This window comes from Pseudomonas sp. NY11955 (genome assembly GCF_048068035.1).
In the GTDB taxonomy this organism is placed as follows: domain Bacteria; phylum Pseudomonadota; class Gammaproteobacteria; order Pseudomonadales; family Pseudomonadaceae; genus Aquipseudomonas.
Window position 1 is genome coordinate 221432 of sequence record NZ_JBLUPS010000004.1, and the last position, 115343, is coordinate 336774.

Annotated in this window: 94 protein-coding genes and 1 pseudogene (2 of these 95 running past the window's edge); 51 read left to right on the plus strand and 44 right to left on the minus strand. The window is 63.9% G+C overall.

Going from position 1 to position 115343, the window contains the following annotated elements; translation table 11 throughout:
• On the minus strand, nt 1–530 hold the 5' portion of the coding sequence (locus ACNFBR_RS09615) for a LysR family transcriptional regulator (protein WP_416734702.1). The gene continues 391 nt to the left of window position 1, outside the view; the window shows 530 of its 921 coding nt (coding positions 1–530); the start codon lies at nt 528–530; its stop codon lies off the left edge, out of view.
• A gap of 225 nt (nt 531–755) precedes the next feature.
• Between ACNFBR_RS09615 and ACNFBR_RS09620 the strand changes: the two genes are divergently transcribed.
• Nucleotides 756–1241 carry an REP-associated tyrosine transposase gene (locus tag ACNFBR_RS09620; RefSeq protein WP_416734703.1) on the plus strand — a complete coding sequence of 162 codons (486 nt, stop codon included), beginning with the start codon at nt 756–758 and terminating at the stop codon, nt 1239–1241.
• A 99-nt stretch (nt 1242–1340) separates the two neighbouring features.
• Here ACNFBR_RS09620 and ACNFBR_RS09625 read toward each other — a convergent pair whose 3' ends face one another.
• Nucleotides 1341–2063 (minus strand): hypothetical protein, encoded by a 723-nt coding sequence (locus tag ACNFBR_RS09625; RefSeq protein ID WP_416734704.1) that lies wholly within the window; start codon nt 2061–2063, stop codon nt 1341–1343.
• Between the two features lie 174 nt (nt 2064–2237).
• On the opposite strand from ACNFBR_RS09625, the gene ACNFBR_RS09630 reads away from it, so the two are divergent.
• From ACNFBR_RS09630 to ACNFBR_RS09645, 4 genes and pseudogenes are all read left to right on the plus strand, one after another.
• Nucleotides 2238–2861: a glutathione S-transferase family protein gene (locus ACNFBR_RS09630; RefSeq protein WP_416734705.1), complete on the plus strand. Its 624-nt coding sequence runs from the start codon at nt 2238–2240 to the stop codon at nt 2859–2861.
• A gap of 20 nt (nt 2862–2881) precedes the next feature.
• Entirely contained in the window at nt 2882–3328 is a 447-nt protein-coding gene (locus tag ACNFBR_RS09635) for a GNAT family N-acetyltransferase (protein ID WP_416734706.1), read from the plus strand.
• A gap of 148 nt (nt 3329–3476) precedes the next feature.
• A pseudogene (locus tag ACNFBR_RS09640) lies at nt 3477–6670 on the plus strand (T6SS effector BTH_I2691 family protein).
• A 272-nt stretch (nt 6671–6942) separates the two neighbouring features.
• On the plus strand, nt 6943–7503 hold the full coding sequence (locus ACNFBR_RS09645) for a DUF6708 domain-containing protein (protein ID WP_416734707.1): 561 nt from the start codon (nt 6943–6945) through the stop codon (nt 7501–7503).
• Between the two features lie 61 nt (nt 7504–7564).
• On the opposite strand, the gene ACNFBR_RS09650 is transcribed toward ACNFBR_RS09645, so the two are convergent.
• Nucleotides 7565–8740 carry an MFS transporter gene (locus ACNFBR_RS09650; RefSeq protein WP_416734708.1) on the minus strand — a complete coding sequence of 392 codons (1176 nt, stop codon included), beginning with the start codon at nt 8738–8740 and terminating at the stop codon, nt 7565–7567.
• A 94-nt stretch (nt 8741–8834) separates the two neighbouring features.
• On the opposite strand from ACNFBR_RS09650, the gene ACNFBR_RS09655 reads away from it, so the two are divergent.
• Nucleotides 8835–9725 (plus strand): LysR family transcriptional regulator, encoded by an 891-nt coding sequence (locus ACNFBR_RS09655; protein ID WP_416734709.1) that lies wholly within the window; start codon nt 8835–8837, stop codon nt 9723–9725.
• A gap of 37 nt (nt 9726–9762) precedes the next feature.
• Nucleotides 9763–10254, plus strand: a complete 492-nt coding sequence (locus ACNFBR_RS09660; RefSeq protein WP_416734710.1) for a DUF1543 domain-containing protein — start codon at nt 9763–9765, stop codon at nt 10252–10254.
• A 159-nt stretch (nt 10255–10413) separates the two neighbouring features.
• Here the strand turns inward: ACNFBR_RS09660 and ACNFBR_RS09665 are convergent, their stop codons facing one another.
• A complete protein-coding gene (locus ACNFBR_RS09665; RefSeq protein WP_416734711.1) occupies nt 10414–10896 on the minus strand; it encodes a hypothetical protein in 483 nt (160 codons plus the stop codon).
• 404 nt (nt 10897–11300) lie between these two features.
• Between ACNFBR_RS09665 and ACNFBR_RS09670 the strand changes: the two genes are divergently transcribed.
• The 3 genes from ACNFBR_RS09670 (at nt 11301) to ACNFBR_RS09680 (ending at nt 13776) form a co-directional block, all read left to right on the plus strand.
• Nucleotides 11301–11546: a hypothetical protein gene (locus ACNFBR_RS09670; RefSeq protein ID WP_416734712.1), complete on the plus strand. Its 246-nt coding sequence runs from the start codon at nt 11301–11303 to the stop codon at nt 11544–11546.
• Nucleotides 11547–11605: 59 nt separating this feature from the next.
• Nucleotides 11606–12613, plus strand: a complete 1008-nt coding sequence (locus tag ACNFBR_RS09675; RefSeq protein WP_416734713.1) for a 5'-nucleotidase — start codon at nt 11606–11608, stop codon at nt 12611–12613.
• Nucleotides 12614–12687: 74 nt separating this feature from the next.
• Nucleotides 12688–13776 (plus strand): hypothetical protein, encoded by a 1089-nt coding sequence (locus tag ACNFBR_RS09680; RefSeq protein WP_416734714.1) that lies wholly within the window; start codon nt 12688–12690, stop codon nt 13774–13776.
• Between the two features lie 21 nt (nt 13777–13797).
• Here the strand turns inward: ACNFBR_RS09680 and ACNFBR_RS09685 are convergent, their stop codons facing one another.
• On the minus strand, nt 13798–13962 hold the full coding sequence (locus tag ACNFBR_RS09685) for a hypothetical protein (protein ID WP_177410275.1): 165 nt from the start codon (nt 13960–13962) through the stop codon (nt 13798–13800).
• A 200-nt stretch (nt 13963–14162) separates the two neighbouring features.
• On the opposite strand from ACNFBR_RS09685, the gene ACNFBR_RS09690 reads away from it, so the two are divergent.
• Nucleotides 14163–15440, plus strand: coding sequence for a bifunctional O-acetylhomoserine aminocarboxypropyltransferase/cysteine synthase (locus ACNFBR_RS09690; RefSeq protein WP_416734715.1), 1278 nt, complete (start codon nt 14163–14165; stop codon nt 15438–15440).
• Between the two features lie 64 nt (nt 15441–15504).
• Nucleotides 15505–16269, plus strand: a complete 765-nt coding sequence (locus ACNFBR_RS09695; RefSeq protein ID WP_416734716.1) for a hypothetical protein — start codon at nt 15505–15507, stop codon at nt 16267–16269.
• A 17-nt stretch (nt 16270–16286) separates the two neighbouring features.
• Here the strand turns inward: ACNFBR_RS09695 and ACNFBR_RS09700 are convergent, their stop codons facing one another.
• Complete coding sequence (locus tag ACNFBR_RS09700; RefSeq protein WP_416734717.1) at nt 16287–16820, minus strand: thioredoxin family protein; 534 nt, start codon at nt 16818–16820, stop codon at nt 16287–16289.
• The gene (locus ACNFBR_RS09705; RefSeq protein WP_416734718.1) at nt 16810–17085 is read right to left on the minus strand and encodes a DUF2790 domain-containing protein; all 276 of its coding nucleotides are present in this window, start codon (nt 17083–17085) and stop codon (nt 16810–16812) included. Before ACNFBR_RS09705 ends, ACNFBR_RS09700 begins: the two co-directional genes overlap by 11 nt.
• Nucleotides 17086–17306: 221 nt before the next feature.
• Between ACNFBR_RS09705 and ACNFBR_RS09710 the strand changes: the two genes are divergently transcribed.
• The 3 genes from ACNFBR_RS09710 (at nt 17307) to ACNFBR_RS09720 (ending at nt 19925) form a co-directional block, all read left to right on the plus strand.
• The gene (locus tag ACNFBR_RS09710; RefSeq protein WP_201207473.1) at nt 17307–18047 is read left to right on the plus strand and encodes a response regulator; all 741 of its coding nucleotides are present in this window, start codon (nt 17307–17309) and stop codon (nt 18045–18047) included.
• Nucleotides 18044–19330, plus strand: coding sequence for a sensor histidine kinase (locus ACNFBR_RS09715; protein ID WP_416734719.1), 1287 nt, complete (start codon nt 18044–18046; stop codon nt 19328–19330). The genes ACNFBR_RS09710 and ACNFBR_RS09715 overlap by 4 nt, the downstream gene beginning before the upstream one ends.
• A 112-nt stretch (nt 19331–19442) precedes the next feature.
• Nucleotides 19443–19925, plus strand: a complete 483-nt coding sequence (locus ACNFBR_RS09720) for a DoxX family protein (protein WP_416734720.1) — start codon at nt 19443–19445, stop codon at nt 19923–19925.
• Between the two features lie 44 nt (nt 19926–19969).
• Here the strand turns inward: ACNFBR_RS09720 and ACNFBR_RS09725 are convergent, their stop codons facing one another.
• Nucleotides 19970–20125, minus strand: coding sequence for a DUF2986 domain-containing protein (locus ACNFBR_RS09725; RefSeq protein WP_416734721.1), 156 nt, complete (start codon nt 20123–20125; stop codon nt 19970–19972).
• Between the two features lie 150 nt (nt 20126–20275).
• On the opposite strand from ACNFBR_RS09725, the gene ACNFBR_RS09730 reads away from it, so the two are divergent.
• From ACNFBR_RS09730 to ACNFBR_RS09740, 3 genes are all read left to right on the plus strand, one after another.
• Entirely contained in the window at nt 20276–22030 is a 1755-nt protein-coding gene (locus ACNFBR_RS09730) for a phosphoethanolamine transferase CptA (protein ID WP_416734722.1), read from the plus strand.
• A 205-nt stretch (nt 22031–22235) separates the two neighbouring features.
• Nucleotides 22236–22904 (plus strand): TetR/AcrR family transcriptional regulator, encoded by a 669-nt coding sequence (locus ACNFBR_RS09735; RefSeq protein WP_416734723.1) that lies wholly within the window; start codon nt 22236–22238, stop codon nt 22902–22904.
• Nucleotides 22905–22913: 9 nt separating this feature from the next.
• Nucleotides 22914–24419: an MDR family MFS transporter gene (locus ACNFBR_RS09740; protein ID WP_416734724.1), complete on the plus strand. Its 1506-nt coding sequence runs from the start codon at nt 22914–22916 to the stop codon at nt 24417–24419.
• On the opposite strand, the gene ACNFBR_RS09745 is transcribed toward ACNFBR_RS09740, so the two are convergent.
• The 5 genes from ACNFBR_RS09745 to ACNFBR_RS09765 form a co-directional block, all read right to left on the minus strand.
• On the minus strand, nt 24302–25594 hold the full coding sequence (locus tag ACNFBR_RS09745; RefSeq protein WP_416734725.1) for an MFS transporter: 1293 nt from the start codon (nt 25592–25594) through the stop codon (nt 24302–24304). The two genes, ACNFBR_RS09740 and ACNFBR_RS09745, sit on opposite strands and share 118 nt — an antisense overlap.
• 248 nt (nt 25595–25842) lie before the next feature.
• Nucleotides 25843–26379 (minus strand): PqiC family protein, encoded by a 537-nt coding sequence (locus ACNFBR_RS09750; protein ID WP_416734726.1) that lies wholly within the window; start codon nt 26377–26379, stop codon nt 25843–25845.
• A gap of 11 nt (nt 26380–26390) precedes the next feature.
• Nucleotides 26391–28031: an intermembrane transport protein PqiB gene (locus ACNFBR_RS09755; RefSeq protein WP_416734727.1), complete on the minus strand. Its 1641-nt coding sequence runs from the start codon at nt 28029–28031 to the stop codon at nt 26391–26393.
• Nucleotides 28015–28659 (minus strand): paraquat-inducible protein A, encoded by a 645-nt coding sequence (locus tag ACNFBR_RS09760; RefSeq protein WP_416734728.1) that lies wholly within the window; start codon nt 28657–28659, stop codon nt 28015–28017. The genes ACNFBR_RS09755 and ACNFBR_RS09760 overlap by 17 nt, the downstream gene beginning before the upstream one ends.
• Nucleotides 28656–29252, minus strand: coding sequence for a paraquat-inducible protein A (locus ACNFBR_RS09765; RefSeq protein ID WP_416734729.1), 597 nt, complete (start codon nt 29250–29252; stop codon nt 28656–28658). Before ACNFBR_RS09765 ends, ACNFBR_RS09760 begins: the two co-directional genes overlap by 4 nt.
• Nucleotides 29253–29402: 150 nt before the next feature.
• Between ACNFBR_RS09765 and ACNFBR_RS09770 the strand changes: the two genes are divergently transcribed.
• A complete protein-coding gene (locus ACNFBR_RS09770) occupies nt 29403–29876 on the plus strand; it encodes a hypothetical protein (protein WP_416734730.1) in 474 nt (157 codons plus the stop codon).
• Between the two features lie 48 nt (nt 29877–29924).
• Here ACNFBR_RS09770 and ACNFBR_RS09775 read toward each other — a convergent pair whose 3' ends face one another.
• Nucleotides 29925–30830, minus strand: coding sequence for a LysR family transcriptional regulator (locus ACNFBR_RS09775; RefSeq protein ID WP_416734731.1), 906 nt, complete (start codon nt 30828–30830; stop codon nt 29925–29927).
• A gap of 215 nt (nt 30831–31045) precedes the next feature.
• On the opposite strand from ACNFBR_RS09775, the gene ACNFBR_RS09780 reads away from it, so the two are divergent.
• Together ACNFBR_RS09780 and ACNFBR_RS09785 are read left to right on the plus strand one after the other, a co-directional pair.
• Complete coding sequence (locus ACNFBR_RS09780) at nt 31046–31432, plus strand: VOC family protein (protein ID WP_416734732.1); 387 nt, start codon at nt 31046–31048, stop codon at nt 31430–31432.
• A 35-nt stretch (nt 31433–31467) separates the two neighbouring features.
• Nucleotides 31468–32037 carry a hypothetical protein gene (locus tag ACNFBR_RS09785; RefSeq protein ID WP_416734733.1) on the plus strand — a complete coding sequence of 190 codons (570 nt, stop codon included), beginning with the start codon at nt 31468–31470 and terminating at the stop codon, nt 32035–32037.
• Nucleotides 32038–32154: 117 nt separating this feature from the next.
• On the opposite strand, the gene ACNFBR_RS09790 is transcribed toward ACNFBR_RS09785, so the two are convergent.
• The gene (locus ACNFBR_RS09790) at nt 32155–33834 is read right to left on the minus strand and encodes an MFS transporter (protein ID WP_416734734.1); all 1680 of its coding nucleotides are present in this window, start codon (nt 33832–33834) and stop codon (nt 32155–32157) included.
• A 195-nt stretch (nt 33835–34029) separates the two neighbouring features.
• Between ACNFBR_RS09790 and ACNFBR_RS09795 the strand changes: the two genes are divergently transcribed.
• Nucleotides 34030–34716: a helix-turn-helix domain-containing protein gene (locus ACNFBR_RS09795; protein WP_416734735.1), complete on the plus strand. Its 687-nt coding sequence runs from the start codon at nt 34030–34032 to the stop codon at nt 34714–34716.
• On the opposite strand, the gene ACNFBR_RS09800 is transcribed toward ACNFBR_RS09795, so the two are convergent.
• The 5 genes from ACNFBR_RS09800 to ACNFBR_RS09820 all read right to left on the minus strand — a co-directional run bounded on the left by ACNFBR_RS09800 (nt 34699) and on the right by ACNFBR_RS09820 (nt 40536).
• On the minus strand, nt 34699–35580 hold the full coding sequence (locus ACNFBR_RS09800) for a sterol desaturase family protein (protein ID WP_416734736.1): 882 nt from the start codon (nt 35578–35580) through the stop codon (nt 34699–34701). The genes ACNFBR_RS09795 and ACNFBR_RS09800 overlap by 18 nt on opposite strands.
• A gap of 175 nt (nt 35581–35755) precedes the next feature.
• Nucleotides 35756–36535, minus strand: a complete 780-nt coding sequence (locus ACNFBR_RS09805) for an alpha/beta fold hydrolase (protein WP_416734737.1) — start codon at nt 36533–36535, stop codon at nt 35756–35758.
• On the minus strand, nt 36532–36951 hold the full coding sequence (locus ACNFBR_RS09810; RefSeq protein ID WP_416734738.1) for a VOC family protein: 420 nt from the start codon (nt 36949–36951) through the stop codon (nt 36532–36534). The genes ACNFBR_RS09805 and ACNFBR_RS09810 overlap by 4 nt, the downstream gene beginning before the upstream one ends.
• 75 nt (nt 36952–37026) lie before the next feature.
• Nucleotides 37027–37953: an alpha/beta fold hydrolase gene (locus ACNFBR_RS09815; RefSeq protein ID WP_416734739.1), complete on the minus strand. Its 927-nt coding sequence runs from the start codon at nt 37951–37953 to the stop codon at nt 37027–37029.
• Nucleotides 37954–38091: 138 nt separating this feature from the next.
• Nucleotides 38092–40536, minus strand: coding sequence for a UvrD-helicase domain-containing protein (locus tag ACNFBR_RS09820; RefSeq protein WP_416734740.1), 2445 nt, complete (start codon nt 40534–40536; stop codon nt 38092–38094).
• A gap of 186 nt (nt 40537–40722) precedes the next feature.
• Here ACNFBR_RS09820 and ACNFBR_RS09825 point away from each other — a divergent pair, with 186 nt between their 5' ends.
• On the plus strand, nt 40723–41421 hold the full coding sequence (locus ACNFBR_RS09825) for a pirin family protein (protein WP_012272925.1): 699 nt from the start codon (nt 40723–40725) through the stop codon (nt 41419–41421).
• Between the two features lie 130 nt (nt 41422–41551).
• Here ACNFBR_RS09825 and ACNFBR_RS09830 read toward each other — a convergent pair whose 3' ends face one another.
• From ACNFBR_RS09830 to ACNFBR_RS09860, 7 genes are all read right to left on the minus strand, one after another.
• On the minus strand, nt 41552–42451 hold the full coding sequence (locus ACNFBR_RS09830; protein WP_416734741.1) for a SphA family protein: 900 nt from the start codon (nt 42449–42451) through the stop codon (nt 41552–41554).
• Nucleotides 42452–42527: 76 nt separating this feature from the next.
• Nucleotides 42528–43589 (minus strand): NADH:ubiquinone reductase (Na(+)-transporting) subunit F, encoded by a 1062-nt coding sequence (locus ACNFBR_RS09835; protein WP_416734742.1) that lies wholly within the window; start codon nt 43587–43589, stop codon nt 42528–42530.
• Nucleotides 43590–43600: 11 nt separating this feature from the next.
• Nucleotides 43601–43960 carry a phenol hydroxylase subunit P4 gene (locus tag ACNFBR_RS09840; RefSeq protein WP_416734743.1) on the minus strand — a complete coding sequence of 120 codons (360 nt, stop codon included), beginning with the start codon at nt 43958–43960 and terminating at the stop codon, nt 43601–43603.
• Between the two features lie 65 nt (nt 43961–44025).
• Nucleotides 44026–45540 (minus strand): aromatic/alkene/methane monooxygenase hydroxylase/oxygenase subunit alpha, encoded by a 1515-nt coding sequence (locus ACNFBR_RS09845; protein ID WP_416734744.1) that lies wholly within the window; start codon nt 45538–45540, stop codon nt 44026–44028.
• A 32-nt stretch (nt 45541–45572) separates the two neighbouring features.
• Nucleotides 45573–45842 carry an MmoB/DmpM family protein gene (locus ACNFBR_RS09850; protein WP_416734745.1) on the minus strand — a complete coding sequence of 90 codons (270 nt, stop codon included), beginning with the start codon at nt 45840–45842 and terminating at the stop codon, nt 45573–45575.
• Complete coding sequence (locus tag ACNFBR_RS09855) at nt 45839–46834, minus strand: aromatic/alkene monooxygenase hydroxylase subunit beta (RefSeq protein ID WP_416734746.1); 996 nt, start codon at nt 46832–46834, stop codon at nt 45839–45841. Before ACNFBR_RS09855 ends, ACNFBR_RS09850 begins: the two co-directional genes overlap by 4 nt.
• Before the next feature lie 55 nt (nt 46835–46889).
• Nucleotides 46890–47147, minus strand: a complete 258-nt coding sequence (locus tag ACNFBR_RS09860) for a phenol hydroxylase subunit (RefSeq protein WP_416734747.1) — start codon at nt 47145–47147, stop codon at nt 46890–46892.
• A gap of 375 nt (nt 47148–47522) precedes the next feature.
• On the opposite strand from ACNFBR_RS09860, the gene ACNFBR_RS09865 reads away from it, so the two are divergent.
• From ACNFBR_RS09865 to ACNFBR_RS09890, 6 genes are all read left to right on the plus strand, one after another.
• Nucleotides 47523–49211: a sigma 54-interacting transcriptional regulator gene (locus tag ACNFBR_RS09865; protein WP_416734748.1), complete on the plus strand. Its 1689-nt coding sequence runs from the start codon at nt 47523–47525 to the stop codon at nt 49209–49211.
• A 168-nt stretch (nt 49212–49379) separates the two neighbouring features.
• Nucleotides 49380–50279 (plus strand): catechol 1,2-dioxygenase, encoded by a 900-nt coding sequence (gene catA, locus ACNFBR_RS09870; protein WP_416734749.1) that lies wholly within the window; start codon nt 49380–49382, stop codon nt 50277–50279.
• Between the two features lie 225 nt (nt 50280–50504).
• The gene (locus tag ACNFBR_RS09875) at nt 50505–53276 is read left to right on the plus strand and encodes an amino acid adenylation domain-containing protein (protein WP_416734750.1); all 2772 of its coding nucleotides are present in this window, start codon (nt 50505–50507) and stop codon (nt 53274–53276) included.
• Nucleotides 53277–53373: 97 nt separating this feature from the next.
• Entirely contained in the window at nt 53374–53904 is a 531-nt protein-coding gene (locus tag ACNFBR_RS09880) for a sigma-70 family RNA polymerase sigma factor (RefSeq protein WP_416734751.1), read from the plus strand.
• A gap of 2 nt (nt 53905–53906) precedes the next feature.
• A complete protein-coding gene (locus ACNFBR_RS09885; protein ID WP_416734752.1) occupies nt 53907–54854 on the plus strand; it encodes a DUF4880 domain-containing protein in 948 nt (315 codons plus the stop codon).
• An 84-nt stretch (nt 54855–54938) separates the two neighbouring features.
• Complete coding sequence (locus tag ACNFBR_RS09890; RefSeq protein WP_416734753.1) at nt 54939–57389, plus strand: TonB-dependent siderophore receptor; 2451 nt, start codon at nt 54939–54941, stop codon at nt 57387–57389.
• An 80-nt stretch (nt 57390–57469) separates the two neighbouring features.
• Here the strand turns inward: ACNFBR_RS09890 and ACNFBR_RS09895 are convergent, their stop codons facing one another.
• From ACNFBR_RS09895 to ACNFBR_RS09915, 5 genes are all read right to left on the minus strand, one after another.
• Entirely contained in the window at nt 57470–59320 is a 1851-nt protein-coding gene (locus ACNFBR_RS09895; RefSeq protein ID WP_416734754.1) for a DUF3857 domain-containing transglutaminase family protein, read from the minus strand.
• Nucleotides 59321–59399: 79 nt separating this feature from the next.
• Nucleotides 59400–59885 (minus strand): isochorismatase family protein, encoded by a 486-nt coding sequence (locus tag ACNFBR_RS09900; protein WP_416734755.1) that lies wholly within the window; start codon nt 59883–59885, stop codon nt 59400–59402.
• Nucleotides 59886–59942: 57 nt separating this feature from the next.
• The gene (locus ACNFBR_RS09905; protein WP_416734756.1) at nt 59943–62429 is read right to left on the minus strand and encodes a TonB-dependent siderophore receptor; all 2487 of its coding nucleotides are present in this window, start codon (nt 62427–62429) and stop codon (nt 59943–59945) included.
• 114 nt (nt 62430–62543) lie between these two features.
• The gene (locus ACNFBR_RS09910; RefSeq protein ID WP_416734757.1) at nt 62544–63491 is read right to left on the minus strand and encodes a FecR domain-containing protein; all 948 of its coding nucleotides are present in this window, start codon (nt 63489–63491) and stop codon (nt 62544–62546) included.
• Nucleotides 63492–63493: 2 nt separating this feature from the next.
• Nucleotides 63494–64003: a sigma-70 family RNA polymerase sigma factor gene (locus ACNFBR_RS09915; RefSeq protein ID WP_416734758.1), complete on the minus strand. Its 510-nt coding sequence runs from the start codon at nt 64001–64003 to the stop codon at nt 63494–63496.
• Nucleotides 64004–64174: 171 nt separating this feature from the next.
• Between ACNFBR_RS09915 and ACNFBR_RS09920 the strand changes: the two genes are divergently transcribed.
• The 3 genes from ACNFBR_RS09920 to ACNFBR_RS09930 all read left to right on the plus strand — a co-directional run bounded on the left by ACNFBR_RS09920 (nt 64175) and on the right by ACNFBR_RS09930 (nt 68150).
• Nucleotides 64175–64693 carry a sigma-70 family RNA polymerase sigma factor gene (locus tag ACNFBR_RS09920; RefSeq protein ID WP_416734759.1) on the plus strand — a complete coding sequence of 173 codons (519 nt, stop codon included), beginning with the start codon at nt 64175–64177 and terminating at the stop codon, nt 64691–64693.
• Nucleotides 64690–65661, plus strand: a complete 972-nt coding sequence (locus ACNFBR_RS09925; RefSeq protein WP_416734760.1) for a FecR family protein — start codon at nt 64690–64692, stop codon at nt 65659–65661. Before ACNFBR_RS09920 ends, ACNFBR_RS09925 begins: the two co-directional genes overlap by 4 nt.
• Before the next feature lie 98 nt (nt 65662–65759).
• Nucleotides 65760–68150, plus strand: coding sequence for a TonB-dependent siderophore receptor (locus ACNFBR_RS09930; protein WP_416734761.1), 2391 nt, complete (start codon nt 65760–65762; stop codon nt 68148–68150).
• 73 nt (nt 68151–68223) lie between these two features.
• On the opposite strand, the gene ACNFBR_RS09935 is transcribed toward ACNFBR_RS09930, so the two are convergent.
• Nucleotides 68224–69282 carry a sigma-54 interaction domain-containing protein gene (locus ACNFBR_RS09935; RefSeq protein WP_416734762.1) on the minus strand — a complete coding sequence of 353 codons (1059 nt, stop codon included), beginning with the start codon at nt 69280–69282 and terminating at the stop codon, nt 68224–68226.
• Nucleotides 69283–69576: 294 nt separating this feature from the next.
• On the opposite strand from ACNFBR_RS09935, the gene ACNFBR_RS09940 reads away from it, so the two are divergent.
• The 5 genes from ACNFBR_RS09940 to ACNFBR_RS09960 all read left to right on the plus strand — a co-directional run bounded on the left by ACNFBR_RS09940 (nt 69577) and on the right by ACNFBR_RS09960 (nt 77421).
• Nucleotides 69577–70650 carry an ABC transporter substrate-binding protein gene (locus ACNFBR_RS09940; RefSeq protein WP_416734763.1) on the plus strand — a complete coding sequence of 358 codons (1074 nt, stop codon included), beginning with the start codon at nt 69577–69579 and terminating at the stop codon, nt 70648–70650.
• Nucleotides 70651–70661: 11 nt separating this feature from the next.
• Entirely contained in the window at nt 70662–71885 is a 1224-nt protein-coding gene (locus tag ACNFBR_RS09945; RefSeq protein ID WP_416734764.1) for a lipase family protein, read from the plus strand.
• 12 nt (nt 71886–71897) lie between these two features.
• The gene (locus ACNFBR_RS09950; protein ID WP_416734765.1) at nt 71898–73097 is read left to right on the plus strand and encodes an LLM class flavin-dependent oxidoreductase; all 1200 of its coding nucleotides are present in this window, start codon (nt 71898–71900) and stop codon (nt 73095–73097) included.
• A gap of 4 nt (nt 73098–73101) precedes the next feature.
• Complete coding sequence (locus ACNFBR_RS09955; protein ID WP_416734766.1) at nt 73102–74655, plus strand: ABC transporter substrate-binding protein; 1554 nt, start codon at nt 73102–73104, stop codon at nt 74653–74655.
• A 189-nt stretch (nt 74656–74844) separates the two neighbouring features.
• Nucleotides 74845–77421 carry a TonB-dependent receptor plug domain-containing protein gene (locus tag ACNFBR_RS09960; RefSeq protein WP_416734767.1) on the plus strand — a complete coding sequence of 859 codons (2577 nt, stop codon included), beginning with the start codon at nt 74845–74847 and terminating at the stop codon, nt 77419–77421.
• A gap of 659 nt (nt 77422–78080) precedes the next feature.
• Here ACNFBR_RS09960 and ACNFBR_RS09965 read toward each other — a convergent pair.
• The 7 genes from ACNFBR_RS09965 to ACNFBR_RS09995 form a co-directional block, all read right to left on the minus strand.
• Entirely contained in the window at nt 78081–79865 is a 1785-nt protein-coding gene (locus tag ACNFBR_RS09965) for a dipeptide ABC transporter ATP-binding protein (RefSeq protein WP_416734768.1), read from the minus strand.
• Nucleotides 79862–80689, minus strand: a complete 828-nt coding sequence (locus ACNFBR_RS09970) for an ABC transporter permease (RefSeq protein ID WP_416734769.1) — start codon at nt 80687–80689, stop codon at nt 79862–79864. The genes ACNFBR_RS09965 and ACNFBR_RS09970 overlap by 4 nt, the downstream gene beginning before the upstream one ends.
• Entirely contained in the window at nt 80682–81758 is a 1077-nt protein-coding gene (locus tag ACNFBR_RS09975; RefSeq protein ID WP_416734770.1) for an ABC transporter permease, read from the minus strand. The genes ACNFBR_RS09970 and ACNFBR_RS09975 overlap by 8 nt, the downstream gene beginning before the upstream one ends.
• A complete protein-coding gene (locus ACNFBR_RS09980) occupies nt 81751–83325 on the minus strand; it encodes an ABC transporter substrate-binding protein (RefSeq protein WP_416734771.1) in 1575 nt (524 codons plus the stop codon). The genes ACNFBR_RS09975 and ACNFBR_RS09980 overlap by 8 nt, the downstream gene beginning before the upstream one ends.
• Before the next feature lie 10 nt (nt 83326–83335).
• Nucleotides 83336–84523 carry an LLM class flavin-dependent oxidoreductase gene (locus ACNFBR_RS09985; protein ID WP_416734772.1) on the minus strand — a complete coding sequence of 396 codons (1188 nt, stop codon included), beginning with the start codon at nt 84521–84523 and terminating at the stop codon, nt 83336–83338.
• A gap of 172 nt (nt 84524–84695) precedes the next feature.
• The gene (locus ACNFBR_RS09990; RefSeq protein WP_416734773.1) at nt 84696–85427 is read right to left on the minus strand and encodes a class II aldolase/adducin family protein; all 732 of its coding nucleotides are present in this window, start codon (nt 85425–85427) and stop codon (nt 84696–84698) included.
• Between the two features lie 18 nt (nt 85428–85445).
• A complete protein-coding gene (locus ACNFBR_RS09995; protein ID WP_416734774.1) occupies nt 85446–86507 on the minus strand; it encodes an ABC transporter substrate-binding protein in 1062 nt (353 codons plus the stop codon).
• 309 nt (nt 86508–86816) lie between these two features.
• Here ACNFBR_RS09995 and ACNFBR_RS10000 point away from each other — a divergent pair, with 309 nt between their 5' ends.
• The 11 genes from ACNFBR_RS10000 (at nt 86817) to ACNFBR_RS10050 (ending at nt 103075) form a co-directional block, all read left to right on the plus strand.
• Complete coding sequence (locus ACNFBR_RS10000; protein WP_416734775.1) at nt 86817–88049, plus strand: acyl-CoA dehydrogenase family protein; 1233 nt, start codon at nt 86817–86819, stop codon at nt 88047–88049.
• Between the two features lie 93 nt (nt 88050–88142).
• On the plus strand, nt 88143–89918 hold the full coding sequence (locus ACNFBR_RS10005; RefSeq protein WP_416734776.1) for an ABC transporter ATP-binding protein: 1776 nt from the start codon (nt 88143–88145) through the stop codon (nt 89916–89918).
• Entirely contained in the window at nt 89911–91752 is a 1842-nt protein-coding gene (locus tag ACNFBR_RS10010; RefSeq protein WP_416734777.1) for an ABC transporter ATP-binding protein, read from the plus strand. Before ACNFBR_RS10005 ends, ACNFBR_RS10010 begins: the two co-directional genes overlap by 8 nt.
• A gap of 451 nt (nt 91753–92203) precedes the next feature.
• Nucleotides 92204–93352, plus strand: a complete 1149-nt coding sequence (locus ACNFBR_RS10015; RefSeq protein WP_416734778.1) for an LLM class flavin-dependent oxidoreductase — start codon at nt 92204–92206, stop codon at nt 93350–93352.
• Between the two features lie 19 nt (nt 93353–93371).
• A complete protein-coding gene (locus ACNFBR_RS10020; RefSeq protein WP_416734779.1) occupies nt 93372–94436 on the plus strand; it encodes an ABC transporter substrate-binding protein in 1065 nt (354 codons plus the stop codon).
• A complete protein-coding gene (locus tag ACNFBR_RS10025) occupies nt 94433–95491 on the plus strand; it encodes an ABC transporter substrate-binding protein (RefSeq protein ID WP_416734780.1) in 1059 nt (352 codons plus the stop codon). Before ACNFBR_RS10020 ends, ACNFBR_RS10025 begins: the two co-directional genes overlap by 4 nt.
• A 205-nt stretch (nt 95492–95696) precedes the next feature.
• A complete protein-coding gene (locus tag ACNFBR_RS10030; protein WP_416734781.1) occupies nt 95697–97940 on the plus strand; it encodes a TonB-dependent receptor in 2244 nt (747 codons plus the stop codon).
• A 62-nt stretch (nt 97941–98002) separates the two neighbouring features.
• Nucleotides 98003–100450 (plus strand): TonB-dependent receptor plug domain-containing protein, encoded by a 2448-nt coding sequence (locus tag ACNFBR_RS10035; protein WP_416734782.1) that lies wholly within the window; start codon nt 98003–98005, stop codon nt 100448–100450.
• A gap of 309 nt (nt 100451–100759) precedes the next feature.
• Nucleotides 100760–101512 (plus strand): ABC transporter permease, encoded by a 753-nt coding sequence (locus ACNFBR_RS10040; protein WP_416734783.1) that lies wholly within the window; start codon nt 100760–100762, stop codon nt 101510–101512.
• Between the two features lie 10 nt (nt 101513–101522).
• A complete protein-coding gene (locus ACNFBR_RS10045; protein WP_416734784.1) occupies nt 101523–102278 on the plus strand; it encodes an ABC transporter permease in 756 nt (251 codons plus the stop codon).
• An 11-nt stretch (nt 102279–102289) separates the two neighbouring features.
• The gene (locus tag ACNFBR_RS10050; protein ID WP_416734785.1) at nt 102290–103075 is read left to right on the plus strand and encodes an ABC transporter ATP-binding protein; all 786 of its coding nucleotides are present in this window, start codon (nt 102290–102292) and stop codon (nt 103073–103075) included.
• A 50-nt stretch (nt 103076–103125) separates the two neighbouring features.
• Here ACNFBR_RS10050 and ACNFBR_RS10055 read toward each other — a convergent pair whose 3' ends face one another.
• From ACNFBR_RS10055 to ACNFBR_RS10065, 3 genes are all read right to left on the minus strand, one after another.
• On the minus strand, nt 103126–105555 hold the full coding sequence (locus ACNFBR_RS10055; protein ID WP_416734786.1) for a TonB-dependent siderophore receptor: 2430 nt from the start codon (nt 105553–105555) through the stop codon (nt 103126–103128).
• A 98-nt stretch (nt 105556–105653) separates the two neighbouring features.
• Nucleotides 105654–106649, minus strand: coding sequence for a FecR domain-containing protein (locus ACNFBR_RS10060; RefSeq protein ID WP_416734787.1), 996 nt, complete (start codon nt 106647–106649; stop codon nt 105654–105656).
• A 4-nt stretch (nt 106650–106653) separates the two neighbouring features.
• Nucleotides 106654–107163 carry a sigma-70 family RNA polymerase sigma factor gene (locus ACNFBR_RS10065; protein WP_416734788.1) on the minus strand — a complete coding sequence of 170 codons (510 nt, stop codon included), beginning with the start codon at nt 107161–107163 and terminating at the stop codon, nt 106654–106656.
• A 157-nt stretch (nt 107164–107320) separates the two neighbouring features.
• Between ACNFBR_RS10065 and ACNFBR_RS10070 the strand changes: the two genes are divergently transcribed.
• From ACNFBR_RS10070 to ACNFBR_RS10080, 3 genes are all read left to right on the plus strand, one after another.
• Nucleotides 107321–107839 (plus strand): sigma-70 family RNA polymerase sigma factor, encoded by a 519-nt coding sequence (locus ACNFBR_RS10070; RefSeq protein WP_416734789.1) that lies wholly within the window; start codon nt 107321–107323, stop codon nt 107837–107839.
• The gene (locus ACNFBR_RS10075) at nt 107836–108804 is read left to right on the plus strand and encodes a FecR domain-containing protein (protein WP_416734790.1); all 969 of its coding nucleotides are present in this window, start codon (nt 107836–107838) and stop codon (nt 108802–108804) included. Before ACNFBR_RS10070 ends, ACNFBR_RS10075 begins: the two co-directional genes overlap by 4 nt.
• A 96-nt stretch (nt 108805–108900) precedes the next feature.
• Nucleotides 108901–111315, plus strand: a complete 2415-nt coding sequence (locus ACNFBR_RS10080) for a TonB-dependent siderophore receptor (protein WP_416734791.1) — start codon at nt 108901–108903, stop codon at nt 111313–111315.
• 94 nt (nt 111316–111409) lie between these two features.
• Here ACNFBR_RS10080 and ACNFBR_RS10085 read toward each other — a convergent pair whose 3' ends face one another.
• Nucleotides 111410–115343 carry the 3' end of a peroxidase family protein gene (locus ACNFBR_RS10085; protein ID WP_416734792.1) on the minus strand. It continues 6893 nt past the right edge of the window, so 3934 of the gene's 10827 nt are visible here — the last part of the coding sequence; its start codon lies beyond the right edge, outside the window; its stop codon occupies nt 111410–111412.

Below are 115343 nucleotides of genomic sequence, written 5' to 3' on the forward strand. Positions count from 1 at the left end.
AGCGGCTCATGGGCCAGCTCTACGAAGGTATATTCCGCGGCGTTGCGGCCCAGGCCCGGTCGACAGATGGCCAGGTCGAGGCGGCCCTCGTCCAGTTGAGCGAGCAGGTTGGCGCTGGTGTTCTCGGCAATCTCCACTGCCAGCTGCGGCTGCTTGCGGCGCAGGTGCCCCAGGGCGCGGACCAGCGTCGGCATGGCGCCCATGATGCTGCCCACCGATAGCCGCCCACCCTGGCCTTGTACGATGCCCAACACCTCTTCGCGCAAATGCCCCAGGTCGCTGTGGATCAGTCGCGCATAGCGCACCACACAACGGCCCACGTCATTGGCCACCAGGCCGCTGGGCAACCGCTGGAACAACGGTACGCCCAGCACTTCCTCCACTTCGCGCAAAGCCTTGGTCGCCCCGGGCTGGGAAATGGCCATGGCTTCGGCCGCCTTGTGCAACGAACCACAGCGGTCCAGCTCGATCAGCAGGCGCAACTGACGTAGGCGCAGGCGAGAAAAAATGGAGTCCAGGGAGGGAATCATCAGGCAGGCTCGATATGGGTCTTGTAATGCCGAGCACTATAGAGGGTCATCAGCGCAGAAACGTTGAGTTTGCAGCAAATAACCTTTGATTGCGGTACACACATGCCCGCATTTTTATGTAGGAGCAGCGTATGGCTGTAAAACCGGGTAATGATCTACCAGCGCCAGTAGCGGTTGCGGCCTCTATTGTTGGTCTTCACATCGGAGGGATGCGAGGAACAGAACATGGAACGAGCCGAGTCAAACCTTTTACGTCGAGGGCGCTTTTCCGAGCCTGGCAGGTTGTACTTGCTGACCACGGTTACCCACCAACGCACACCACTGTTTCAGGAGCTGCGCGCAGCACGCCTGGTCATCAGAGCGTTGAGGCACTCGGAACGCCTCGGCGACTGCCGCTCACTTGCCTGGGTGGTGATGCCTGATCACTTGCATTGGTTGATAGAGTTGCGTGCCATCACCTTGAGCAGCCTGATGCGGCAGTTCAAATCGCGCTCAGGCACGGCATTGTGCAAAGCGAATCTTTGCCGAGGTCAGGTCTGGCAGCGCGGCTATCATGACCGAGCACTGCGTAGGGAGGACGACACGCGAAAGGTGGCCCGATACCTCATTGCCAACCCTTTGCGAGCAGGCCTCGTAGCACAGATTGGCGACTACCCACACTGGGACGCAGTGTGGCTCACCGATTCTGGCAGCCTGCACAACTGCTTGTAGGAGCAGCCTTGTGCTGCGAAGTGGCCGGTCCAGGCGAAGCATATGTATCGTCCGTACCGGCCCCTTCGCAGCACAAGGCTGCTCCTACAGGTGAGGCGTTTACCGCGGATTACGTCGTGCCAGGCAGGCATAGCTCAGCCCCAGCACGCAGACCGCCAGCACGCCCAGCAGCACCATCAACTCGCGGCTGTAGCGAGCCACCGTGGCCGGAAAACCGATCACCTCATGGTACACCTGCACATTGGCTACACCGTCGGCGTGGCTGATGCTGACCCCGCCCTGGCGGATCTGCGAATAGTCCGCGTCGAAATACACCCACACCTTGCACGTGCCGCCTGGCTCTATGCTCGGGATATCCACCTGCGCGGTGGCGGTTTCCAGCAGCGTGTCGTTGCCGGCAGCATCGCGCACCTGCACCAGGCCCTTGGCTGGCAGGCGGATCTTCACCTGGCGCACCTGTGCGTCACCACTGTTGCGCAGCTCGATGAGCAAGCCTGTACGATGGTCAACCAGCCCCGCCTCGAATGGCTTGGCGAACAACTGGGCATAAGGCGCCTGGGCCATTTCGATCAACCGCTCGACCTGATCATGGCTCAGCTCGCCCTGCTCGATGTTGTTGATACGCCCCTGCAACTGTTCGTACTTGAGCTGCTCGCTGGCCTTGCTGATACGCTCGCTGAACTGGCTGGGGTAAGTGAGGTAGGCATAGGTCAGTGACGCCTCCAGGCGCGGGTTGCCCCTGAGCAACGCGTAGGCGGCCAACAGGACCATCAGGCCAATCAGCACGGCGACGAGAAGCTTCCCCACCTTGTCCCAGCTCAATGCACACTTCCTTCTGACGTGTTACAGACGATTCAAACCGCCCAAGGGTGCCAAGTTCAAGCCCCCCAGGCAAGCCTGGCGGTGCGAGACCAGAGGGCTCTGCCGCTGATCAGCCCCTTGACCCGCCCTCGGCAGTGGCGGACGATCAACGTCCCCTACACAAGGACGAACACCATGCTACGGATACTGGGCAGAGCCTCTTCCATCAACGTGCGAAAAGTCTTGTGGGCCTGTGCCGAGTTCGAGGTCGCGTTCGAGCGCGAGGACTGGGGGGCGGGCTTCCAGCCCACCGACAGCGCCGAGTTCCTTGCCCTGAACCCCAACGCCATGATTCCGGTGCTGCAGGATGGCGACTTCACCCTGTGGGAGTCCAACAGCATCATCCGCTACCTGGCCAACCGCTACGGCGCCACCGCGTTCTACCCAAGCGAGGCGCAGGCACGGGCCAGGATCGACCAGTGGATCGACTGGCAAGCCTCGGACCTGAACCGCTCCTGGAGCTACGCATTCATGTCGCTGGTCAGGCATTCGCCCGCCCATCAGGACCCGCAAGCGCTTGCGGCCGGTTGCGCAGAATGGTCGCGCTACATGCACATCCTCGACCGCCAGTTGGCCAGCACCGGCGCCTATGTGGCCGGCAGCCAGTTCACCCTGGCCGATATCCCTATCGGCCTCTCGGTCAATCGCTGGTTCGAAACGCCATTCGAACACCCGCACTTGCCAGCGGTGCGCGACTACTACGAACGCCTGAGCGAGCGCCCGGCCTATCACCTGCATGGCCGCAATGGTACGCCGTAACCCAGCAAGGAAGTTTATCGATGGTCGCAACCTTACGCCTGGCAACACCCGATGACATCGAAGTGTTGTTCGACATCCGTACCAGCGTGACGCAGAACCACCTGTCGCGCGAACAACTGCATGAGCTGGGTATAACCGCTCAGGTACTTGCCGAAGCCATCGGCAACGGCCCCTGCGTGTGGATTGCCCAATGGCAGCAGGAAGCTGTCGGGTTTGCCATGGTCGACCGGGAGCAAGGCGAGCTGTTCGCCCTGTTCGTGCGGCCAGGGCATGAAGGCAAGGGGCTGGGGCGGATGTTGCTGCAACAGGCCGAGAAGGCACTGTTCGAACGACATCACGTAATTCACCTGACCACAGATGGCGATGAGGCTGTCCGTGCCAACGACTTCTATCGGCGGTCGGGGTGGGTGTGTACCGGGGCGGTTGATGAGCGGGATGTACGCTTCGAGAAGCGGCGCATGTCTTAAGAGCCTGCAAGTCGACAGTTGTGTTTTCGTCGAATAGCTCATTTAAGACGTTTCCTACAAACCTTTAGGAAACCCACTAAACCTCCGGCAAGCGATTCCTCGTTAGGGTTCAGGGGCCATCAAGGTTCCTTCCCAAGCGAGGTCGCTTTTGACAATCAGCCAAAGTATCGCCATTGCGATCGCCGAAGCCGGGCTGCCGCACGATCAGTGCATGTCCTGCGAACGGCAAGGCCTGCCGATCCTGCCACTGCGCCGCGCCCTGGTGCCGGATGCGCGCCCAGGTTGCGTCACCACCGTGGCGGGTAGCCTGCATGTCTCGACGAAAATGGGCCTGCGCACCTTGCGCATGGGCTACCTGTACGTGCTGCTGGATCAACAGGTCTGGCATGCCTACGAGGTCAGCGAGCAGGGCCACCTGCGCCGTTTCAACCCCTACGAACCCTCAGACGGCCCACCCGCGTCACTGCCCGAAAAGTGCGCGAATGAAAACCACGACATTCCCTCATCTTTCCTGAACATCGATACCGACCGCTATGGCAGCGCCTGGCTGGCCTTTTCCAGCGACCCCTGGCCGGTGCGGGTGTTGAATGCCTACAAGCGGGGCACGGCGCCTGCGCAGCGTTTTGAAGGGCTGGATTTGATCCAGGCGCGCAACAACCCTGAATTGCTGGGCATCGCCATGACGCCCGACAACCTGCGCATCGACAAGGAGGTGTTCGAGTACGCCCAGCATGGGTCTTCGCCGTTCGACAGTGCACATGGCTTCCACAGCCGCTGGCTGCGCCGGTTCGCCCTGAAGGGGTATCTGGTCAATGCGATGAACCGGCACAAGCTGGAGAACGGCGTGCTGGCGGTGGTGCTCGACGACACCGTTGGCTTGATTCAGGAGTACAACCATCAGCGGTTGAGCTGGGTGGTGAAGCGCCAGGTCTGGCGCGAAGAGCCCATGCGGGCGTATCAACTGCAGACTTCGCAGATTCTGCAGATCATCCGCGCCACGCACCGGGAGTGGGCGGCGCAAAAAGTACCGTCGCTAGAGCCGATGACTGGCGATGGACCACCGGTTTTTGTCGACCCGGCAGTGGAGCGTCAGCGCCTGGTCGAACGTGCACAGTCGGAAAGTGACGAGAGGCTTGAAGAGCGCTACCACGAGCCGCAACGGGCGGCGTTCCAGGCAGAGTACGACCAGCAGGAAGCCGAGTTCCAGCGCTACATCGACAAGGACGCCCGTGCGTATGCCGCACTGTTCGACACGCCCATGTTCAAGGTGGCCGAGCAGTACGATTACGACGGTGATCATCGTGAGTCTGGCGTGGCGTATGCCAAGACCATGGCGTTGTGCCTGGGCGGCGGTGTTACTGAAGCTGTGGTGCCCGGTACGGTGCCTGCGGCCGGCACCAGCGAAACGCTCTGGCTGAAATGGCTGCAGGATCCCGACAGTCCTCCTTACCGCGCATTGCTGGCTGGGCTGCTGCCCAGTTTTACCACTGCCGAAGCCATCAACTGGAATGACAGCGACAAGCTGTACGGCATCCTGAGCAAGATCATCGCCAGCGACGACGCGGGCCTGCGCATGCGCAACACCCTCAAACAGGCCATCGCCGAAACGCAGAGCGCGCTCAACACGGCCAGCCAGCGCTTGGCGCCCAACTTGCGACCTGGCATTCACAACGCGGTGCGGCACCTGAACAGCGCGACGCAGTTCCTCTACAACGGCGTGCACCTGATCGAGCTGGAAGTGAAGATGAAGCTAGGCGAGTACTACGCCTTGCAGAGTGCCCACTTGCGCGAGTTGCAGCACAAGGCCAATGCCTCCATCGCCGAGGCACGGGACCGGATGCATCGCAACATCGATGACTTCGAATTTGGCTCGATGAAGGCGTTCCGCAAGGTGCGGCCGATCATCCAGCACGGGTTGATGAGCCTGGCGGTGCTCGACCCACGGTTCACCAACACCATGATCAGCGTGACGGTGTGGGTCGAAGGCACGGCTGAAGAGGTGCGTGGCCGGTTGCTTGAAGAGGCCAATATGAAGGTGACTCAGGCCAGCAGCGCGGCACAGATAGCCTTGGTGGATATTTCGGTGGCGGCGGGGACGCTGGAGGCGAATGCACGCAAGGTGTTGCAGGGGATGAGGATCACTTCGCAGCAGGCGGCGAAGCTGGTGCGGGCCGGCTTTGGCGGCTTGCGAGGTGTGGCGGGGAGTTGGGAGTTGCTGCTGGCGGTAGGTGGACTCTATCTACAGCATGACAGCCTGACCAGAAATCAGGAAAAAGCGGAAGCGGAGATTGGGCCGAAGGCGCATGAGGCCAAGTTGGCATTACAGGGATCGCTATTGGGGGTATTGGGTGGGCACATTGAGCTGATCGGGCTCTTCATGAGATCCAGTGCCGGCTTCATTAAGACGCCTTGGGCAGCAAGCACTGTAGCCACTGGAAAAACACTGATAAGGTTTGGTGCTTTGCTAAGTGCTGTGGCCGGCGTTTTTGATGGTGCGCAAGCGGTTTCTGCAACCAAACGTACTTCTGCGTCGGGCGACGTTTTAGCTACCAGGCAACATACCGCGGCTGGCTTGTTCTATGGCGCTGGCGCTGGAGTGTTTGCCCTGGCAGTCGCACAGCCTTATCTGATAGGACCATTAGGTACGGCCATTATCTTGACGCTCATTGCATATTCACTAAGCAAACGTGCGGAGAAAAATGAGTCTAGTAGTTTTGAGCGCTGGGCGAGAAGGTGCTGTTTTGGGAAAGCTAATGAAACCCCGCCTATACATTGGAGTGCTCCTGAGTGGGCAGACCTAGCGTTTGCTGAGCTCAATGCTGCCACGCTGGGACTTCACGCAAAACTAAATTTTGAATCAACCTTGGCAAATAATCAAGCTACACCAAAACTAGGAGGATTAATTAACCTGACTATAGAGTGGAAAATAAAATTTCAAATAATTTTCCCTCGATACAATGAGACGCGCTCAGCATACTTCTGGAGCTTGACGGCACACCGCGATGGCGATGGGTCATTTCCTGATTTTGACGGCGGAGAAGTGATTGCGTCGGGCGAGCATAACGCTACGGATTTGAAAGCCCTGGCTCAAGCTGCGAAATTCTCTGGGTATGTGCCCGCACGTTTTCCAGACTACACACCCGATTTTATACTGCAAAAAAGCACCATGCCTATGCAGGCGATAGCAGTATCTCCCAATTTGAAAATAGCGGTGTAATCGAACTTATGCAGGTCATTGGAAGACATAGCATAATAGCAGCAACACTGCGCGTGGTGTACTGGCCTGATCGAGACATACCTAATGCTCTTCTAGAAAATTCCGTTCTAGAGGTGAGCGAATGAAGTGCAAAAGCAAAGTGCTGTGTAGGCGCGCAATAGGCTGGAGCCATGATCTGCCTGAAGTGGATCGGGATCCGGTTCTTAGGTGTGACGCGGGGAGTATAAAGCCCCCTCCCAACCACTTCGATGATGTTTACCTAGAGTTATCAAGATGTACGGTAAGCCTGCGTGGTATAGGCGTGCTGATAGGGGGAATCACCCTGCTGTTTTGCTTTGTAATGGCACTATTTTTATATTGGAGTTTCATTGCGAATGGCTGGCAAGGTGATTGGTTGATGAATACAGCTTTGCTGCTCAGCCCCCCCGTTGTGGCATGGGTTGTGATCCCTTACTTAAAACTGGACGCTGTGCTACCTAGAGATGAGCCGGTTCGCTTCAATCGCTTACGTCGGAAAGTTTATTTTTACCAGTACAGGTTCGACCGCATCTTAATTTTCAGCAGCAAACGCTGGGGCGTCAAACCCGTCACCTACAACTGGGACGACGTAACCGCCGAGGTCTACCGCGTCTATGCCCCTGGTCACGGTGGTCTGATCGAAAACGTCATGCTGTCGGTTCGCAACCCCGAAACCGACGAAGTCATCGACCGTGTGTTCTTCACCCATGACCTCTACCACGGCGAGACCTACTGGGCCATCGCTCGGTTGTTCATGCAACAAGGCGCCGAAGCCCTGCCGAAGTTCGTCCACCCACCCCGTGACTGGAACGATGATGATGGCCTGAGCCATATGCATTGCCTAGCGCCGAAGGTTGCATGGCCAGCGGAAATCGACCTTGAGTCGCGCAGCGCACCGGCTACGGAAGAAGTTTGCCGAAGTACTAGCACAAGGTGCTAACTATTCGGTAAGCATTTTGGCAGCGCCTGGGGCGCTATCCGCCCCAGGCGATCTCGGTTAGTTAAACCGCAACCTGCTCCCCAGCAGCCACCACCCGCCCACGCCAGGCAAACAGCAGCACCATCACCAACCCCAGCACCGCCATCGCTGCGCCCGCCAGGGCAATCGCCGGGTAACCCAGCCCTGCATTGATCACCGCGCCACCCAGTGCCGCGCCAATCGCATTACCCAGGTTGAACGCGCCAATGTTCACCGCCGAGGCCAGGTTGGGCGCATCCTTGGCCGCTTCCATCACCCGCATCTGCAGTGGCGGCACCAGGGCAAAGCTCGCCGCGCCCCAGACCAGGATCGCCAGGGCCGTCGGCAGCGGCCAGTCCAGTACCAGCGGGAACACCAGCAGCACGGCAATCAGCACGGCCAACGACAGGATCAGGGTGCGATCGATCGAGCGGTCCGCCGCCTTGCCGCCCCATACGTTGCCCAAGGTCAGGCCGACCCCGAACAGCACCAGCATGGCCGTCACGAAGGTGGTGGACGCCGCCGCCTCGCTCTGCAGGATCGGCGCAATGTAGGTGAACACCGTGAACATCGCACTGGAACCCACCACGGTCAGCAGCAGCGCCGCCAGCACCGGCCCGCGGCCCAGCACACGGATTTCGGCCATGGCCCCTTCGCCCTTGGGCGACGCCACATTGGGCAACGCGTACCAGAGTGTGGTCATCGCCACCAGGCCAAGCCCGGCAATACCCCAGAACGCCGTGCGCCAACCCAGCATTTCACCAAACCAGGTAGCCAACGGCACCCCGCCAATGGTGGCCAGGGTCAAACCCATGAACATTGCAGCAACAGCCCCAGCACGCTTTTCGGGCGGCACCACACTGGCCGCGACGATCGAGCCGATGCCAAAGAAAGCGCCGTGGTTGAGCGAGGTGACCACACGGGCCACCAGCAGGCTGGTGTAGTCGCTGGCCAGGGCCGACATCAGGTTACCCAGGGTGAAAATGGCCATCAGACCGATCAACAGGTAACGGCGCGGGATCTTCACCGTGGCCAGTGTCATCAGCGGCGCGCCGATCAGCACGCCGATGGCATAGGCACTGACCAACAGCCCGGCAGCAGGAATGGAAACGCCAAGGTCGGTGGCGATACTGGGCAACATGCCCATGGGGGCGAACTCGGTGACACCGATGCCGAAGGCACCGATGGCGAGTGCGACTAGAGGTGGATTGATACGCATGGCAAGCTCCTTATCTATGCCGCAAATGCTACGATCCATTGCCAAAGCACACTAGACTGTATTTTTGCGAACCTCTTTTGCTTGTGAGGCACAAATGGACTTCAGTGGCAGATCAGGAGAGATGGAGATTTTTGCCAGGGTGGCGCACGAGGGCAGCTTGTCCGCTGCCGCCCGTGCCCTGGGCCTGACGCCCTCGGCGGTCAGCCGCATCCTCGCCCGCACCGAACAGCGCCTGGGCACCCGCCTGTTGCTGCGTACCACCCGGGCGCTCACTCTCACACCCGAAGGTGAGGCATACCTGCGCGGTGCACGGCGGGTACTGGCAGACATGCTGGAAATCGAAGAAGCCATCACCGACCAAGGCGTGCCACGCGGGCGCTTGCGGGTCAGCGCAGCGCTGGGCCACGCCCGGCTGACCGTCGTGCCGCTGCTGGCAGCCTTTAGCGCGCGCTACCCGCAGGTGCTGGTCGACCTGGCCCTCAGTGACGAAGTGGCCGATATTCTCGGCGGCCAGGCCGACGTGGCGCTGCGCTTCGGGCAACTGCCGGACAGCTCGTTGAGCGCCCGTGCCATTGGCGAAACCGGTCAGGTGGTAGTCGCCTCGCCTGAATACCTGCAGCGCTGCGGGACCCCGCTTGAACCCGAAGACCTGGCCCGGCACAACTGCCTGCGTTTCAACTTCCGCCGCGCCACGCCCGACTGGCCGTTTCGCCGCGACGGGCAAACCTTCTCATTGAAGGTGGCGGGGAATATCGAATGCAGCAGCGGCGAAGCGTTGGCGCAACTGGCCAGGCTGGGTGCTGGCATAGCGCGAATCGGCACCTTTACCGTGGTCGATGACCTGGCCAGCGGGCGGCTTGTACCGCTGCTGGAGGCGTTCAACCCTGACGACCGCGAACCGATCCATGCCGTATTCGTCGGTGGCCCGGCGATGCCCGCGCGGGTGCGGGTTTTTGTGGACTTTCTGGTAGAGCACCTGCCCTAATACCGCACGCTTAGATCAACCCTGCAAAGGACCGCCCATGCTTTACGTCGTCATGCTCGGCGGCCGCCACCCCGACGCCAAAATTGAAGTCCACGACGTGGTGTTCGCCCAGGCCGACACCTTCGAACAAGCCTACCCACAGCTGCGCCAGGCCTGGTTCGGCAGCCCGCAAGGCTTGCACATCGACTCGTGGTTGGAGGTGCACGGCGTAGACGGCCAGCGCATCGAACTGCGCCCGGACGCACCCACCCGCGGCGCTCTGCGCCTGTATTTCATCAACCTCGGCGGTTACGAACCCAATGTGTTCGGTGAAGCGCACCGCTACCTGCTGGTTGCTGCCCACACCAAGGCCGAAGCCAAGGCCCTGGGCAAGCAGCGCATGCAGGCGCACTGGCTCAAGCCGCATACCGATGCCTTGCTCGATGTCGACGACTGCCTGGCCATCGACCAGGTGGGTGGGCAGTTCGTGCACCTGGTCGAAGGCGCCCATGAGCCGGTGCTGGTACGCAGCGACTACATCCTGATCTGACGCCGATGCCGAGCGGCCAGGTTACGCGGCGGCGGCACTGCGGCGCTGATACTCACGCTCCTGTAGGAGCAGCCTTGTGCTGCGAAGAGGCCGGCACAGCGCATGCATTTGTGTCGCTCATGCCGGCCTCTTCGCAGCGCAAAGCTGCTCCTACAATCCTCATCCGAGCACGTGCAGCCCGAGGGTGAAGACCGCCACGGCCAGGGCTACCAACGAAACCGCATGCCGTTCCAGATACGCTGGCCAACCGGTCGCTGACTGCGCCCCGCACTCGCAGGGACGCTCAGCCAGGCTGGCCAACCGTGACTCCACGCTGTCCACACGATCTGCCTGGGCGCTGGTGGCCAGTGCGAGTTTCTTCAGCGCCGTGGTCACCGTGCTGGACAGGCCTTCCCGAGCCAGATTGCTGGCGGCCAGTTGCTGCTGGTGTTGCTCAAGGCTCTTGCGGATCGCCCCTTCCTTCTGTACCCGGGCCAGGGTACTTGCCACCAGCTTCTTGTTCAGCGCATCGATACTGGCCTGCAGCGCATCGTGCTCGGTGGCCTGCTGAGTCGAAGCGTCTGCCTGAAGGGTATTCTCGATCACCCTGTCCGTATCCTTGCCGGGCGGAGTCAAAGTGCTGTGTTGGTGTGGCTGGTTCATCAATCCCTATCCGGATACTGCGGCAAAGGGAGGGAAGCTATCAAAATGGCATCACCGGTTCCACTGATGAGTCAGAGAATTGAGTGATTAGTCCGCTATGCGATAAAGCTGGCCTGAGCCGCCAAGCAACGCCCGCCAGATGTGTAAAGTAGCCAGACACATCAGAGCGGTGGCACTTATCGGCCGCCCACAGCCCGCCGATTGCAAGCAAAGCCATAGCCATCGTGGCATCGCGCGCGCCGCGTGATATCAAATGGCCTTGTCACTGCATCATCCGCGGGTGAGCAAGTCTCGCTGGACCTGCACCATTCATTTACCTGTACAAGTCTCCAATATCGACATGTATTGATAATAGACATATCGTTTCGCTTACCGGCTGATTGCCACTCCCAAGGAAACGTTACATGGAAGCCATCGGAATCTCCCTGCTGGGTGTCTGCGGTATCACCTTGCTGCTGGTGTGTTTGCAATTCGCCCGCCAAGGCGAGATGTGGAACCTGCTGCAAAGCGATCGCGAACTGGAGCACACCGCCCGTCTGCACAGGCAGGAGAACAGCACGTTGCAGGCAGCCCTGCGCACGGAGCGCGAGCATGTGAGCCAGTTGCAGCATCAAATTCAAGTGCTGCTCGGGCTGGCGCCGGAGGCCTGAGGGCTTTCGTCGCAACGTACGCGTACACTTGCCGTCTGGCCACTTGCAGGAGCAGCTTCATGCCCTACCCCATTGAAGAGAAACTGGTCATCGGCGTTGCCTCGAGTGCACTGTTCGACCTCACCGTTTCGGACGACATCTACAAGACCCAAGGTGTCGAAGCCTACCGCCAGCACCAGGAGCAAAACCTGGACGAGCCCTTTCCCAGGGGTGTGGCGTTCCCGTTCATTCGCCGCTTCCTCAGCATCAATCAGGCCTTCCCCGACCAATTGCCAGTGGAAGTGGTGCTGCTCTCACGTAACTCGCCAGAAACCGGCCTGCGGGTATTTCGCTCGATCAACCACTACCAACTGGACATCACCCGTGCGGCGTTCATGTCGGGCCGCTCGCCCTATGAGTACATCCCAGCGTTCAATGCTTCACTGTTTCTCAGCGCCAACGAAGAGGACGTACAAAAGGCCATCGACGCCAACTACCCGGCCGGACGCGTGCTGCCTACGCGCATCTACGATGATGAAATCGACACTGAGCTGCGGGTGGCCTTCGACTTCGATGGCGTCATTGCCGACGACGAGGCAGAGAGCGTGTACAAGCGCAACGACAACCTGGACGACTTTCAGGAACACGAGCGCGTGCACAAGGGCACCCCGCATTCGCCTGGGCCGTTGGCGGACTTGTACCGCAAGCTTTCGTCGATACGCATGCTCGAAGATCGCAAGCTGGCCAACGACCCGACGTACAAGCGGATTTTGCGCATTGCCATCGTCACGGCGCGCAATGCGCCTTCCCATGAACGGGTGGTGACGACCTTGAAGGATTGGGGCGTGTCGCCAGATGAGTGCTTCTTTCTCGGTGGCATGGAAAAACCCAGGGTGCTGTCGATCCTCAAACCGCATGTGTTCTTTGACGACCAGCGCACGCATTTGCAATCGCCAGCGGGGAATCTGCCGATGGTGCATGTGCCGTTCGGGGTGGCGAACAAGAACGCTACGCTGCAGCTTTCCCACGCACTCAGCCTGCCTGCCGAAACCTTGCAAGCTGAACACCTTCAGCAAGATAGCCAGTAGCCATCAGTTGACCGGCAACGTAGACTGCCTGCGCTGCGCTGCGCAGCCCTCTCAACCGCCACGGAGCCCTAGGCATGGACCGCGACGCCCTCGTTCAACAGGTTCAGTTGAGCATCCTGAAACGCTACGACGTCTTGCTTGATTGCAACGAATTTGACGACAGCACACTGCGCAAGTTGAGCAAACGCTTGCCCAAGGCAAATGGCGAGCACGCTACCTTCGCCCGCTGGTGCGATCATGTGCTGGGAGACTATCGCCCAGCAGTGGCGCGCTACGAGTACGCAGTGGCAGGGCAGACGCGTATCGACACACTGCGCCTGGGCATGCGTGAAGGCCTGTCGAACAGGGAAAGCGCACTGACTGCTGAGGTTGAAGAACTGAAGAAGCAGATCAACGCGCTACAGGCCAAGCAATCGGCTCTACCCCCTCAGGTTCAACCTGCCCTGGACATCGAACAGGTACATTGGGAACACGCCTGGCAGTATTTCTATGCAGGCCGGCGTGACGTGTTGCGCAGCCTGCTGGCTGATGTGCGGGATATCGAAGGGCACATTTTCGACTCTCAAGGCGAGCGCAACCGCAATTATCGCGAAGTGCTCGACGAAGGCATCCGTTACATGCTCGAGGGTCTGCAGCGCCTGGGTTTCATCATCGACGTCACATTGACCACCGCCAGGGAACATGGCTTCAAGCCTCAGTACTTCGATTACCACCGTACGCCTGACCGGGACAATCGATTCGACCCTTTGCTCAGTTTCAAAATAAGGGAGATGCCAACCGATATCCTGGTACCGCTACCCGAAGCGGTCAGCGACAAGTCGCTCTGCCACATCGCGCTGTATCGCGGCAGTGCAGAACGGGCTACTCCCGAAGAAGTCGAACACTTGGGGGCATTTCTGCACAGGATGTTCGCTGCGCTCGCCAAGTCAGCCGACCACGTACCACGCGCGGGGCTGCGCGAGCACCTGCTGCTTGCCCTGATGCTGTCCTGGAGCGCCCCTGGGGTAAGTCTGGACGATATGGACTCCAGCTCGGTGTACAGCCACTCCGACGAGGCGTGGGTAACACAGTATGCGCAGCCAGCCGACCAGCGCGTTGAAATGAGCCCACTGACGGTTTTCAAGCTGCTGGCCAACGCGGTGGCAGCGCATAGCAATAACTGACCGCTCCGTGCAGGGGGCTACTTAGCGTGGGCCGCCGCCCTGATGGCCGCCAAAGCCACCGCCACCGCCGTGGCCACCACCACCATGCCCCCCGCCGCCACCCGGCGGCATGAACATCCAGCAACCCGACAAGGCGGATACCAGCGCCGCCACCAGGGCTGCGCGGAAAAGGTGTTTCGACTTCATAGCAACGCTCCACAAGGCTAGATCCGCTGCCCGCCGTTGGCCGGCTGGGCAGCGGGCGGATTCTAGTGCGGCGGCATGCTGGCCCGGGGAAACTTTGCCTATCTTTACAGTCGGCGCAGGCGCAACCACGACATCCTTGACCCACGCCCTGCCGCCGCCGCATGCTCCAACGCTTCCACCCACGCTCAAGGAACGATTGCATGAAGCTGGAAACACTCGCCATCCATGCGGGCTTCAGCCCCGACCCCACCACCCGGGCGGTGGCCGTACCGATCTACCAGACCACCTCCTTCGCCTTCGACGACACCCAGCATGGCGCCGACCTGTTCGACCTGAAGGTGGCCGGCAACATCTACTCGCGCATCATGAACCCCACCAACGATGTGCTCGAGCAGCGCATGGCCGCCCTCGAAGGCGGGGTGGGCGCGCTGGCGGTGGCCTCGGGCATGGCGGCCATCACCTACGCCATCCAGACCGTCGCCGAGGCCGGCGACAATATCGTCTCGGTGGCCAAGCTGTACGGCGGCACCTACAACCTGCTAGCCCACACCCTGCCGCGCATGGGCATCCATACCCGCTTCGCCGCCCATGACGACATCGCCGCCCTCGAAACGTTGATCGACGCGCGCACCAAGGCGGTGTTCTGCGAGTCCATTGGCAACCCCGCCGGCAATATCGTCGATATCGCCGCGCTGGCCGAGGCCGCCCACCGTCATGGTGTGCCGCTGATCGTCGACAACACCGTGGCCACCCCGGTGCTGTGCCGGCCGTTCGAGCACGGCGCGGACATCGTCGTGCACTCGCTGACCAAGTACATTGGCGGCCACGGCACCAGCATCGGCGGCATCGTCATTGACTCCGGCACGTTCCCCTGGGCCGACAACAAGGAACGCTTCGCCCTGCTCAATACCCCCGACCCGTCCTACCACGGCGTCACCTACACCGAAGCGTTCGGCCCCGCCGCCTTCATCGGCCGCTGCCGCGTGGTGCCATTGCGCAACACGGGCGCCGCGCTGTCGCCGTTCAACGCCTTCCTGATCCTGCAAGGCCTGGAAACCCTGGCCCTGCGCATGGAGCGCCACACCGAGAATGCGCTGAAGGTCGCCCAGTACCTGCAAGCCCACCCACAGGTGGCCTGGGTCAAGTACGCCGGGCTACCCGACCACCCCGAGCATGAACTGGCCCGGCGCTACACCGGCGGCAAGCCGGCGTCGATCCTGTCGTTCGGCATCAAGGGTGGCCAGGCTGCCGGCGCGCGCTTCATCGATGCGTTGCAGTTGGTGGTGCGCCTGGTGAACATCGGCGATGCCAAGTCACTGGCCTGCCACCCCGCCTCCACCACCCACCGCCAGCTCAACGACGAGGAACTGGAAAAGGCCGGCGTGCCACGGGACATGGTGCGCCTGTCGATCGGCATCGAGCACAGCGACGACATCATCGCCGACCTGGCCCAGGCCCTGGAGGCCAGCCGCGCCTGATTCAACCGCGCCCCACCCAATGCCAACGGCGGGCGCACCGTCACCTAGCCTGGATACACCCGCAATGAACCTGCTCTACCTGAAACTGATGGTCACCCCCTTGTTGATGTGGGGCATCTCCCTGGCTGCGCGGCGCTGGGGCGGCCTGCTGGGTGGGCTGTTGTCCGGCCTGCCGATCACCTCGGCGCTGGTGATCACCTTCCTCTGCCTGGAACAGGGCCCGGCCTTCGCCTTGGGGGCGATACCCGGTGCACTGGGCGGCCTGGCAGCGGTACAGGCCACCTATACCTTCTATCTGTTGGCCACTCGCCGTCTCGGCATCGCTGCGGCCATCCTGCTGGCGTTGCTGTGCTATGGCCTGGCCGCCTATGCATTTACCCACTGGGGCAGCCTGTACCTGTCGATTACCGTGGCGCTGGCGCTGATCGCCGTGTTGATCGGCGCCAGCGGCCGCGAGCCCACGCCGGATACCCTGGCCCGCCCCCGGCACCGCTACTGGGAGATCCCCCTGCGCATGGTGTCCGCCACTTGCCTGCTGATGGTCATCACCAGCCTGGCCAGCTGGCTGGGCCCGGCGACCAGCGGCATGCTGGCGCCGATACCGGTCATTGCCTGGCCGCTGGTGGTGTTCGCCCATGTGCAGAGCGGGCGTGCCGGGATGGCGGCGATGGTGCGGGGCAATGCGATCGGCGCAGTGGGCGTGGTTGCGTTTTATCTGGTGCTGGCAGGGCTGCTGGAAACGTGGGGCATGGCCATCACGATCAGCCTGGCCATGCTCTGCGCCGTGCTGCTCACTGTCGGGCTGGCCACTGTATTGCGGCGACGCTGACGGGCCAGGCAGGCCAATCACCCCTGCTCATCGAGCAGAGCCTGAATCACCTGCTCCTGTGCGCCATAATCCCCTTCGCCAAAGTGCACATGGCGCACCTGGCCCTTGCGGTCGACAAAGTAGTGCGCCGGCCAGAACTGGTTGCCCCAGGCATTCCACACCTTGTAATCGTTATCCACCGCCACCGGGTAACCAATCCCCAGCCTGGCCAGCTTGTCCCGCAAGGTGCCAACGTCATGCTCGTAGTCGTACTCCGGTGTGTGCACCCCCACCACTACCAGCCCCTGGTCGGCATAGCGCCGCGCCCAGTCGTTGACATGCGGCAGGCTGCGCTGGCAGTTGATGCAGTCCCAGGTCCAGAAGTCCACCAGCACCACCTTGCCCTTGAGTCCCGGGGCATCCAGTGGCGCCGAGTTCAACCACTGGCTGGCGCCCGACAGCGACGGCATGGCGCCGTAGCTGTCGCGGGCCATCAGGTGCCCGGCCAGGCCCAGCCCCGTCAGCGCCAAGGCAATGCCGCCCACCTTCAACAAGCGGCGATCAATTGTCATGGCAACCGCCGGTGGCGTAGGTGCGGTACTGCACGCTCTGCGGCTGGCCATGGGAGTCGAGGTAGTCCATGCGGGTATTCACCAGCCCACAGGCGTTGCTCTGATCATCCTGCACCGACAGCACTTTCTTCACATCCAGGTGCTCGCCGTAGCGGTACTGCATGGCCCCGCCATCGTGCATCGGGGCAGCGGCGGCCTGGGCGCCGATGGCGCCAAAGCTAAGCACGGCGAACAGGCTGGCGCTGGCGAAAGTCTTGAAGTTCATGGCATCTCTCCTGAGTAACACTTGGGTGTGGGGAGTGTCGCTCCCCGGTCGAGAGCCATTTCACGCCTGCCAGGTATCCCGTATGTGTCGCCCAACGCTGTGATGTGCTTCCTGCTGTATCTCTACCCATGCCAGATACACTGCAATACAAACCCCCGCAGGCAAGCGCGAATGCGCTCGGTACACTGCGCCCATCCCCCCTTTGCACAGGAACGCAGCGCATGGAACACGTCGATCACATCCTGATCGTCGACGACGACCGCGAAATCCGCGAACTGGTCGGCAACTACCTGAAGAAGAACGGCCTGCGCACCAGCATCGTCGCCGACGGTCGGCAGATGCGCGCCTTTCTCGAAGCCAACAGCGTCGACCTGATCGTGCTCGACATCATGATGCCCGGCGACGACGGCCTGTTGCTGTGCCGTGAATTGCGCGCCGGCAAGCACCGCAATACACCCGTACTGATGCTGACCGCCCGCAATGACGAAACCGACCGCATCATCGGCCTGGAAATGGGCGCCGACGACTACCTGACCAAACCGTTCTCGGCCCGCGAACTGCTCGCCCGCATCAACGCCGTGCTGCGCCGCACGCGCATGTTGCCGCCCAACCTGACCATCAGCGAAAGCAGCCGCCTGCTTGCTTTTGGCCAGTGGCGCCTGGACACCACCGCGCGCCACCTGCTCGACAGCGAAGGTACCCTGGTGGCCCTGAGTGGTGCCGAATACCGCCTGCTGCGGGTGTTCCTCGACCACCCACAGCGGGTGCTCAGCCGTGAACAACTGCTTAACCTGACCCAGGGCCGCGAGGCCGACATCTTCGACCGCTCCATCGACTTGCTGGTCAGCCGCCTGCGCCAGCGCCTGGGCGACGATGCCCGCGAACCCAGCTGCATCAAGACCGTGCGCAGCGAGGGCTATGTGTTCTCGCTGCCTGTGCAACTGCTCGAGTCTCCCTCATGAAATGGCCACGTACCCTGGCCTCGCGCCTGGCGCTGATCTTCTTTACCGGCCTGGTGCTGGCTTACGGCCTGTCGTTCGGCCTGCAGGCCTACGAGCGCTATATCAGCAGCCGCTCGATGATGCTCAGCAACCTGGAGCAGGATGTGGCGACATCGGTCGCCATTCTCAATCGCCTGCCCGCAGCGGAGCGTGCCGCCTGGCTACCGCGCCTGGAACGGCGCACCTACCGCTACCGCCTCGACCAGGGCCTGGCAGGCGAAGCGATGACCAGCAGCGATCCACCGATGGCGGCCGAGTCGATCGTCAAGGCCATTGGCAGCGACTATCGCCTGACCTTCCAGGAAATCCCCGGCCCTAATGCACACTTCCAGGCGCACCTGAACCTGGCCGACGGTGCGCCGCTGACCATCGACGTGACCCCGTCACCGGTCCCGGTGGCACGCTGGCTACCCGTGGTATTGCTCATCCAGCTGGCGGTGCTGTTGCTGTGTACCTGGCTGGCAGTGCATCTGGCCATCGGCCCGCTCACCCGCCTCGCCCGGGCGGTGGACAACCTCGACCCAGACCGGCCCGGCGTGCAACTGGATGAAAGCGGCCCACGCGAGGTGCGTTACGCCGCCGTGGCCTTCAACGCCCTGCAAGCACGCATCGCGGCCCACCTCAAGGAGCGCATGCAGTTGCTGGCGGCCATTTCCCACGACCTGCAAACGCCGATCACGCGCATGAAGCTGCGCGTCGAAGTGATGGACGAGGGGGTCGAGAAGGACAAGTTGTGGAGCGACCTGGGCGAAATGGAGCACCTGGTGCGCGAAGGCGTGGCCTATGCCCGCAGCATGGACACCAGTACCGAAGCAGCGTGCCGGGTCAACCTCGATGCCTTCCTCGACAGCCTGGTATTCGACTACCAGGACAGCGGCGCGCAGGTCCAGCGCCACGGCAGCAGCGGCGGCCTGCTGGAAACCCGCCCGCATGCACTGCGCCGGGTGCTGGTGAACCTGGTCGACAACGCGCTCAAGTTCGCCGGCGCAGCCGAGCTGGAAGTGTGCCGCGAGGGCAGCACCACTGTAATCCGCGTGCTCGACAACGGGCCAGGGATACCGGGTGGCGAACTGGACGAAGTGCTCAAGCCGTTCTATCGGGTGGAGGGTTCACGCAATCGCAGCACGGGCGGCACCGGTTTGGGGCTGGCCATTGCCCACCAGCTGATCCAGGCCATGGGTGGGCGGCTAACCCTGAGCAACCGCGCGAGCGGCGGGCTGTGCGCGCAGATCGAACTCAACTGAAAGGCCGGCGCGCACCTACAATCCGATACACAACCCCCGCACCGCCGACACACTGCAGACACCCCGCCGCCACACACTCCCGGTCACACAATCAGACCCCGGAGCCACTTTGATGAAAGCCTTTACCCTGACCACCTTCGACCACGTCGGCAGCTGGAGCGCCGACCTGCCGTTACGGCTGTTCCTGGCTTGGGAGTTTTTTGAGTCCGGCTGGGAGAAGTTCAACGGCAGCAACTGGTTCGCCGACCTGCAGTCCAGCTTCCCGTTCCCCTTCAACTTGCTGCCCGCCGAGCTGAACTGGCAGCTGTCGATGTGGGCGGAGCTGGTGCTGCCGTTGCTGCTGTTGCTGGGCCTGGGCACCCGGCTGGCATCGTTAGGCCTGGTAGTGGTGACCGTGGTAGCGATTGCGGCGGTGCACTGGCCGGCACACTGGTCGAGCCTGGCTGAGCTGGCGCAGGGTTATGCGATTACCGACCAAGGCCATGGCAACTTCAAACTGCCCTTGATCTACCTGGTAGCGTTGTTGCCGCTGCTGCTGAAAGGGGCCGGGCAGTTGAGCCTGGATCATTGGCTCAGGATGCGGTTCAGCAGGTGATATCGCCATACCTGTAGGAGCAGCCTGGCAGGCAGTAGCCTGTGTCAGTCAGCCAGTTTGGCGGTGTCCCCCGCCGCCTCGGCCGCCATCTTCAAACGGTCAGCCTTGCAAATGTACTTGGGCTTGCGCGGTGCCAGTTTGGCATTGGCCTTTTTGGCATGCGCCTCCAATAGCTGCTTGATCTTCTTGCGACGGTTCATAATCCACAGGGCCTATCAGTGCGGTTTTGTCGACGACATCATACCCGTGCAACGTGCACGTTGACGCTATTTTCACAGTCAACCGATTAGCGTCACCCCCTTTCCGGCCCCGGGCACATCCGCTGGCCGCCAAGGTACGACGAGGCATACGTGTCACACACTACATCCGCCGCCGCGCAAAAGCGCGTGGACTGGGCCGGCCTGGGCTGGCTCCTGCTGTTCTTCTGGTACTTCTCCGGCGTAACCCAGGCGTTGCTGCTGTTCAGCGGAACTACCGGCTTCGCCGGTTTTCGCGATGCGTTCTTCCTCAGCAGCCTGTGGCTGGCCCCGGTGTTGCTGCTGCCCCGCTTCACCCGCGCCACCGCGGCCATCATCGGCCTGGTCTTGTGGGCCGCATCGCTGGTAGGCCTGAGCTACTTTGGCATCTATCGTCAGGAGTTCTCGCAAAGCGTCATTTTCGTGATGTTCGAGTCCAACACCGCCGAGGCAGGTGAGTACTTCAGCCAGTACTTCAGCCTGTGGCTGGGCCTGGCGCTGCTGCTGTACACGCTGGTGGCAGTGCTGCTGTGGAAACGCGTGCGCCCGGTCAACCTGCCCCTGCGCAGCCGCCTGCCGGTGGTGGCCCTGCTGCTGGCAGCCAACCTGGTGTACCCGTTCTACAAGCAGATGGTCACCCAGGAACGCAACTTCGCCGATGCCGCGGAAAAGGTGCAGCAACGCATGGAGCCCGCAGTGCCTTGGCAACTGTTGGTCGGCTACCGTCAGTATCGCCAGCAACTAAACAACATGCAGGAACTGCTGGCCCAGAATGCCGCGTTGCCGCCCCTGCAAAACCTGCGTGACAGCAGCGGTACGGCGCCACGCACCCTGGTGCTGGTGCTGGGCGAGTCCACCACCCGCGAGCACATGCACCTGTATGGCTACAACCGCGACACCACGCCCAACCTCGACGCGCTGGCCGCCAGCGACAAGGGCCTGACGGTGTTCCGCGACGTGGTGTCACCACGCCCGTACACCATTGAAGTGATGCAGCAGATCCTCACCTTCGGCGACGAGCAGAATCCGGACCGTTTCCTCACCGACCCGTCGCTGATCAACCTGATGAAACAGGCAGGCTACAAGACCTTCTGGATCACCAACCAGCAGACCATGACCAAGCGCAACACCATGCTCACCACCTTCTCGCAGCAGACCGATGCGCCGGTGTACCTGAACAACCAGCGCAACCAGAACGCCAGCCAGTACGATGATGTGGTACTGGCGCCGTTCGAGAAGGCCCTGCAAGACCCTGCGCCGAACAAGTTCATCATCGTGCACCTGCTGGGCACGCACATGGACTACCGCTTCCGCTACCCCGACGCCTATGCCCATTTCACCGACAACCAGGGTGTGCCCGGCAAGCTGACGGCGGACCAGGTAAAAACCTACAACTTCTACGACAACGCAGTGCGCTACAACGACTATGTGGTGTCGAGCCTGATCAAGCGCTATGCGGCCGGCAACCCCAACGGCTTCCTGGTGTACCTGTCCGACCATGGTGAAGATGTGTACAGCTCCGGTAACCATGACCGCCTGGGCCGCAACGAGGGCGCGCCGACCCGGCCGATGTACACCATTCCGTTCCTGCTGTGGACCTCACCTAGCTGGCAGGCCGAGCACCCACGCGACTTGCAGGCGATGGCCAACCGCCCGTACAGCAGCTCGCACCTGATCCATACCCTGTCCGACCTGGCCGGGTTGAGCTATGACCGCTATGAGCCGACCAAGAGCCTGGTGAACCCGCAATTTGCAGCAGCACCGCGCTGGATCGGTGACCCGTACCGCAAGGATGGTCTGCGCGAGTTCGACCACCTGCCGCTGGACAAGAATGGCCGGGTGCAGGAAACAGCCAGCACCCGCCCATGAATCGTCAGTTGTAGGAGCAGCCTTGTGCTGCGAAGAGGCCGGTACAAGCGCAGCATTTGTGTCGCTTGTACCGGCCTCTTCGCAGCACAAGGCTGCTCCTACACATACCGCGTCGGGCCGTTCGCCGCATAAATTAAATTTAAATTGATTTTAAATTAGACCTGCGCCACGCTCTGTCCCTGTTCACAGCTTGCAGAGCCCCACCATGTCCACAGCCTCCCGAGAACCCCGCAAGGACGGCGCCGCTACCCGCACGCGCATCCTCGAAGCCGCCGGTGAGCTATTCGCGGCACTCGGCTACGCCGAAACCAGCAACAAGGCCGTCGCCGCCAAGGCCGAGGTCGACCTGGCCTCGATCAACTACCACTTCGGCAGCCGCAACGGCCTGTACCTGGCCGTGCTCGACGAAGCACGCCAGCGCTTCCTCGACCTCAGCGACCTGCAACGCATCACCCAAGGCAAGCAACCGCCAGCGGACAAGCTGCGTGTGCTGGTGGAACTGGTGGTGCACAAGGCCACGTCGGCTCGGGACAACTGGCACCTGCGGGTACTGGCCGCGGAAATCCTCGCCCCCAGCCCTCACGGCCAGGCGCACCTGCAGGCTGCGGCGCCCTTGCGGCTGTCGCTGCTCAAGGCGCTGTTCAGCGAAATCAGCCGTATCCCCGCTGGCGACCCCGCCCTGACCCGCTGCATTCTCTGCGTCACGGCGCCTTGGGCCATGTTGCTGATCGGCCCGCGTGGTGGCTCCGGCGCGCTGCACGAAATTCTGCAAATGCCAGCCGAGGCGGTAGCAGCCCAGTTGTACCGCTTTGCCCTGGCCGGCTTGCTGGACGCCGGCCAACAGTATTCCCAGGCCCACGCCACACACCGTTGAGGTAGCTCCGTGCAACCGATATCCAACGATACCTCCCCCGCCGCAACGGCCGCGCAAACCTCCATCCCGCTGCTACTGGCGGCCCTGATGCTGGTGATGTTCCTGGCCGCCCTCGACCAGACCATCGTGTCGACCGCGCTGCCAACCATCGTCAGCGACCTGGGTGGGTTGCGCTGGCTGTCGTGGGTGGTCACCGCCTACCTGCTGGCCTCCACGGTGGTGGTGCCGCTGTATGGCAAGTTCGGCGACCAGTTCGGCCGCAAGCGCGTGCTGCAGGTCGCCATCGTGCTGTTCCTGGCAGGCTCGGCGCTGTGTGGCGCAGCACAGACCATGGCCCAGCTGATCGCCTTCCGTACCTTGCAGGGGTTGGGTGGTGGCGGCCTGATGGTGGTGGCGATGGCCGCCATCGGCGATGTCATCCCACCTGCCGAACGGGGCCGTTACCAGGGTTTGTTCGGCGGCGTGTTCGGCCTGGCCACCGTGGTCGGCCCATTGATCGGCGGTTTCCTGGTGGAGCACCTGTCCTGGCACTGGATCTTCTACATCAACCTGCCGCTGGGCCTGCTGGCGCTGGTGGTGATCGGCAGCGTGTTCCGCCCGCATGTGGCCCTGGTGCGGCATACGGTGGACTACATCGGCGCGTTCTTCCTCACCGTGGCACTGGGCGCCCTGGTGCTCATCACCAGCCTGGGCGGCAGCCTGCTGGCGTGGCAGTCGCTGGACTTGCTGTGCCTGTCGCTGTTCGCGCTGATCGGTCTGGTCGGCTTCGTCTTCGAGCAACGCCGCGCCGCCGAGCCGATCATGCCGCTGCACCTGTTCCGTCACCGCACCTTCGTGCTTGCCGGGCTGATCGGTTTTATCGTCGGGGTGTCGCTGTTCGGCGCGGTCACTTTCCTGCCGCTGTACATGCAGGTGGTGAAGGACGCCACACCGACCAGTGCCGGGCTGCAGATGCTGCCGCTGATGGGTGGCCTGCTGGTGGTGTCGGCGATTACCGGGCGGCTGATCAGCCGCTGGGGCCGCTACCGGATGTTCCCGATCCTTGGCACGCTGCTGCAAGTGGTTGCCCTGGGCCTGCTCAGCCGGCTCGAACTGGATACCCCCATGGTGCTGATGAACCTGTACATGGGTTTGCTGGGCGCCGGCCTGGGCATGGTCATGCAGGTGCTGATCCTGGCAGTGCAGAACAGCGTCGAGCCGCGCCATATGGGCGTGGCCACCTCCGGGGCAACCTTGTTCCGCTCGATTGGCGGCGCCATCGGCGTGTCGCTGTTCGGCGCACTGTTCTCGCATGCCTTGCTGGGTGGCCTTGCCAGCGATTTCGCCGCCAGCGCCGGGGGCCCGGCAAGCCTTTCGCCAGCCGCCGTGCACGCCCTGCCCGCGGCCCTGCAACACAGCTACCTGCAGGCGTTTTCCGGGGCGATGCACGGCGTGTTCCTGTTGGCTGGGGGGATCACCAGCGTGGCCTTCGCACTGTCCTGGTTGCTGCGCGAGGTGCCGCTGCGCCGGGCCTGACCGAAGCGCCGATAACCCCACAGGGCAACCAGCAACACCAGGCCCCCCGCCGCCAACGCCACCTGGAAGCCGGCGCTGGCGCCCAACCCGTCGACCACCTGCCCCGACGCCACAGCGCCCAGTGCCACGCCAACGTTCAACCCGGCCAGCAGCCAAGTCATGCCTTCGGTCAATTGGCCGGCGGGTACCAAGCGCTCCACCAGGGCCATGGCCACGATCAGGGTCGGCGCAAAAAACAGCCCGGCCAGCAACACCGCAGCAGACAACCCAAGCAGGTTGCCTGCCAGCAGCAACGGCACGGTACTGGCCGCCGTCGCCAGGCCGCCGAGCAACAACAGCCTGTGCAAAGGCGTCGCCAGGTTCAGGGCACCGAACAGCAGGCCCGCCGCACACGAGCCGATGGCGTAGCATGACAGCACGATACTGGCTGCCGCTGGCATACCGGCCTGTTCAGCGAAGGCCACGCTGACGATATCGACACTGCCCACGATCACGCCCATGGCCACCATCAACAGGGTCAGCAGGCGCACGTCCGCCTGCGCCATGACCGCTACGCGTGGGTTTCCGGTCGAATCATCGGCCTGCCGCGGTGGTTCGCTGCCTGTTTGCACGACCAAAGCGAATACCCCGATGGCCAGCAACAGCGCGGCAGCCAATGGCCCGGCCTGAGGCAGCAAGGCCACGCTGAGCCCGACCGACAAGGGTGGGCCGGCGATGAAGGTGACTTCATCGAACACCGTTTCCAGCGAATAGGCGCTCTGCAGCTGTGGTTTGTCGCGGTAAAGCGCCGTCCAGCGCGCCCGCACCATCGCCGACAAGCTTGGCATGCAGCCGGCCAGCGCGGCGGTTGGGAACAAGCACCAGGCCGGTGCCTGCCAGGTGACGCAGGCCAGCAGCGACAGCGAACCGGCCACGCTCAATGCGCTGGCGACAGGGAGCACACGGCGTTGACCATGGCGATCGACCAGACGGGAAACCTGCGGCGACAGCAGCGCATAGGTCAGCACGAACGTGGCCGCCACCGCCCCGGCCATGGCGTAACTGCCGTGCAGTTGCGCGAGCATGGTGATGATACCGATACCGGTCATGGGCAATGGCAGGCGGGCCAACAGACCGGCCAGGGTGAAGCCAAGGGTGCCGTGCGGCCGGAACAGCGCACGGTAGGTAGCGAACATGGGTCGACTCTCCTTATCGAACGGAAGCGCACTTACATTCAGCGCGTATGATTAAAACCTTATTATCATACGCATTGAATGTAAAGCGCCTTGCCCGTGCCATAGGAGGACGCTGGCATTTGCTTTTTGTAGGAGCAGCCTTGTGCTGCGAAGAGGCCGGCAAGCCAAAAGACTGTATTTGCCAGTTAGGGCCTCTTCGCAGCACAAGGCTGCTCCTACAGGGACCGTGCCGGTTTCACGGCAGGCTTTCAGGTTGATTGCGAACAGCTACCCTGCCGGGCACTGCTGCGCACCGCCTCGGCCAGCTTGCGCAGGTTAGCCTGGTGCGCACCTACCAGGCTGGTGATGCTGTTGTCAGCCGCCGTCTGCACCGAGGTGCGGCAGGTCAAGTCGGCCTGCCCCGCCGACTTCAGGCGCCACACGGCCTCCAGCGAGGCGTAACGCCCCGGCACGCTGTCGAAGCGCTGCACATCCACCCGCACTGCCGCCTTGCCATCACCTGCCGGGCCACCCAACTGGTCTTGCAGCGCGCTGCGGAACTCATCCACCAGGTTGGCCCCCCACCATTCCGTCTCAAGGATGGCCAGGCCGCTCTGCCCTTCGCGCACCACCAGCTGTGGGCGGTCGACCTGGGGCGGCAAGACGACCCTGACCACCTGGATGCGCTGGCCGCTGTCGCGCACCGGTTCACTCGGCACCAACGTGTGGTAGTTGTTCGGCGTACTGCTGCAGCCCCCGAGCCATACCAGCAGGCTGGCCACACAAACATTGCGTAGTCGTTGCATCGGCTGTCTCCTCAGGGCTCAAGGTCTGCGGGCCCGGCCGCTTTCGGCCGGCCACGAATCAGCGACTCGGGGTGGCGGCCCAGATAATCGGCAAGGTCACGCAGCGAACGTGACATGCGCTCCAGCTCATCCAGTGTTTCGCCCATTCGCTCGCGCTGCGGCGAGTCTTCGGAAATGGCCGAATTGGCCGTGCGCAGGGTCTTGTGCACTTCGTCCAGCGCCACTTTTACATCCGGCAGGGTCTGGCCATTGAATTGCTTGAGGCTGGCGCGCAGCTCACGCAGGCTGCCGTCCAAATTGCCGGCGATGCTTTCCAGCGGCAGCTTGGCGATACGCTCGACCACCCGCTGCAGCTGTTCCTGCAGCTGCTCCAGGCTGCCCGGCAGCGTGGGGATGACGATGGGGTCGGCGGCCTTGTCGAAGGCGACCTTGGGGGCATCGGGGTAGAAGTCCAGGGAAATGAACATCTGCCCGGTGATCAGGTTGCCGCTGCGCGCCTGGGCTCGCAGACCATGTTCGACAAACGTGCCGATCAGTTCCCGCGCGCCCTCCATATCGCCCGGGGTGTGCTTGAACACCGCCAGCATCTTGCGGTGCACCGGCCCCAGCCGCTGCGGGTAGATCACCGCATCGACCACGACCGGGAAGCTCTGCCGGGCAGCATCGTAGTCGAGCTGGACCGAGGTGACCCGGCCAAACTCCACACCCTTGAACTCCACCGGCGCGCCCACCGACAAGCCACGCATGGCCTGGTCGAAGCGCAGTTGCAGGTACTGCGCCTGGCCATGGGGAGGGGCCAGCGCCAGGTCGCGGTCGGCGAACAGTTGGAAGCGGGCCTGGTCGGCAGCTGGCTCGGCTTGCGGGGCGAAATCGGGCGAACCAAAGGCCAGCCCACCCACCAGGATCGATGACAACGATTCGGTATCGACCTTCAGCCCGTTGGCACCAATCTGCATGTCGACACCACTGGCATTCCAGAAGCGCGTGTCGGCGGTGACGAAGCTGTCGTAGGGTGCCTGCACGAACACGCCAATCTCCACGCCCTTGCCATCGTCCTGCAGCGCAAAAGAGACCACTTCACCGACCGGGATCTTGCGGTAGTAGATCGATGAGCCGACATCCAGCGAGCCCAGATCGCTGGCGGTTAGCACAAAACGCTTGCCCTTTTCGTCATAGGTGATCGGTGGCGGCAGCTCCAGGCCGACGAAGGACTTTTCCGGCACTTTCGACTCACCGGAATCAGCCCCGATGAAACTGCCCGAAAGCAGCGTGTCCACCCCGGAAACCCCGCCTACGCCGATGCGCGGTCGCACCACCCAGAAGCGCGCGCCCTGGGTGGCGAAAGAGCGGGCATCGTTGGACAGCTGCACGTTGGCCACCACGCTCTTCTTGTCCTCGGCCAGGTCCACCGTAGTGACTTCGCCAATCACCACGCTGCGGTATTTCACTTGGGTCTTGTGCGCCACCAGCCCCTCCCCGCTGTGGAAGGAAATGGTAATCACCGGCCCCTGCTGCATCCAGTTGCGCACCACCAGCGAAGCGCCAATCAGGATAGCCAGTATCGGCACGATCCAGACCAGCGACACCCCCCAGCGCCGCGTGCGCACGTCAACCTGCCCTGCACCGTCGCGCTTGTCAGTCTGTTGCCCCATCGATGCGGCCTCCCTCGTTGGCATGGCTATCCCAGATCAGGCGTGGATCGAAGCTCATTGCAGAAAACATGGTCAGCACCACCACCATGCCAAAAAACAGGATGCCCACCCGTGGCTCGATGGTGCCCAGCCCGCGCAGTTGCACCAGCGCCGCCACCAGCGCCACCACCATCACATCGAGCATGGACCAATAGCCGATCAGCTCGACGAAGCGGTACAACTGCGAACGCTGTCGGCAAGCCCAGGTGGAACCACGCTGGGCGGTGTACAGCAGCAGGCCGAGGGAGAAAAACTTGATCGCGGGCACGCCCACGCTGGCAATGAAGATGATCAACGCGATATCCCAGGCCCCGGCTTCCCAGAACTCCAGCACACCACCGCCAATGGTGCTGTCGCTACCACTGCCGAGCATTTCGGTGTGCATCACCGGCAGCAGGTTGGCGGGGATATAGAACACCAGCGCCGCCAGCAGAAATGCCCAGCCACGGCTGATGGCATTGCTCTTGCGCCGATGAATGGCAGCGCCGCAACGGTCGCAGGTATGCGCACCGCCACTCATGTCGCAGGCCTGGCCACAGCCATGGCACAGGCACAAGCCAAGGTCGTCTGCGTTGGCTGGGGCTGTCATACCTGCTCCCACAAGTCGCGGATGTCCTTGCCGGCAATATGGATGATCAGCATGCTCAACGCGGCCAGGGCCAGCAGGCCGATGCCGGGGATCACATCGAGCAACCCCGCCAGTTTGATCACCGCCACCATCGCCCCCAGCAGGCACACCTCCAGCATGCTCCACGGTCGCAGGCTTTCCAGGCCACGCATGCACAGGGCAAAACCGGGGGCACGCTGGCCGGCAAGGGCATAACCCAATACCCAGCACAACACGGCAATCTGCAGCAGCGGCGCGAAAATGATCGACAGCGCCATGACCAGGGCAATGAAGGTGATGCTGCCATGGCTGAGAATCTGCACCGCGTCCCACAAGGTCGCCGAATGGGTAAGCCCCTGCATGCCGATGGTCATCACCGGGTAGTAGTTGGCAAATACCAGCAGCACCCCGCCGGTCACACTCAGTGCCAGCCGCTGCTCAATGGTCAGTGAGCTATGCCGGTACAGCACCCCGCCACAACGCTGGCAAAGCGCCCGCTGGTGCTTGAGCAGCGGTGCACGGTGGTACACCGTGTCGCAATACTCGCAGATGATCAGGTCCTGAGACTGGTTCATGGTGTGCCCACAGGTAGCCCGGTGTCGGGCCAAGAGGCTAATCGGAACGGCGCCTGATATCCGGTGTAGACCATCTGGGCAAAACCGCCATCATCGGGTCGAAGGCGAACTATCCTGTGAAGCGGGCTTTCCGCCCGGTGGAGGTGTGCCATGCGTACATTCACGTGGAGTTACCTGCTGGTGCTGCTGTGTGCGGCACCGGCGGCCCAGGCGCAGTCGGTGGTGCCGCTCAAGGGCCAGAGCAGCCAGCAGACGCAACTGGATATCAATGATTGCAATACCGTCGCCACCAATGCCGCCAACAGCACGGCGACGTCCAGCGACCCCCATGTCGGTGGCCGGGTACGCGGCGCGGCCGCGGGTGCCGCCGCCGGTGCGGTCGGCGCGCAGGTGCGCGGCAACCAGCACGACGAGCTGTATGACCGGGTGGGTGACGATGCCAAGCAGCAGTACCGGCAGAACCGTGCCGGCGAAGTGGCCGCTGCCGGTGCGGCAGTCGGTGGCATGCGCCAACGTCAGGACCGCCGCCAGGACCGGCGCGACCAGGACCAGGCGAAAACCCAGGCCCATGCCAGTGCCTACAGCGGTTGCCTGCAGGGGCGTGGCTATCAGGTCAATCCCTGAGTGAGTGGCACGCCATGCCCCAGCCCGGGAGGCATGGCGTGCCCATGTTCAGAACTTGGCCAGCTCTTGCCGGCAAAACTCCACGAACAACTGCGCCGGCTTGGTCAATTGCACACGCTTCAACCACGCCGCGGCCAGCCCTGAAAGCGCCACCGGCTCGGCAATCTCCAGCATTGCCAGGCGCTGACCGTCGTAGGTGTACTCGGTGTGCGGGCGTGTGACCAGCAACGAAAAACCAAAGCCCTGCCCGACCATGCCGCGCACCATTTCGATCGACGGCGAGCTGAAGACGATGTTCGGCGTCAGCCCCATTTCGTTGAACAGGCTGACGAAATAAGTGCGGCTGGGTGCCACGTCCAGCAGGATCATCGGCTCCGGGCACAGGTCGCGCAGCGACACCTGGGCCTGGCCGGCGAAGCGGTGGTTTTCCGGCAGCAGCACATACGGCTTCTGCGGTGGCATCAACGGCTCGGCTTCGATGGTGCCGTCCAGGTCGTGGTCGTAGAGAAATGCCAGGTCGAAGGTACCGGCGGTCAGGCCCTGGATCAGGTCCTGCTGCTCGCCGTCGCGCAGGCGGATGTCCACACCTGGGTAACGTTGGCGAAAACCGGCGATCAAGCGCGGCAGGTACAACGGTGCCACGGTTTCGAAGCAGCCGATGTCGATTTGCCCGGCCACGGTGTCGTTGTCGGCCAGGGCGTTTTGCTCGAATTCGTGGGCCATCTGCAGCAGCGACTTGGTCTTGGCATAGAAGCGCTTGCCACTGGGCGTCAGTGACACACCCTGGGCATGGTGGCGGATGAACAGCTGTACGCCAAAGCTTTCCTCAAGGCTTTTGATGGCCGTGGAAATGGACGGCTGGGCGATGTACAACTGGCGCGAAGCTTCGGCAACGCTGCCAGCCTCCACGGTGGTAACGAAATACTTGAGTTGTCGCAAGGTATAGGCAGCCACGGGTACCTCTTTGACGCCAGCCTGGGCGCACGGGGATCATGCCTGACACTTTAACCCTGGTCGCTGGCGGATGGGGGCCGGGCGATGAAGCATTTACCTATGGCTTGAGCAGTTTTTTTGTTGAGCGATGGCCCAAGCCTCGCAGCGGCTGCTGGCCAAATACCCCCAAACGTCTTTACTGATAGCCAACGGCCTCAGCATTACGGTGTACGCCTATGAAGATCGTGGTCACCAGCATTCTCGTCGACGACCAGGCCAAGGCCCTGGCCTTCTACCACTACGTACTCGGTTTCGAGCCCAAGCACGACATCCCCATGGGCCGGCACCGCTGGTTGACCCTGACCTCGCCCAACGACCCCAATGGCGTCGAGCTGCTGCTGGAGCCCGACGCACACTCGGCCGCCAAAACCTACAAGGCCGCGCTCAAGCAGGACGGAATCCCTGCTACCTCGTTCGGCGTGCGTGACATCCAGGCCGAATACACCCGGCTGTGCGCGGCGGGCGTGCAGTTCACCCAGCCACCCACCGCCATGGGCCCCGTCACGGTGGCCGTGTTCGATGACACCTGTGGCAACCTGATCCAGATCGCCCAGAAACACTGACAGGCCCCCTACCGCGCAGAAAACAAGGAAAAAAGATGCGCCACGAATTCAGCGAAGTGCTCAACGACCTGGTCGATTACTTTCTGCTTGGCGACATCCAGTTGCTCGAGCGCTTCAAGCAACAACATGAACTGCCGGACGATCTGGCCTACGCCTTCACCCATGACGATAGCGGTGACCAGGCCGTGCGCGAAGGCATCGTGCTGCCGTTGGCCGGGGTCGACAACCTGCCCTACCGCATTCTGTTCACCCTCGACGGCTACACACCGGCCCTGCGCGAAGCCGGCAGCCGCCTGAAGCACCGGCGCAATGGCTATGTGCTACGGGTCGAGCATGGTGCGGTGATGCTGTACACCTGGCGCATCCTGCAGCATTTCACACCCAAGACCCTGGGTGACCTGATGGCCCGCTACCAGGTGCCGGGTCGGCCGATCATCGAGCTGGACAACGGCTGGTATGACGTGGAGGTGCTGGCGGGGGCAGTGGTTCGAGACGGGTTGTACGAGCCGGCGTTCGAGTTCGTGTTGAAGAAACGCTGGAGCCGGGGTGAAGCGGCTGGGGTGGATACCGGGTATGCCTTTGGCCTGCGTGGCTATTTCGACTGATTGATCGCTTGTACCGGCCTCTTCGCGGGCACGCCCGCTCCCACCGGTACAGCACAGTGCTCAAGACCTGTACTGTACCGGTGGGAGCGGGCGCGCCCGCGAAGGCAACCTCATTGATCAGCTGTGATTGATATCCCGGTCCTTGGTTTCCGGCAGGAAGAAAATCCCCAGCACCGCCGTCATCACCGCAATCACGATCGGGTACCACAAGCCATAGTAGATATCCCCAGTAGCCGCCACCATGGCAAACGCAACGGTCGGCAGAAAACCACCGAACCAGCCGTTACCGATGTGGTATGGCAGCGACATCGAGGTGTAGCGGATACGCGCCGGGAACAGCTCCACCAGCCAGGCGGCAATCGGGCCGTAGACCATGGTCACGTAGATCACCAGGATGGTCAGCAACAGCAGCACCATCGGGTAGTGGATCTTCGCCGGGTCGGCCTTTTCAGGGTAGCCGGCCTCTTTCAACGCACCGCCCAGCGTCGCGGTAAACGCCTCGTTCTGCACCTTGAAGTCCGCTGCCGCCAGGCTACTGCCGTCAAAACTCGGCAATACCCGTTCACCAATGCGAATCTGCGCCACGCTGCCTGGCTCAGCCGCTTCGTTGGTATAGGGAATGGCGCGCTTGGCCAGCAGGCTCTTGGCAATGTCGCAGGAACTGGTGAATTTGGCTTTGCCCACCGGGTCGAACTGGAATGCGCACTGGCCAGGGTCAGCCACCACCACGACCGGGTTCTGCTCCTGGGCGACGAACACATCCGGGTTGCCGTACTCGGTCAGCGCCTTGAAGATCGGGAAGTAGGTCAGCGCGGCGATGATGCAGCCGGCCATGATGATCTTCTTGCGGCCAATCCGGTCGGACAGGCTACCGAAAAAGATGAAGAACGGCGTGCCGATCAACAGCGAGCCGGCAATCAACAGGTTGGCGGTCTGCGGCTCGATCTTGAGCATCTGCAACAGGAAGAACAACGCATAGAACTGCCCGGTGTACCACACCACGGCCTGGCCTGCGGTACCGCCCAGCAGCGACATGATCACCACCTTGAGGTTGTCCCAGCGGGCGAACGACTCGGTCAGCGGTGCCTTGGACGCCTTGCCTTCGGCCTTCATTTTCATGAACACCGGCGACTCGTTGAGCTGCATGCGGATGTACACCGAAATCGCCAGCAACAGGATCGACAGCAGGAACGGCACCCGCCAGCCCCAGGCCTCGAACACCTCGGTGCCCATGACCGTGCGGCATGCCATGATCACCAGCAACGACAGGAACAGCCCCAGCGTGGCAGTGGTCTGAATCCAGGCGGTGAAAAAGCCGCGTCGGCCCTTGGGTGCATGTTCGGCCACATAGGTAGCGGCGCCGCCATATTCGCCCCCCAGCGCCAGGCCCTGCAGCAAACGCAAGGTGATCAGGATGACCGGCGCGGCCACGCCGATCGCGCTGTAGCTGGGTAGCAGGCCCACCAACGCGGTAGACAGGCCCATGATGACAATGGTGATGAGGAACGTGTGCTTGCGCCCGATCATGTCGCCCAGGCGGCCGAACACGATGGCACCGAAGGGCCGTACGGCAAAGCCGGCGGCAAAGGCCAGCAGCGCGAAGATGAACGCGGTGGTTTCATTGACCCCGGCGAAGAAGTGCTTGGCGATGATCGCGGCGAGAGAGCCATACAGGTAGAAGTCGTACCATTCGAACACCGTGCCCAGGGACGAGGCGAAGATGACCTTGCGCTCCTCCTTGGTGATACCGCGTTGGGGCGCGCTACTGCCCGTGGATGCGCTGTCGAGAACCGCCATGGGTTGCCTCCGTCATGTCATCATGCAGGCCGGAGGCGCCTCACAACCACTTCACCGTCGCACCCAGGCCCTGGGGCTTGCTTTGGTTGCGCGAAGCACGACGAGGCGGGCCGCCTCGGATCGCAGCAAGGTAAATGGAAGCATAATCGGGATTGCCGGGATATCCACCCGCCTGGCGATACACAGGAGAGCCGCATGGACGACACGGCAACTGCTGGCTGGCAGGGCGATATCTGGCTGGCTGACGACCACTGCCTGCTGCGCTCTACGCTAGGCAGGACCGACAGTCACGTGCACTACGCGCATCAGGTGCTGGTCGGGCTCGGTGCGGATGTCGAGGTACGCCTGGGTGAGCAGATCCGCAGCGGCCCACAGGTGCTGATCGCCTCACGGCAACCCCATGCCATCCTCAGTCATGGCGTACCTTGCCTCACCCTGTTCGCCGAACCGCTGGCGTTCGACCTGGCAGACCTTGCCCTGGCCTGCAAGCAAGCCGGCAACAGCGCCGAGCAACTGGCAGAACACCTCAGGCACTGGCCGCGCCGCCAGCTCGACCCACGCCTGGTGAAAGCGCTCGAGCGCATCCGCGCACTCGACGAGCAGACCCTGCCGGCCCAGGAACTGGCCAGCACCGCGGCGCTCTCGCTCAGCCAACTGGAACGGCTGTTCAGCGGTTCACTGAAACTGTCCGTGCGGCGGCTGGTGCTGTGGCAGCGCTTGCGTATGGCCCTGCAACGGGCGCTGGGCGGCGCCAGCCTGACCGATGCGGCATTGGCGGCAGGGTTTGCCGATTCGGCGCATTTCACCCGCAGCGTTCGCCAGCAGTTCGGCCTCAGCCCCGGGACCGCGTTGCAGCGCCTGCGTCTACGTACGCTCGGCTAAGGCTTGGCGCAGTCCAGCCGGCAGAACCGCGGGGGGATGAGCATCTGCGCTCACCCACGGCTCGCGCAATTGCGCCAGGTACGCCTGCGGATAGTCCGGTCGATCACCGATGCCCATGTCGTCGTCCGCCAGCGCATAGCCCGGCAGGTACAGTTGCGTGCCAAGCAAGCGGTCCCAAAGCGCAAAGAACAGCGCAAAGTTGACGTCGCCGGTGCTGCCGTACTTCAGGTGATGCAGGCGATGCACCGGCGCCCAGGCGAACACATGGCGCAGGCCGCCAATACGCATATCCACGTTGCTGTGTTGCAGCAACAATTGAATAGACACGCTGAACGCCAACAGCGATGCCACCTCGACAGGTAAGCCGAGCAGCAGCAACGGCAAGGTGCCGCCCAGGGTTTCGAGCAACTGGTGTACAGGGTGCTTCATCAAACCGTTGAAGCCGTACAGCCGGGTAACGCTGTGGTGCACCGCGTGCAGGCGCCACAGCAGCGGGCTGCGGTGGCTGGCGTAATGCACCAGGGTGATGCCCAGGTCGGCCAAGGCAATGGCCAGCAACAACTGCAAGGCCAGCGGCCAGTGGTCGGGCCACAGGCCTGTTTCCGGGAGCCAGTTGGCAAGCAGCGGAATCGACGCCACGCTGCACAGCGTCAGGCATTCGTTGAACAAGGCATGGCAGAGGTCGCGACGGGTATCGCCTTGTGCCTGGTTCCAGGCCGCCTTGTAAGGCATGAGCCGTTCGCAGGTGAATGACAGCAACACAGCGCTGGCCAGCAAGGGCAGCAGCCATAACGGGTGGGCTGCCAAGGACAGTGCGGCGGCAATGAAACCGAAGAAGAACAGGGGGGCGTAAAGGGTGCGCATGGGCGACTCCAGGTGGTCAGGAGCCGCCAGTGTTGAGCCAAAGGCCAGGTGAGCGCTTGAAAGAACGGCGCATGCGTTGTGGGAGCGGGCGTGCCCGCGATGAGTTCGACGCGGTGCATGGCACCGGCTGCGCCGGTGTTCGCGGGCACGCCCGCTCCCACAGGGTTGGAGGGGGTTATCGCAGGAATTGCGTGACCTCTGCCAATACCCGCTCTGCCTGCTCACGATGCGGCACATGCCCGCAGCCTTGCAGCAGCCGCACCACCCCAGGCCCAGCCGCGAGCGCCACCAGTCGTTCAGGGTGCGCCGGCGAGCCAAACTCGTCGTTATCGCCATGCAGGCTCAACAGCGGGCAACGCACCTGCGCCAACAGCGCATCGAGGTTCCAGCCGGCAAAATCCTCATCCAACCAGTTGTCCACCCAGGCCCGCAGTACCCACTCGGCCTTGCTGCCGTGGTAGCGCTCCAGCCGTTGCAACTGCCCAGGCTCGGCAAACTGCTGGTCGGCCGCACGAATGCCTTCAAGGGTGCGGGTTTCGACAAAGGCCTGCGCCGACTCGGTGATCAACCCCGCGCACTGGGTGGCGAATGCCGCTGCGCAGGCCACGGCCATGCCGCCGCCAACGCTGTGGCCGAAGACGATGAAATCGGTAATGCCAAAGTATTCGCGCAGCGCCTTGAAACCCTGTTGCGCCTCGTTCTCGACAAAGCCCAGGCGCAACCTGCCAGGGTGTGCGTCGGAGCGACCGAAGCCCAGGCGGTCATAAGCGATTACCCGGTGCCCGGTGGCTTGCGCCAACTGCGCCGGGAAGTCGCGCCACAAGGCCACGCAACCCAGCGAATCGTGCAGCAGGACAATGGGCGCCCCCTGTACCGGCAACGGCACCCATTCCTGGGCAAACAACTTGCCTGGCGCGCTGTCGATCCAGTGCTCGCGTATCTGCAGCTCGCTCATACCGCCTCCGCTACCGGCCCCTTCAACTCGACCTGGTTGCCGTCCGGGTCGTAGCAATACAGTGACAGCCCCTCGCCCTCGGCACCATAGCGCTTTTCCGCGGGCTCCACCTTCACCCCGGCGGCTTCCAGGTAGGCCGTCAATGCGGCTTCGTCGAACGGCTCGATACGCAGGCAGAAATGGTGCAGGTTGCGCCCTTCCACCCCCGGTGCCGCCCCGCCTGGCTGGCCCAACGGGCCGTCCAGGGTCACCAGGTCGATCATCGCCGTGCCCGTGGCCAGGTGCACCATGCCCAGGTCTTCGCGCACGCGGCTGACCTTGCAGCCCAGCAGCTCGGTGTAGAAGGCAACGCTGCGCGGCAGGTCGCGGACCCGCAGAACAAGGTGGTCGATGTGCTTGATAGCGAACGGTCGCATGGCGGGCTCCTTATGCCGAGTGTGCGAATACCGTCGCCACCATAGCCCAGCTTCGCCCGGCGTGACCAGAATCAGCTATTCGTTGACCAACCGTTGCAGCACGCCCCCTTCATGGCGCGTCAGGATACGCAGCAATTGGTCGACCAGCGCCCGGTCCGGCGCATCCAGGTGAAAGTGATGCCCGCCCGGGTGCCAGGAGACCTTCGCCTGGCTGGGCAAGGCGGCCTGACGCCGGGTAAAGGCCTCACCGGTGAATGCCCCCTGGCGACCAAACAGCAAGTACAACGGGCAGCGGATCTGGCTGAGCAGGTCGCAGGCTTCGCGCTCGGTCAGCGGCATGGGCTCTGGCAGCACCAGCCGTGGGTCGTGACGCCAGCAATAGCCATCGCCCAGTTGCAGCAGGTCGCGCACCGCCAGCAACCGTGCGGCACCTTCCGACAGCTCGGTGTCAAGGCGTTCGCGGCGCTGCGCCAGTGCGGTGTCCAGGTCGTCGAAGCGGCCAGCGTCCGGCTCGGCAAAACCCGGCAACTGGCTGCGCTGTACCATGCGTTTGAGCCGGTAGGCCCGCGCCAGGTGTTGCACGCGGTCATCCTCGGCGACCGTGAACGGTGCTCCCATGCCGTCGAGAAACGTCATGCTGGCAATGCCACTGGTCATGGCTGCCAGCAGCGACGCTACACCGGTGCCCATGCCATGGGCCAGCACATGGAACTGCGCCAACCCCAGGCTGTCGGTCACCGCCAGCATGTCCTGGGCATGCTCCCACAGGTAGTAGCCACTGTCGTGACGGCGATGGTCCGAACGGCCATGGCCGACCAGATCGGGCGCCACCACGAAACAGCCATCGAGCATCGGTGCCAGGCGCTCGAACGAAGCGGCGTTGTCCAGCCAGCCATGCAGGGCCAGTACCGGTATGCCCTCCTCCGGGCCCCAACAGCGCACAGCAATCTCGATACCGTCGAGGTCCAGCAAATGGTCCTTGGGACTGAACGGCGAACGCATGCTCTCTACTCCCTGGCGGGTGCCTGGCGCGTACTCGTCAGGCTGACACCCCACCTTGGCCCAGCCAAGGCTCACCTGCTGGCCCCTCGCCGACAACCGCATACGCGTGACCGACCCAGGCAGGCAATTGTCCAGGGCCTACTGCCCGCGCAGGTCCTCGAAGAAGGCCTGCCGGCCATCCACCTGGCTGGAAGCCCGTGGAGCCGCGGCCGCTTCGCCGTTGGCGGCCTCCACATGCCAGTAGCAGTGCTGCACCGCGCGGGTCACCGCCACGTAGGCCAGGCGCTGCACCTCTTCCTTTTGCGCCGTATCGAATGGCTGCGCATCACCGGCCTTGCCCAGGCCGGCTTGGCGATACACCTGGTTCTTGTACGGCGAGCTGGTCAGGTACTGGCAGTCGCCCAACATGAACACCGCATCGGCCTGCAGGCCCTTGGCACTGTGATAAGTCAGCTGGCGCAGCCGGCGTTGCTCGGCCGGCAGCGCCGCATCGGCGTGCAACACGCTTTGCAGGTGCTCGTTCATCAAGGCCCTGTCGCTGCCCTTGCGATACAGCATCATGACCGTTTCGCCCCGCTGGTAGTGCTCGATCAGTGTTTCGCCCAGGGCAGCCTCGTCACGGTCGAACACCTTGACCGGTGAACCCGGCAGTTCGGCTGCCGGGCCACTGGCGCGGGCTTTCTTGCCGGCAATCGCCGGGGTGCCCTTGACCAGGTGCTCGGCCGCGTCGATCACCTGCTGCTGGCAGCGGTAGTTGTCGACCAGCATCACCCGCGTGTTGGCCGGTGACGGGAAGGCCTTGGTGAACTCCATGAAATACTTGGGCGAACTGCCACGCCAGCCGTAGATCGACTGCCAGTCATCACCCACGCACAGCAGCGACGAATGCTGGGCGTGGCGCCCGGTGTGCATGGCCGGGCCGCGTCGGCGGATTTCGGCGAGGCTGGCCCGCAGCCAACTGACGATCTGCGGCGACACGTCCTGGAACTCGTCGATCATCAGGTGCGCCAGTGGCCGCAGCAACGGGTCTGGCAGCAGCTTCAGGTTTTCCGGGTTGTTCTCGCCGAACAGGGCGAACATGCGGTTGTAGCTCATCACCGGCGGCGACTGGTCCAGCAGGTGCGCTTCCAGCGCTTTCCAGTAAAGGGCCAGGGCTTCGAAGAACAGTGCATCGTTGTCGCCGGATGGGAAGCGCATGGCCGCCACCGCGTTGTTCACGTCCAGGCCAAGGTTCTCGATGAAGTTGGCGGCGCTGACGAAAGCATCGAGCAACGGCGCCGGGGCCAGTTCGCCCTTGACCTTGTACTCGAAGCCCGGGCCGGCCACGGCATCGCCTGCCAGCGACGCGGCCAGGCGCCGGGCCATGGCGTAGTTGTCCAGCCAGATCAGTGGCCGGTCGCAGAAGGCCTGCAACAGGGTGCGCTTGACCGCCCACTCGGCCCGCACTGCCAGCTTGGCGCCGGGGCGCTGGTACTGCGCGCTTTCCGCCGGGTCGAAGCCCAGCACCACTAAAGGCCCCTGGCCTTGCAGGCGGCCATGCACATGAAAGCGGCTGCCACGGATGTCGACGGTTTCGCGGCAGGGTTCGATGCCCTTGATCGGCCAGGCACCGGCGGCGAACCACAAGTCTTCGATCACGTCGCACAGTTCTTCGTCGCGCTGTGCCGCCAATTGGGTCACTTGGGCGCGCTTCTGCACGTCGGGGTTGTTCGGGTCCAGGGGCTTGAGCTGCAAGGCTTCGCTGCGCAACAGGCCGACCAGCTCGGCAAAACGCGGGCTTTCGCCCAGCAAGCGGCTGTAGCACTGGTTGAGCTGTTGGCGCTGGGCATCGTTCAGGCGCAGGTCGAAGGGGTTGCTGTCGGCCTCGGCCTCACGCCCCGCAGGCATCTCGTTGCCCAGCGTTTCGAATGCACGCACCTGGTCGAAGCCTGGCAGGCTGCGCACCAGCGGCAGGATGCGCGAATGGAACGTGCGCACCAGTTCGCGGGCCTGTACCGGTTGCAGGTTGATCTGCCACAGGGCGAACACTTGCAGCAGGCGCTTGATGAAGTCCTTGCGCGACTCGCGGGTGAAGGTGACCACGGTCATCGCATCCAGTTCGTAACCCAGATAGTGGCGCAACAGCAGGATGCGCAGCACCAGCGACGTCGACTTGCCCGCCCCGGCGCCGGCCACCACGCAGGTGGACGGGGTGTCACTGAAGATCAGCTTCCATTGCGCGGCGCTGGGCTGGGCCTCGGCGGGCAGGCGCTGGGCGACGTCGGCCTTGAAGCGTTTTTTCAGCTCGGCCGTCAACGGCAGGCGCCAGTCGTCAAACAGGTTGTCGTCCTGGCCGGGCACAGCGGCAATGTCGGGGCGCGAATCGCGAATCACCAGCACCTGGCGCCCGGCCTCAAAGCCAGTGACGTGGCCCTGGGACCAAGAGTCGCGGTGCTGGGCCTGCAAGCGGGTCAAACCACGCCCCAGCAGGCGAGCGACCAGGCGGCGAAACCAAGGCAATTGGGCAGGAGGGGTAAGGTCGGCGGGGGCCTGGGGTTGCTCGTGGGCCACGGTCACTCCGTTGAAAATCATAACAGCCGGCATGTTCGCCGCATCGACGGAAAATCGCCAGCGAATGCTTACAGATCAGTGGATTAGGCGATGAAGCGAATCACACTTGGCAGACAAATACATTCAATAAGCAGATCGTTTTAAGCCGATATTTACGCTTATTTTCGATCTTTATTAAGCGCATCATGGCGTCATTCCACTGATTCAAGGAGCACGATCATGCTGCAACTGCGACCCTTCGAAAGCCTCGGCCACGCCAACCACGGCTGGCTCGACGCCCACCACCATTTCTCGTTTGCCGAGTACTACGACCCGGCCCGCATGCACTGGGGCAACCTGCGGGTCTGGAACGACGACCTGATCGCAGCTGGCAGCGGCTTCCCACCGCATCCGCACCGCGACATGGAAATCATCACCTATGTACGGGAAGGCGCGATCAGCCATCAGGACAGCCTGGGTAACAAAGGCCGTACCGAAGCCGGTGACGTGCAGGTGATGAGCGCCGGTACCGGCATCGTGCACAGCGAGTACAACCTGGAAGACGTCGATACGCGCATTTTCCAGATCTGGATCGTGCCGGAGCGCACGGGTGAAGCACCGCAGTGGGGTAGCCGGCCATTCCCCAAAGGCGAACGTGGCGAAGGCTTCGTGACCCTGGCCAGCGGCCGTGCCGGTGATGAAGACAGCCTGCAGATTCGCACCGATGCACGGTTGGTAGCAGCCACCTTGCGCGCGGGCGAAACCGCCGAGTACCGCTTCGATGCCGCACGCCGGGGTTACCTGGTGCCGGCCAAGGGGCTGGTGGAAGTCAACGGGCTGCGGGCCAAGGCGCGCGATGGCGTGGCGATCGAGCAGGAAGCGGTGCTGCGGGTGACCGCCATCGAAGACAGCGAGATCGTGCTGGTGGATGTGGCCTAAAATCCCGGCTTGCGACAATGCCTGTAGGGGCAGCCTTGTGCTGCGAAGAGGCCGGTACCGACGACGCAAATGCTGCGCCTGTACCGGCCTCTTCGCAGCGCAAGGCTGCTCCTACAAGGACCGCGCAGGGCTAGAAGGGCAAGGTCAGTTTCAGCCAGTAGGCATCGCCCTGGGCACGGTTGCGCACTTCGGTTTCCTTTGACCACTTCGCCGTCACGAACCAGCCACCATCGCCGCTGTACTTGACCGATGGACCGATGGCAAAGCTGCGGCCTTTGTTGTCGTCGATGCGCTCGCCATCCAGATTGTCGTCAGTCGTCTGCCGGTAGTAATACCCCCCTACCCCCAGTACCCAACCATTGCCAAGCCCCCACCCCACGGCATAGTCCACATGAAACTCCTGCCCCGAGCGGTAATCGGTGGCCGGGTTGCGCCGGTTGAAGTCGTACATCACCTTGGCATCCAGGTTGAGCCCCGCCGGGTCGACATAGCTCATTGCATACACCGGTTCGAACACCCAGTAGTTGCGCCCTGGGTTGGCCAAGTCATCCTTGTCGTAGCGCCCGGTGGGGGCAATCATGTCGAAGGCCAGGATGCTGTGGAACTTGTCGCTATGGTGAAAGCCCAGCGCCGGGCCGAAGATCACGTCGCCCAGGCCGCTGTTGTGCTGCGACTGGCCATTGAGCGAGACCTTGACGTCTACCAGTGGCACGATCGCATGCAGCGCCAGGCTGCCGCCCAGCAGCGTGTAGTCACTCACCCAGATCAGCCGTGGCACGACGGCATTGGCCCGCACACGGAAATCCACCGGCAGTTTGCGCCCATCGTTGCCGCGCAGGTTGTCGGCTTCATAGTGGTTGACGAACAACTGGCCATAGAAGCCCGGGGGCGGCATGGCACCGGACATGTAGTTCTCGGCCCCCAACGGGTACGAGGTGCCGCCCCCTTCGGTGGCATGGGACAGGTTGGCGGCGCCGAACAACGAGGCGCACACGGCAAGGCGAAGCAGGTTCGCAAGGGTTGGGTTCATCGGGTCAACCTTTGTTGTTGTTATCGGTCGGGTGCACGCCGGCCCCCCGGGTTCGAGGCACCGGGCTTGTCTAGGCTCAGATGCGTTTGAACAGGGCCGAACGCTGGCCTTCGGCAGCACCATCGGCGGCGCTGTAGAAGCGCTCCATGAAGATGTCGCGTTCGAACAGGCGCCCCTGCATCAGGCAGGTGATGGCCGCATCGATCATCGGTGGCGGGCCGCACAGGTAGGCCTTGTGGCCGTTGAAGCGGCCATCGAAATGTTGCCTGGCGGCGTCGTGCACGTAGCCACGTACACCTTGCCAGTCCATGTCCTCGGCAGCCTGGCTGAGGGCTGGCACGTAGCTGAAGTTGGCATGGCGGGCGGCCAGCGCCTCGAACAGCTCGCGGTTGTACAGTTCGGCACGGGTACGGGCGCCCTGGAACAGGGTGATGCGCCGGGTATCACCACGCGCCAGCAAGTCCAGAATCATCGCCTGCGGGCTGGAAAGCCCCGAGCCACCGGCGATGAAAATCAGGTCGCCCGGTTGTGAGCTGCGCACGAAAAACTGCCCGTAAGGGCCGGACAGCTCCAGCGCATCGCCCACCTTGAGCGCGCGGTGAATGTGCCCGGTGGCCAAGCCACCTTCTACCAGGCGCACGTGCAGCTCCACCTCGTCGGCCTGCTGCGGCGGGTTGGCCAGGGAAAACGCGCGGGTGCCTTCGATGCCCGGCAGTTGCAGGTTCACGTACTGCCCGGCCTGGAAGGCCATCGGCCGGTCGAGCTTGAGGTGCACGCCACGTATGGTCGGCGACAGCTCCACCAGCTGGGTGACCACCGCGCGGTAGTCCTGCACCGGCAGGCCGGCGAAATCCGGGTCGACATCGATGTCGGCTTCGATCACCAGGTCACTCTGCGGTATGGCGCAGCAGGCCAGCACCTTGCCCTCGTCGCGCTCCATGTCCATCAGGGCGAAGGACGAAGCCGCGCCGAGGTCGACCTCGCCTTCCAGTACCTGGCACTTGCAGGTGGCACAGGTGCCGTGGCCACAGGCAAACGGCAGCCAAACGCCCTGGCGCAAGGCGGCTTCAAGGATGGTCTGGCCCTCCTCCACTTCAATCTGTTCACCGGTGGGTTCGATGGTGACTTGAAAGCTCATGGCGGCATTCCTCAGTTGTGGCTGCCGCCCAGGCCTTCAAGGCCAGGGGTGTGCAGGTGCAGCAGGCTCTTGTGGGCAACCCCGTTGGCGGCCAGGCCACGGGCCAGGTCAGGCGTGAACGGCTGCTCATCAAGGCGCCAGCGAGCGGCGGCAAAATCGACCTGGGCCGCATCCGGGTGCAGGGCAATAGCCGGTTTGACCACCTGCTCGATGAAAGCGGCAAAGGGCAGCGCCGGGTCCACCGGCAAGGTGAACGGGGCGCAGAACAGCAGGTGGTTTTCCCAGCACAGGTACACCAGCTGGGCACCGTGGAAGTTGGCCTGGCGGTCCAGGGGTTGGGCGGCGTAGCTGCCGATGGCGGTCACGGGCATGGCGTTGTTCCTCTTGCTCTTGTCAGGGCCGGGGCGCAGCAACGGCGCCCCGGCGGATCGGCACTTCAGACAACCTTGCGTTCGGCACCCTGCAGCGCCTGCCAGCGCTGCTGCTCGGGCGAGCCCTGGTACTCGAAGTTGTCCTGGCCGGGGGCGATGTTGTAGTAGTCGCGCACCACCGACTCGACATCGCCGCCGCCGCAGTTGCCCTGCAGGATCTGGTGCACCGGCAGCCAGGCCTGCACGTACTTGTCCGGCTCGAAGGCGAAGATGTCGCAGCAGCCATCGGAGCAGAAGTGGTAGCGCTCACCCTCATGCACCAGGCTACGGTGGCTCAGTTGCGTCGGCGCATCCGGTTCGGTGAAGGCCAGCGGGATCTGGCAGATCTGGCACAGCATCGGCAGCGTCGGGTTGTAGAAGCGCTCACCGCGCGCCTGCAACTCGCGCCAATGCTCGTAGCGCGGCCGGTAGTAGCGGTCGAAGGTGTCCGGGTACTTGGCCGACAGCCAGTCCAGTTCCTCGTCGGTGGGGACCCAGGTGTGGAAGTTGGTGGCCTGGCTGTACTGGTAGAAGATCGACCAGGCCTGATGGCTGATGTGCTCCTTGCCGATGGTGGTCTGCTCGACGTACTTCGGCGGGCGAATGCCATAGCGTTCCAGGTCCTTGAACAGCGCGCCGCCGGCCTGCTCGAAGTACACCTCCCAGGCTTCGGCCCAGGACATCACTTTATTTGGCAGCATGTAGTCCATCATCATGCCGACCAGGGTCAGCAGCCGGTAGCCGCGCCAGAACCACTTGTCGATCCAGCGCTGCACGATGGGCACGTTGTCCTCGTGCTGCTCCAGCAGGAACTTGATCACCTCCAGGCCCAGGGTCATGTGCCGAGCCTCGTCGGACTGCGCCGAGAAACCGAAGGTGACCGTGGCCATGTCGCCGTTGAACGCCGCACCCGACATGAACGGCACGAACAGCAGGTTGGTCAGCACGTACTCGAACGAGAACGAAATGGCAGTCAGGAACTCGAACGGGCCCGCCGTGCGCGCATCCTCGAAGAACGACTTGGGCACCGACAGGAACCACACCCGGTCGTGCATGTGGGCGAAGTCGTGCAGGCCGTTGAAGTGCTTGTTGTAGTGGCTCATGGCGTGCACTTGGGTCTGCACGTGGCGCAGCTCGTCGATGGCCTGCATCTGGCAGGCCACCCGCGCGCCGGCGCCGCCAAAGTGCCGGCCGACCCGGGCAAAGCCCTGATAGGCCTGGTACTCCAGGGGCGTTACGCCACTCAGGAACAGCTTCAGGGCGTTGACGTAACGGGCGTCGGAGATGTTCTGGTGGCCGTTGTTCTGGGCGAAGGCATCGAAAATGGCGTACAGCTTCTTCTCTTTCTCGGCCTGGTATTTCCAGTAGGCGTCCATGGTCAGGCGGAATGGGTCTTCCCACTTGTCCCAGTCGGTGATCTTGATGCCTTCGAACCGCTCGTAGGGGTAGATGTCCTCCTTGCGCTGATAGCTCGGTTCCCAGCCCAGGTCACGGGTCAGGCAGCGGTACTTGTCTTTCTGGTTGAGGCGCTTAGCGGCCATGGTGGCCTCCCTTGTTCTTGTCGTTGTGCGGATCAGTTCCAGTGCAGGGCGAAGCAGTCTTCGTCTTCCTCGACGTTGCCGCCGAGGGTGATCACGTCGATCAGCATTTCCTGCACGTCCCATTCACGGCCGAGCTTTTCTTCCACCGTGGCGCGGTGGATTTCCAGGCGTCCTTCGGCCTGCACGCGAATCATGGCCGGCTGGTGCTGCACCTGGGCATGCGGGTTGTCCTGGGTGATGGCCTCGACGATGTAGCGGGCGCTGTCGTTGTCCTGGAAGGCGATGTAGACGAGGGAATTCATGCGGCATCTCCACTGAGGCCGAGTTTTTTCAGGCGTGCGCCAAAGGCGCTGTCACAGGCATCCAGCGCGTCGCGGCCGGGCCCGGCCTCGGCCAGCGGCAGCAGCGCGTGTACGGCTCGGTCGCGCCATTGGCTGACCCAACCGTCGATCAGTTGGCGGTTGTGCGGGCTTTCGGCAACCACGGTCTTGACCAGGGCATCGACCCAGCGCTGGCTCTCGGCGAACCACAGGCGCATGAACTCGGTGAGCATGCCCAGCTGCCCTGCCCCGGCGGCCACCAGTTGCGCGTCGAAGTGCTCGAACAGCAGCGGGTACAGCAAGCCGTCGCTGACCAGGTTTTGCGCCAGGCTCAGCTCGAACCAGTCGCGTAGCACCAGGCTGTCCTCGACATAGCGGCGCAGCCCTTGCCAGGCTGGCTCGTCCAACCAGCGCTGCTTGGCGTCGGCCAGCAGCGCCAGGCCGTCGTCCTCCAGCAGCAGACCGATGCGTGACAGGTACTGGGCAATGGCCAGGCGGTCCATGGCGTGGAACATGTGCATCTGGGTGACGCTGGTGCCGAACGCGTCGGCGGCGATGCCGCTGTTGTTCATGTTGGCGCCCAGCTCGGCATGGCGCAGCGGCAGCAACAGGCGCGCGACCAGGGCACGGGTTTCGCTCGGCAGGCTGGCCAGCAGCTCGCGCTTTTCGCAAAAGGCAAAGCTGTGCTCGGCGTTTTCCTGCATGCGCGCCCGGGCCTGCACGTAGGTGCCGTAGTAGTACTGGCGCGGGTCGCTGACGGCGTACCAGTCGGCCATCCGCACGGCAGTGCGGCTGGGGTCGTTGAGCAGCTTGTCGGGCTGCCACAGCGGGCGGTAGTGGAAGTTGCTGGCGGCTTCGATGTCGAAGCTGGCTTCCTGGTAGCGGCTGGCCGGCTTGTCACCGAAACGGCGGCGGATGTGGCTGAAGGTCTGGCGGATCGGCTCGACCGTGGCCGTCTTGATCTCGATACTCATGCAAGGCGTCCTGTACTTGTTGTTGTGGGGATGCGATGCGCCGGCAGGCGGCGCTTCACTCGTCTGCGTCGCGGCTTTCGCCATAGCGCCACTTCTGCATGTCGGCATCGACGGCAGCGGCCATGGCGGCATCCATGTGGCACACCCGGTTGCTGGCGCAGAAGCTGGCGAAGGCCGTGCGCGGCAGGACCAGTTCGACGAACAGGTCCGGGTAACCGATGGCAAAGTCGAACTCGACGAAGGCCGCGTCCGGCTCGCTGCGAACGCGGACATAGCGCGGCATCTGTTCGAAAGAAGGGGTGGCTGAGGTCATGCGCTGGTGCTCCGGCTGGACGTGCCAAGGGCTAGAGCAACGGCTGTGCCAGGCGCTTGAAAATCAACGATGCTTTCATTCAAGCCATTGTTTTATATGGATTCTAATTTCCATGTCCGCTGCCATTAGATGCGCCGGCGCGTGCGCAGAAGCCTGCCCATTTGATCATTTGCTCAATCGGCCCAAGGCGGATGGAGCAAATGGCAAATGCGGCCAGCGATTGACTTTTGCACGGCTTTCAGGCGGTTTAGAAAAGAGAGCGACCCGGGCCTTGCCTGCAACACCGTGGTCGTTTCAGCGTGACCGATAAACCCGCCTTGCCTGAGCGGGTGCACGCCAATTCCCCATACAACTACAAGCAAGGGGCGCAAGCGAATGATTACCCAGTACAGGGCGCCTGAACCTGCACCGGCGCTGAAAGACCTGACCGAACGGGTACGGTTCGAAGGCACCGAAGGCAAGATCTGGTTGGACGAGCAGCGCATGCTGCTGGTGCAAGCCGCGACCATGGCCAGCATGCGCCGCGAACTGATCGAAATGCTCGGTGTGGAACGGGCCAAGGGCTTCTTCCTGCGCCTGGGCTACCAGTCAGGCCTGAAGGACGCCGAGCTGGCCCGCAAGCTGCGGCCCAACGGCAACCCGGTGGAAATGTTCTTCATCGGCCCGCAGCTGCACTCGCTCAAAGGCATGGTCAAGGTGCGTCCACAGCAACTGGAAATCGACCTGGACAACGGCCACTTCTACGCCGACATCGAGTGGCAGGATTCCTTCGAGGTGGAGAACTGCCAGTCAGAAGGCCTGCATTCCGAACAGCCGGTGTGCTGGATGTTGCTGGGCTATGCCATCAGCTACAGCTCGTTCTTCCTTGGCCGCCAGGTGCTGTACAAGGAGGTCAGCTGCCGCGGTTGCGGTGGCAGCGAATGCCGCATCATCGGCAAGCCGGTGGAGCAATGGGACGATGCCGAAACCTTCTTGCGCTACTTCCAGAGCGACCCGGTGATCGACGAGCTGCAATCGCTGCAGGTGCAAGTGGCCAACCTGCGCCAGCGCCTGCAATACGAGTCGGGGCAGTTCTACGGCATTGGCCAGTCGGCGGTGTACCGGCGCTGCTGCGCACTCACCGACAAGGTCGCACCCGGCAAGGCGTCGGTCTTGCTGCTGGGGGAAACCGGGGTTGGCAAGGAAGTGATCGCCCGCAGCCTGCACCTGCGCAGCGAGCGTGCCGGCGCGGCGTTCGTCGCGCTGAACTGCGCGACCATCCCGCCAGACCTGATCGAGGCCGAGCTGTTCGGCGTCGAGAAAGGCGCCTACACCGGCGCCCAGCAGGCACGCATGGGCCGCTTCGAGCGGGCCAACGGCGGCACGCTGTTCCTGGACGAAATCGTCGAGCTCACCCCACGCGCCCAGGCCAGCCTGCTACGCGTGCTGCAGGAGGGCGAGCTGGAGCGTGTCGGTGACAGCCGTACGCGGCCGGTGGACGTGCGGGTGATCGCGGCCACTCACGAAAACCTCGAACAAGCAGTCAAGGACGGGCGTTTCCGTGCCGACCTGTTCTACCGGCTGAACGTGTTCCCGGTGCACATCCCGGCGCTGCGTGAGCGCCGCGAAGACATCCCGCTGCTGATCGAACACTTTCTCGGCCGCCTGCACCAAAGCTATGGCAAGAAAACCCGCGGCCTCAGCGACCGAGCGCTGCAGGTGTGCCTGCAGTACGACTGGCCTGGCAACATCCGCGAGCTGGAAAACCTGATGGAGCGCGGCGTGATCATCACCGACGAGAACCAGAGCATCGGCCTGGATGCGCTGTTCCCGCATGCCCCGCCGGCTGTCGACAGCATCGGCCTGGGCAGCGATGGCCGGCTGGTAGCGGCCAGTGAGCAGGCCGCGCCCAGTTGGGTGGCGCAGATTCTCGACAGCGGCACTGGCCTGGATACCGTCGAGGAAGCGCTGATGCAGGAAGCCATGCAGCGCTGCGGGCAGAACGTTTCTGAAGCGGCGCGCTTGCTCGGCGTGACCCGCCCTGCCCTTGCCTACCGGCTGAAGAAAGCCCCCGACAAGCCTTGAGCATTTGCGCAATGGCGCTGGCGTGGGTTGATCAAATGATCGAGCCCGCGCCAGCCTTCAGCCCCTGCCTAAACGACAAAACTGTCTGATATCAGCGTGTTACCAACCTGGCATTGCATTTGCTCAAGCCTTTGCACCGCAATAACAACAACGACCGGTGAGGCAACCATGACAGTAGCGATATCCCATTCCCCCGACGTGCAGGCCTTTTTCGCCAAGGCGGCAGGCGCTGACAACGACCAGGGCAACCCACGCCTGAAGCAGGTCGTGCTGCGCATTCTGCAGGACAGCGCCAGGCTGATCGAAGACCTGGCGATCAGCGACGACGAGTTCTGGCAGGCGGTCGACTACCTCAATCGCCTGGGTGGCCGCAACGAAGCTGGCCTGCTGATGGCGGGGCTTGGCCTGGAGCACTTCCTCGACCTGCTCAGCGATGCCCGCGACAGCCAGGCCGGCCATGCCGGCGGTACACCGCGCACCATCGAAGGCCCGTTGTACGTGGCGGGCGCGCCGCTGTGCGAAGGCGAAGCACGGCTGGACGATGGCCGCGACCCAGGCCAGCCAATGCTGCTCGAAGGCCAGGTACTGGACGTGCACGGCAACCCGCTGGCCGGGGCCATCGTCGACGTGTGGCACGCCAATACCCAAGGGCTGTATTCCTACTTCGACGCCAGCCAGTCCGAGTACAACCTGCGCCGGCGTATTCGCACGGATGCCCAGGGCCGCTATCGCGCCCGCAGCATCGTGCCCAGCGGTTATGGCTGCCCGGCCGACGGGCCGACCCAGGCCTGCCTGGACCAGTTGGGCCGCCATGGCCAGCGACCCGCGCATATCCACTTTTTCATTAGCGCACCGGGGTATCGGCACCTGACCACGCAAATCAACCTGGCGGGGGATGAATACCTGTGGGATGACTTCGCCCATGCGACCCGCGATGGGTTGGTGGGCGAGGTCGAGCAGCTTGAGGACGGGGTGGCGCGGGTGCTGTTCGATTTTTGCCTGCAGCCGGCGGCCTGCGCCGATGACGAGCAGCGCAGCCAGCGGCCTCGGGCTTTGCAAGCAGGCTAAAGGCCTACGCGGTATCTGTAGGAGCAGCCTTGTGCTGCGAAGAGGCCATTGCAGCCGAAGATGATCTTTAGCCCTACCGGCCTCTTCGCAGCACAAGGCTGCTCCTACAGGCACGCTCACCCCCGGCTATCGCCAGGCAACACCAATCATTGGCGCCATCGGCCAGCCTGCACTAGCGTTGTGCTACCAGCCAGCCCCAACGTTCATGCGGAGCCTTCACCCATCATGCCGGACCTGCGCCCGAACCCGACGCTGTGCCTGGACTACCGTGCCGAGCAGTCGATTCACCACGCTTTCCTCGAGCAGGCCAGCCGCTGCCCGGATGCCACCGCCATCGTCGCCCCGCACACCACCTGCAGCTACACCCAACTGCAGCGGATCAGCCAGGGCATTGCCGCATTTCTGGTAGCAAACGCTGCCAGCGCCTCCGATCGCGTGGTCATCGTCGCCAACCGAGGCCCCGCCCTGGTGTACGCCATGCTCGGCTGTCTGCGCGCCGGCCTGGCCTTCACCGTGGCCGACGCGGCCTACCCCGCCGCGCGCATCAAGCAAATCATCAGCACCCTGACGCCTGCCGTGGTCCTGCGCTGTGGCGAGGCAGCCGTCGACGCCGACCAGCTCATCGTCATCAACGTGCCCGAAGCCCCGGCCGAAGCACTGCGAGCCTTCCCTCAGCAAGCCATCGCGCTGCCCGCTGTCAACCCCGAACAACCGGCTTACATCACCTTTACCTCGGGCAGTACCGGCGAGCCCAAGGGCATCGTCACCCACCACGCGCCACTGGTGCACTTCATCGACTGGCATGTGCGCCAGCACGGCTTCACCCAGGCCGATACCTTCTCGCTGCTTTCCGGGCTGGGCCACGACCCGGTGTACCGCGACGTGTTCACGCCACTGTCACTCGGCGCGACCATCGCCTGCCCGGCCCAGTCGACCCTGACCGACCCGTCACAGCTGGCCAGCTGGCTTCACCAACACGGCGTGAGCGTGATCCACCTCACCCCGCCACTGGGCAAGCTGATCGAAACCGGTGCGCACATGAATGGCCAGGTGCTCGACCCACTGCGCTACCTGTTCTGGGGCGGCGATGCGCTCAGCCTGGCGCTGTACCAGCAGATCCGCGCCATCGCGCCGAATGCCGTCCAAGTGAACTTTTACGGCACCACCGAAACCCCGCAAGCCATGGCCTTTCATACCCTCGACCCGGATGCGCTCAACGCCCGGGTGCCATTGGGCAAGGGCATTGCCGATGCGCAATTGCTGGTGGTCAACCCAGACAACCAACTGGTCAGCGAAGGTGAAACCGGCGAAATTCTGATATGCAGCCCCTACCTGTCGCTGGGCTACTGGAACGACCCGGCGCTGACCGAGGCCAAGTTCATCGCCAACCCCTTCACCGGCCGCGCAAGCGACCGCTGCTATCGCACCGGTGACCTGGGCACCTACCTGGCCGACGGCAGCGCCAGTTTTCTGGGGCGTGGCGACAGCCAGGTGAAAATCCGTGGCCATCGTATCGAGCTGGCGGAAATCGAGAACGCCATCACCCGTCACCCACGCATTGGGCAATGCGTGGTGGTGGCCCACCAGGACGGTGCGTCGACCCGGTTGATTGCCTATTGCGTCGCACCGCAGGCCACCCGGGCCGACGAACTGCGCCAGGCGCTCGCCGGCCAGTTGCCGGACTACATGGTGCCGGCGCTGTTCGTGTTCCTGGATGCCTTGCCGCTCACGCCCAACGGCAAGGTCGACAAACGCGCCCTACCCGCCCCCTTCGACGACGGTGCCGACCAAGCGCTGTCCCCGCTGGCCGAAAAGCTCAGCACGGCCTGGGCACGCATCCTCCAGGTGCCGCGCCTGGACGCCAGGTTGAGCTTTGTCGAGCTGGGCGGCGACTCGCTGTCGTTCGTGCAAGCCTCGCGGGTACTGGAGGAACTCATAGGCCACCTGCCGGAGCGCTGGGAAACCCTGCCGGTGTGCCAGCTCGCCGAACTGAGTGCGCCGCCAAAGGGTGTGTGGCGGGTAATGGAAATGCCAGTCTTCGTGCGGATGCTCGCCATCATCCTGATCGTGGTCGGCCACCTCAGCGAGTTCGACCACTGGCTGATCGTCGGCGAAACCTCGGTACTGTTCCTGGTCTCCGGCATCAGCCTGGCGCGCTTCCAGCTCAAGGCCATCGAGGAACGTGGCGATGCGCGCACGTTGTTCAAGTCACTGGCAGCCATCGTGGTGCCGACGTTGCTGTACACCGCGCTGATCCAGCTGGTATTCGACCGGCTGCACTGGCAATCGCTGCTGCTGGTATCCAACTGGTTCCCGGCCAGCGAAGTCAGCCTGTTCAACTACTGGTACATCGAAGTACTGGTGCAGATGATCGTGATCATTGGCCTGGTGCTGTCGATCAGGCGCGTGCGCCAAGTTGTCGTTGCCGACCCGTTCCGCTGCCTGATCGTCGCTGCCTGTGCACTGGTGGCGCTGGACGTGCTCATCAACCAGTTCGTCTTCGACGCCAGTGCCCTGCTCCACCGGGTACCGCAGCACTTCCTGGCGGTGATGGTGCTGGGCATGGCCGTGCACCACGCCGACACCACCGCACGCAAGTGGGTGGCCAGCGCGGTGGCGGTGCTGGTGGTCGGCGAACTGGACCTGATGGCGGTGGCCGGTGTTGGCTGGCAGGCGTTCACGCGCTATGTCGACATCGCCCTGCCGGCGATGCTGGCGCTGATCTGGTTCCGCTCGGTGCCAGTCCCCGCCCTGGTTGCACGGGCAGGTGCGGTGATCGCTTCGTCAACCTTGTTTATCTACCTGACACATTTCCAGTTCCAGTCGGTGGCAGACCATGTGTCCAGGCACCCGCTGTTCGAGGTGACCCTGGCGCTCGCAGGCGGGGTAATGGTGGCCTATTGCTGGAACACCCTGTTGCGCCTGTTGTTTACCCGCGCCAACAAGCAAAAACAGGCACGCGGAGCAGACTCTGCCGAGCGCGCCACCTCTGCCTGAGCAGGCTTGCCGACACAGGAGCAGTGATTGCAAAGCCTGAAACACTCTGCCTAAAATGCGAACCATTAACATTTGCAAGCATTTTCAGGCGGCATGGATGAGCACCCCGGACGTAGCGTTCACTTCTCAAGTCAGCCAGCTATACCGGGCCCAGAGCAAATGGCTGCATAACTGGCTCAAACCGCGAGTCAACTGCAGCCACCTGGCCGCGGACCTTGTCCAGGATGTGTTCGTGCGCGTCATGTCTGCCGCCGACGCCGCCATAAAACTCGAAGCGGTACGCGAACCCAAAGGCTACCTGGCAACCATCGCACGCCGCCTGATGATCGACCACCTGCGCCGTGTGCACCTGGAACGGGCCTGGCTGCAGGTGCTCGCCGAGCAACCCGAAGCACTGGACATCTCCCCCGAACAACGCCTGGCCCTGCTGCAAACCTTGTTCGAACTCGACGCCATGCTGGCCTCGCTCGGACCCAAGGTGCGTGAGGCATTCCTGCTTTCGCAGGTCGATGGCATGCCCTACAAGCAAATCGCCGCCCAGCTGGGCATTTCCGAAGTCAGCGTGCGCCGTTACGTTGCCAAAGCGGCGGAGCACTGCATGATCTACAGCCTTGGCCATGGCCTGTGAGCATGAACCTGAATGCCGAGCAACGGGCTTCGTTACGCCAGGCCGCGCACTGGTTCAGCCAGCTCAACAGCGGCGACGTGCAGGCCAGTGACTACTCGGCCTGGCAACTGTGGCTGAATGCGACGCCCGTCAATGCCTGGGCCTGGCAGCAGGCCGAGCAACTGCAAACGCGCATGGCGGCGACTGAAAACCCGGCTTCGACACGCGTGCTGGCGCTGGCGGCGCATGGCCGACACGCCAGCCGTCGGCGGGTGGTCAAGGCCGGCCTGGTGCTTCTGGGCGGCGGCGCTCTGGGCCTGGGTGGCTACCGGGAAGTGAAGCAGTCGCCATGGCTGGCAGACGTGCGTACCGGTGTGGGCGAACAGCGTTCGCTGATGCTGGACAATGGCATTGCGCTGGTACTCAACACCGCCTCGGCAGTGGATATGGGTGACGTACGCACAGCGCCGTGGCTACGCCTGCGCCAAGGTGAATTGATGGTGACCGTGCCGGCCCGCCAGGCCTGCGCAGTCGTCACCCGTAACGGCACCATCGAGGCCGGCGAAAGCCACTTTGCCGTGCGCCTGTTCGACGACAGCAGCAGCCTTGAGGTATTTGGCCAGCAGGCACAGGTGAGGCTGGCTTCGGGCCAAACCCTTCAGGTAGCGAGCGGCCAGCGCTGCCAGTTCAACGAACAGGGCTTCTCCTCGGTGGAGGCTGTCGCGCCGACAGCCGATGCCTGGGGCCGGGGTTTGCTGATTGCCAACGATCAGCGCCTGGACACGTTCATCAGTAACCTTTCACGCTACCGGCCGGGCTGGCTGCGCTGCGCGCCGTCGGTGGCAGGCCTACGCATCAGCGGCACCTACAAGCTGAACGACACCGACCAGATTCTGCGGGCACTGACCACGTCCCTGCCAGTGCAGGTGCAGGCGCGCACACGCTACTGGGTCACGATCACGGCGGCGTAAATAATTGCGCCCTGCCTGATCACTTTGCTGCGGCTTATCCGACTCATAGGTAACCCGACGCTTACCTACAAGAGAAACGCGAACATGACCCGCCGCTCCAACCCCAGGCCTTTCACTGCGCCAGGCCTGCGCACCTGCCTGATGCTGGCCGCCCTGCTCGGTGGGCCTGGCGCCGCCTGCGCCAGCCAAGCCCATGATTACCACCTGCCGCAAGGTGACCTGGGCGAAAGCCTGACTCAGTTCGCCGCGGCGTCCGGCATCGTGCTGTCGTTCGACACCCAGTTGACGCGCGGTAAACGCTCGCCGGCACTCGATGGGCGCTATGAGGTCGAGCAGGCCCTGCAGGTGCTGCTTGCCGGTACCGGGTTGCAAGCCATACGGGAAAGTGACGGGCGCTATTCGCTGCTGCAGGCCAGCGGCCAGGATGATGCGCTGGAGTTGGCCCCAAGCCGTATCGACGCATTGGGGCTGGGCATGGTGACAGAGGGCACCGGCGCCTACACCACGGGCGGTTCGAGCACTGCAACCAAGTTGCCACTGACCCTGCGTGAGACACCGCAGTCGGTCAGCGTGATAACCCGCCAGGTGATCGACGACCATGGTTCGCAAGACATCGGCGATGTATTGCGCAACACGCCCGGCGTTTCAGTCCAGGCTTATGACAGCGAGCGCATGGAGTATTCCGCACGCGGGTTTGCCATCACCAACTACCAGTACGATGGCATCAACACCATCTATGACGGGGTCTACGACGAGGGCGTGACCCATGTCGACATGGCCGCCTACGACCGTATCGAAGTCATCAAGGGCGCGACCGGCCTGATGACCGGCTCCGGTGACCCATCGGCTACGGTCAACCTGGTGCGCAAGAAGCCCACTCACGACTTCAAGGCTTCGATCACCGCCAGCGCCGGCTCCTGGGACAATTACCGCACCGAGGGTGACATCTCCGGTTCGCTCAACGACAGCGGTAGCGTGCGCGGTCGCCTGGTGGGTGCCTATCAGGACCGCAAGTCGTACCTGGATCACTACAAGCAGAAAAAGGACGTCTACTACGGCATTGTCGAAGCCGACCTGACACCCGACACGCTGCTGACCTTCGGCATCGACAACCAGGCCACGACACCGCGCGGGTCGTCCTGGACCGGTAACCCGACCTACTTTTCCGACGGCAGCCGCACCGACTTTTCGCGCGCGTACAACCCGGCAGCCGACTGGAGCCGCCGCGACTTCCAGTCCACCACCTACTTCACCTCACTGGAGCAGGCCCTGGCCAACGACTGGAAGGTCAAGCTCAGCCTCAACCACATGATCAGCGATCACGACACGCGCCTGGCGTCTGCCAGCGGCGGCAACCCGGACCCGGTTACTGGCGAAGGGATGTTCCTATACTGGGGGCGCTGGGAAGGCCACCGCGTACAAAACACCGCAGACCTGAATGTATCTGGGCCGTTCAGCCTGTTTGGCCGCGAGCATGACCTGGTGGCAGGCTTCATGACCTCGCATTCGCGGCAGACCGGTGATACCTACGACGGCAGCGCGTTCGAGATGGTGCCCGGCTCCATCTTCGACTGGAACGGCAAACTGCCCGAGCAGAACTTCCCGAAAAACGGCGACTACACCACCACGCAAAGCCAGAACGGCGCCTACGTGGCCACCCGCCTGCGGCCGACCGACAAGCTTTCGCTCATCCTCGGCACCCGCGTCAGCACCTTCAAGTACAACGATGATGAGGACTACTACCCAACCGCTTCGCTGAGCGACACCCACGCCAGCTACAAGGAGCACGGCGTGGTCACTCCCTACGCCGGCGTGGTCTACGACCTGGACGACACCTACTCGGCCTATGCCAGCTACACCTCGATCTACCAACCGCAAGTGTACAAGGACATCAATGGCGCGACCCTGGCACCGGTGGAAGGCGATGGCTATGAAGCAGGCTTCAAGGCCGCCTGGTTCGATGGCCGACTGAACGGCACCCTGGCATTCTTCCGTATCGAGCAGGACAACGTCGCCTCCAACGTCGGCACCAACCCGGTCACCAACGAAGGCATCTATAAAGCCATCGACGGCGCCACCACCAAAGGTGTCGAACTGGAACTGGCCGGCGAGCTGGCACCCGGCTGGAACGTCACCGCCGGCTATACCTATGCCCGTACCCGCGATGCCGACGACCAGCGGATTTTCGGTTTCCCGTTGGCAACCACCAAACCTGAACACGTGGTGCGACTGTTCAATACCTACCGCCTGCCAGGCGTACTCGACCCGGTCACCGTGGGCGGCGGGCTGCGCTGGCAAAGCGGCTTCTACGGCAACATCTACAGCCCGGTCGCCAATGACTACACGCGCATCAAGCAAGGCGGCTACACCCTGGTCGACCTGATGGCCCGCTACCAGTACAGCGAGCACTTGAGCTTCACGGTCAACGCCAACAACGTGTTCGACAAGGTCTACCTGACCGGGCTGGGTAACTTCGATACCACCTACTATGGCGAACCACGCAACCTGATGGTCACCACCCGCTGGGATTTCTAGAACACAGGATCAAGTTCGGGGGCTGCTGCGCAGCCCTTCGCCGGCAAGCCAGCTCCCACAGGGAGCCATGGGAGCAAAACCTACCCTGCCTGCACGATGATCTGGCTCTGCAGGTCGCGAATCATCGCCTCCAACGCCGGTTTCATGGCCGTGAAGTCTTCTGGTGTGCAAACCACATCCGCTCGGCTGAACTTGAAATGCCGTTCCACCACCACCGCATTGCCGTCCTGGGTATAACGCGCGCTGTAGTCGACATTGCCATCGTGCACCTTCACCGGCTTGGGAATCGCCAGCACGTTGACCTGGGCCGGGAACTCGAAGCGCGACGTTTCCACCGTGTCGTTGGAAATGCACACGAAGCTCTGGCTGCGGTCCTTTTCCAGGGTGAAGCTATACACATTCTGCGAGATACCGCCCGCCAAGCTGGTCAGGGTCGCCACGCCCACTGGCCCTGGCAGGTTGACCAGGTTTTCCGTGCGCCCATCCACGGTGCTGACGAAATCGCCATTGGCAGCGGGCGGCGCGACCTTGAACGAACCACTGCCGCGCTGCCCGTAGGCGGCCAGCACTTTTTCCACCAGCATGTCGCGGTCCGCCGGCTTCATCAGCTGCAAACCAAAGCGGCTCATCTCGCTGGCCCAACCCTTCACGGTGGAGACATTGGTGAAGTCGGCGGCGCCATCGGCCTTGACCTTGAACAGCAAATCACTGGAAACCTGGTTCAGTTGAATGGCTGGCGTCTTGCCGAACTCGCCGGTGGCCGTCAGCAGCACGCGCTTGTTCAGCACGGTCAACGGCAGGTAACCCGCCGCAATCGACGGGTCGGTCGAGTCCTGGTACAAGTCCAGGCTCGGCACATAGGTGATCACATGGTTCAGTACACCCAAGGTCGGCACTTTGGGGAACACATAGGCGTTGCCCTGGTTCACCAGCGCTGGCGTGCTCTTGATGCCTGCCGCGCTCAACAGCGCCTCCAGCAACGCAACATGGTCCTTGCAGTCGCCGTAGCGGTTGTCCAGCACGGTTTGCGCGGCATGCGGCACCACCCCGCCAGCACCGACATACACCGCCACATAGCGGATGTTCTGGCGCACCCAGTCACTGAGGGTCAGGGCCTTTTCCCGGGCAGTGGGCAAACCGGCGGTCAGGCGCTTCGCCAGTTCGCTGATCTGCGGCGTGACCTCGACCGTGGCCCTGGCCTGGTAGGCCTGGGCGAAGTCCTTGAACCCGGAGAACGTCGACACTGCCAGGTAGTGACCGTAATCCAGGTACGACACCGCGCCCGTCTCGATCCGTGCCCGCGCCGCCGGTACATAGTCCCAGCGATACACCGTACGGCCATCATCCGTGGCAGGCGGCGACGCCTTGAAGCCACGGGCATCGGCCTGCAGGGGCATGCCCTGGGGCAGCTCGTAGGTCAGGGAGAACTGCCCGACCGGGTAGAACTGCGGCACGGTGATGTCTTCGAACTGCCCGGGGAACAGTGGCGTCGTGCGGTTACGTTGGTAACGCAGCACCAGCCGGTCACCCACCGCAACCTCGGGGAAGATGACCACTTTGTTGACCGAGTCCTGGAACATCGGCGCCTGGGCAGACGCCTGCTCCTGCTGCTCCTTGATGTGCGCGGCATCCACTTGCACTTTGCGCCCGTCAGGCTTTTGCGTGTAGGCCTCGACCACCTCCAGCGTCTCCAGCGAACGGTTGTAGCTCAACGGGTGCTGGGCATTGGTCTTGATGGCGCGCTCTTCGTTGATCAGCATGACGCTGTCGACATCCAGACGGAAGCTGCCGTCTTTCTGCACCACGAACGTCTGCGCGATCTTTTCCAGGGTAACGGAATGGTCGGTGCCGTCGGTGAAGGCGTGGGCATGGCCGCACCAGGCCATGGTTACAGGCAGCAGAACAGCTGCCAGGCGAAGCAATTTCAGCATGGAGATCCTTCTCGATCAGCGGATTACAATCGACAATGATACGCATTGTCACCGCGTGATAGCAAAGTGATTACATGCTCTACCCTTGCGCGGCCAGTTCAGCCAGCACTTCGGACGCGGTGGTGACCTGACGGAAGTGGTGCTTCCACAGGTCGATACCCAGCTTGCCCGAGCGGTCCAGCGAAGAGCCTACCGTCATGTCTGTCACCAGCGTAGGCATCAGCCCCGCATCGAACAGGGCGAAGCCTGCGGCCAGCACGCAGGTTTCGGTCTGCAGCCCACACACCAGCACCCGTTCCACGCCCAGTTGGCGGATGTATTCGATGGCCTCGGCACTTTGCCCGTAGCCATGCTTGACGAACACCTGGTCGGCCTCGACCAGGCTTTCGTCCTCGGCGGCCGGGTGCCAGCCGAGCTGGCGCTCGAACGGCGTGACTTGTTCATCATGCAACTCGACCGAGGCAATGGTGGGGATGTTCGCCGACAACCGCCGCAAACCATCGACCAGCCACTCGGGCGGGCTGAAGGTGGATTGGACATCGACGATGAGCAAAACCTGGCGCATAGCTACTCCGGCCATCTGCAAAATGGCCGGAGTATAACGCGTGGCGCCTGGGCTTGATCACCAGTCGTAGGTCATCTCCAGCGACGCTACCCGCTCCTGCCCGTAATAGCAGCCAAACGCGTAGTTGCAGTCCGATACGTACTCGCGGTCGAAGATGTTCTGCACATTCAGGCTGGCTTGCAGACCACGAAGGCTGGGATCGAGCTTGGCCAGGTCGTAGCTGACGGTAGCGTCGTACACGGCATAGGCCGGTACATCGAAGGTGTTGGCCGAGTTGCCCGGCTTGCGGCCGGTGTAACGGGCGCCGGCGCCAAAGGTCAGGCCATCGAGCATGGCCTGGGTGAAGTGGTAGTCCACCCACAGCGAGGCAGACACCGGGGCCTGCGACTCGTTGCGGTTGCCCTGGTCGCCATAGGTGCTCTTGGTATAGAACGAGTCGATGTAGGTGGCAGCTGCCAGTACATCGACGTTCTCGATGCTGGATTTGAGTTCCAGCTCCACCCCACGCGAACGCACCTCGCCATTTTGCGACTCGTACTGCGGGTACTCGGTGTCGCCGGTCAGCACGTTTTTCTGCTTCACCTGAAACACCGAAGCCGTGAACAAGGTGCCCTCGAATGGCTGATACTTCAGCCCCACTTCGTACTGCTCGCCTTCGGTGGGCTCGAACGCCTTGCCGCCACGCTCGGGGGCTGCCGTGCCCAAGGTTGGCAAGAACGACTGGGAATAGCTGACATAGGGCGCCAGGCCAAACTCGGTGACATAGGTGAGGCCGATGCGCCCGGTGAACTTGCTGTCACGCTGGGAAGCGATGCTGTGCGCCAACAAGTCCTTGTTGTCGATTTCGGCCCAGTCCTGGCGCCCGCCTACGGTCAGGATCCAGTTGTCCAGCTTGATCTGGTCCTGCAGGTAAACCCCGGTCTGGCGCACGGTATTGTCCCAGCGGGTATCCAGCACCGGGGTGATGCTGCTGGTGTCGAAGTTGTTCTTGCCATAGAGATCGACGGGCAGCACGTTGTAGGCGTTATAGCCATCGTACTTGCGCGTGAAGTGACGGTAGTCCACGCCTGCCAGCGCGGTGTGCTGCAAGGCCCCTGTATTGAACGTGTATTCCAGGTTGTTATCGACGGTGTATGAAATATTGTGCTGGCGCCAGTCGAGCTTCACCCGGTTGGCGCGGGTGTAGTCCACCCCATCGCCCTCTGTCACGAAACTGCGCAGGTAGAAGCCTTTGTAGCGGTCACGGACGTCGGTGTAACGCGCGGTAGAGCGAAATACCAGCTCGTCACTGAAGCGGTGGTTGAAGTCATAGCCGAAGATGTACTGGTTGCGTTTGTAATCGTTGTAATGCGAGTCGCCCGAGAAAAAGTCCCGGTCGATATGCTGGCCTGTCGGGCCGCGCTTGAGCGAACCGATCATCGGTAGCGTCTGGTAGTCGGGCAAGCCATCGTCACGTTGAACCTGAGCGAGCAACGTCAGCGAGGTGTCTTCATTCGGCGCCCAGGTCAGGCTGGGTGCCAGCAACAAGCGTTCGCTGTGGGCATGGGCGACCATCTCGTTGCCTTTGTCGGCAACACCGACCAGGCGATAGGTGAAGACCTTCTGCTCATCCAGCGGGCCGCTGGTATCGAAGGCACCGTTGACCCGGTTGTAGCTACCGGCGCCCAGCTTTACCTGGCTACGTTGCTCGCGGGTCGGGCGCTTGGAAACCATGTTGATCAGCCCGCCTGGCTGGTTTTGCCCGTACAGCACCGAGGATGGGCCTTTGAGCACCTCGATACGCTCCAGCGTGTAGGGGTCGATCTGCGGCGCGCCGCCCAGGCTGCCGGCGTAAGGCAGGTAGGCGCCGTCCAGGTACAACGGGGTCGGGGCAAAGCCGCGGCTGGTGATTTCATCGGCAATGCTGTTGCGGTCGGTAAAGCCACCGGTGGCCAGGCCCGGGGTGTAGCGCAGCGCCTGGGTCAGGTTGCGCGCCCCCTGGGCCTGCACCTGATCGGCGGTGACCACGTTGATGGCCTGGGGGATTTCCAGAATCGGCGTGTCGGTCTTGGTGCCGGTCGCGCTGCGGCTGGCGACATAGCCGCTTACCGGGCCATAGGCGGATTCCACGGCCGCGCCGGTTACGCTGGTGGTATCGAGCTGCAAGGTGGAATCATCACCCACCATTGGCAGCAGCGAGTAACTGCCACTGCCCTGCTTCAGCACCTGCAAGCGGCTGCCAGCCAGCACCTGGCGCAGGCCGGCGTCGGCGCTGTAGCGGCCATGCAGCCCGGGCGACTGCAGCCCCTGTACCGATGACGGCTCGAACGACACCGTCACACCGGCCGTCGAAGCAAACTGCGTAAGTGCCGTGCCAAGTGCGCCAGCGGGTATGTCGAAAAGCGCTTCGGACTGGCTCTGGGCAACGGCAGGTTGGAGGACCATCACCGTTGCCAGCGGTGTTGCCAACGCCACGCTGAACAGCGCGCGATGCACGGCTCGCGCCAGGTTGGCTCTGGTCGAGTTGATGGGGAGAGTACGGTTGTAATCGTTGACAGCGAGCATGCGGTTTCCTTTCGCCCTGCGGCAGTTTTTTCAGTGCGCTTGGTGCGCGTCTACCTACAAGTCGAACGAGAACGAAAATCGATAACCCTACTGGCAAAAAAGTACGGACAAACCTCAGACCGCCTCGACACGCGTCCAGTAACGGCTGAAGCGACGAATACGCACAGGTAACGTGGTGGTGAGGTTTTCCAGGACAATATCGATGTCGCTCAAATGAAACGCCCCGGACAGCCGTAATTCACTGACGGCTTCATCACAGCCCAAGTACCCAGGCCGATACCGCTGCAGCTCGCCCACGACATCGGCGAGGCGCCAGTCATCCACGATCAGCATCGCGCGCGTCCATGCGTCTGCCATCGCCGCCAGCGGTGTCACGTCGCCCGCCTTCCCGGCGCTGAACGCCAGCTGTTGCCCGGCTTCGACCCGCACAGCGGCCACGGCATGTGCGCTGCGCACTTGCACCGCCTGTTGCAGCACGCAAACCCGCGTAAGGTCGTTGTCACAACGCACGATGAAGCGCGTGCCCAGCGCGCGGACACTGCCCTGCCCGGTATGGACGATGAACGGGCGGGACATTGCATCCGATGCTGTCTGCACCAGAATCTCCCCCCGCAACAACTCGAGTGCGCGCCACTGGGCGCCGTAACGAACATCCACCGCTGTGTCGGTGTTCAGTTGCAGTTGGCTGCCATCGTCCAGGCGCAACGAGCGCTGCTCGCCAACGCCCGTGCGCACATCAGCCATCAGCCGTGCAACGCCGCCATCACGCCACACCACGCCCCCTGCCGCGCCCGCCACCAACAGCACCGACAGCACCTTGAGCACCTCACGTCGCTTGGCCCTGGCACTGCTCAAGGTCGGCCGTGCGATACCCGGCGCAACCTGCGCCAGCTTGCCTTGCAAACGTGTCAGCCGCTCCCAGGCCTGCAGGTGCCTCGGGTCACTCAGCAACCAGCGCTGATGCGCCGCTCGCGTGCTCTCATCTGCCTCGCAGCGCAGTTCGACATACCAGCGTGCGGCAGCCTCCAACGTGCTGCGGTCCAATGGCTCAACTCCCGCCACCGCTACACCTCAGCCAGCATCAGGCAGTGGGTAAGTGCCCGCACGGCATGCTTCTTGACGGTGGTCAGTGAAACATCCAGGCGCTGCGCGATTTGCACATAACTCAAGCCATCGAGCTGGGCCATCAGGAAGATCTCGCGGGTGCGTGCGCCCAGGCCATCGAGCAGGCGATCGATCTCCATCAAGGTCTCGATGATCAGCAGGCGCGCCTCAGGCGAAACCTCTACCAGCTCGGGCCGTGCCGCGAGGGTTTCCAGGTAGGCCTGCTCCAGGGCTCGCCGCCGGAACATATCGATCATCAAGCTGCGAGCCACACTGCTCAAGTAGGCCCGTGGCTGCCGCAACTCAGCTGCCTTGCGCAGGGTCAGCACGCGGATGAAGGTGTCCTGGGCCAGGTCGGCGGCATGCTCTACACAGCCGAGCTTGCCGCGCAACCAGCCGCACAGCCAGGAGTGGTGATCCTCGTATAGTGTGTGCACGGCTTTTTGCAGGGAAGGGTCAGCGCAGGGCATGGGGTGAACCGATAAGGGCGTCATTAATAATGACTCTCATTTAACCCGAGTCTTGTCGGACTCCGCAATCGTATCTCGCCATCAGATAGTGTTGCCGTGTTCATCAGCCCTGGCCTACCATTGCGAAATATTCTCATATGAGACCTTGTCGCACAGCGAAAGGATGCCCTGATGTCGCGCCCCGACCCCACCTTCAGCCAGCAAGTCCACACCTACTACAGCGCCCACCACGGCTGGATTCGCGGTTGGCTGTACAAGCGCCTGGGCAATGCCAGCGATGCTGCCGACCTGGCCCACGACGTGTTCGTGCGCCTGCTGAGCAAGCCGCAGCAGTTCCAGACCGAGCAGCACGCGCGCGCCTACCTGAGCACCGTCACCCGCCACCTGTGCATCGATTTCTGGCGCCGTCAGCACCTGCAGCAGGCGTGGCTGGAGGCCTTGGCCGCGCTGCCTGAACCGTTGGCACCCAGCGAAGAGGAGCGTGCACTGGTGTTCGAGGCACTGGAGCAGGTGCAGCGAATGCTCGCACGGCTGCCCGACAAGGTCTGCCAGGCCTTTCTGCTGGCCCATGTACAAGGCCTGGGCTACCGGGACATTGCCCGCCAGCTGCAGGTTTCCGAACGCAGCGTGACCAAGTACATGGCCCAGGCGATGTACCAATGCCTGCTGCTGGAGCTAGACCTGCCATGAACGCCAGCGAGCGCCCCGACCACGCCACCTTGCAGGCAGCCGCCAACTGGTATGCGCAATTGCTTGCCGCCCCGCAAGACCTGCAATTGCAGTTGCGCTGGCATGAATGGCTCGGGACGGCACACGCAAACCAGGTGGCATGGGACCATGTGCAACGCATCAGTCAGCGTTTCTCGCCGCTGAAACTGCAGGCCGACGCTTCGCTGCAGGCACTGGGCAGCGTGCGCCGTACTGACCTCGATCGGCGTCGCGCGGTTGGCCTGCTCGGTTTGCTGTGCGGCACCAGCCTGTTGGCCTTGGCCGGCTGGCGCCTACCTGCCGCCAGGCAACAACTGCTGGCACTCAGTGCCGACCAGCGCACCGCCACCGGCGAAGTGCGCAGCCTGCGCCTGCCGGATGGCGGCCAGCTGTGGCTGAACAGTGCCACCGCGTTGAACATCGACTACCGCGCCAACCTGCGCCGCCTGGAGTTGCTGGCCGGTGAAGTGCTGGTAGAAACCGCCCACGACAGCCGGCCCTTCGTGATCGACACCCGTCACGGCCGCCTGCAAGCGTTGGGCACCCGCTTCAGCGTATGGCAGCGCGACCAGGCCGCGCGCCTGAGCGTGTTCGACGGCGCCGTGCGCCTTCTACCCGCAGATGGCACAGGCAGCCTGGTGGTGGCTGCGGGATGGCAAGCGGACTTCGACCGCCATGGCGCACAACCGCCGCGTGCGGTGGACGAATCGCGCCAGGCCTGGCGCGATGGCCGGCTGTTGGCCAGCGACATCAGCCTGGGCGAATTCAGCGAACAACTGCGTGCCTACCTGCCCGGTCATCTAGGGGTTGACCCACAAGTTCAGGCGCTGCGGGTGATGGGCAACTTCCCGGCCAATGACCCGGAGCGCACCCTGGCCATGCTCGAAAGCGCCCTGCCGATCAAAGTACGCAAGACCCTGCCCTGGTGGTACAGCATCGAGCCGCGCTGAGCCCACCGTTTTTTTGCGCAGAGGTGTTCCGGTTTTACCCCGCTCGTTCGGATTAGCAGATGAACACCCCGCTTCATCTGCCCCCACAAGGAACACCCATGCCCCTGCTCCCGCTTACCCTGCGCCCTCTGCTGCTGGCCCTGCCGTTGCTGGCGGCCACCCCGGTGCTGGCCGACGACGGCCCACGCCGCTACGACCTGCCTGCCGGCCCACTGGCCCAGCAGCTCAACCGCCTGGCCAGTGCGGCCGGTATCTACATCGTCGGCGACGGCGTGCTCAGCCAAGGCAAGGCCAGTGCCCCGCTGCAAGGCGACTTCACCCCCGAACAGGCGCTGGAGCGCATGTTGCTGGGCAGTGGCCTGGTCGCCGTGCCCAGCGGCGAACGCCAGTATCGCCTGCAACCTGCGGCACAAGGCGCAGGCCTGCAACTGGCACCCACCAGCGTCGACGCCCAGCGCGACAGTGCCTACGGCGCCGTGGATGGCTACCTGGCCACCCGCGCCAGCAGCGCCAGCAAGACCGACAGCGCCCTGCTGGAAACCCCCGCCTCGGTGTCGGTGGTGACCCGCGACCGGATCAAGGCCCAAGGTGCGCAAACCGTCACCGAAGCCTTGAGCTACACGGCTGGCGTGCACGCCAACGTGGCCGGCAACAACCCTACCGACAACACCTTGATGGTGCGTGGTTTCCAGCAGATCAACAGCGATGCCTACACCGACGGCCTGCGCAACAACAACATCGGTTACTACGCCCCGGAGCCGTTTGGCCTGGAGCGCATCGAGGTTCTCAAAGGGCCGGCGTCAGTCATCTACGGCCAAGGCGAGCCTGGCGGCATGATCAACCTGGTCTCGAAAAAGCCCCTGTTTGCCGCCCACCATGAAGTCGGCCTGTCGCTCGGCAATCACGACCGCCAGCAACTGAGCCTGGATGTCGGCGACCTGCTCGACAGCCAGGGCACCCTGGCCTACCGCCTGGTGATGCTCGGCCGTGATGCCGACAACGAGATCGACGGTATCAAGGACGACCGCCAATACGTCGCGCCCAGCCTGACCTGGGCACCGAACGAAGACACCAGCCTGACCCTGCTGGCGTCGTACCAGAAGAACACCAACCTGTTCACCTCGAACATGGCCTATTCACTGTTCGACGGCTCCAACCCCAACGGCCGCGTGCCCCGCCACCGTTCGCTCAACGAGCCGGGCTTCGACCGTGAACAATCGGAGATGAACAACCTGGGCTATGAGCTGAGCCATCGCATCAACGACACCTTGAGCTTGCGCCAGAACTTCCGCTACAGCCACCTGCACGGCTACCAGGACCAGCTGTTTCGCAACAGTGGCGTGATCAATGGCAACACCCTGGCCCGCTACTACGAGCTGCGCGATTACAACAGCGATAACTACACCCTGGACAACCAGCTGCTGGCCAATTTCAACACCGGCCCATTGCGCCATGACCTGTTGCTGGGCGCCGACTACCTGCGCGGCCACCGCAGCCAGGACGTGCAGCACGGTGACGCGCCATCGATCAATATCTACAACCCGGTACGCGGTGTAACGATCGACACTTCGCGCTACACCTCGCTGCTGTCCACTGCCCGCGACGATCGTCAGCTCGGGCTGTACCTGCAGGACCAGTTGCACCTCGACAATTGGGTCGCCACGCTGGGCGTGCGTCACGACTGGGCGCGCCAGGACAGCACCAACCGCATCAATGGCAGCCACCAGGTGATCACCGACGAGGCCACCACCGCCCGCGCATCGTTCGGCTACAGCTTCGACATGGGCCTGTTCCCCTACGTGAGCTACAGCGAGTCGTTCAAGCTGGCCAGCGGCAACAGCTTCGACGGCTCCCCGTTCGAACCGGAAACCGCCAAGCAGTATGAAGTGGGCATCAAGTACCAACCGCCAGGCAGCGAAAACTACATCACCGTGGCAGCCTTCGACCTGCGCCGGCAGAACGTGGCCACGACCGATGTCGAGCACCCGGGCTTCAGCGTACAGCAGGGTGAGGTGACCTCGCGCGGGGTCGAGCTGGAAGGCGTGGCCAAGCCGCTGCCGGGGCTGAACCTGATCACCGCGTACACCTACAACGATGTCGAGGTCACCAAGGACAACCCGAATGCGCTGGGTGTCAGCAACAAGGGCAATGCACCGGTGCGGGTCCCGCGTCATCTGGCCTCGCTGTGGGTCGACTACACCCTACAGGGCGGGCCATTGGCCGGGCTTGGCGGCGGCCTGGGCGTGCGCTACACCGGCGCCACCTATGGCGATGCGCAGAACAGCTTCGAAGTGCCCGGCTACACCTTGGTCGACGCCATGCTGTCTTATGACTTCGGCAAGGCCAGCAACGGCCTGCAGGGCTTGTCGGCCCAGCTCAACGTGAAGAACCTGACCGACAAGTACTACGTGGCCGGCTGCTTCGCCACTGTGGCCTGCCTGCTGGGAACGGGGCGCACCGTAACCGCCGACCTGACCTATCGCTGGTAGCAGGGTGTGCCGCTAAACCTGTAGGAGCGGGCTTGCCCGCGATGGGCTGCGCAGCAGCCCCAATACAGGCAATTCAGGCCTTCGACAATTCGCCAATCTTCTCCAGCCGCGCCCGCACGATGTTGCGGCTGATGTTGAGCAAGCGCCCCGTCTGCAACTGGTTGCCGTGGCAATAGCGATAAGCCGCCCGGAACACCGTTTCCTCGATATGTTCATACAGGTTCGGCACATTCTGCTCGAACAGCGCCAGCAACGCGCTTTCCAGGTCCGGCGGTGCCGCAAGGGCTGCCGGCAAGTGCGCATGCCCCACAGGCGCCGCCACCTGTGGCCGCATATCGACCAAGTGCAAGTCCGCCGGTGCCACCACCTGATACCGGCACACCAGCAACGCATGGTGAATGGCGTTTTCCAACTCACGAATGTTGCCCGGCCAACTATGCGCCAGCAATTTACGCTCGGCATCCGGGCTCAACGAGGCACGCTCGTAACCCAGGCGCCGGCAGTGTTCCTCGATGAAGAATTCCGCCAGCGGCAAGATGTCCCCCGGCCGCTCACGCAACGGCGGCAAGCGAATCGTGGCGACATGCAGGCGGTAGAACAGGTCTTCACGAAAGTGCCCCGCCACCACCGCATCGGCCAGGTTCACGTTGGTCGCCGCCACCAGCCGCACGTTGATCGGGATTGGTGTGCGTGAGCCCAGGCGCACCACTTCTCGCTCCTGCAACACCCGTAGCAACTTCACCTGCATGTTCAGCGGCAGGTCGCCGATTTCATCGAGGAACAAGGTGCCGCCATTGGCCGCTTCGAACCAGCCGGCCTTGTTGCTGGTGGCCCCGGTGAACGCACCTTTTTCATGGCCGAACAGCTCGCTTTCCACCAGGGTTTCGGCAAAGGCACCGCAGTTCACCGCCACGAATGGCTCACGCCCACGGCGGCTGAGGTGGTGGATATGACGGGCGACCAGCTCTTTGCCGGTGCCGGTTTCGCCGATGATCAGGGTGTTGGCCTCGCTGGGCGCCAGACGCTCGATGCGGCTGAGCAGTTCCTGGGAGCGCGGGTCCTTGAACACGAGCACGGTGGCACGCACCGACTTGGTCAGCTCGCGGGCATTGGGGTGGGTGATCAGCGACATAGGGGCATTCCTGGCAGTTGACGCGCAGGCCCATAGTGCATGAAACAAATTAGATCAAAAAATTATTAATTAGTATTTAGATATTCGAATTAGGAATATTTGATTTTCCAACAATCCACTGCTGCCACAGCAGCAACCCGCCAGCACTCGCCTGCCCGCCGATCAGCAGGCCCGGCCCGCCATACGCTACCTGATTTTGATTGAAAACCCCGCCACGCTTGGCCTGTAGCCAGTTTTCGAATGGCTGGCATGCATTTCGCTCCTGGCCTGTAGAACCTTTGCCTGGAGCTGCACATGAACAATCCCTGGCGTCATGCCCTCACCCTGCTGGGCGGCCTCTTCCTCAGCCTGGCTGCGCTGGCAGCCGAGCCACCGGCGGCGGTGCGCATCGCCATCGTCGCCTTCACCCAGGGCGGTGCGCCGGTGTTCGGCGGCATCCCCGGGCGGGTGATCGAGGAAGGCTGGCTGGAGCAGCAACTGGCCGCTCGCGGCGTGAAACTGCAATGGACCGCCCTGCCCCACGCCGGCGCCGGGCCGCAGATCAACGAAGGCTTCAGCAACGACAGCCTGGACTTCGCCGTGCGTGGCGACCTGCCCTCGGTCATCGCCGGGGCCGGCCAGGTGCCGGGCAAGCTGGTGGTGCCTGGCGGCAGTGGCAACAACATCTACCTGGTGGTGCCGAGCGATTCCACTGTGCGCAGCATCCAGGACCTCAAGGGCAAACGCCTGGCCCTGCACCGTGGGCGCCCCTGGGAGTTCGCCTTCAGCAACTTCCTCGACAGCCAAGGCCTGAAACTGAGCGACTTCAAGATCGCCAACCTCAACCCGCAAGTGGGCGCCGCTGCGGTGTCCGCCGGCAAGGTCGATGCCGCCGTGTTGCTCAACGAAGCCTACGCCCTGGAAGACAAAGGCGTGGCGCGCATTCTCTGGTCGACCAAGCAAGGCGCCAACGACTGGCGGCTGGTCTCGGACCTGTGGGGCACCGACCGCTTCGTGCAGCAGCACGCCGACCTGACGCAGCTGGTGGCCACCGCCTGGGTGCGCGCGGCCTGGTGGATCTCCCAGGAGCAGAACCGCGACGCCTACTACGCGCTGTCATCGCGTGCCGGGGTCAGTGAAAGCGTGCTGCGCCGTGACGACCAGGACGACCCGGTGGCATGGAAAGCGCGCTGGGCGCCAAAAAGCGATGCCCAGCTCAAAGCCCACTACGACGCCCTGGGCCAGTACGCACTGGCCAACCGGCTGATTCGCACGCCCTACGACATTAACAGCGACCTGGCTACCGGCTTTACCCGCCAGGCGTTGATCGACCTGCAATTGACCCACTACTGGCCGTCCCTCGACACCCAGATCAGCCAACAACCTTGAGAGCCTTACCCATGAAACTGCCTGCTTCGCTCGTCTTCGGCCTTAGCGCCCTGGCCCTGTCCATCGGCGCCATGGCCGCCGAAACCTACGCACCAAAACCCGACCCGCAACAGGGCGATGGCCGTGTGTCGGCGTTCTACACCTGGACCAAGGCCATCCCTGCCACGCCCGGCAAACTGCTGCGCAGCGAACCGCTGGAGCAGGCGCTGAGCCTGCCCAATGCGGCCAGCGCACAACGCATCCTGTACACCTCGCTGGATGGTATCGACGGCAAGACCCCGGTCGTGGTCTCCGGCGCGTTGTTCATCCCCAAAGGCAAGGCACCCGCGGGCGGCTGGCCGGTCGCCAGCTGGGGCCACGGCACCGTCGGCGTGGCGGATATCTGCGCGCCGTCCTGGGCCGGGCGCAGCTACCGCGACGTGCAATACCTCAACCGCTGGCTGGATGAAGGCTATGCCATCGTCGCCACCGACTACCAAGGCCTGGGTGTACCGGGCGGCCACCCACTGCTGAACAATCGCATGGCCGCCTACGGCATCCTCGATGCGGCCAAGGCCGTGGTCGCCGGCGTACCTGGGCTGGCGGACAAAGTGTTGATCATTGGCCAGTCCCAAGGCGGCGCCGGGGCCTTCGCCGCCGGGGCCTATGCGGCGACTTATGCGCCCAAGCTGGGCGTCAAGGGCAGTATCGGCACCGGGGTGATCTACACCGTGGGTTCGAAGAATGTCGGCGAACAGGACCAGGACAAGGTCGACCCGGCCCTGGCCTACGGCTTCTACACCCTGCTCGCCGCGCAGCAGTATGACCCGAGCATCGACCCGCGCGACTTCTACACCGACAAGGCCCTGCCGCTGTTCGAGCAGGCGCGCACCAGTTGCCTGTCAGCATTGGTCAGCGACGTGGTGGCTACCGGCCTGACCCCGGCAAACGCCAAGAAAGACTACCAGGGCGACAAGCTCAAGCCATGGCTGGCACAGGTGTCGTACCCGACCTTGAAACTGGCCCAACCGATCTTCATCGGCACCGGCGCCGAGGACAAGACCCCCGCCGCCGCCACCCAAGTCGCGTTGATGCAGGACGCCTGCAAGGCCGGCTCGGTGGTGCAGGGTCACCTGTACAAGGGCCTGGGCCATAGCGAGACGGTGAATGCTTCGCTGAAGGACTCCATCCCCTTCGCCCGCCAGGTCATCAACGGCCAACCGGTCACCCCTAATTGCAGCCCAAGCGTCCAGTAAGGAGGCCAGCCCATGAGCATCGAATTCTTCACCCGCCTGCCCCTGCATGGCGAAACCCAGTTCCTTCCCGGCGACCCGCGCAACCGCGGCGACTGGCACGCGGGCGGGCCCAGCACCGGTGCAGTGTCGGGGTTTGCCGTGGGTGATCACTTCACCTACATCGACTACCTCGGGCAAATCGCCCGCGCCGCTGAAATAAACGGTTTTGGCGGCGCGCTGATGGTCAACGCCCCCACCGGCGAAGAGCCGTGGACGGTGTGCTCGCTGCTGGCCCGTGAAACCCGCACGCTGAAGTTCGTCACCGCGTTCCAGCCCTATCACTACACCCCATGGGTAGCCGTGCAGCAGGCCGCCACCTACCAGCGCGCCACCGGCAACCGCCTGGTGTGGAACATCATCAATGGCGGCTCGGATGCCATCCAGCGCCAGGTTGGCGACTTCGAGGACCATGACCAGCGCTACGCCCGTGCCACCGAGTTCATGGACGTGGTACGCGGCTATTGGCACAACGAGCAGTTCCACTACCAAGGCACCTACTACCGTGCCGAAGGCGGTGGCCTGCGCGGCCCGCTGAAAAAGGCCGAGCTACCGCTGATCTGCACGGCCGGCTCATCGGTGGCCGCGCGGGAGTTCGCCGCCAAGCACGCCGACTTCTACCTGATGCGCGCCGAGCACCCGGACGAGATTGCCGCACTGATCGCCGATATTCGCACCCGCGCGCTGAAGTGGGGCCGCACCGATATTCGCTTTGGCCTGTCCATCGACGTGATCGCCCGCGATACCGAAGAGGCGGCGCTGGCCGAGGCCAAGCGCTTCTTCGACGAAGGCGTGGCCAAGGGCACGGTCAAGGCCCGCGCAGCCCATGCTGGCCTGCGCACGGCACGCAAACTGAGCTATGAGCACGACTACAACGACAAGGACGAGCAACAGGCCTTCGACGATTTCTTCATCCACCCCAATGTGTGGACCGGCTTCGGCTACATCGGCATCCCGCCCGGCTGCGCGTTGGTGGGCAGCTACGCCAACGTGGTGGCGCGCATCCGCGAGTACCACGGCATCGGTATCGATCTGTTCTTCCTGGCCGGCTACCCGCACCTGGAAGAAGCCTACCGCATCGGCGAGCACATCCTGCCGCACTTTCGTGACCAGCGCGCAGCCCTTGCCCGCCCGCTAGCCGAACCCGTGCAACTGCACGCCAGCAACGGAGCCTGACGCCATGGCCAGGGACGGTTACCCACTAAGCCGGCGCAGCTTCCTTGGCCACGCCGGCGTGCTGGCCGGCGGGTTGCTGGCCGGCTGCGGCCCCACCGACAGCCCGACCCATGCCGTGGCCGACCAGCCACGCCATGGCGGGCGCTTGCGCCTGGGCATCATCGACGGCAACCAGAGCGGCAACCTCGACGCCCACAAGCCCATCGGCAGCGGCATCGTGCGTGGCTTTGCCCTGTACAGCAAACTGTGGGAATGGGACGAGCAGATGCAGCCGCGCCTGGCCCTGGCCGAGTTCGCCGAGCCCAATGCCGACGCCAGCAGTTGGACCTTGCGCCTGAAGCCTGGGCTGGAGTTCCACCACGGCAAGACCATCGACGCCGACGACCTGATCTTCTCCATCCGCCGTCTCACCGACCCGCAGCTGGCCTCGCCCTACGCAGCACTGCTGCACTGGGTGGACCGCGACAACCTGGTGAAGCTGGATGAGCGTACCGTGCGCCTGGGCTTTCGCGAGGGGCGCAGCTACCTGCCGCTGCCGGAGACCTGGGTCAACTTCGGCGGCATCGTGCCGGTGGACTACCACCCGGTCACCAACCCGGTCGGTGCCGGGCCGTACAAACTGAAAAGCTTCACCCCAGGCCAGCGCTCGCTGTTCACCCGCTTCGACAACTACTACAAACCCGGCAAGCCGTATGCCGATGAATTGGAGATCATCGATTTCAAGGACCAGACCGGCCGCCTGGCGGCATTGCGTGCCGGGCAAATCGACATGGCCAACGTCATGTCCACCGAGCACCTGCAGGTGCTGCAGGCCGACCCACGGCTGCGCCTGCTGAAGTCGGTGAGCGGCAACTGGCTGTCGTTCGACATGAACACCGCCAAGGCGCCGTTCGACGACCCGCGCGTGCGCGAGGCGTTCCGCCTGCTGGCCGACCGTGACGAGCTGGTACGCCGAGCGCTGAATGGCCAGGGCCGGGTGGCCAACGACCTGTATGCACCGTTCGACCCCACCTTCGACCACAGCATCGGGCCGCGCCCCCATGACCCACAGCGCGCAGCACAGTTGCTGCGCGAAGCCGGCCATGAACAGTTGCAGGTGGAGCTGGTGACCACCGCTGGGCCAGGGCTGGCTTCGGCCCTGGTACTGGCCGAGCAGGCCCGGCGCATCGGCGTGACCCTCAATGTGCGCCAGGTCGACCTGGCCACCTTCCAGGGCCCACAACGTGACGATTGGACCTTGAGCACCGGTGGCAGCATCGGTGCGCCGTTCCTGGCCAGCGCGATTCACACCGATGCGCCATTCGCCGTGTCCAACAAGACCCACTTCAATGACCCCGAATTCAGTCAGGCCTTTCTCGCCGCCATGGCCCAGCCGGACCTGGAGAAGCGCAAGGCCCTGGTGCACCAGGCGCAACGCATTCAGTACGAACGCGGCGGCATGCTGATCTGGGGCTTTGCGGACCTGCTCGACAGCGTCAATACCCGCGTGGGTGGCGCACAGGCCGAGCAGTCGCTGTTCAGTACCTGGCGGTTCGAGAGCCTGTGGCTGAAAGCCTGACCGCCAGGACTGCACAGTCCTCTGTGGGAGCGGGCTTGCCCGCGAACCAGGGCGAAGCCCTGGCCATGCACCGGGGTGGATTCTTCGCGGGCAAGCCCGCTCCCACAGCGCCCCGCATCAACCCATAACCGCAGGCGCGGCTGCGCCCTCGTTTTTCCCACTTCCTTACTCTTGCACGAGGCCCAGCCAATGCCCCGCGTCACCTTGCTGCACCCTAAATTCCAGCCCAGCGCCCTGGCACTGGCCATACTGACCGCCGGCGCGCCACTGGCCTACGCCGAAGACACCCAGCTGCAAACCGTCACCGTGCAGGCCGAACAGACCGATGACGACGCCCTGCCCACCCGCCCGCCCGCCTCGATCTATGGCGGCTTGGAAGCCAAGGTGCTCGACACCCCGCGCTCGGTCACCCAGATCAACGCCGAACAACTGGCCAACGACCCGATCCGCAGCTCGGACGACCTAGTCAAGTACGCGCCCGGCATCACCCGCGGCGGCGGCCAGAACGCCGGCATCGCGCCGCAGATGCGCGGGCAGAACACCGAGGTGTTTCAGGATGGCCAGCGCGCCTATGGCGTGCGCCACCCGGCCAACTTCAACGCCTACGAAGGCGCCGACATCGTCGCCGGGCCGTCTTCGGTGACCTACGGTTCGGTCAGCGGCAGTGGCGGCTACGTCAACTACCTGAGCAAAAAGCCCGATTTCAACCAATTCCGCACCAAGCTCAGCGGCGAAATCGGCAGCTGGATACCCGACGGTGAATCGCGCGATGCCAGCAAATTCAGCATCGACAACACCGGCCCACTCACCGACAACCTGGCTTACCGGGTGAGCATCACCCGCCAGCGCCAGGAAGACTTCTACGACAACGTCGAGAACAACTTCGACGCCTTCTATGGCGCCCTCGCCTGGCGCAACGACAATGTGCGGGTCGACTGGAACGCCGCCTACGACGACTACTACGACTACAACATCACCCATGGCTGGAACCGCGCCACCCAGGACCTGGTCGATCACGGCAAGTACTACGCCGGCCGCGCCACGCCGATCATTCAGAACGGCAATAGCTTGTGGTCACCCGTGCTGTCGTCCGGCGCTGCGGACGCCCAGGTGCTTGGCTGGGTGCAGCGCCAGCGCAATGCCCAGGGCCAGTACCAGGTGGTAGACGGCAGCTTCCAGGGCGCCTCGCCCAACACCCAGGCGAACCCCGGCAGCCTGCGCGGCTGGGTCTACGACCCGTCGCTTGCAGGTAACGGCCTGACTTCGCTGTCATCGCAGACCGGCCAGCGCGCGCAGGATGAAAACCGCTCGCGGCGCTTCACCACGCAACTGCGCGTCGAAGGCGACCTGACCCCGTCGATCACCCTGGCCAACAGCACCTTCTACCAACATTCCACCGACACCACCGACGCCGTCGGCGCGTTCCAGGTGCAGGGCAAGGACGACATCTTCGACAACCGCTTCGAGTTCCGCGCCCGTGGCCAATGGCAGCTGGGCAATCTGACCCTGGTCGACGACAGCAACAGCGGGCTGATCTACCGCCGCGAGCGCAACGAGTCGATCGCCGCCAACAATAGCTTCGGCAGCACCATCAACGCCTATGACCTGACCCTCGACCCGACCTTGAAAAACCCCGGCGACCTGCTCGGCCTGAGCGGGCGCAACCCCGCCGGTGGCAACGCTGCCTGGATCGGCCAAGCCGGCGTGCCGCAGTTCTCCAACTACTACGGCTGGCTCAACCTGCCGGCCATGTACCCGGCCGGGCATGGCCTGTATGCCGAGTCGGTAGCGCCGTACACCGCCGACAGCACCTGGACCACCAAGACCCTGTTCAGCCAGCACAACCTGCGCCTGGGCGAACGCGTGGGCCTGAACGTCGGTGCCAGCCGCAGCTGGATCGACGCGCGCATCGAAAACCCCTTCGTGCTGCCCGGCGGCAACCCGCGCAAGGACGCGAACAACTACCGGTTGTTCTCGGTGCAGGTCAGTCCCTATTTCAAACCCACGGACAACAGCACGCTGTATTACACCTTCGACCGCTCGCTGGCGGTGAATACCGGCTTCTTCACCAACGGCCTGGGCTGGGGCAGCGGCACCGGGGCCAACCAGCTCAACCCATTGGCCTTCGACAGCCTGAGCGTGTTGCATGAGGTGGGCGCAAAGGTGGAAGCGGTGCCTGACCAGCTGTTCCTTACCCTGGCAGCCTACCGCCAGGCCCGCGACCAGGCGCCGGACAGCAACAACAACATTGCCCGGCTGATCGTCAAAGGCTGGGAAGCGACCCTGCGCTACCAGGATCAGCACCTGCGCGGCGGCCTCAACCTCAGCCGCATCAGCGCCTACAACGAGTTCACCAGCCAAGCCGGGTTTGCTTCGGCGGGGTTCATCCCCGACAACGGCACCGTATTCGGCGACAACAACAGCCTCAACCAGCGCCCGTCCGGCAAGTTCGATGCCGTGCAGATCCCCGAATACAACGCTGGCGGCTATGTCGACTACCGCTTCGATTCTGGGTTTGGCGTCGAGCTTTCCGGCTGGTGGACCAGCAGCTGGTACCTGAACCTGAGCAAGACGGTGAAAGTGCCCGACGAATACAACCTCGACCTCGCCGTGTACTACCGCCAACCGCAGTGGGGTGTAACGGTGCGCATGCTCAACGTCACCGACGAGCTTAATTTCGTCAGCGGCCTGGCCGGTTCCACCAACACCTTCCTGCAACCGATGCCGGGCCGCACGCTGCTGGCCCAGGTCGATTACCAGTTCTAACCCCTTCTCAACCGGCATGGCTTGGGTTGCGCGGTGCCTGTGAGATCGAGCGCCGCCCGCGCGGCGCATCGCGAGCGAAGCTCGCTCCTACATTTGTTTCGGGCCAATTATGCCTGTGACATGGGCGCGCGGCCCCTTGGTGCCCACCTCGATATCGCGTCGCACGAACAAGGCGGTCGCGCGCGCCTGCCACAGGCGATACTGGCCAAAAACAAACGTAGGAGCGAGCTTCGCTCGCGATGCGCCGCGCGGGCGGCGCTCGATCTCACAGGCGCCAAACACCCCAAGCCATGCACGCGAGGACGTGCGGCGGCAGGGTCGGTTTGTGGGGTGAGGATGGGGGGTATGGTTTGGGGTTGCGTCTGGGTTGCCAGGGGCATGACTTGAGGTGTTTGTCGCCTGTGAGACCGAGCGCCGCCCGCGCGGCGCATCGCGAGCGAAGCTCGCTCCTACATTTGTTTCGGGCCAATTATGCCTGTGAGATTTGCGCGCGAACGCCTTGGCGCATGGCACGATATTGCGTCGTACAAACAGGGCGGTCGCGCGCGCCTGCCACAGGCGATACTGGCCCGAAACAAATGTAGGAGCGAGCTTCGCTCGCGATGCGCCGCGCGGGCGGCGCTCGGTCTCACAGGCGCCAAACACCCCAAGCCATGCACCTAGGAGCCAACACGCAACCTAGGCGAATGCTCCACCAGCGTCCGGGTATACCCCTCAACCGGCCGCCCAAGCACCTGCTCGGCACTCCCCTGCTCCACCACCCGCCCCTGCCGCAACACCAGCACCCGGTCGGCAATCGCCCGCACCACCCCAAGGTCATGGGTGACGAACAACAACGTCAGCCCCTCCCCCTGCAATCGCTGCAGCAAGGCCAGAATCGACGCCTGCACCGACACATCCAGCGCCGAGGTAATCTCGTCGCACACCAACAGCCGGGGCTCGCAGATCAACGCCCGGGCAATCGCCACGCGTTGCCGTTCGCCACCAGACAAGCTATGCGGATACAAATCGGCCACCCGAGCCGGCAGCGAAACCCGCTCCAGCACCGCCTCGACCCGACGGCGTGCCTCACCACCACGCACAGCGAAAAAGTGCGCCAACGGCGCGCTGAGCGTTTGCCCGATCGTCTGCCTTGGGTTCAAGGCCCGATAAGGGTTCTGGAACACATACTGGATCTGATGACGCAGCCGGGCATCACGTTGGCGCGCGGCAAACGCCAAAGGCTCGCCGGCGTAACGCATTTGCCCCTGAACGTTCTCGCCCAGCCCGGCAATGGCCCGGGCCAGGCTGGTCTTGCCCGAACCCGATTCGCCCACCAGCGCCAGGCACTCCCCTTGCCCCACACGCAATGACACATCGAACAGCACCTGGCGATCGTAAGCGACATCCAGCCCCCGAACGTCCAGCAATACCGTTTCGCTCGGGGCCGCGACAGCCTCGACAGGCTCTTCCCTGAAGTCCAACACCGCTCGATGCGGCACCAGGCAAGCCACCTGATGCCTGGCATCGTGCGTCAACAACGACGGCTCGATCACCGAACACTCTGCACGACGTCTGTCGCAGCGCGGCGCAAACGCGCAGCCATGCGGGCGCTGCCCGGGTGCCGGCGCATGCCCGGCAATCGCCTGCAGCGGCTGACGCCGGGCAACGTCGGGGATGGCCGCGAGCAAGGCGCGGGTGTAAGGGTGCGCAGGGTTGTGGAACAGCGCCTCGCGCCCGGCCACTTCCACCAGCCGCCCGGCATACATCACCATCACCCGGTCGACCAGCTCACGCACCACGGCCAGGTCATGGGTGACGTACAGCGCCGCCACACCGTGTTCACGGCATAACCGCTTGAGGGTCTGCAGCACGTGGGCCTGGGTGGTGACGTCCAGTGCGGTGGTGGGCTCGTCGAGCACGATCAACCGGGGCCGCAAGACGAACGCCAGCGCCAGCATCACCCGCTGTTGCTGCCCGCCAGACAGTTGATGTGGGAAAAGCCGCAGGAAGCCGTTGTCATCGGGCAGGCCCACCTCCACCAGGGTTTCGCCGATGCGCTGGCGCACAGCGTCGCGCGACAGCTTGGGTTGGTGCGCCAGCAGCGTTTCACGCAGCAAGGTCCCCAGGCGCAACGCTGGGTTCAGCGCCGTGGCTGGGTCCTGGGCCACGTAGCCGACCAGCCCGCCACGGGCCAGGCGCAAGGCTTCGCCTTCGAGCGCCAGCACCGGCTGCCCAGCCACCACCACCTGCCCGCCAACAATGCGCGCGCCCTGCCGGGCATGCTGCAACAACGCCGTGGCCAAGGTGGTCTTGCCTGAACCGGACTCGCCGACCAGGCCGACAATCTCACCTGCCGCCAGGCTGAAGGAAACCTCGGCCAACACCTCGACCTGCCCAACCAGCTCCACCCGCAGATCGCTGACTTGCAACACGTCGCTGTCGACCCTCAACGGCGCATTCATGATTGTTTCTCCCCGACCCGTGCGCTGACCCGGCCAATGCCCTCGGCCAGGATATTGGTGCCATAGGCAAACACGCCGATCAGTAACGCCGGTGCCAGCACGGCCCACGGCTGCACCAGCAAGCCGGCCTGGTTTTCATTGATCATCAGCCCCCAGTCGGCAGCAGGCGGTGCTACCCCGTAGCCCAGGAAGCTCAAGCCCGACAGCATGCCCACCGCCCAGGTCAGCATGTTGCCGAAGTGCACCAGCAAGGGCGTGAGAATGTTCGGCAGTATTTCCTGAAAGAGGATGCGCCGACGCGGGTAACCCATCATCTGCGCCGCCTCGACGAACTCTTGCCCGGCTACCGCCACCGCGCTACCACGTGCCAGGCGGATGACGCCTGGGGTGAAGGCAATGGCTACGGTCAACACGATCAGCCACGGCGCCCTGCCGAGCATGGACACGATCAGCAGCACCAGGATCAGGTCGGGAAAGGCCAGCGACACATCCGCCGCCCAACTGATCGCCTGGTCCAGGCGCCGGCGCGAGAAACCGGCCAGCAGGCCCAGGCTACCGCCGACCAGCAATGCCACAGTGGCTGCAGCCACCGACATCCACAGCACCGAAAGGCCGCCGCTAAGCAACCGCGACAGCAGGTCATGGCCGAGAAAATCGTGCCCCAACGGTGCCCCTGCGGCCGGCGGGCCGTACACCGGCCCTACCATCGCCGTGGGGGCATGCGGTGCCAGCCAGGGGCCAAGCGCGGCGAGCAGCGCCACCAGCAAGGTGATCACGGCGCCACGCCGTATCTGCGGGTCGGCCAGCCAACGGGAATCAGTCATGGGTCGCCTCCTGGGCAGGGGTACTGCGCGCGCGCCGCCACCACGGGCGGATGCCGCGACGGATACGGCGGATCATCCGCACCCGACGCGCGGTGCGTAGCTTGGGGGTGAGCAGCACGGTCAACAGGTCGGCCAGCAGGTTGATCAGCACCACCGCCAGGGTAATGACCAGCACCACACCCTGGATCATCGGCAGGTCGCGCATCTGGATCGCTGCGTTCAACGCCGTGCCGATGCCCGGGTAGCTGAAAATGACTTCGGCCAGCAGCGCGCCGCCGACCAGCGTGCGCAGGGTCAGCGCCACGCCCTGAATCGCCGGGGTCAAGGCATTGGGCAACGTGTGCCGCCAGACGATATGCCGTTCGCGGATACCACGCAGGCGGGCGGCGATCACGTACTCGGACTCCAGCGCCTCGATCATCGAGGCGCGCACCATACGCGTCAGGTACGGCAGTGCAGACAGGCTCAAGGCCACTACCGGCAGCACCAACGATGGCCATTGCCGCCACAACGGCAACTGCGGGTCAAGGATCGACACCGCCGGCAGCCAGCCCATGCCCGGCATGGAGAACAGCAGCACCAAGCCGATGGCCAGCAGAAAGCCCGGCGTGGCCTTGAGCAGAATCAACGCCGACAAGCCCCAGCGGTCCAGCCGGCTGTCGCGGCGCAGCGCCAGGCTCACGCCCAGCAGCAAGGCCACCGGCACCACCAGCGCCAGCACCCCGGTCAACAAGGCCAGGGTATGGCCCAAGCGGCCAAACAGCAGCTGCGCCACGGGTACCTGGGAATCCAGCGAAATGCCCAGATCGCCGCGCAGTGCGGCGCCCAGCCAGCGCAGGTACTGCATCAGAATCGGCTGGTCGAGGCCCAGCTGCCGTTGCAGGGTGAGGATGCTGGCCAGCGGCGCATCCGGGCCAAGAATGACCCGTGCCGGGTCCGAGGGCAGCGCCTGGGTGGCGACGAACACCACCAGGCTGATCACCCAGGCCGTGAGCAGGCCGTAGCCCAGGCGGCCGATGAACCAGGCCAGCCAGGCCGGTGTACGGGGCGAGTGTCGTGTGTCAGGCATTGGGGTTCAACCAGAGTTCGTCAAAGCGCCAGGAGGCGAAAGTGGTCTGTTCCGGGGTGAGCCCGCCGACCTTGACCGACGCGGCATCGAGCACGTCGGAGAAACCCCACACCAGCAAACCGCCACGTTCGTGCTGGATGGCCTGGGCTTCATGCACCAAGGCTTTACGCAGCGTCAGGTCAGGCTGAGCCAGGGCCTGCTGGAACAGCTCGGTAAAGCGCGGGTCGCGGAAGTTGCTGCGGTTATAGATAGCCTGCGGCGCATCGTTGTGCAGCGCCGAGGCGAGAAAGCCGCGCGCCGGGGTCGACCCCGGCGACAATTGCCATTGCTCGCGCTGCGGGCCGTTGAAGACTGATCCGTCCACCTGATTGACCTTCACCTGCACCCCGGCTTTCAAGGCCTGCTGAGCGAACACCAACGCGGCGTTGACGCCGGGCCCCGGCGTGGTGGTGAGTTCGACGCGCAAATCGTCCTGCCCGGCCTGGCGCAGCAGCGAACGGGCCTGGTCCAGGTCGTATGGGCGCTGGGCGATGGCGTGGTTGAAGGTAGGGTCATGGGGCGAATACAGGTCGTTGGCAACCCGGCCAAAACCGTTCAGCCCACGCGCCACCAATTCCTGGCGGTCGGCCAGCAGGCGGAACGCCTGGCGCACCCGCACATCCTGGAACGGCGCCTTGGCCAGGTTCAGGTTGAAGCCGGTGAACGAGGTGGTTGGCGAGGCATACAACCGCAGCCGTGGGTCGGCCTTGAGCAACGCGCTGTGTTCGGCCTGCACGCCACTGGCCACGTCGATCTGCCCGGCGCGCAGGGCGGCGGCCCGCGAGACCTGGTCCTTGAATTCGATGATCTCCAACTCGTCCGCATAGGGGCGGTTGGGCTTGTAGTAGTTTTCGAAGCGGGTGTAGAGCGAGCGCTGGCCGGGGATGAAGCTTTTCAGCCGATACGGGCCGGCACCGACTGGGTTGGTCACCGGGTGGTAGTCGGTGGGCACGATGCCGCCGAAGCTGATCAGCGTTTCGTCCAGGGGGTAGAAGCTTTGCCCCTGCTTGAAACGGATCTCCAGGGTGCGCTCGTCCAGCTTGCGCAAGGCCTGCCGATCGATGGCGCCGACCAGCCCGGCGAATGGCGAGGCCAGTTGCGGGTCGGTGAGGCGCAGGATCGAGAACAGCATGTCGTCGGCCGTGATGCTTTTGCCGTGATGGAACTCCAGCCCAGGCTTCAGGCGGATGGTCCAGGCACTGGCATCGGCATTCGGCTCGGCGAACTCGGCCAGTGCCAGGCGCGTGCTGACATCGGCGTTCCATTCCCAGAACTTGGCGTACAGCGCCCAGCCTCGAATGATGCCGCCTCCCACCGGCTTGTGCGCATCGAGGTTGCCAGCCTGGTCACCGTCGATAATGCCCACCCGCAGCCGCCCGCCACGTACCGGTGTGCCCGCCAGCACCGCGCTGGCGCTGGCCGGCGCGCCGCTGTCGCAGCCGCTGAGCAGCCCGCCACCGAGCAGCAGGCCGCCGCCAACGGCCAGGCAGTTGCCGAGAAATGCCCGGCGCGAAAACAGCTCGCTCATCACCCTCTCCTTATGCCGGTTGCGCCACGGGTGGCTTGCTGGCCGCACCCAGGCGCGGCACCTCGAAGCCGTGGTCCAGGTCCAGCAGCGGGAACAGCAGGTCGGCTACCCGGTGCGCCTCGTCGATCAGCGGGAAGCCCGAGAGGATGAACGCCGAGGTGCCCTGGACTTCGTACTCGCGGATGCGCTCGGCGACCTGCTCGGCGCTGCCGACCAGGTAGGTGCCGGCGGCCGGGCCGAGGATGTTGAAGCCGAACAGGCTGGGGCCCAGCCACACGTTGGGGTAGATCTCCAGCTCGCGGGCTGTGGGCAAGCGCCCGGCGCGGATGCTGTCGAGGTTGCGCTGGATGCGCGGGTCGTCGCTGACGTAGCTGTCCAGGGTCTGCCCAGGTGGCAACTGGCGCTCGATGGCCGCGCGCGCGGTGGCCAGGGAGGTACGCTGCAACAGGCGCTCGGCGTGGGCCCAGGCTTCTTCCTCGGTCTCGCGCACGATCACCTGCAGGCGGGTGCCGTAGGTCAGCTCACGGCCGATCTTCGCCGCCTCGGCCGCCACCCGGCGGAATTTGTCACCCAGCTTTTGCGGGGTATCGGCGAAGCTCAGGTACACGTCCAGCAACTGAACCGAATGGGCAACGCCCGGTGCCGAGGTGCCAGCGCCCCATAACGGGATGCCCGGTTTCTGCTTTGGCGGGTGCCAACCGCCCAGCGGGTGATGGGCAGCGGCTGGTGAACGGGGTGAGAGCTTGACGTAGCGGCCGTCGTAGCCGGCGGTGTCGCCAGCGTAGAAGCTTTGGAAGGCACGCCAGTATTCCAGGCTGAAATCGTAGCGTTCATCGTGTGGGTAATGCACGCCCAGGGTGGCCAGGCCTGCGTCGTTGCCGTTGACCACGTTGAACAGCAGGCGGCCGTTGGAGAACTGGTCGAAGGTGAGTGCCCATTTGGCCAGCACGGCTGGCGACAGCTCGCCGGGGTGCTGGGCAACCAGAAAGCGCAGGCGCTTGGTCGCGTCGATCAGCGCTGCCGACACGGCCAGGCTTTCATTGGGGCTGGAGCCGAGCAACGAGCCGTAGAAGCCCAGGCGGTCGGCGGCAATGGCCAGTTGCTTGAGGTGTTCGAAATCGGTGTGCCAGCGACCTTCGGGTTCCCAGGGGTGCGGCCCGTCGGGGGTGGTGAGGTACCAGAGGAGTTTTACTGCCATGGGCTGGGTCCTTGCTTGCAATGAAATATCAGGCTGCCCACGCGGTCCTTGTAGGAGCAGCCTTGTGCTGCGAAGAGGCCAGTACGACCGATACCAATGCGGCGCATGGACTGGCCCTTTCGCAGCACAAGGCTGCTCCTACAAGAGGACGCGGGCGGGGCTGTAAACGGGGTCAGCTACGCCGGTCGATACCCGGCACCAAGCCCAGCTCGGTCGCGCGCTCGTACAACCCGCTCATCTTCCACTGTTGGGTCAGCACCCCCGGCCCATACGGCCGCGACCCACCCAAGGCATCCGCCAACAACTGGATCTGCGCGCCCTCCTCCAGCAACAGGATGAACTCCGCCGTGGCCCGCAGCCCTTGCTTGCCCCATACGGTGGAACCGCCGTTGGCTTCCAGAATCGCCAGGTTGAACGGGTTCTCGGCGATCTTGTCGAGGATGAAATCCACCTCGGCCTGGCGCCGGTCGATGTACACCGGCAACTCGCGCGCCAATTGATAGCGCTGCACCGGCACATAGTGGAACGGCAAGGTGCGATGGGTCTGGGCCCATGCACCGAGGTACGGGCTGTGCACATGTGACACGGTGGTGATGTCGGCGTGGGTCTGGAACAGCTTGGTATAACGGCCCAGGCCACCTTTGCCCTTGCCGACGATGACATTGCCGGAAAAGTCGGTCACCGTGGCCTGCAGCGGCTTGCGGTGGTTCCACGGCCCACCGTAGTTCACCGCTACCAGCAGCTCTTCACCGGGTACGCGCTCGATGAAGCCGACCGTGCCGTTGGCCGTGATGGTGTTGGTTTCGCGGAAAACGCTGAAGGCCGCTTCGGCTTCGGCCACCACTTGGTCGATGAAGGCTTGCAGTTCGTCAGTGACGGGGCGTTCGTTGATCAGTACGGTCATGTTCAATCTCCAGTCAGGTCAGGCGCGGCGCTGGGCCAGCAGTTCATGGGCAGCTTGCAGGGGCCGCGGGTCGACCCAGTCGGCGATGGCGAAGTCGGCTTCGAGGAAGCCGTGCAGGTAGAGAAAGTCTTTTTGCGTGCCCAGGAAGGCCAGGCGCTGCTCGGACAGGTCTGGCGCCAGGGTGGTGTGGAAGTCACCCCGGTAGGCCTCGGCCACGCCTTGGCTGCCGGCGCGGGTTTCTTCTTCCAGAATGCGCTTGAGTGCATCGCGGTTGCTGGCCGCCCAATCAGCGGCACGCAAGGTCTGGGCGAGGAAGCGCACCACCAGCTCGAAGTGATTGTCGAGCAGGCGCTGGTGCACGGTGATCGGTCGCGGCGTGCCGTTGTTGATGCGGTGGCGCGGGTCGGCCAGCAGGTCGAGGTCGACACCGACCACCAGGCCCAGCCGACGTGCCGCATCGGCCGCTGCCGCGCCCTTCACGTACACCGCATCGACTTCGCCGCGCGCCAGGTAGTCCAACCCCGACCACAGCCGCTGCAGGCCCAACTGCGGGGTGGCAGCGCTGGCCTGGTCAAGCAGGGCCACTTCCACCAACTGCACGTCATCCAGGTGCAGGCCAGCCGACGCCAGGGCGCCTTTGTAGCCATGCAGGCTCATGGCCCGGGCGATGCTGCCAGGGCGGCTATCGCCCCAGGCCGGCAGGGCCAGGCGTTTGCCGCGCAGGTCGGCGGCGCTGCGGATGCCGGCGTCCGGGCGGACCAGGATGGTTTGCCATTCCTCGATCCAGGTCAGGCCGATCAGGCGGCTAGGCGAGCCGGCAGCGCGCGCGGCCAACGCCGGCACGTTGCCACCTTCGCGGAAAAGCCCAGGCAGTTGGTGATCGTAGTGGTGATGGCCAAGCTGGCGGGCCTCCTGCAAGGTCGAAACGGGCAGGCCGTCGGCGGCGAACTCCTGGTCCAGCCAGCCGAGCTTGTAGGCGATGCCAGAGGCGGTGGGCACGGGGCAGCGGGTGAACCAGATGCGCTCCAGGGCAGACAGGTCGTCCGCCGGGCGTTTTGCGATGGGGGTTGCGAGGGTCATGGGGTGGCTCCTTGGGCGTCGTGCAAGCACCATTGCAGTGTGCGTGCCAACCGCTGGAGGCCTTTATTTTCAAGGGTTTGGTTGTTGTCTTAGGAGGCTGGGTGCTTGGCTGGGAGCAGGATTGCGGGTGGGGTGCTGCCAGATCAGCAGGGTGATTGCTGCTGGGGCAGCAAACGGTTGTAGAGGCCGCGCAGGATGGGGCTTGAAGAGGGGTGGCAAAGATATTGCTCAAGGGCTGGAGACCGCGGTGCAGCCATTCGCGGGCATGCCCGCTCCCACAAGGCCCTTCAGACAATCCGAGACCCCACCATGAGTGCCATCGAACCCTCCCCCGCCCGCCGCCTGACCAGCGAAGCCGAGGCCATCGAAACCGCCCGCCAGGTCGCCGCGCAAATCGCTGAACTGGCTGCCGACCCGCGCAACAACGGCCAGCTACCCCGGCGCCAGGCCGAGCTGTTGTCCAGCAGCGGCCTGACCGCCATCGCCGTGCCGACCGAGTTCGGCGGCCTCGGTGCCTCGGTGCAGACCGTGGTCGAAACGGTCCGGTTGATCTCTACCGCCGACGGCGGCGTCGGCCAGTTGCTGCAGATTCACAACGTGATGCTGCGCGGCATCTTCAGCGGCTACCCCGATGAAGTACGTGACCGGCTGATCACCGACGTACTGGCCGGCAAGCGTTTCGGCAACGCCCTGGCCGAAGTCGGCGGCAAGAACAAGTTCGCCCTCAAGACCCGCGTCGAGCGCCGCGCCGATGGCCAGTGGGTGCTCAACGGCAGCAAGTTCTATTCCACCGGCTCCTACCTGGCCGAGTGGATCTCGCTGACCGCCGCCAGCGAAGACGGCGGCGTCGGTGTGCTGCTGCACCGCGACACACCCGGCTTGACCCTGGTCGATGACTGGCAGGCCTTCGGGCAGCAAAACTCAGTGAGCGGCACGGTGAATTTCGACGATATCGTGCTCGACGAGCGCTACCTGACCCGCCGCAGCGGGCCGATGAAACGCACCGGTTTGACCTTCCCGCAGATCCTCCACGCCGCCATCGACACCGGCATCGCCGCTGGCGCATTGCAGGCAGCCGTCGAGTACCTGCGCGAGCATGCCCGCGCCTGGGTCGAGAGCGGGGTCGAGCGTGCCAGCGACGAGCCGCATGTGATTCGCCAGGTCGGCGAGTACGCAGTGGCGCTGCGCGGTGCCGAATCGGTGCTGCGCGAGGCGGCGCGGGTGTTCGATGAACACGAGCGTGATCCGCAGGACAAGGCTTTGCAGGATGAGCTGATCTTGTCGGTGGCTACCGCCCGTGCGCACTCCGATGCGGCGTCGCTGAAAATTTCCAGCGACTTGTTCTCGCTGCTGGGGGCCAGCGCTTCGCTCAGCAAGTGGAACCTCGACCGCTTCTGGCGCAATGCCCGGGTGCACACCACCCACGACCCGATCCGCTGGCGGCTGCACAACGTTGGGAATTACTACTTGAACGGGGCGGACCCTGGGGAGTACACGGCGGTGCTCAATGCCAAGGAGAGCCAGGGCGCCATACGTCGTTGAATACAGTTGGGGCCGGGGGGCGCATCGCGCCCCATTCGCGGCACAAGGCCGCTCCTACAGGGGGGCGGTGTCGCATTCTGATCGAGCAATTACATGAACCACCCGCTTCTTCGGGCCTTGGCCATCTACCGTGAAATGCCTTGGCGCTTCGCTCTGGTCACTGCCTTGTACATCGCCGGCAACCTCGGCCTGGCCTGGCAACAGTGGCTGATCGGCCATGCGGTCGACGATGTCAGCGCAGGTCGCGCCGTGCAGCGTCTGGCCGATGGCAGCCTGGACGCCAGCATCGCCTGGCACTGGCTGTGGCTGCTGCTGGCCATTGCCCTGGGGCGCGGCCTGTTGCAGTACGCCGCCGCCGTGCTGTCACTGGTGCTCAGCCAGGCCCTGCTCACGCGCCTGCGTGAACGCATCCTCGGCCAGGTGCAGCGCTTGCACCTGGGCTACCACTGGCGCCACGGCATGGGCGAACTGGTCACCCGCACCACCCGCGATGCGGACAAGGTGCGCGACGCGCTGATCACCTTCTGGCGGCAGATCATCGAAACGCCGCTGGTGGTGATCGCCGCCGTCGGCCTGTTGAGTTGGTACGACCCACTGCTTGGCCTGGTGCCTTTGCTGCTGACCGGCGTCGGGCTGTGGCTGTTCGTAGTGCAGACCGACCGCTTGGTCACCCTCGACCGCGCCGTCGGCGCCGCCTATGACCAGGTCAGTCAGGACCTGGCCGAAGGCATCGGTGGGGTGCGGGTGATCAAGGCCTTCGGCCTGGAACACCAGCGCATCGCCCGCTTCGCCGGCCAGGTGGAGGTGTTCGCCGGCCATGCCCGCGCCGCCCTCGCCTACGCCAGCTCGCGCATTCCGTTGCCGCAAGCGGTGGTGGCATTGGGGCATGTGTGGATCCTGGTCTATGGCGCCCACTGTGTGGCTGCCGGCACGCTGGGCATCGGCGAGCTGGTCACTTCGCTGCTGGTAGCGACCACGCTGGTGTTCCGTATCGAAGGCATCGGCCGGGTGATGCAGACCTTCGCCGATGCCCGCGCCAGCGCCGAACGCATCTGGCAGTTGCTGGACGAGCGCCCAGCCATCGTCGGCGGCCATGCCAGCCTGCCCGCCGGGCCGTTGGGGCTTAAGCTGAACCAGGTACAGGTCAGCGCCGCAGAAGCGGGCCGGCACATCCTGCACGACTGTTCGCTGACCCTGCGCCCGGGCGAGGTGGTGGCGCTGGTTGGCGCCACCGGCACCGGCAAGAGCCTGTTGGCCAGCCTGCTGCCACGCCTGGCCGATGTGCAACGCGGTAGCGTGCAGGTTGGTAGCGATACTGGCGGTTGGCATGACCTGCGCGACCTCGACCTGGCCGACCTGCGCCGCCGCGTGCAGGTGCTACCGCAGGAAAGCTTTCTGTTCTCCGACAGCCTGGCCGCCAACTTGCGCCTGGCCGCACCGCAGGCCAGCGACGCTCAGTTGCGCGAGGCCTTGCGCCTGGCCGCCGCCGAGGATGTGCTGGAGCGCCTGCCCCACGGCCTGGACACGCCACTGGGCGACCGTGGCGTGACCCTGTCCGGCGGCCAGCGCCAGCGCCTGTGCCTGGCCCGCGCGCTGTTGGGCGCACCAGACATCCTCTGCCTGGACGACGCTACCAGCGCCCTGGACGCACTGGGCGAACGCCAGGTGCTGCACAACATCCGCCGCCTGCACAGCGCAGGTGGCCAAGGCCCGACCTTGCTGCTGATCACCAGCCGCTTGTCCACCCTGCTGCTGGCCGACCGCGTGCTGATGCTGGAAAACGGCCGCATCAGTGCCAGCGGCAGCCATGCCGAGCTGAGCGCGCACAACGCCCATTACCGCGACCTGCTGGGGATCGACCATGACTGATGTACAGCACACCCCCGCCAGCGATATCGACATCGAGCAACGCCTGGCCCGCCAGGCGCTGGACCGTGGCATGTTCCACCGCCTGCTGCCGCTGGTACGGCCTGTTCGCGGGCAGATCCTGGCAGTGATCGGCATTGAGCTGCTGCTGGTGTTCACCGTGTTCCTGCGGCCTTGGTTCGTGCGCGAACTGCTGGACAAGGGCCTGGTGGCCAGCGCCGACCACTGGCTACTGGACGAGCGCCTGGTGCTGTGGCTGGGCCTGGGCCTGGCAGCGAGCTGGCTGGGGCGTTTTCTGTTGGCCGGGGTTTCACAGTTCATTGCCGGGCGCGCGGCCATCGGCGTACTCAACGCGCTGCGGGTGAGTGTGTTCGCCCATGTGCAGGCGCTGTCGGTGAGCTACTTCGACCAAACCCGCGCCGGGCGCATCATTTCTCGCGCCGACCGTGACGTGGATGCGCTGGAGCCACTGCTGGTGCAAGGCCCGCCGGAGCTGCTCGGCGCCTTGCTGCGCTGCGGCCTGGCAGCCGTGATGTTGTGGCGTATCGAGCCCAGCTTCTTCTACAGCCTGGCCGCTACGGTACCACTGCTGGCCGTGGCCACCTGGCGCTTCAAACGCGTGTCGCAACGCAATTGGGCCAAGGTGGCCGAGCAACGCAGCCGCTTCACCGCGCACCTGGTGGAAAGCGTCAGCGGGGTGCGGCTGATCCAGCAATGTGGGCAGGAGCAGCGCAACCAGGCGCGCTATCGGCGCCTGCTGGAAGACTTCAACCAAGCGCTGATCCGCGGCAGCCTGCGCGCCGGCTGGTTCGCCCCGTTCACCGCGTTGCTGAGCACCACCGGCATGGCTGTACTGCTGCTGGTCGGTGCCCATGGCCTGGCCGAGGGCAAGGTCAGCGTGGGCCAGGTGGCCGAAAGCCTGTTCTACGTGTTCCTGTTTCTTGGGCCGTTGCAGGAGCTGTCGGACCTGTTCGAGCGCTACGCCACCGGCAGCGCCTCGGCCCAGCGTATCTTCCTGCTGCTCGACACCCGCCCGCAGGTGCTCGACCCAGCAGCACCGCAGCCAATGGCCAGGGCGCGCGGCCAGGTGGACTTCGACGGCGTCGGTTTTGCTTACGCGGCGAATAGCCCACGGCCTGTGATCGACGGGCTCGACCTGCATATCCGCGCGGGCGAGGTACTGGCCATCGTCGGCCCTTCCGGGCACGGCAAGAGCACGCTGGTGCAGTTGCTGACGCGCTTCTACGAGGTCCAGCAAGGCGCGGTCAAGCTCGATGGCATCGACCTGCGCGCCCTGGCCCAGCATGACCTGCGGCGCAATGTGGGCGTGGTACTGCAGGATAACGTGCTGTTCAGCGGCAGCATCCTCGACAACTTGCGCCTGGCCGCGCCGGCTGCCGATGATGCGCAATTGATCGCCGCCGCCCGCGAGCTGGGCGCCGACGAGGTGCTGGAACGCCTGCCGCAGCGCTACCACACCGAGGTCGGCCCGCTGGGTGCGCACCTGAGCCATGGCCAGCGCCAGCTGGTGTGCCTGGTGCGGGCCTACCTGGCCGACCCGGCGGTGCTGGTGCTCGACGAAGCCACCTCGGCGGTGGACGTGCACACCGAGCGGCGTATCCAGCGGGCCCTGCGCCGGCTGTGCCAGGGGCGTACGGCGATTATCATCGCCCATCGCCTGGCGACCATCCGCGATGCCGACCGGATTGCCGTGGTGAAGCATGGGCGGGTGGTAGAGCAAGGGGCGCATGCTGAGTTGATTGGGCGCGGTGGTGCCTATTCAGCGCTGTATGAAGCGTATCTGCGCAGTGCCGGGGAGGTTATGGCCGGGGTGTAGGGCTTGAGGGTTGCAGCGCCTGGGCGATCGAGCGCCGCCCGCGCGGCGCATCGCGAGCGAAGCTCGCTCCTACATTTGTTTCGGGCCAGTAACGCCTGTGACAGGCGCGCGCGACCGCCTTGTTTGCACGACGCGATATCGAGCCAGGCGCCAAGGCGTTCGCGCGCAAATCCCACAGAAAAAATTGGCCCGAAACAAATGTAGGAGCGAGCTTCGCTCGCGATGCGCCGCGCGGGCGGCGCTCGGTCTTCCAGCCACCACATCCCCCAAGCCCTACACCCCACAGCCCTCATGCTGCTCTCCCAGCATCCACTGCTGCCCAATTGCTGCCACAGCAGCACTCCGCCCCACGCCCACCCCGCAAATCCCCACCCCGCCGGCCGCGCGCCTCCCATGGCACAGCCGTTGCACCAGCTTCCCCACCCGCACAACCTCCCCTTCAGGAGCCCCCATGACCACCGAATTCTTCTGGCGCCTGCCCTTGGGCACCGACGGCCCGCAGTTGTCCACCGACCGCCACAACCGCGGCAACCCCCGGCACCGCGCCGGCAACATCGCCCCCGGCCGCCTGCCCGATGGCCAGGCCGACGGTTTCACCTACATCGACTACATCGCCCAGGTGGCCAAGGCCGCCGAGCTGGCCGGCTTCGAGGGCGCGCTGCTGCCCACCGGCCCGGAGCCGTGGATTGCCGCCGCCGCGCTGGCTCGCGAAACCCGGCGCATCCGCTTCCTGATCGCCTTCCAGGCCACCTGGACCCTGCCAGCGTATGCCGCCCAGCAGGCGGCAATCCTGCAGAATCTCAGCGGCGGTCGCCTGGATTGGAACATCATCACCGGCGGCAACCCGGCCAGCCAGCGCGCCAATGGCGACTTCCTCGAACATGACCTGCGCTACAAGCGCACCGGCGAATTCCTCGACGTGATCCAGGGCCTGTGGGCACAGGACACGTTCTCCTACGAGGGCGATATCTACCGCCTGGAAAACGGCAGCCTGCCACCTGGCCTGCAGCACGAACGCAAACCGGGCGTGTACTTCTCCGGGTTTTCCGATGCTGCGCTGGACGTGGCCGCGCGCCATGCCGATGTGTACCTGAACTGGGCCGAACCGCTCGACAAACTCAAGCCGCATATCGAACGGGTGCGCGAACTGGCCGACAAGCAAGGCCGCACGGTGCGCTTCGGCCTGCGCGTCGACCTGTTCGCCCGAGAAACCGAAGAACAGGCCTGGCGCGAGCTGCGCCAGCAGTTCGAGCGCCTGGAAGGCAAGGCCAGCAGCACGGCGAAAAACTTCATCAGCGGTTCCGACTCGGTCGGCGGCGCACGCCAGGCCGCGTACCACCAGCACCTGCAAGGCTTTGACGAGCTGGTGCTGGCGCGCAACCTGTGGGCCGGCTTCGCCAAGGCCAAGCCCGGCCCTACCGTGGGCCTGGTGGGCAGCCATCAAAACATCGCCGAACGCCTGGCCGAATACCGCGATGCCGGTTTCAGTACCTTCATCCTCGCCGCCAACCCGCACCTGGAAGAAGCCCTGCGCATCGGCCAAGAAGTGCTGCCGCTGGTGCAACAGGCCACCCCTACCCCTTTGCAGGCCAGCGCCTGACCCCGACCGGAGCCCGAACATGAGCCAACCCCTCGATACCTTGTGGTACACCCGCTGTCCGGTGCCCACCGGCCTTGGCATCGCCGTGCAGCAAGGCTGGCTGCAAGACGACCTGGCCAGCCTTGGCACCCAGGTGCAGTCGCTGCGCGAAGCTGACCAGCAGGCGGTGCGCGAATCGCACTTCGACCACAGCCTGCTCAACTCGGTGCGCCATGGCGGCAGCATCCCGGCCATCTGGGCCCGCGCCCAGGGCCGCGACACCCGCGTTATCGGCCTGTCGTGGGCCGATGAGACGCAGTTGATCCTGACCCGGCCGGACAGCGGCATCCGCACGGTCAAGGACCTCAAGGGCCGCCGCTTCGGCCTGCCCGACTGGGCCGCGGCACAGATCGACTTCACCCGCGCCCAGGCCCTGCGCGGGCTGGAAAACGCCTTGAAACTCGAAGGGCTGCAGGTGGGCGACGTGGCGCTGGTCAACTACCGCTACGACGGCACCTTCAGTGACCGCCCGGTGCGCAACGTGGCCGGCACACCGGTTTCCAGCACCCAGAGCGAAGGCCGCAACCTGGAGCTGGCCGGCCTGCTGCGCGGCGAGGTGGACGCCATCTTCCTCAAAGGCGCCAGTGCCGCGCAGCTGGCCCACGCCTTTGCCCTGCACACGGTCATCGACACCGGCAGCCACCCCGACCCGCTGATCCGCAGCAACAATGGCACGCCGCGCACCCTGGCGGTGGACAGCCACCTGCTGACGCAGCACCCGCAGGTGGTGCGCACCCTGCTGGGCTCGGTGCTACGTGCCGAGCGCTGGGCCCACCAGCACCCGGATGAAACCCGCCGCTACCTGGCGCGGGAAACCAACAGCAGCGAGTACTGGGTGCAAGTGGCCTACGGCACTGACGCCCACCTGCGCCTGGACACCCGCCTGGACGAACAGGCCATCGATGCCTTGCAGGACTTTGTCGAGTTCCTCGAACGCTGGCGCTTCATCCCGGCCCGCTTCGCGGTGCGCGACTGGATTGCCCAGCATCCACTGGACCAGCTGCTGGCCCCCATCCCCATGGACAGGAAACCTATTGCCCCATGACCAAGCCCCTGGAAACCCTCTGGTACACCCATAGCCCGGTGCCCACCGGCCTCGGCATTGCCGTGCAGTCGGGGCGCCTGGCCGAAGCCTTCGCGCCGTTCGGCACCAATATCCAGTCGCTGCGCGAGTCCAGCGAACGCGAGGTGCGCGAGGCCCACTACGATCACCACCTACAGAACTCGGTGCGCCACGGCGGCAACATCCCGGCGATCTGGGCCTACGCCAGTGGCGTCGAAACCCGCGTGCTGGGGCTGTCGTGGAGCGATGAGGTGCAGCTGATCCTCACCACCGAAGAAAGTGGCGTGCGCAGTATCCGCGACCTGAAAAACCGCCGCTTCGGCATACCCAAGTGGGCCAATGTGCAGATCGACTTCACCCGTGCCCAGGCCCTGCGCGGGCTGGAAAACGCCCTGAAGCTCGAAGGCCTGGCCGTGGCCGATGTGGAACTGGTCGACTACCCGTATGGCGGCACCTACAGCGACGATGCCAAGCAGCACCTGTATGGCGCCGAAGTGAGCCTGGACACCAGCCGCTTCAGCCGCCGCAACAACGAGCTGATCGGCCTGCTGCGTGGTGACATCGACGCCATCTTCCTCAAGGGTGCCCATGCGGTGCACCTGGCCCATGAGTTCGGCCTGCGCGTGGTGGTGGACACCGGCAGCCACCCCGACCCACTGATCCGCAGCAACAACGGTACCCCGCGCACGCTGACCGTGGACCGGCACTTGCTGGAGAACCACTTCGATGCCAGCCGTACACTGGTCGACACGGTGCTGCGTACCGAGCAATGGGCTTGGGCCAACCCGGAGGAGACCCGGCGCTTTCTGGCGCGTGAGCTGAACACCAGCGAGTACTGGGTGGCGGCAGCTTATGGCGACGATGCACACCGGCGCTTGCGCACGACGCTGGACAGCCGTTCGATCGACGCGCTGCAGGACTTTACCGAGTTCCTTTTCAGGTGGGGGTTCATACCGCGGCGCTTCGATGTGCGGGAGTGGATTGATTTCCGTGTGCTGGAGACGGTGATCGGTTCGACTTCGCGTTTGGCGGTTTGAATTGCAGGGGGCTGCTTTGCAGCCCCAACAATCTGTCAGCCACCACTGCTGCCCCAGCAGCACTCGCCCAGCACCGCACTGCTGCCCAACCTGCAACACCTGCCAAACATCCAAATACAATTCTTAAAAATCATACACTTAACAACATGGCACAGTCCCTGCTCTAGCTCTCCCCAACAACGCTTTACATACGGGGAGATTCACCATGCACCAACCTCATCCACTCGCCCGCCAGATCAGCCTCGCGCTGCTGCTGGCCGGCACCGGCACCCAGGCCATCGCCGCCAACGAAGACAACAAGAACGAACCGGCCCTGGAAACCGTCACCGTCACCGCCCAGCACCGCGAGCAAACCTTGCAGGAAGTCCCGGTCGCCGTGTCGGCCATCAAGGGCACCAGCATCACTGCCGACGGCGTGCGCTCGATGGGCGACATCACCACCTTCGTGCCCAACGCCTCGGCCAAGAACCCCGACGGCGACGGGCGCCCGCGCTGGTACATCCGTGGCCTGGGCACGGGCGACACGGGCGCGGCGACGGTCTACCCGGTGGGCATCTACGCCGATGACGTGTACCTCAACGCCCCCATCGCCGGTGGTGGGCCGCTGTTCGACCTGGAACGCATCGAAATCCTGCGCGGGCCGCAAGGCACCCTGTATGGCAAGAACACCACCGCTGGCGCGGTCAACGTGATCTCGAAAAAGCCCACGTTCGACACCGACGGCTACGGCACGGTCGGCTTCGGCAGCAAGAACGAGCGCATCGTTACCGGTGCCATCGGCGGTGCGCTGGTGGATGAAAAACTGGCCGGGCGGGTGGCGCTGTATTCCGAAGAGCGTGACGGTTTCCAGAACAACGACTTCGACGGCAACACTTATGGCGACGTCAACAAGAAAGCCATTCGCCTGCAGTTCCTGGCCCAGCTCAACCCCGACCTGGACGCCCTGCTCAAGCTGCACAGCCGCCAGTTCAAAGGCGACGGCAGCAACGGTTCGCTGCCGGTGGGCCGCTACTACAACGTCGGCTACGAACGCCCGCATGGCCGCGACATTTCGCTGAACGTCAACGAAGACTACCGCCTGGACCACGACGGCGCCTCGCTGACCTTCAACTGGTACCTGGGCGACTACACCCTGACCTCGATCAGCGCCTACGACTACATCCGCAACCGCTCCACCAGCGATGCCGACTACACCCCCTACGAGGTCAACGGCGCGGCCATCACCGACAACAGCTACCGCCAGTGGTCGCAGGAGCTGCGCCTGGCCTCGCCGGAAGACCGCCCGCTGCACTGGTTGGTGGGCGCCCACTACTTCCATGAAGACCTGGACAGTTCCGCGCAGCGCGTCGTCACCCCCGGCCCGACGCCCAACGGTACCGGCTCGAACCAGGTGGGCACCACCGCGTTCCGCGACCTGGGCTACGATCACCGCACCGACAGCTACGCGCTGTTCGGCAACTTGACCTACGACTTCACCGATGATTTCAGCGTGACCGGTGGCCTGCGCTGGACCCAGGAAAAAAAGGACATCGACCTGGACCTGGTGCAACTGACCCGCGCCACCGCCAATGGCCCGCTGATCCCGCTGGGCGGCGTGGGCACCAACGGCAACCGCCAGGAAGACAAGACCTGGGAAGCCTGGACCTACGACCTGACCCCCGAGTACCGCATCAACGACAACCTGCGGGTGTTCTTCCGCTACGCCCATGGCTTCCGTTCGGGTGGTTTCAACACCGGGCTGTCGACCAGCCTGGCGCAGTTGACCACGGTCGATCCGGAAGAGCTGGATGCCTACGAGCTGGGGCTTAAGTCGGAGTGGTTCGACCGCCGCCTGATCGTCAACGCCAACCTGTTCTACTACGACTACTCCGACATCCAGGTGAACCTGCTGACGGTGAACAACGGCGTGCTCACCACCGCGCTGACCAACGGCGCCAAGGGCAAGGTCAAGGGTGCGGAGCTGGAGATCGAAGGCCAGCCGACCGAACGCCTGCACCTGCGCGCGGCGGTGTCGTTCCTGGACACCGAGTACACCGATTTCAAGAACACCAACCCCACCACCGGCGCCGTGACGGGCGACTACAGCGGCAATAGCTTCGTGCGCTCGCCGCGCAACGTGGTGTCGCTGGGTGCCGACTACACCATCCCGCTGGAGGTCGGCGGCAAGCTGGTGGCCGGTGGCGACGTGAGTTTCCGCGACAAAGAGTATTTCCTGGCCGACCGCCAGAGCAGCGCCGACGAAACCCTCAGCCAGCCCCACTACACCCTGGCCAACGCGCGCCTGAGCTGGTTCAGCCATGACGACAAGCTGAGCGTGACGGGCTTCGTCAACAACCTCACCGACCGCCGCTACCAGGTGCATGGCCGGCCTAACGGCACTGCCGGGCAGTACGTGATCACCTACGGTGACCCGCGCACCGTTGGGCTCAGCGTTACCAGCCGCTTCTGATCGAAAACCCTTGGGGCCGCCGCGCAGCCCCACGGCATCACGCTGTTTAGAAGGATTGACCCATGCCCCACCATACCCCCTTGGCCAGCGCCATCGCCCTGGCCATCGCCGGCCTCGCCATGCCCGCATTCGCCGCCGAACCCAACGACCGCCTCGACACCGTGGTCGTGGTCGGCACCCATCGCAGCGACGTCACCGCCCTGCAAAGCGCCGCCCCAGTGGATGTGCTGAGCGGTGAAAAACTTCAGGAAACCGGCGCCAGCGACCTGTCCGCAGCGCTTACCGCGTTGTCGCCCTCGTTCAGTTTCCCGCAGTCGCCACAAGGCGCCTTCGCCGGCTCCATCGCCCAGGGCGCGTCGCTGCGCGGCCTGGCCTCGGACCAGGTGCTGGTACTGGTCAACGGCAAGCGCCGCCACACCAGCGCCAACGTCACCCGCCAGGGCCTGGTCAACGCCCGGGGCGCGGCAGCAGTGGACCTCAGCCTGATCCCGCTATCGGCCATCGAACGGGTGGAAATCCTGCGCGACGGCGCCGCCGCGCAATACGGTTCGGACGCCATTGCCGGGGTAATCAACATCGTGCTCAAGGAGCGCGACGAAGGCGGCAATGCCGGCTACCGCTTTGGCGGCTACAAGAAAGGCGACGGCCTGCAACGCAAGCTCAGTGGCTGGAAGGGCTTTGCCCTGCCCAACGACGGCTTCCTGACCCTGGCCTTCGACGCGGGCAGCCAGGACCCGGCCAGCGATACCCGTGATGACAACCGTCTTTTCTACCCCGGTTCCACCAGCATCGACACGCCACGCGAGCAGAACAACCGCTACCGCAACTGGCGCTGGGGTTCGGGCAATGTCTCGGACCAGTACAACTTCACCGCCAACGCTGAAATGGGTTTGAGCGAGGGCCTGAGCGCCTACGGTTTCGCCACCTATGCGCACAAGAACACCGATGCCGAGAACTTCTTCGACCCACCCACCACCCTGCGCAGCAACTACGGCAGCGTGGCCCTGGCACGCTACCCGGACGGCCGCCTGCCAGTCACCCGCTACGGCCTGGAAGACTTTGCCGTCACCGGCGGCCTGCGCTTTGAAAACGAAACCCTGGGCAACTTCGACCTGGCACTGAACTACGGCGACAACCGCGTCGATTCCACCGACCACGACGCCATCAACCCCAGCTGGGGCACCGCCAGCCCGTCGACCATCTACACCGGCCGCCGCGAAGCCGACCAAACCAACCTGACCCTGGACTGGACCCGCGACTTCGCCAACGACTGGCTGTTCAAGCCGCTGACCGTGTCCGCCGGGCTGGCCTGGCGCCGGGAAAACTACGACCTCAGCGAGGGCGACGCCGCCGGCTGGTCCAACGGGCCGCTCTTCAACACGATCGACCCCGTCACTGGCCGACGTATCCCTGGCTATTACTCGGGCATCACCCAGGTCGATGCGGTGTCGCTGGACCGCCGCGTGATCGGCGCCTACTTCGATGTCGAAGCCCAGCTGACCGAGAATTTCCAGGCCGGTGTGGCGGTGCGCAGCGAGCACTATTCGGACTTTGGCGACACCACCAACGGCAAACTGTCGCTGCGCTATGACTTCACCCCGCAGATTGCCGCACGGGCCAGCGCCAGCACCGGCTATCGCGCGCCTTCGCTGGTGCAGAGCGGGCTGTCGTCGTTCAGTGTGCAGGTGGTGGAACAGCCGCCGGGCAGCGGCAACTGGGTCGAGGTGCAGCAGCGCACCTTGCGCGCCGACAGCCCGGAGGCCGCCTTGCTCGGTGGCAAGGCGCTGAAGCCGGAGGAGTCGACCAACTTCTCCGTGGGCCTGGTCTGGCGGCCATTGCCTAACGCCTCGGTCACACTCGATGCCTACCGCATCGACATCGACAACCGCATCACCCTGTCCGACCAGTTGCCGGCGTCGGTGGTCGGCCCGATCTTCGCCGGTACGCCCTACGCCAACATCCAGAGCGCGGCGTTCTACACCAACATTGCCGACACTCGCACCGACGGCTTCGAGCTGGCCGGCCATTACCAGCTGGACGTGGGCCGCTGGGGCCGCGTGGACTTCAACGGCGGCTACGCGCGCAACAACACCCGCATCACTGGCCTGGACGATGTGGGCGGCATCCCCGGCAACCAGATCATCGGCCGCAACACCCAGGGGCTGATCGAGGACGGCACGCCCAAGGACAAACTGACCCTCAGCGCCAACTGGCTGTATGACGGCTGGAGCGTCACCGTGGCCCAGCGCCGTTATGGCGAATGGAAGAACCGCAACGCCGCCAACCCGACGCTGGACCAGACCTTCAGCCCGCAGTGGGTGACCGACCTGGACGTGTCGTACCGCTTCGACCTGGGCCTGACCCTGTCGGCGGGCGCCATCAACCTGTTCGACAGCCACCCGGACAAGCTCAAGGGTGCGCAGCTGTATGGCGTGCCGAAATACTCCATCACCAGCCCGGAAGGGGCGCAGGGGGCGTTCTACTACACCAGTGTGAGTTACGACTTCTGACCTGATACCGCCGCGCTACAGACATGGCGCGGTCCTTGTAGGAGCAGCCTTGTGCTGCGAAGAGGCCGGTATGACAACAGCATTTTTATGGCAGCACCGGCCTCTTCGCAGCACAAGGCTGCTCCTACACGGACCACGTCGGCCTGGGGGAATGAGCCAGAGCCGACGCTGCTGATGAGTTGCTGCCACAGCAGCACCTCACTGCTGCCACAACAGCATCCTTGCCCTCCAACCCTTTGATCCTGGGCCTCCAGCGCCTGGCACAGCTCTTGCGATACTCCTCTACCCTCTGCTTTTCCAAGGCCAGCCATGCGTGTGCTCTCGTCCCTTTCCTGGTTCATCTCCCCCCTGGCCCTGCTCACCCTCTGGGCGGCGGTGGCCAACGCCGGGCTGTTTCCGGCCAACCTGCTGGTCCCGCCGCAGGAAGTGTGGCGCAGCCTCACCGACCTGCTGGCCAGCGGCGAGTTGCAGGAGCACCTGGCCGGCAGCCTGTCGCGGCTGGCCCTGGGCTTTACCGGCGGCGCGCTGGCTGGCCTGGCCTTTGGCGCGGCGCTGGCCTTGTCGAAGACCGTGGAGGCCTACTGCTCCCCGCTGTTCCACACCCTGCGCCAAGTACCGAGCATCGCACTGATCCCGATGTTCGTGCTGCTGTTCGGCGTCGACGAAACCTTCAAGGTAGTCATCGTCGCCAAGACCGCGTTCTTCCCAGTGGCACTGGCCACCTGCGAAGGCATCCGCGCGATCCCGCGCAGCCATTTCGAAGTGGCAGCGGTGTACCGCTTGCGTTGGCCAACGCTGGTAGGCCGGATTGCCCTGCCCGCCGCCGTGCCGGCCATCGTCACCGGTATACGCGTGGCCCTGACCCGCGCCTGGGTGGTGCTGGTGGCCTGCGAGCTGCTGGCGGCCGACAGCGGTCTGGGGCAGATGATCGAGATGGGCCGGCAGATGCTGCGCATCGATGTGGTGATGGTCGGCGTGGTACTGACCGGGCTGATCGGCTTCACCCTGGACTTCACCTTGCGCCGTGTGGAACGGCGCCTGTCTGCCTGGCAAAGCCGCTGAGGAGGATGCGATGAAACTGCAGAACGTGCGTGGCCTGGTGTTACCGCTGTTGCTGCTCGGTGCCTGGGAATATGCCTCGCGCCAGGGTGCGGCCGGTGCCTATGCCTTCGTGCCACTGGCGCAGGTGGGCACGGCATTGACCGAGCTGTTGGGCAGCGGCGAACTGCTGGTCAACCTGTGGGCGAGCCTGCTGCGCACTTGCAGCGGCTTGGCCATCGGCATTGTCGGCGGTGTCGGCCTGGGTGCGCTGATGGCACTGTCCGCACCGGCCAACCGCCTGATCGCGCCACTGTTCCATGCCCTGCGCCAGGTACCGATGCTGGGCTGGATCCCGCTGATTGCCTTGTGGCTCGGTAATGGCGAAGGCGCCAAGCTGCTGATCGTCAGCCTGGCGGCGTTGTACCCCATGGTGCTGAACACCTTCGAAAGCCTGCGCCAGGTCGCCGGCCAGCACCGTGAAGCTGCGCAGGTATTGATGCTCAGCCGCTGGCAGCAACTGTGGCTGATCCTGCTGCCGGCGGCACTGCCAGGCATTGCTGCCGGGGTGCTGCAAGCCTTGGCGTTTGCCTGGGTAACCTCGGTGGGCAGCGAGTTGTTCCTGTCCGCCGGGGCTGGCCTTGGCAGCCTGATGATGAACGCCGAAGCCGCCGCGCGCATGGAGATCATCGTGGTCTGCGTGCTATGCATCGGCCTCAGTGGCTACCTGATGTCGTGGCTGTGCACCCTCCTCACCCGTCGCCTGCTGCGCTGGCGCACCAACCATTGAAAGGCCCGACCATGAACGCCATCGCCCACGCTTTACCCACCACCGCCAGTACTGGCGCGCTGACCATTCGCGGCCTGAACAAGGCGTACCCGCTCAAAGGCAAGCCTGTAGCGGTGCTCGAAGGCATCGACCTGGACATCCGCCCTGGCGAATTCGTCAGCATCCTCGGCGCCAGTGGCTGTGGCAAATCCACCCTGCTGCGGCTGATTGTCGGGCTCGATCAGGACTACCAGGGGCAGATCCTGCTGGACCAGCAACCTGTGCGCGGGCCGGGCCTGGAGCGCGGAATCGTGTTCCAGGACCACCGCCTGTTCCCCTGGATGACCCTGCAGCAGAACATTGCCCTGGCCCTGAAAAACCACGCGCTACCGGTTTTGGAGAAGAACCGGTTGGTGGCCGAACACATCGACCTGGTGGGCCTGAGTGGTTACGAGCAGGCCTACCCGCACCAGTTGTCCGGCGGCATGGCCCAGCGGGCGGCGATTGCCCGTGCCCTGGTAAACAAGCCCAAGGTGCTGTTGCTGGACGAACCGCTCGGCGCCCTGGATGCACTGACCCGAGTGCGCTTGCAGCAGGAGTTGCAGCGCATCTGGGTGCAAGAACGCTGCACGGTGATCATGGTGACCCACGATATTGAAGAGGCGCTGTACCTGGGTGACCGGGTGATCGTGATGGATGCGCACCCGGGACGTATCCGTGAGGATCTGCGCATCGACCTGCCGCACCCGCGCCAGCGGGATAGCCAGGTGTTGCAGGGGTACAAGCAGCGGTTGCTGGGGGAGTTGGTGGGGCATTGAGAGGGGGAGCTGAACGATTGCCGAGGGCCGCCTTGCGGCCCTCGGTATCATCAGAAATCGTAACGCAGGTTCAGGCTCGCATTGCGCGGGTCGCCATAATGCCCAACGCTACCACCAATCCCCGAGTAGTACTTCTCGTCGAACAAGTTGTTCAGGTTCAGCGTGGCCGCCAGGTTGTCAGTCACCTGGTACCGCGCCATCAGGCTGGCCACCGTATAGTCGTCCTGGGTAGCCCTGGCCTTCAGGCTGGAGTAGTACAACGAAGTGCCGGAATTCCAGGAAACACCGCCACCCACTGTCAGCTTGCTCCAGTCCCCCTGCAGCCGATAGGTGTTCCAGAAGCGGAACGTATCCATCGACAGCTGTGTCAGCTGGCGCACACCGTCGGCATCCTCAGTGCGGGCATGACTGTATCCTGCCATGACCTGCCAGCCCGGTAGCACCTCACCGGACAGCTCCATGTCGATACCTTTGGTCTCAGTCCCTTGGGCAGCCTTGTAAGCTTGCTCGTCAACCGTGCCGGCGACCGTCTGGCTGCCGTCCACCACTGCCAGGTTATCGCGTTTGACCAGAAACAACGCTGTGCTGGCATTCAGCCGACCGTTGTAGAACTCGCCCTTCCAGCCCAGTTCGTAGTTACTGCCCACCACCGGGCCGATGACCGCACCACTGCTATCGCGGTTAGATTGCGGCTTGAAGATATCGGTATAGCTGACATAAACCGATTGCTCTGGGGTAAGGTCGTAGGTGATGCCGGCATACGGCGTTACTTCACCTCGCTCATGCATCTTCGTGGTCGATACCGTGCTCGGCCAATAGTAATAGTCGTAGTCATAATCGGAGGTACGCGCGCCGAGGATAACGTTCAAGTCATCCGTCACATTGAATTTGAACGCGGCATAGGTGCCACGCTGACTGCTCTTGATATTCAGTATTTCCCCCACCGCACCGGTGTCGCCTGGGCGAGGCAGGTAATTGTCCCAGTCGTAGAAATTAACGAAGCTGATGCCCACGTCATAACCGGTGTGATCGTTCTTGTAATCCTGATAGTTGAAACCGGTGATGAACTCGTGGGTGCGTCCGAACAACGAAAACGGTCCCTGCAAGGTCAGGTCAACCCCGCGTTGGGTCTGGTCCGCTTCGGCGTTATAACGCAGCATGCGTGCCTCGCCAGTCGCCTCGTTGAGCCAGGCGCGCCCGGTCGAGGTCTGGTAGGAACCGTTATAGTTGTCACGGTCGGAAGTCATGTAGTTCGCGGCCAGCTTTAGTTGCCAGTCGTTGTCGAAACGGTGTTCGCTGGCCATGAAGTAGTTGGTGGTCTCGAGCTCATCGTACATCCACCGGGCACCGGAGCTGGTGGAACGGGAAAAGTCGGTCTGTTTGCCGTTGGTGAACATCAGTGGCACACCCGGTGACCCGGTGCCCTTGAACTTCTGGTAGTCCACGCCAAAACGCACCAGGGTATCTTCGTTCACATCGGCTTCGAGCACACCGTAGAGGATGTCTTTATCCTCCTTGTACACGTCGCGAAAGCTGCCATTCTTCTGCTTGGCAGCCACCAGCCTGCCCCGCAGGTCACCGCTCTCGTTCAGTGGCCCGGAAATGTCAACCTCACTGCGGTAATAGTCCCACGAACCTAAAGTCGCCTGAACATGCGACTGGAACTCGCGGGTCGGGCGCTTACGAATCAGGTTGACCACACCGCCAGGCTCACCTGCCCCAGTCATCAACCCAGTGGCGCCGCGCACGATTTCGACGCGGTCGTACAAAGTCATGTCCAGCAGGGTACTGGGCATGTTGCGGGTCTGGTTTTCCTGAGTGGTGGTCACCCCGTCCAGCTGGTAGGTGTTGATGGCGCTGCCACGGGAATAGATGTTGTAACGCAGGCCACCGTCCTGGGACATGGTGATGCCTGGGGTCTGGTTCAGCACCTGGGTTACGCTGTTGAGCTGCTGGTCATCCATGCGTTGGCGGGTGATCACACTGATCGATTGCGGCGTTTCGCGCATCGAAAGGTTCATCTTGGTAGCCGTACTGGTCACCCCCGTGGTGTAAGACCCGGTGCCCTCCGTGGTCTCCCCCAGCAGTCGCGAGTTGATCGACGTGGCCCCCAGTTCCAGCGCCCCGCTCGCGTCGGCGGCCTGCGTCAGCAGGTAGTTGCCGCTGTCAGTCCTGAACACGTTCAGCCCGGTGCCGGCCAGCAACTGGGCAAAGCCCTGCTCAACGCTGAAACTGCCCCTCACCCCCGGGCTGGCTTTGCCAGCCGTGAGGCTGGCATCGATCGAAAGCGGGATACCGGCCTGGCGGCCGAACTGGCTAAGCGCTTGGTCGAGCGGGGCCGCGTCGATATCGAAACGGATGATGTTACTGGCCGCTGGCTGCGCCAGCGCGGTGTTGCCAGCTGCCAGGCAGCTCAGGGTCAAGCCGGTGGCAAATGCCAGGTGGATGGCGCGGGCCAGTGGGGTAATGCGAGGGGTCATGTGGAGCGTCCGAAAGGGTCAAAGGGCCGCGTTATTGGCGGGGTATGCCTTGAAGCCAATCGAAAACGAAAAAACTGCGCGAATCGCGAAAATATTTTTCAGGCCTCTACTTTGGGTACCAGCGTCACCCAGTAGCGCGTGCGCCGCTGGATGCTTACCGGCAGGCTGCTTGCCAACAGTGCGAGGATGCGTTCGTTGTCATCCAGCGGATAGGACCCGGTGACCCGCAGCCCGGCCACACGCGGGTCGCAGCGCAGAATGCCCGGGCGGTAGCGGCCAAGCTGGCCGACCAGTTCCTCCAGGCGCGTGGCCTGGGCAATCACGAAGCCATCGACCCAGGCATCGTCCTGCACGGCCTGCTGCATAAGGAAAATGCCAGAATCATCAAGCCGCGCACGCTGGCCGCTTTCGACCACCTGCTGCCCGTGCCCGCCTCGCAACGTGGCCGCCACTCGCCCGCTACTGACCGACAGTAGTGTCCCCACGCAACCCTCGCCACAGCGCACGGTGAAGCGCGTGCCCAGTGGCTGCATCAGCGCCTCATGGGTGTGCACCTGCAGCGGTCGGCCGAGCGGATCGTGGCCAGTGCGCAGGTTGATTTCGCCGTAGCGCAGCAGGATGCGCCGAGTGCTGGCGTTGAAGTCGATGTCCACCGCCGTAGCGGTGTTCAGCCAAAGCTCGGTACCGTCGGCCAGCACCTGGCGACGGCGTTCGCCCGTCGCGGTACTGAGGTCAGCCAAGCCGCCCTGAAGCCATTGGCTCTCCCTGGCCTGCCAGCCGATGGCACCCAGCAAGCTAGCCCCCAGCAGCAGTTTCAGCACCTGGCGGCGGTCGCCGCTGACGTAGCGGGCCTGTTGCAGCGCCGACCGGGCGACAGGGTCGCGCAGCATGCCAGCATTGTTGCGGACCAGTGCCGGCAAACCCACCATGCGCTGCCATGCCCGCTCGTGCTCGCTGTCGGCCTGGCGCCAGCGTGCAAGCTCACGCACTTCTTCAGCCGTAATATCACCGGACTGGGTCAATGAAAACCAGGCGATGGCCTGTTGGCGAACGGCAGCGGATATCGGCTCGACCTGGGGCGTGGCGGCAGGCATGGGGTTACTCGAACTGGCTGGCATAACAGCGATCGAAAGCCTTGAGCATGGCCCGCTGCACCTGGTCAACGCTCAGCGCCAACTGCTCGGCGATCTGCCTGTAAGTAAGCCCGTCGAGCTGCGACAGCAGGAAGATCTCCCGCACCCGTGGCGACAGCCCGTGCAGCAGCTCGTCGAGCCGAGTGAGGGTTTCAATCAGCAAGTGGCGCTCTTCGGCTGAAATCTCGAATTGCTCCGGCTGCGCCGCCAATGCCTCTGCATAAGCACGCTCCACCGCCAGGCGGCGCCAGCGATTGATCAGCAGGCTGTTGGCGATGGTCGCCAGGTACGCCAGGGGGCGTTGCAAATCGTTGACCGGGCGCCGTGCGCGCATGATGCGCACGAAGGTGTCCTGGGCGAGGTCATCGGCATCGGCAGCCTCCCCCAGACGCTTCATCAGCCAGCGCTTCAACCAGCTGTGGTGCTGCGTGTAGAGGTGTTCGACATCCAGGTCGAACGAGCTTGGGGGTCCCATTGGCGAGTGGCCTGCGTCTGCGTGCTGATGAGTCAAACATGATAATCACTCTCAATTAGACGACGCAAGCGGATACCTGGCCTCTTGTTCCTCTGCCCAAGCACCACCATAATGATAAGAATTCTTATTTGAAACTGACTGCATGAAAAAGCCCTGCATGGACGCACACGCCCAGGTCGATGGCCTTTACCGTGACCACCACCGCTGGCTGCGCAACTGGCTGCAACCACGGCTGACCTGCCGTGACCTGGCCACCGACATGGTCCAGGACGTGTTCGTGCGTATCCTCACGGCAGACAACGCGGGCGAGCGCCTGCACGCCATACGCGAGCCCAAGGGCTACCTGGCGACCATTGCCCGCCGCCTGATGATCGACCATTTCCGCCGTGCACGCCTGGAGCGGGCGTGGTTGCAAACACTGGCCGAACAGCCCGAAGCGCTGGATATCTCCGAGGAAGACCGCGCCGTGTTGCTGGAGACCCTCTGTGAGCTGGACACCATGCTGGCCGGCCTGGGAATGGAGGTACGCCGGGCTTTTCTGCTCTCGCAACTGGATGGCCTGCCGTACAAGGCCATCGCCGAGCAGTTGGGCATATCGCTGTCCACCGTCAACCGGCATATGGCCAAGGCACTGCACCACTGCCTGCTGTTCAACATCGAGGCGAACCTGCAATGAGCCTGACCGATCCGCGCCAGCGCGAGGCACTGGAGCAAGCGGTGCAGTGGTACACGTTGCTGCAGAGCGGCACGGCCAGGCCACAGGACCACCTTGGCTGGCAACACTGGCTGCAAAAAGGCGCGGCCAACCAGTGGGCCTGGCAGCAGATCGAGCACCTGCAACAACGCCTGCAAGGTGTGCCCGCTGCCATGGCCGGCCGCACGCTGGAGCTTGCCGGTCAGGCGCAGCACAACACCCGGCGCAGTGTGCTCAAGGGCGTGGCGCTGATGCTGGGCGGCAGTAGCCTGGGCTGGCTGGGCGTTGACCAGTTCGAAAACGGCGCCTGGCTCGCCGACTATCACACCGCGATTGGCCAGCGACTGCCCGTGGCCCTGGCCGACGGTGGGCAGTTGATGCTGAACACCGACAGCTCGGCGGATGTCCGCTACGACGCGCAACAGCGCCTGGTGCACCTGCGCCAGGGCGAGGTGATGATCACTACCGCAAACGATCCGGCCGGCCGGCCCTTCTTCGTACACACCCGGCATGGCCGCGTGCAAGCCTTGGGCACGCGCTTTTCGGTGCGCCTGCTGGACGGGCAGACTCAGGTCTCGGTCTTCGAGCACCAAGTGCGCATCACGCCCGCCCATGGGCACCCCCTGTTGCTGCAACCCGGACAGTATTGCCGTTTCTCTGCAGCGCATGCCGGCCCCACACGTTCGCTGGCCGCCGCACAGGATGCCTGGACCCAAGGCCTGCTGGTGGCCAATGAACAAGCGCTGGGTACGCTGATCGCCGAACTGGGCCGCTACCGCCCTGGCTGGCTGCGCTGCGACCCGTCGGTGGCTGGGCTGCGCGTCAGCGGTACCTTCCCGGTAGACGACACCGATAAAGCCCTGCGTGCGATTGCTAGCGTGCTGCCGATAGACATCGTGCAACGCACCCGATACTGGGTGAGTGTCAGCGCCCTGCACGCGGGATGAAAACTTTTTTGCCAGCCGATGAGATTTCTTCTCTTTCTCATCCGACTCAGGGGTAACGGGTACATGACCCGCTTGCCAACATAAGAGAAGTCCTCCATGAAAACCCATCATCCGCTCCGCCCATTGGCGGCCGGTATCCGCAACGCCCTGCTGGTTTCGGCCCTGTTCGCCGGCACACCTGCCCTGGCCGACAACACGCCCCGCGAGTACAACATCGGCCAGGGTGACCTGGGCCAGGCACTGACCCGCTTCGCTACCCAGGCGGGCATCGTGCTGTCGTTCGACCCCGCTTCCACCCAGGGCCGGAAAACGCCGGGGCTGGACGGTGTGTACGGTGTCGACGCAGGCTTGCAGGCGCTGTTGTCGGGCAGTGGCCTGCGGGTAATGCGGGAAAGTGACGATCGCTATTTCATCATCCCCGCAGGTGAGGAAACCGGGGCCATGGAGCTGTCGGCAACGCACGTGAACAGCGTCGGGCTTGGGGCGACCACCGAGGGGACCGGCTCGTACACCACCGGAGTGACCAGCACCGCGACCAAGATGAATCTGTCGATTCGCGAGACGCCGCAGAGCATCAGTGTCATTACCCGCCAACGCATGGACGACCAGCACCTGGCAAGCATTACCGATGTGCTGAAGGAAACACCCGGCATCACCATGTCCCAGGACGGCGGCGAACGTTTCAACATCTATTCCCGTGGCAGTGCCATCAACAGCTACCAGTTCGACGGCGTCAACACCAGCCAGCAGAACGAAACCCGCAACATGCCCAGCACGTTACTGGACACCGCGCTGTACGACCATATCGAAGTCTTACGCGGCGCCACGGGGTTAATGACCGGGGCTGGCGAGCCTGGGGGCGTGATCAACCTGATCCGCAAGAAGCCCACCCGCGAGTTCAAGTCCTATGTGAAGGGCAGTGTCGGTTCCTGGGACAACTACCGCAGCGAAGCGGACGTGTCCGGACCCTTGACCGATACGGGCAATGTGCGTGGGCGGCTGGTGGCCGCCAAGCAAGACAACCACACCGTCATGGACTGGTACGACCAGAAGCGGGAGATTGCCTACGGCGTGGTTGAAGCCGACTTGAGCGATACCACCCTGGTACGTTTTGGCGTCGACTATCAGAAATACCGGTCAGCTGGCGCGCCTGGCGTACCACTGATCTACAGCAATGGCCAGCAGACCCACTTCTCCCGCGCCACAAGCTCTGGTGCGCGGTGGATGTACGACGATTTCGAGACCCTGAACTACACCGCGACGCTGGAGCATCAGTTGGCCGATGACTGGAAGCTAAGGGTTGTGACCAACTACATGGATGTTGATCGCGATGCCGACCTGGGCTGGTTCCGCAGCACCACGGGTAACAGCTTCCTCAACCAGCAGACCGGGGTGGCCAGTGCCGAGCGGGCCATGATATCTGCCAACCAGGTGCAGAAAGGTGTGGATGTAAACCTGCAGGGCACTTATGAGCTGTTCGGGCACACCCACGATCTGGTGGTGGGTTACAACTACTCGGATTACAAGAATCACCATGATTCACTGAGTGGTGGCAACACTGATTTCAACTTCTACACGTGGGACAACTACCTGGCCCGTGATAGTTACCGGCCTTCGGTACTGCTAGATATCAAGACGCGACAGAGCGGATACTTTGTCGCCAACCGCTTCAACCTGAGCGATGAATTGCACCTGTTGTTGGGCGCACGGGTGTCAAACTACCGCTACGACTACAGCTTCACTTCGCGAATCACTGGGCTCAATACGCCACGCAAGATGCGTGAAACGGGTGAGGTTACACCCTATGCCGGCCTGATCTACGACCTGACGCCTGAGCAATCGGTCTATGCCAGCTATACCGATATCTTCCAGCCCCAGTCGTCACAAGACAAAAGCGGCCAGGTACTCGCCCCCGTGATTGGCAAGAACTACGAAATGGGCTGGAAAGGCGAATTCTACGGGGGCCGTCTGAACGCCAGCGCGGCGCTGTTCATGGTCGAGCGAGATAACTTTGCAGAACTGGACCCTGGGCAGATCACCCCTTCAGGCGCCTCCGCCTACCGGGCTGTGGATGGCGCCAAAACCAAAGGCTTCGACGTTGAGATCAGTGGCGAAGTCGCTCCCGGCTGGAACGTGCAGGCCGGGTACAGCCACGCCCGTACAGAGAATGCTGACGGCAATCGCCTGAACACTCAACTGCCGATGGACACCTTGCGCCTGTGGACGACCTACAGGCTCACAGGTGACTGGGACAAGCTGACCCTTGGCGGCGGCGTCAACTGGGACTCCAGCAAGTCGCTGACGTTTGCCGACCTGAACAATGCCAAGGCCAAGGATGACGATTATGCCGTTGCCAACCTTATGGCGCGTTATCAGGTGACTGATCACTTTGCGGCAACGCTGAACGTGAACAACCTGTTCGATGAGAAGTACTACGCGGGTATGGCGGGCAGCTACGGCCACTATGGTACGCCCCGCAATGCGATGCTGGACTTGCGCTACGACTTCTGAAGTGTGTGAGCTGCATGCGAATCTGGCCAGCAAATAGGCCGGGGGCCGCTTTACGGCCCCCGGCATTTCAAACTAACAACGCCACCTCATGCCCTCAACCCGCCAGGATGAAGTCCGCAGCAGTCACCGTGGTCGCATCCGCCACCCCCACCAGGCGGATGGAGTCGGCAGCGCCGATGCTGACCAGCGTATCCGCGCCCACATCGGCGATGGTCACGCTGGCGGCAAAGGTGGCCGCGGTGATGTTGAGGGCGGTGATATCCAGCCGATCCTGGCCACCCGCCGCGATGGCATCGAAGTTGATGATCAGGTCGTTGCCGAAGCCGGCCGCGAACTGGAACACATCGTTGCCGTCGGTGGCCATCATGGTGTCGTTGCCGGCCCCCCCCACCACCGTGTCGTTACCGGCCGCACCGTTGAGGAAGTCATTACCGGCACCACCGATCAAGGTGTCGGTGCCAACGTCACCGAACAAGGTGTCGTTGCCATCGCCGCCCTGCAGCGTGTCGTTGCCGTTGCCGCCGTCCAGGCTGTCATCGCCAGCGCCGCCCTGCAACGTGTCGTTACCGGCTTCTCCTAGCAACGTGTCGTTGCCATCGCCGCCATCGAGGCTGTCATCGCCACCGCCACCGCTCAGGCGGTCGGCACCCAGGCCACCGAACAGCTGATCGTTGCCGGCGTCGCCATTGAGGGTGTCGTTGCCAGCGTTGCCGTTGAGGATGTCGTTGCCACCGTCGCCGGCGAGCGTGTCATTGCCCGCCGCGCCGTTGATGATGTTGGCCAGGCCGTTACCGGTACCGCTGAAGTTGCCTACCCCGGTGTAGGTCAGGTTCTCGACGTTGGCGGCCATGGTGTAGCTGGCCAGCGTGGTGCGCACCAGATCCGTCCCTGCGCCAGTGGCCTCGACCACGACATCCCCGGCATCGTCCACCACGTAGGTGTCGTTGCCTACGCCACCCACCAAGCGGTCGGCACCCGCGCCACCGTTGAGCAGGTCATTGCCGGCGCCACCGGTGAGGGTGTTTGCCAGCGCGTTACCGGTACCGGTGAAGGCGCTGCTGCCGGTGTAGGTCAGGTTTTCGACGTTGGCGCCCAAGGTGTAGCTGGCCAGGCTGGTCTGTACCAGGTCGGTACCGCCGTTCAGCGCTTCGGTTACCGTGTCACCGACGTTGTCGACCACGAAGGTATCGTTGCCGGCACCGCCGTTCATCACATCCGCACCCAGCCCGCCGTTGAGGATGTCGTTGCCGTCCTCGCCGTTGAGCAGGTCGCCGTCGTCCCCGCCGTTGAGGGTGTCATTGCCGACACCCCCGAACAGCTGGTCGGCGCCGGCCAGGCCATTGAGAATGTCGTTGCCGCCCAGGCCCGAGATCACGTCGTTGCCCGCGCCACCGGTCAGGGTGTTGGCAGCGTTGGTACCCGTCAGCACCACGCCTGGCGGCACGGTCACCGCTGCGGTGGCCGCCGAGGTCAGCGACTCCAGGGTGCCAAAGCCATCGGTGTAACGCACGATCACCCGCAGCTGCTGGTTGCCCTGGGCGAAGCCTGGGGTAAAGGTGGCCGCGGTGGCGCCGGCGATGTTGGCGAAGGTGCCGCCGGTGCCTTGTTGCCACTGGAAGCTGAAGGCACCCAAACCATCAAGGTCGGCGATACCGCCCGTGAGCGCGGTCAGCGTCTGGCCCTGGTCTGGTGTGGTGTCGCTGATCAGCACGGCACCGGTCGGTGCATCGTTGACGTTGGCCACCGGGTCGAGGATGTCGGAGGCGACGCTTTCCTGCACGCCAAAATCATCCACGTAGCTGACCACCACCCGCATGTTCTGCCCCACTTGCGCCTGGGTCAGGACAAAGGTGCTGCTGATGGCACCGGCAATGTTGACCCAGCCCACCCCCCGGTTGGACTGCCACTGGAAGGTGAACTGCGGGTTGCTCAGGCCGTCGGCGTCGACGATGGTCGCCGGGTTGGCGGTGAGCGTCTGGTTCTGCACCAACAGCCCGGTCACGGTCGGCCCGGCGCTTGGCGCGCTGTTGGGCGACGAATCGACGATTTCCAGCGTGCCCTTGGCGTCCTGGTACACCGCACGTACACGGATGCTCAGGCCCGCCACATCGTCCGTGACCCGATAGGTCGTGCCAATGGCTCGGGAAACTTCGCCGGCCGCGACGAAGGTGATGTCCTCATAGACACCCGAGCCTGGCAAGGCCTCGACTTGCCAGTAATAAGCCACTGGGCCGTTGACCGCACCCGTCAGGTTGGCTGCGCTGACGTTGTCCGCATCATGCACCGCCAGCGGTGTGACCCGCAGCAGCTGGCCGGTGACCGGTGTGTCGTCACGCACCCCGGTAGCATCGTCGAGAATCACCAGGTGCCCGCTTGGGCCGGCGTTCACGGCGGTACCCACGCCGGAAGCCTGCGAGCGGTCGGAGAACTGCAGCCGCTCGATCCCGGTCAGGTGGTCGACACCATCGCGCCCGGCCACCAGGTCGGTGACGATCACCGCGTTGCCATCGACCACCACGCTGTAGTCGGTGGCCACCCCCGAGAACACCGCTGTGTCGTAGTTGTCGGTACCGTTGAGGATTTCCCGCACGATCACCAGTTGACCCGGGTTGTAGGTGCCATTGAGCATCAGCGGCACCATGGGCTCCATGCTGTCGAAGCTGGCGATTTCCGGGCCAGTGCCATCGTGATTGGCACGTACGCTGATGCGCACGTTCAGCCACTTGTCGCCGTCGAGGATATCGTCGCCGCCACGGCCTTCGATCAGGTCGCTGCCGCTGCCACCGAGAATGATGTTGCCGCCATCGTAGAACGTCGCACCGGCGGCCAGCAGGCTGGACAGGCCGTTGATCAGGCTGATGTTGGTCAACACGCTGCCCGTGGCGCCATTGGTCGGCAAGCTGGCGGCGTCTTCGTTATCGCCGCGCAGGAAGTCGCCGTGCGCCGAACCCGACAGGCCTTCCATGATGTCGAAGCGCACCAGCGCCGAAGCACCCGAGCCCGGCACTGGCGGCACATCGAAGAAGCGGTCGCTGTAGTCGATGGTCACGCCCTGGGCCAGGCCCTTGAAGGTTGCCCAGTCGTAGCCCGAACCACCGATGTAGCGGTCGCCGAAGCCCAAACTGCCGACCATGATGTCGTCGCCGCCCTCACCGTTGAACTTGTCGTTCTCATTGCCGCCAATGAATACGTCGTTGCCAATGATCGGGTCGTTGCCCAATGGGTCGAAGTTGTCGCCGGGCGCACCGTCCGAGGTGCCCTTCTCGATCCAGTCGTCGCCTTCGTTGCCCATGTCCTGCTCGTTGGCCTTGCTGCCCAGGATAAAGTCGTTGCCCTGGCCGCCAATGGCTTCGGAGGCGTCTTCACCGGTGACGATGAAGTCGTTGCCGAAACCGCCGATGATCAGGTTGACGCCATTGCCGCCGTGCAGCACATCGTTGCCGTCGCCGCCCTGGATGTTGTCGTCACCGCCCATGTCACTGATGATGTCGTCGCCGGCACCACCACGCAGCTGGTCGTTGCCGTCGCCACCCTCGATGCGGTCGTTGCCGGCATCGCCCCAGACCGTGTCGTCACCCTCGCTGGACACCAGGATATCGTCACCGTTGGTGCCGCCCAGCACGATATGCTCGGCACCGGCATAGCGGATGTAGTTGCTGTCCGGGCCAGCCGTCAGCGGGCTGTCGCGGAACACCACCTGCTCGCCGTTTTCGCCCAGCGGGTCGGTATGGCCGAGGCCGTCGTTGTATTGCTTGCTCTGGTCCAGTTCCAGGTACAAGCCAGGGTCGGAGAACACCAGGCCCGGCAGGTGAGTGGCCGAGGTGTTGGCCATGATCAGCTTGGCGAACGAGTTGCTTTCCAGCTCGGCGTTCATCGACAGGCCAGAGGTGCGCTCCAGGTAGTAGAAGCGGTCGCCGTCCTGCAGTTTCTCCATCTGGTTTTCGAACACGAAGTTGAAGGTGCTGCCGAGCATGCCGCCGAACGGGGTCTTCTCTTCGGCCAGGCCGCCGATCCACAGGTCGATGGCA

Excerpts from the sequence above, each read along its gene's own strand:
- ACNFBR_RS09780 (WP_416734732.1), top strand. The coding sequence starts at position 31,046 with ATGAAGATCGTGGTCACCAGCATTCTCGTCGACGACCAGGCCAAGGCC.
- ACNFBR_RS10010 (WP_416734777.1), top strand. The coding sequence starts at position 89,911 with ATGACTGATGTACAGCACACCCCCGCCAGCGATATCGACATCGAGCAA.
- ACNFBR_RS09735 (WP_416734723.1), top strand. The coding sequence starts at position 22,236 with ATGTCCACAGCCTCCCGAGAACCCCGCAAGGACGGCGCCGCTACCCGC.
- ACNFBR_RS09665 (WP_416734711.1), bottom strand. The coding sequence starts at position 10,896 with ATGAACCAGCCACACCAACACAGCACTTTGACTCCGCCCGGCAAGGAT.
- ACNFBR_RS09655 (WP_416734709.1), top strand. The coding sequence starts at position 8,835 with ATGGACTTCAGTGGCAGATCAGGAGAGATGGAGATTTTTGCCAGGGTG.
- ACNFBR_RS09675 (WP_416734713.1), top strand. The coding sequence starts at position 11,606 with ATGCCCTACCCCATTGAAGAGAAACTGGTCATCGGCGTTGCCTCGAGT.
- ACNFBR_RS09800 (WP_416734736.1), bottom strand. The coding sequence starts at position 35,580 with ATGCGCACCCTTTACGCCCCCCTGTTCTTCTTCGGTTTCATTGCCGCC.
- ACNFBR_RS09865 (WP_416734748.1), top strand. The coding sequence starts at position 47,523 with ATGATTACCCAGTACAGGGCGCCTGAACCTGCACCGGCGCTGAAAGAC.
- ACNFBR_RS09935 (WP_416734762.1), bottom strand. The coding sequence starts at position 69,282 with ATGTCGCTGATCACCCACCCCAATGCCCGCGAGCTGACCAAGTCGGTG.
- ACNFBR_RS09660 (WP_416734710.1), top strand. The coding sequence starts at position 9,763 with ATGCTTTACGTCGTCATGCTCGGCGGCCGCCACCCCGACGCCAAAATT.
- ACNFBR_RS10070 (WP_416734789.1), top strand. The coding sequence starts at position 107,321 with ATGGACGCACACGCCCAGGTCGATGGCCTTTACCGTGACCACCACCGC.
- ACNFBR_RS09770 (WP_416734730.1), top strand. The coding sequence starts at position 29,403 with ATGCGTACATTCACGTGGAGTTACCTGCTGGTGCTGCTGTGTGCGGCA.
- ACNFBR_RS09840 (WP_416734743.1), bottom strand. The coding sequence starts at position 43,960 with ATGCCCGTGACCGCCATCGGCAGCTACGCCGCCCAACCCCTGGACCGC.
- ACNFBR_RS09975 (WP_416734770.1), bottom strand. The coding sequence starts at position 81,758 with ATGCCTGACACACGACACTCGCCCCGTACACCGGCCTGGCTGGCCTGG.
- ACNFBR_RS09765 (WP_416734729.1), bottom strand. The coding sequence starts at position 29,252 with ATGAACCAGTCTCAGGACCTGATCATCTGCGAGTATTGCGACACGGTG.
- ACNFBR_RS09755 (WP_416734727.1), bottom strand. The coding sequence starts at position 28,031 with ATGGGGCAACAGACTGACAAGCGCGACGGTGCAGGGCAGGTTGACGTG.
- ACNFBR_RS09830 (WP_416734741.1), bottom strand. The coding sequence starts at position 42,451 with ATGAACCCAACCCTTGCGAACCTGCTTCGCCTTGCCGTGTGCGCCTCG.
- ACNFBR_RS09650 (WP_416734708.1), bottom strand. The coding sequence starts at position 8,740 with ATGCGTATCAATCCACCTCTAGTCGCACTCGCCATCGGTGCCTTCGGC.
- ACNFBR_RS09825 (WP_012272925.1), top strand. The coding sequence starts at position 40,723 with ATGCTGCAACTGCGACCCTTCGAAAGCCTCGGCCACGCCAACCACGGC.
- ACNFBR_RS09995 (WP_416734774.1), bottom strand. The coding sequence starts at position 86,507 with ATGACCCTCGCAACCCCCATCGCAAAACGCCCGGCGGACGACCTGTCT.
- ACNFBR_RS09810 (WP_416734738.1), bottom strand. The coding sequence starts at position 36,951 with ATGCGACCGTTCGCTATCAAGCACATCGACCACCTTGTTCTGCGGGTC.
- catA (WP_416734749.1), top strand. The coding sequence starts at position 49,380 with ATGACAGTAGCGATATCCCATTCCCCCGACGTGCAGGCCTTTTTCGCC.
- ACNFBR_RS10075 (WP_416734790.1), top strand. The coding sequence starts at position 107,836 with ATGAGCCTGACCGATCCGCGCCAGCGCGAGGCACTGGAGCAAGCGGTG.
- ACNFBR_RS09725 (WP_416734721.1), bottom strand. The coding sequence starts at position 20,125 with ATGAACCGTCGCAAGAAGATCAAGCAGCTATTGGAGGCGCATGCCAAA.
- ACNFBR_RS09980 (WP_416734771.1), bottom strand. The coding sequence starts at position 83,325 with ATGAGCGAGCTGTTTTCGCGCCGGGCATTTCTCGGCAACTGCCTGGCC.
- ACNFBR_RS09645 (WP_416734707.1), top strand. The coding sequence starts at position 6,943 with ATGAATACAGCTTTGCTGCTCAGCCCCCCCGTTGTGGCATGGGTTGTG.
- ACNFBR_RS09820 (WP_416734740.1), bottom strand. The coding sequence starts at position 40,536 with ATGCCGGCTGTTATGATTTTCAACGGAGTGACCGTGGCCCACGAGCAA.
- ACNFBR_RS09620 (WP_416734703.1), top strand. The coding sequence starts at position 756 with ATGGAACGAGCCGAGTCAAACCTTTTACGTCGAGGGCGCTTTTCCGAG.
- ACNFBR_RS10080 (WP_416734791.1), top strand. The coding sequence starts at position 108,901 with ATGAAAACCCATCATCCGCTCCGCCCATTGGCGGCCGGTATCCGCAAC.
- ACNFBR_RS09900 (WP_416734755.1), bottom strand. The coding sequence starts at position 59,885 with ATGCGCCAGGTTTTGCTCATCGTCGATGTCCAATCCACCTTCAGCCCG.
- ACNFBR_RS09720 (WP_416734720.1), top strand. The coding sequence starts at position 19,443 with ATGAAAGCCTTTACCCTGACCACCTTCGACCACGTCGGCAGCTGGAGC.
- ACNFBR_RS09695 (WP_416734716.1), top strand. The coding sequence starts at position 15,505 with ATGAACCTGCTCTACCTGAAACTGATGGTCACCCCCTTGTTGATGTGG.
- ACNFBR_RS09745 (WP_416734725.1), bottom strand. The coding sequence starts at position 25,594 with ATGTTCGCTACCTACCGTGCGCTGTTCCGGCCGCACGGCACCCTTGGC.
- ACNFBR_RS09930 (WP_416734761.1), top strand. The coding sequence starts at position 65,760 with ATGCCCCTGCTCCCGCTTACCCTGCGCCCTCTGCTGCTGGCCCTGCCG.
- ACNFBR_RS09815 (WP_416734739.1), bottom strand. The coding sequence starts at position 37,953 with ATGCGTTCGCCGTTCAGTCCCAAGGACCATTTGCTGGACCTCGACGGT.
- ACNFBR_RS09835 (WP_416734742.1), bottom strand. The coding sequence starts at position 43,589 with ATGAGCTTTCAAGTCACCATCGAACCCACCGGTGAACAGATTGAAGTG.
- ACNFBR_RS09845 (WP_416734744.1), bottom strand. The coding sequence starts at position 45,540 with ATGGCCGCTAAGCGCCTCAACCAGAAAGACAAGTACCGCTGCCTGACC.
- ACNFBR_RS09700 (WP_416734717.1), bottom strand. The coding sequence starts at position 16,820 with ATGACAATTGATCGCCGCTTGTTGAAGGTGGGCGGCATTGCCTTGGCG.
- ACNFBR_RS10035 (WP_416734782.1), top strand. The coding sequence starts at position 98,003 with ATGCCCCACCATACCCCCTTGGCCAGCGCCATCGCCCTGGCCATCGCC.
- ACNFBR_RS10030 (WP_416734781.1), top strand. The coding sequence starts at position 95,697 with ATGCACCAACCTCATCCACTCGCCCGCCAGATCAGCCTCGCGCTGCTG.
- ACNFBR_RS09905 (WP_416734756.1), bottom strand. The coding sequence starts at position 62,429 with ATGCTCGCTGTCAACGATTACAACCGTACTCTCCCCATCAACTCGACC.
- ACNFBR_RS09860 (WP_416734747.1), bottom strand. The coding sequence starts at position 47,147 with ATGACCTCAGCCACCCCTTCTTTCGAACAGATGCCGCGCTATGTCCGC.
- ACNFBR_RS09965 (WP_416734768.1), bottom strand. The coding sequence starts at position 79,865 with ATGAATGCGCCGTTGAGGGTCGACAGCGACGTGTTGCAAGTCAGCGAT.
- ACNFBR_RS09630 (WP_416734705.1), top strand. The coding sequence starts at position 2,238 with ATGCTACGGATACTGGGCAGAGCCTCTTCCATCAACGTGCGAAAAGTC.
- ACNFBR_RS10000 (WP_416734775.1), top strand. The coding sequence starts at position 86,817 with ATGAGTGCCATCGAACCCTCCCCCGCCCGCCGCCTGACCAGCGAAGCC.
- ACNFBR_RS09960 (WP_416734767.1), top strand. The coding sequence starts at position 74,845 with ATGCCCCGCGTCACCTTGCTGCACCCTAAATTCCAGCCCAGCGCCCTG.
- ACNFBR_RS09920 (WP_416734759.1), top strand. The coding sequence starts at position 64,175 with ATGTCGCGCCCCGACCCCACCTTCAGCCAGCAAGTCCACACCTACTAC.
- ACNFBR_RS09950 (WP_416734765.1), top strand. The coding sequence starts at position 71,898 with ATGAGCATCGAATTCTTCACCCGCCTGCCCCTGCATGGCGAAACCCAG.
- ACNFBR_RS09715 (WP_416734719.1), top strand. The coding sequence starts at position 18,044 with ATGAAATGGCCACGTACCCTGGCCTCGCGCCTGGCGCTGATCTTCTTT.
- ACNFBR_RS09925 (WP_416734760.1), top strand. The coding sequence starts at position 64,690 with ATGAACGCCAGCGAGCGCCCCGACCACGCCACCTTGCAGGCAGCCGCC.
- ACNFBR_RS09750 (WP_416734726.1), bottom strand. The coding sequence starts at position 26,379 with ATGCAACGACTACGCAATGTTTGTGTGGCCAGCCTGCTGGTATGGCTC.
- ACNFBR_RS10005 (WP_416734776.1), top strand. The coding sequence starts at position 88,143 with ATGAACCACCCGCTTCTTCGGGCCTTGGCCATCTACCGTGAAATGCCT.
- ACNFBR_RS10040 (WP_416734783.1), top strand. The coding sequence starts at position 100,760 with ATGCGTGTGCTCTCGTCCCTTTCCTGGTTCATCTCCCCCCTGGCCCTG.
- ACNFBR_RS09855 (WP_416734746.1), bottom strand. The coding sequence starts at position 46,834 with ATGAGTATCGAGATCAAGACGGCCACGGTCGAGCCGATCCGCCAGACC.
- ACNFBR_RS09875 (WP_416734750.1), top strand. The coding sequence starts at position 50,505 with ATGCCGGACCTGCGCCCGAACCCGACGCTGTGCCTGGACTACCGTGCC.
- ACNFBR_RS09885 (WP_416734752.1), top strand. The coding sequence starts at position 53,907 with ATGAACCTGAATGCCGAGCAACGGGCTTCGTTACGCCAGGCCGCGCAC.
- ACNFBR_RS10025 (WP_416734780.1), top strand. The coding sequence starts at position 94,433 with ATGACCAAGCCCCTGGAAACCCTCTGGTACACCCATAGCCCGGTGCCC.
- ACNFBR_RS09890 (WP_416734753.1), top strand. The coding sequence starts at position 54,939 with ATGACCCGCCGCTCCAACCCCAGGCCTTTCACTGCGCCAGGCCTGCGC.
- ACNFBR_RS09850 (WP_416734745.1), bottom strand. The coding sequence starts at position 45,842 with ATGAATTCCCTCGTCTACATCGCCTTCCAGGACAACGACAGCGCCCGC.
- ACNFBR_RS09805 (WP_416734737.1), bottom strand. The coding sequence starts at position 36,535 with ATGAGCGAGCTGCAGATACGCGAGCACTGGATCGACAGCGCGCCAGGC.
- ACNFBR_RS09955 (WP_416734766.1), top strand. The coding sequence starts at position 73,102 with ATGGCCAGGGACGGTTACCCACTAAGCCGGCGCAGCTTCCTTGGCCAC.
- ACNFBR_RS10065 (WP_416734788.1), bottom strand. The coding sequence starts at position 107,163 with ATGGGACCCCCAAGCTCGTTCGACCTGGATGTCGAACACCTCTACACG.
- ACNFBR_RS09680 (WP_416734714.1), top strand. The coding sequence starts at position 12,688 with ATGGACCGCGACGCCCTCGTTCAACAGGTTCAGTTGAGCATCCTGAAA.
- ACNFBR_RS09760 (WP_416734728.1), bottom strand. The coding sequence starts at position 28,659 with ATGACAGCCCCAGCCAACGCAGACGACCTTGGCTTGTGCCTGTGCCAT.
- ACNFBR_RS09785 (WP_416734733.1), top strand. The coding sequence starts at position 31,468 with ATGCGCCACGAATTCAGCGAAGTGCTCAACGACCTGGTCGATTACTTT.
- ACNFBR_RS09990 (WP_416734773.1), bottom strand. The coding sequence starts at position 85,427 with ATGACCGTACTGATCAACGAACGCCCCGTCACTGACGAACTGCAAGCC.
- ACNFBR_RS09940 (WP_416734763.1), top strand. The coding sequence starts at position 69,577 with ATGAACAATCCCTGGCGTCATGCCCTCACCCTGCTGGGCGGCCTCTTC.
- ACNFBR_RS09790 (WP_416734734.1), bottom strand. The coding sequence starts at position 33,834 with ATGGCGGTTCTCGACAGCGCATCCACGGGCAGTAGCGCGCCCCAACGC.
- ACNFBR_RS09710 (WP_201207473.1), top strand. The coding sequence starts at position 17,307 with ATGGAACACGTCGATCACATCCTGATCGTCGACGACGACCGCGAAATC.
- ACNFBR_RS10045 (WP_416734784.1), top strand. The coding sequence starts at position 101,523 with ATGAAACTGCAGAACGTGCGTGGCCTGGTGTTACCGCTGTTGCTGCTC.
- ACNFBR_RS10055 (WP_416734786.1), bottom strand. The coding sequence starts at position 105,555 with ATGACCCCTCGCATTACCCCACTGGCCCGCGCCATCCACCTGGCATTT.
- ACNFBR_RS09970 (WP_416734769.1), bottom strand. The coding sequence starts at position 80,689 with ATGACTGATTCCCGTTGGCTGGCCGACCCGCAGATACGGCGTGGCGCC.
- ACNFBR_RS09880 (WP_416734751.1), top strand. The coding sequence starts at position 53,374 with ATGAGCACCCCGGACGTAGCGTTCACTTCTCAAGTCAGCCAGCTATAC.
- ACNFBR_RS10050 (WP_416734785.1), top strand. The coding sequence starts at position 102,290 with ATGAACGCCATCGCCCACGCTTTACCCACCACCGCCAGTACTGGCGCG.
- ACNFBR_RS10060 (WP_416734787.1), bottom strand. The coding sequence starts at position 106,649 with ATGCCTGCCGCCACGCCCCAGGTCGAGCCGATATCCGCTGCCGTTCGC.
- ACNFBR_RS09795 (WP_416734735.1), top strand. The coding sequence starts at position 34,030 with ATGGACGACACGGCAACTGCTGGCTGGCAGGGCGATATCTGGCTGGCT.
- ACNFBR_RS09985 (WP_416734772.1), bottom strand. The coding sequence starts at position 84,523 with ATGGCAGTAAAACTCCTCTGGTACCTCACCACCCCCGACGGGCCGCAC.
- ACNFBR_RS09670 (WP_416734712.1), top strand. The coding sequence starts at position 11,301 with ATGGAAGCCATCGGAATCTCCCTGCTGGGTGTCTGCGGTATCACCTTG.
- ACNFBR_RS09915 (WP_416734758.1), bottom strand. The coding sequence starts at position 64,003 with ATGCCCTGCGCTGACCCTTCCCTGCAAAAAGCCGTGCACACACTATAC.
- ACNFBR_RS09690 (WP_416734715.1), top strand. The coding sequence starts at position 14,163 with ATGAAGCTGGAAACACTCGCCATCCATGCGGGCTTCAGCCCCGACCCC.
- ACNFBR_RS10020 (WP_416734779.1), top strand. The coding sequence starts at position 93,372 with ATGAGCCAACCCCTCGATACCTTGTGGTACACCCGCTGTCCGGTGCCC.
- ACNFBR_RS09685 (WP_177410275.1), bottom strand. The coding sequence starts at position 13,962 with ATGAAGTCGAAACACCTTTTCCGCGCAGCCCTGGTGGCGGCGCTGGTA.
- ACNFBR_RS10015 (WP_416734778.1), top strand. The coding sequence starts at position 92,204 with ATGACCACCGAATTCTTCTGGCGCCTGCCCTTGGGCACCGACGGCCCG.
- ACNFBR_RS09895 (WP_416734754.1), bottom strand. The coding sequence starts at position 59,320 with ATGCTGAAATTGCTTCGCCTGGCAGCTGTTCTGCTGCCTGTAACCATG.
- ACNFBR_RS09945 (WP_416734764.1), top strand. The coding sequence starts at position 70,662 with ATGAAACTGCCTGCTTCGCTCGTCTTCGGCCTTAGCGCCCTGGCCCTG.
- ACNFBR_RS09635 (WP_416734706.1), top strand. The coding sequence starts at position 2,882 with ATGGTCGCAACCTTACGCCTGGCAACACCCGATGACATCGAAGTGTTG.
- ACNFBR_RS09705 (WP_416734718.1), bottom strand. The coding sequence starts at position 17,085 with ATGAACTTCAAGACTTTCGCCAGCGCCAGCCTGTTCGCCGTGCTTAGC.